This is a genomic window from Pseudomonas sp. AU12215 (genome assembly GCF_001675465.2).
Lineage (GTDB): Bacteria > Pseudomonadota > Gammaproteobacteria > Pseudomonadales > Pseudomonadaceae > Pseudomonas > Pseudomonas nitroreducens.
Genome location: NZ_MACM02000023.1, coordinates 1 through 101,133, shown reverse-complemented (window position 1 = coordinate 101,133; position 101,133 = coordinate 1). Strand labels below are relative to the sequence as shown.

The window sequence follows — 101,133 nt, the reverse complement described above, 5'->3', positions numbered from 1 at the left end:
CGACTGACGCGAAGGTTTCATCCTGCTCCGAACGGTMCCCTCTCCCCTTGGGAGAGGGCTAGGGTGAGGGATGGCCCAAGCGCAGAGATATCTCGTAGGAGCGGATCAGCAGCGCGTCCCGTGGTTGCGCCGGAAGGTCTCCTCCCCCATGGCGGCAATCTGCCCTTCGATCAGCGCATCGAACGGACGCAGCAGGTCGGCGTGGGATTGCGGTGCGTCCAGCGCATCGAGGGCATGCACCACGGCTTCGATGGTGGACAGAGCCCCTTCGGCCGGCGCCTTGCGCAGGCGGTAGCGCGAGGTGAGACCTTCCGGCAGCACAACGCGCGGCAGCGCGGCGAGGTTCGGATTGAGGTGCAGCAGCTTGCGCGCCTTGCGCCAGGTGCCATCGGGCACCACCAGCAGGCGCGGTTTATCCACAGGCCGAGCAGCCAGTTCGCCCAGCACCAGGGCGGACTCGCCGGGAAACAGCAACCAGGCATCCCAGGCGGACAGGTCCAGGCCGCTGAAATCCTCACCGACCATCAATTCGGCATTGATCAACCCAAGAGCTGCCAGCCGCGCGGTATTCAGCGCATGGCCGGCCTCGCTCGGATGCTGCAACAACAGGACGCGGGTGCGGTTATCCACACGGGGAATCAGCGCACACAGGCAATGATCCAGCGGGCGCTCGCAGCGCGGGCAACGGGCGCGGCTCATGACTGGCTCGGCTGGGTGCGCAGCAGGTCGCGGAAGTTCTGGATCAGCGGCTCGCGGGAACGGCCGCGGCGCAGGATCAGCGAGAACGGTGCCTGGTAGCCGAAGGTCGCCGGCAGCAACGCACGCAGGCGGCCCTGCTCCACCCAGGGGTGGGCGTAGTGTTCGGGCAGGTAGCCGATATAGCCGCCGGAGAGAATCAGGATCAGCTGCGCCTCCATACTCTCCACGGTGCCGGCGCTGTGCTTGAAGCCGTGCCGCGCCAGCTCCGCCTGGCTCCAGTAGCCACGGCCGACCATGCGCTGCTGGGTGATCAGCTCGGCGGGAATGCGCCGGCCGTCGAACAGCGGGTGGCGGTCGCTGCAGTACAGCCAGTGCTGCTCTCTATAAAGAGGCTGGTAGACCAGGCCGTTCATCCGGCTGAAGAAGGAGCCGATGGCCAGGTCCAGGCGGTTGTCCAGCACCGCCAGCTGCAACTCGTAGGGGCTCTGCACCTGTAGGTGCAGATGCACCGCCGGGTGCAGGCTGCTGAAGGAACCGATCACATCCGCCAGCGGCAGCGCCGGGTCGCTCACGGTGGAATCCAGCACGCCGAGGTTCAGGGTGCCGCGCAGCTCGCCTTTCAAGGTCGCGGCATAGCGCTCGAAGCCTTCCAGCTCGCCGAGGATGCGCAGGGTTTCCTGGTGGAACAGCTCGCCCTTGCTGGTCAGGCCGAAGCCGCCGCGACCACGGTGGCAGAGCACGATGCCCAACTGGTTCTCCAACTGGCTCATGTAGGTGCTGATCGCCGAGGTCGACAGGTTCAACTCCTGCTGGGCGGCGGCGAAGCCCTGGCTACGCACCACGCAGGCGAAAATCCGCAGCAGTTTGACGTCGGGCAATGCGCTCGCGCTCATGAAGACTCCGCAAAACCGCGGCCGGGCCGCTCTAGTTCAGTAGTTTCTATACCTGAAAAACGGATGATAGCAAGCCACCTATCTATTCAGGAACCGCAGGCCACAAGCCCGGCGAGCCGTCTGCTGCGGCAAGGTGGCGCAGTCTAGCGACCGTTATTAGTTTATAAAACTCTGAAGTGATTATTTGTAGCCAGCGATTTTTTCCACTACCCGGCGTGGAGAGAATCCGGCCCTAAGTATCAACAAGCCTGTTTCCACGAAGACAGCGATCAGCCTGAGGCCCTCCCCATGGACAAGAAACTTCACCAGCCCCTGGGCGGTAACGAAATGCCGCGTTTCGGCGGCATTGCCACCATGATGCGCCTGCCGCATATCCAGTCCCCCGAAGAGCTCAACCAGCTCGATGCCGCCTTCGTCGGCGTACCCCTGGACATCGGCACCTCCCTGCGCTCCGGCACTCGTTTCGGGCCGCGCGAAATCCGCGCCGAGTCGGTGATGATCCGTCCGTACAACATGGCCACCGGCGCTGCGCCGTTCGACTCGCTGAACATCGCCGACATCGGTGACGTGGCGATCAACACCTTCAACCTGATGGAAGCCGTACGCATCATCGAAGAGGCGTACGACAAGATCCTCGACCACGGCATCCTCCCGCTGACCCTGGGCGGCGACCACACCATCACCCTGCCGATCCTGCGGGCCATCCACAAGAAGCACGGCAAGGTCGGCCTGGTCCACATCGACGCCCATGCCGATGTGAACGACCACATGTTCGGCGAGAAGATCGCCCACGGCACCACCTTCCGCCGCGCGGTGGAAGAAGGCCTGCTGGACTGCGACCGCGTGGTGCAGATCGGCCTGCGCGCGCAGGGCTACACCGCCGAAGACTTCAACTGGAGCCGCAAGCAGGGCTTCCGCGTGGTGCAGGCCGAAGAGTGCTGGCACAAGTCGCTGGAACCGCTGATGGCCGAAGTCCGCGAAAAGGTCGGCGGCGGCCCGGTGTACCTGTCCTTCGACATCGACGGCATCGACCCGGCCTGGGCGCCCGGCACCGGCACCCCGGAAATCGGCGGCCTGACCACCATCCAGGCGATGGAAATCGTCCGTGGCTGCCACGGCCTGGACATCATCGGCTGCGACCTGGTCGAGGTCTCCCCGCCGTACGACACCACCGGCAACACCTCGTTGCTCGGCGCCAACCTGCTCTACGAAATGCTCTGCATCCTCCCGGGCGTAGAGCGTCGCTGAGCGCACGAGCACCTACATGAATAACGACGCCTGCGTAGCACAGGTGCTGGAGGCTGCCCGCGAGCTCGTGGCAGCCTTCGCGCGCACCGACACCGAAGCCTACTTCGCCGCCTTCAGCGAAGACGCCTCCTTCATTTTCCACACCTGGCCGGTGCCGCTGCTGTCGCGCGCGGCTTATCGCGAGGTGTGGGAGGGCTGGCTGCGTGACGATGGTTTCGAGGTCCTTGACTGCCTTTCGAGCAACACCTTTGTGAGCCTGCAGAGCGAAGACGTGGCGGTGTTCTGCCACGACGTCGCCACGCGGCTGCGCATCCAGGGAGAGGAAAGCCTGAACCACGAACGGGAGACCATCGTCTTCCGCCGTGATCCGAAACAGGGCCGCTGGCTGGCCACACACGAGCACCTGTCACCGTCTCCGACGCCATAAAGACAGGGCTCCCCGGGAGGAAGTCATGGATAACAAGAACAACGCACACGCAATCACAACGATCGAGACATTCGGGGTCGAACAGATCCCGGATCACGAACGCAACGCCACGCCCACCGACCTGTTCCGCATGATCTTCGGTGGCGCCAACACCTTCGCCACCGCCGTGCTGGGCAGCTTCCCGGTACTGTTCGGCCTGTCGTTCCAGGCCGGCGTCTGGGCCATCGTGCTCGGCGTGCTGGTCGGTTCGCTCATCCTCGCGCCGATGGGCCTGTTCGGCCCGCTCAACGGCACCAACAACGCGGTCTCCTCGGGCGCCCACTTCGGCGTACACGGGCGGATCGTCGGTTCGTTCCTGTCGCTGCTCACTGCGGTCGCGTTCTTCTCCCTCTCCGTGTGGAGCTCGGGCGATGCGCTGATCGGTGGCGCCAAGCGCCTGTTCGACCTGCCGGAAACCGACCTCACCCTGGGCCTGGCCTACGGTCTGTTCGCCGTGCTGGTGCTGATCGTCTGCATCTACGGCTTCCGCTTCATGCTGATGGTCAACAAGATCGCCGTATGGGCCGCGAGCCTGCTGTTCCTGCTCGGCCTGTTCGCCTTCGCAGGCCCGTTCGACGCTGGCTACGCTGGCACCGTGCAGATGGGCAGCGAAGGTTTCTGGGCCGCCTTCATCGGCGCCGCCCTGCTGGCGATGAGCAACCCGGTGTCCTTCGGCGCCTTCCTCGGTGACTGGGCGCGCTACATCCCGCGCCAGACCTCGCAGAAGCGCATCATGCTGGCCGTGATCTGCGCCCAGCTGGCCACCCTGATCCCGTTCCTGTTCGGCCTGGCCACCGCCACCATCGTTGCCGTCAACGCTCCGGACTACATCGCGCAGAACAACTACGTCGGCGGCCTGCTGGCCGTTTCGCCGAGCTGGTTCTTCCTGCCGGTGTGCCTGATCGCGGTAATCGGCGGCATGTCCACCGGCACCACCTCGCTGTACGGCACCGGCCTGGACATGTCCAGCGTGTTCCCGCGCCTGCTCAACCGCGTACAGGCGACCCTGCTGATCGGCCTGCTGTCCATCGCCTTCATCTTCATCGGTCGCTTCGCCGCGAACCTGGTGCAGAGCGTGTCCACCTTCGCCGTGCTGATCATCACCTGCACCAGCCCCTGGATGGTGATCATGATCCTCGGCCTGATTATCCGTCGTGGCTTCTACCACGCCGATGACCTGCAGGTGTTCACCCGTGGCCAGGAAGGCGGCGCCTACTGGTTCCACAACGGCTGGAACTGGCGCGGCATGGGCGCGTGGATCCCGAGTGCGGCCCTGGGCCTGTGCTTCGTCAACCTGCCGGGCCAGTTCGTCGGCCCCCTCGGCAACCTGGCCGGCGGCATCGACATCAGCCTGCCGGTCACTCTCGGCATGGCCGCCCTGCTCTACGTGGCCCTGCTGCGGACCTTCCCGGAACCCGCTGGCGTGTATGGCCCCAAGGGCCCGCGCTGGGTGGCCAGCCATGATCGCCCAGTGCGCAGCATCAGCGAGCCGGCAGCCTGATCCAGGCTTCGCGGCCTGACGCGAAGCGCTCTACCTGAAAGCCCTCATCGGACCGGTCGCCGCCGGTCCGATGCCCTACCGCACGCCACAAGCGCGCGGCAACAATGACAATGCAAGTGTGAGGAGCCGACCATGGCGTTAGATCTGATCGTCGTACTGATATATGCCGCTGGCATGTTGTGGCTGGGCTGGTACGGCATGCGCCGCGCCAAGACCCACGAAGACTACCTCGTGGCCGGCCGCAACCTCGGCCCGTCGTTCTACATGGGCACCATGGCCGCCACCGTCCTGGGCGGCGCCTCGACCGTGGGCACCGTGCGTCTGGGCTACGTCCACGGCATTTCCGGCTTCTGGCTGTGCGCCGCCCTGGGCGCCGGCATCATCGCGCTGAACCTGTTCCTGGCCAAGCCACTGCTCAAGCTGCGCATCTTCACCGTCACCCAGGTCCTGGAGCGTCGCTACAACCCGATGGCCCGCCAGGCTTCGGCGGTGATCATGTTCGCCTACGCGCTGATGATCGGCGTGGTCTCCACCCTGGCCATCGGCACCGTCATGCAGGTCCTGTTCGGCCTGCCGTTCTGGGTGTCCGTGCTGCTGGGCGGCGGCGTCGTGGTGATCTACTCCACTATCGGCGGCATGTGGTCCCTGACCCTGACCGACATCGTGCAGTTCATCATCAAGACCGTCGGCCTGATGTTCATCCTGCTGCCGATCTGCCTGTACCGCGTGGGCGGCTGGGACGAACTGGTGGCGAAGCTGCCGGCGACCGCCTTCAGCTTCCACACCATCGGCTACGACACCATCATCACCTACTTCCTGATCTACTTCTTCGGCATCCTGATCGGCCAGGACATCTGGCAGCGCGTGTTCACCGCCCGCGACGAGAAGGTCACCAAGTACGCCGGCACCGCCGCGGGCGTGTACTGCGTGATCTACGGCCTGGTCGGCGCGCTGATCGGCATGTGCGCCAAGGTGCTGCTGCCCGACCTGGACAACGTCAACAACGCCTTCGCCGCCATCGTCAGCGCCGCCCTGCCGGACGGCATCCGTGGCCTGGTGATCGCCGCCGCCCTGGCCGCGATGATGTCCACCGCCAGCGCCGGCCTGCTCGCCGCCTCCACCACCATCACCGAGGACCTGCTGCCGATCGTCACCGGCCAGCGCTCCACCCGCCTGAGCCTGAACCGCATCTGCACCCTGGTTACCGGTGTCGTGGTCCTGGCCATCGCCCTGGTGGTGAACGACGTGCTCAGCGCCCTGACCCTGGCGTACAACCTGCTGGTCGGCGGCATGCTGATCCCGCTGATCGGCGCCATCTACTGGAAGCGCGCCACCACCGCCGGCGCCATCACCAGCATGGCCCTGGGCTTCGTCACCGCGCTGGTGTTCATGCTCAAGGATGGCTTCGACGCCAACACCCCGATCTACTACAGCCTGGCCATCGGCCTGATCAGCTTCATCGTCGTCAGCCTGCTGTCGCCCCGCCCGGCAGCTGTCGCCGACGCGGCCTGACAAGACCTTGCGCTAGGCAAAAGGGCGCGGCGAGCTGATCTCCGCGCCCTTTTGCATGATTAACGACCACCTCACCCACGAACTCCAAGGAACTGCCATGACCACCTGCGGCGAATTCCTCGTCAAGCAACTCGAAGCCTGGGGCGTGGATACCGTCTTCGGCATCCCCGGCGTACACACCGTCGAGCTGTACCGCGGCCTGCCCCACAGCGGCATCCGCCACATCACCCCGCGCCACGAACAGGGCGCCGGCTTCATGTCCGACGGCTACGCGCGCGTCACCGGCAAGCCGGGCGTGTGCTTCATCATCACCGGCCCGGGCATGACCAACATCCTCACCGCCATGGGCCAGGCCTACGCCGACTCCATCCCCATGCTGGTGATCAGCAGCGTCAACGAACGCTCGCGCCTGGCCCACGGCAACGGCTACCTGCACGAGCTGCCGAACCAGCGCGCCATGGTCGCCGGCGTCAGCGCCTTCAGCCACACGCTGATGAGCGTCGAGGAACTGCCGGCCGTGCTGGCCCGCGCCTTCGCCGTGTTCGACAGCGAGCGTCCGCGTCCGGTGCATATCGAGCTGCCGCTGGACATCATCACCGCCCCGGCCGATCACATGCAGGTGCGCCCGCGCGTGCAACTGGCCCGCCCTGCCCCGGCCCGCTCGCCGCTGCATGAAGCCGCCGCCAAGCTGGCCAAGGCAAAGAACCCGCTGCTGCTGCTCGGCGGCGGCTGCGTAGAAGCCCAGGCTGAAGCCCGCGCGCTGGCCATCGCGCTTGACGCACCGACCGCGCAGACCATCAACGCCAAGGGCCTGCTGCAGCCGGAACATCCGCTGCTGATCGGCAGCAACCAGTCGCTGATTCCGGTCCGTGAGCTGGCGTTGGAGGCCGACGTGGTCCTGGCCATCGGCACCGAGCTGGGCGAGACCGACTATGACGTGGTGTTCGATGGCAACTTCAAGATCGGCGGCGAACTGATCCGCATCGACATCGACCCGCAACAGCTAATGCGCAACTACGCACCGAGCATCGCCATCCACAGCGACGCCCGCACCGCCATGCGCGCCCTGCTCGACCTGCTGCCGGCCCGCGAAGCTGACGCAGGCAGCCCAGGCGCCCAGCGCGCGGCCAAGGTTCGCGCGCAACTGGCCGAGGACTTCAGCGGCTGGGCGCATTACCGCGAGCTGTTCGGCAAGATCCTCGAGGTACTGCCCGATGCGCGCTTCGTCGGCGACTCGACGCAGACTGTCTACAGCGGCAACCACCTGGTGGAACTGGACGGCGGCCGTCGCTGGTTCAACGCCTCCACCGGTTACGGCACCCTGGGCTACGGCCTGCCGGCCGCCATCGGCGCCAAGCTCGGCGAACCGGGCCGCCCGGTGATCAGCCTGATGGGCGACGGCGGCCTGCAGTTCACCCTGACCGAGCTGGCCAGCGCCGTGGAGGCCAAGGTGGGCATCATCGTCCTGCTGTGGAACAACCACGGCTACGGCGAGATCAAGCGCTACATGGAACGCCGCGACATCACCCCGCTGGGCGTGGACATCTACACCCCGGACTTCCTCGCCATCGCCAAGGGCTTTGGTTGCGCCGCCGAGCGCGCCCGCGACCACGCGCACCTGCAGGAACTGCTGCGCAACGCCCCGAGCGATCGCCCGCTGATCGTGGAAGTGATGGAAGCGGCGCCCTTCGCACCCTGATCCATCCGCTGAGCGGGGCGGGTTGTCCAAACCCGCCCCACCCCTGCCCTCTCCCTCCGGGAGAGGTTAGGGTGAACGCACAGCCACCCGCGATCCGCGCGCTGGCGCGCCGCGCATTCCACCCGGAATCCGAGTCATGAAGATCGTCACCCGCGACCGCTGGTTCGAGGTCCGTCACTGCTACGACGGCGTCAGCCTGATCCACGAGCCGTACGTCCGCCCCTTCTACCGCTGCAACCTGTGGCATATCCAGGGCCGCGCCCGCGATGTATTGGTGGACAGCGGCTCCGGCCTGGTGAGCCTGCGCGAGCAGCTTCCCTGGCTCACCGAGCGCCCGCTGCTGGCGGTGGCCAGCCACACCCACTTCGACCATATCGCCGGCCACCACGAGTTCGACGAACGCCTGGTGCACCCGGCCGAAGCCGATATCCTTGCCAGCCCCGACGGCGAGCGCACCCTGGCCACCGCCTTCGTCGACGACGAGATGTTCGACGCGCACCCGGACTGCCCACTGTGCTACGCCGAATACCGGGTGAAAGCCGCGCCGGCCACCCGCACCATCGACGAAGGCGACGTACTCGACCTGGGCGACCGTACCCTGCAGGTCCTGCATACGCCGGGGCATTCACCGGGCGGCATCAGCCTGTGGGAGGAGAAGACGCAGACGCTGTTCTCCGGCGACATCATCTACGACGGCCCGCTGATCGAGGACGCCTACCACTCCAATCTCGACGACTACGCCGCCAGCCTTTCGCGCCTGCGCGAGTTGCCGGTGCGCACCGTGCATGGCGGGCACTTCCCGAGTTTCTCCGGGGAAAGGCTGAAAAGGATGATCGACGACTGGTTCAAGGCCCACGAATGACGGACAAGAAAAAACCCGCCGGCTGGCGGGTTTTCCTTTTGCGGTAGCGGGCGCGATCAGTAGCGCCGGCGCTGCTCCATCAGGCGACGTTGCTCGTCGCTGCGGACGGGGATGGGTTGCAGACGTGGAGGCTCGATCAGGCCGAGCGTGACACCGAGTTTCCACGCAATGCTTTGCAGCCAGACTTTCATGGATACCTCCTCGTGCGAATTCGGGTCGGGCGGCCCGTTACCACCATGGGCCGCCCTAGGAAGAATAGCCCGGCGTCCCACTCTCCGCCCGTGCCACTCACTCCTTGAAACAAAGACTATCGTCTTACCCCGCCGCGACGCCTGACCTGAATCAAGAGCGCGACAGTTCCCCCTCAGCGCGAAAGCATCCGGCGAATCCACTGCTCGCTGCTCACCAGGGTAATCCCCGCCAGCACCAGCGCGGCGCCCGCGACGAAATTCAGGGTCAGCGGTTCGCCGAGGATCAGCACGCCGAAGGCGATGCCGAACATCGGCGTCATGAAGGAAAACACCGCCAGGTTCGACGCCAGATAGCGGCGCAGCAGCCAGAACCAGGTGAAGTAGCTGAAGAACGACACCACCAGCCCCTGGAACAGCACGCTGCCCACGCCGATGGCGGTGAAGCTGACATCCTGGGTCTTGCCCAGGGCCAGTGCGGCGAAAGGCAACAGCAGCGCGGCGATCAGCAGCTGGTAGAACAGTGTGAGGATCGGTTTGGCCTCGGACAGCCGCGTGGTGCGCACTGCGACGGTGGTCATGCCCCACGAAAAGCCCGCCAGCACGCCAAAGGCATCGCCCAGCAGCATGCGGCCGTCCAGGTTGGCGACGTCGAAGCCACCACCGAAGCACATCGCGATCCCCGCGAAGCACACACCGATCCCCAGCCACTGCAAGGGCCGCAGGCGCTCGCTGGGCAGCAGGAAGTGCAGCGCCAGCGCCGAGAAGATCGGCGCCGTATAGATGAACACCGCCATGTGCGAGGCCGACGTATAGACCAGTCCCTGGGCGATGAAGAAGAACTCGGCGGCGAACAGCACGCCGGCCAGCAGACCGCCCTTGACGGTGCCATGGCGCAGGAAGCCTTCCCAGCCGCCGCGCCAGCACATCAGCAGCCCCACCACCCCGGCGGCCACCAGGTTGCGGCCGAAGGCCTGCATGATCGGCGCGATGTCGTGAGCGGCCAGTTTCACCATCACCGCCTGGAGACCCCAGATGATGCACAGGCCGGTCATGACCTGGATGGCGAAGGCATCGGCGCCCTTGCGCTCGACGATAGTGGCTTGGGTATTCATGAGCGCCTCCTGGCGAAGGCGTGTGCAGCGGTCCGGCAGGTCATGGCAAGGCTCGGCAGTTGAGGAGGGACGGGAAGCCCAATGAAAATCGGCGGACCTCCTCGAAGAAGGTCCGCCGATCATGCCAGTTCGCGGCGCCCGGCCGCCAACGGAAATCCGCTGTTCAGAGCGCCGTGGGCGACATTATTTGCCGGATTTCACCTGGGTCCAGGTGCGGGTGCGGATACGCTCCAGCTTGGGCGGCAGCATCTCCACCGAGAACAGCTTGGCCTGCACGTCCGCCGGCGGGTAGACGTTGGGGTTGTCGTGCAGCTCCTTGGAGATCAGCCCATCCGCCGCCTGGTTGGGGTTGGCGTAGGCGACATAGTCGGAGATCGGCGCGACCACTTCCGGGCGCAGCAGGTAGTTGAGGAAGGCGTGGGCCTGCTCGACGTTCTTCGAGTCCTTCGGAATCGCCAGCACGTCGAACCACGCCGCCGCGCCTTCCTTGGGAATGCGGTACTCGATGTGGATGCCGTTATTGGCTTCCTTGGCGCGATTGGCCGCCTGCATCGCGCCGCCGGACCAGGCCAGGGCTACGCAGACATCGCCGTTGGCGAGGTCGGTGACGAACTTCGAAGAGCTGAAGTAGGTGATGTGCGGACGCAGTTGCGCCAGCAGCGCCTCAGCCTTCTTGTAGTCGTCCGGGTTGTGGCTGTTCGGCGACAGGCCCAGGTAATGCAGGACCTGCGGAATGACTTCGGTGGGCGAATCGAGGAAGGCCACGCCGCAGGATTTCAGCTTGGCCAGGTTCTCCGGCTTGAACACCAGGTCCCAGGAGTCCACCGGCGCGTTGTCGCCGAGCACGGCCTTGACCTTGTCGACGTTGTAGGCGATGCCGTTGGTGCCCCACATGTAGGGCATCACGTACTGGTTGCCCGGGTCCTTGCTCTCCAGCACCTTGAGCAGGGCGGGATTGAGATTCTTCCAGTTCGGCAGCTTGCTCTTGTCCAACGGCTGGAACACGCCGGCCTTGAGGTAGTTGGGCAGGAAGCTGTCGCTGGGTACGACCACGTCATAGCCCGAGTGGCCGGACAGCAGCTTGGCTTCCAGTACTTCGTTGCTGTCGTAGACGTCGTATTGCGGTTTGATACCGGTCTCGCTCTGGAAGCCCTTGAGGGTGTCCGGGCCGATGTAGTCGAACCAGTTGTAGATGCGCACTTCCGGCGCGGCGCTGGCGGCACCGGCGGTGACGAGGGCGGCGGCGGCGAGCAGGCCGCGCAGCGCGGTATTCTTGTTCATGTCCTTCCCCAGTTGGATGCGCTCGCACTCTGACCACTACAAACAGCGGGCCGCGAGCCATAAAAAGCAATCGGGCGGAAATTCATCCGCCCGATCTTTTCTACTTAGCGTGCAGCGCCTTCGTAGCCCTGCAGCACGTTCACCGCGTTGACGCCGATGGCCTCGACCGCGTAGCCCCCTTCCATGATGAACAGGGTCGGGATACCCAGTGCGGCGATGCGCTCGCCCATCTTCAGGTAGTCCGGGCTGTCCAGCTTGAACTCGGAAATCGGGTCGTCCTTATACGTATCCACGCCCAGCGATACAACCACCGCGTCCGGCGCGTAGTCGGCGATCTTGCGGCACGCATCGTCCAGCGCGGCGAACCAGCCATCCCAGCCGGTGCCGTGCGGCAGCGGGTAGTTGTGGTTGTAGCCTTCGCCGGCGCCCTCGCCGTGCTCGTTGGCGTGGCCGAGGAAGTACGGATACTCCACCAGCGGGTCGCCGTGGATCGAGGCGAACAGCACATCGTTGCGGCGGTAGAAGATGTCCTGGGTGCCGTTGCCGTGGTGATAGTCGACGTCGAGGATGGCCACGCGCTTGGCACCCTGGTCGAGGAAGGCCTGGCTGACGATGGCGGCGTTGTTCAGGAAGCAGTAGCCGCCCATGAAGTCGCTGCCGGCGTGGTGGCCCGGCGGACGGCACAGAGCGAAAGCGGTGCTTGCACCCTGGCGCATGTGGTCCTGGGCGGTCAGCGCGACCTGGGCCGAGCTGTACACGGCCTGCCAGGTGCCGGCAGTGATCGGCGCCTCGGTGTCGAAGCTGTAGTGTCCCACTTCGCCCATCAGCGCAGTCGGGATCGGACCGTCACGCAGCAGGCGGCGCCCCGGGAAGGTGGTGGAAACCAGGTCGCCGGTGTGGCCTTCGGCCGCCCAGCGCGCCCAGGCGCCCTTGAGGAATTCGACGTAGCGGGTGTTGTGCGCACGCAGGATCGGCTCCAGGCCGAAGTCCTTGGGCTCGATGATCTCGCCCAGGTTCTGCGATTTCACGCGGGCCAGCACGGTGTCCGCGCGGCTGGGCATTTCGAAGCAGGGCTGGAGTTTGCCGTCGACCAGTTCGGACTGGCCGAAATGCAGGCGGTGATCATCGCTGTACACGGTAAGCATGGGAGTACCCTCTGAAGGATTCTTGTTGTCCGTGGGGGAATTCTGCCCAGCGACTGCGCTGCACAAAACAGCGGAAGCGGCCAAAAGGGGATCGATGTGGCCAGAATTTCTGACCCTTAACCATCTGCATACACTGATTATGCGAACCAGCCGGACAAGGACCGGCCACTACGACGCTATGCTCCAGGGAATTGTGCCGGCCACTGACCGGTCGAACACCCACATGCGTTTTGACCACAGGATGGGGGAAGATGCGGGAAACCTTCATGCATGCCTGCAGCCGCGTGCTGCTGATGCTCACCTTGTCGCTGGCCGGAGCAGGCGCCGTGCTGGCCGACGAGCCGACCGACGTCCAGGCCGGCGACACCATCGAGCTGCCGGAGCTGCCGGAAGACGCCAGCCTCGACCAGCTCAGCGACCGTCTCGAACTGATCCGCCAGCGGGTATCCGCCGACAGCGACGACGGCCTGCTCTCCAACCTGCGCCAGGCGGCGCTGGGCGTCCAGGCCCGTGCCGAACAGAGCGCAGCGGACATCACCACGCAACTGGCGCGCACCGAAGACCAGCTCAAGGTCCTCGGCCCGATGACGCCCAACGAAGCGTCCAGCCTCACCAATCAGCGCAACGATCTGCTGGCCGATCAGAAGCAGCAGCAGAAGCAGCAGGATCGCGCCAACCAACTGGACAAGAACGCCCAGGACCTGGCCGCACAGATCGTCAACCTGCGCCGCAGCCAGTTCAACTCGCAGATCGCCACGCGCTACCCGCCACCGCTGAGCCCGCGCTTCTGGTCCAGCCTGATCCGTCCCACCGATGATGACCTGTCCCGACTGCAAGCGATTCGCGGACAGATCGGCGACGCCTTCGCCCTGACCTGGCAACCGGAACACCGCTGGCCCTTCATCGCCTGCCTGATCGCTGGCGCGCTGCTGTGGATCCCCGGCCGGCGCCTGCTGGAGCAGTTGCTGACCAAGGCGATGATCCGCTGGATTCCGGTGGGCCGCCTGCGCCGCAGCGCGCTCGCCGTGGCGGTCAGCCTGGCCACCATCCTCACCCTGGGCGGCGGCGCCGCGCTGATTCGCGAAGGCCTGGACTGGCACGAGCAGCTCAACGGCAGTATGGCCAACCTGGGCGACCAACTGCTGACACTGGTGATCTTCTGCACTTTCACTGCCGGCCTGGGGCGCGCCCTGCTCGCCGTGCAGCGACCGTCCTGGCGCCTGCCCGACCTGCCCGACCCGGTGGCCGACGCGCTCTCCCCCTTCCCCTGGCTGATGGCCTGGCTGCTGCTGGTGCTCGGCACCCAGGAGCGGCTGAACAGCGCCAGCGGTGCCAGCCTGGCATTGACTGTCGCGGTGAACGGCATCACCGCCCTGGCAACCGCGCTGTTCTTCTCGATTGCCCTGTACCGCTACCGCCGGGCCCGCCGCGAAGCCGAAGGGCACGAGACCTCCGCGTTGGCCGGGATCATCGTGCTGGCAATGATGATCACCGTGCTGCTGATCGTCCTCGCGCTGGTCACCGGCTACCTGTCGCTGGCCTATTTCCTCGCCGGAAAATTGCTCTGGGCCAGCGTGGTCTGCGCCACCGGCTACCTGCTCACGACCCTGTTCGTCGACCTCTGCGAAGCGCTGCTGTCACCCAGGCAGAAGATCGGCGCGCGGCTGGCCGAAAACCTTGGCGTCGACCCGCGCCACCAGGCGCAGTTCGCCACCCTGCTGACCGGCGCCGGGCGCACGCTGCTGGTGTTGTCGACGATACTTATCGCCTTCTCCACCACCGGCACCAGCCCCGGCGAGCTGCTCCAGGGCCTGGTGCGGCTGGTGGAAAGCGGCCAGTCCCTGGGCCGCCTGAACATCGTCCCGCAGGACATCCTGCTCGCCCTGGGCACGCTGGCCGCCGGGCTGTTCGGCCTGCGCCTGCTCAAGCGCTGGCTGGCCGAGGAACTGCTGCCGGAAACCAGCATGGACGTCGGCATGCGCGCCTCGCTGGTGACCCTGGTGGGCTACATCGGCATGGTCATCCTGGTGCTGCTGGTGCTCTCGGCGCTGCGCATCAACCTCACCAGCCTGACCTGGGTGGTCAGCGCCCTGTCGGTGGGTATCGGTTTCGGCCTGCAGGCCATCGTGCAGAACTTCATCTCCGGCCTGATCCTGCTCACCGAGCGCCCGGTCAAGGTCGGCGACTGGGTCAGCCTCACCGGCGGCGTGGAGGGCGACATCCGCCGCATCAACGTGCGCGCCACGGAAATCCAGATGTCCGACCAGTCCACCGTCATCGTCCCCAACTCGCAGTTCATCTCGCAGAACGTGCGCAACGTGACCATGGGCAGCGCCCTGGGCGTGGTCGGCATCAACCTGACCCTGCCGCTGGATACCGATGTGCAGAAGGTCCGCGAGCTGATGCTCAAGGCCTACACCGAGCACGAGAACATCGTCGAGACGCCGGCGCCCTCGGTGACCTTCAAGGACCTCAGCGCCACCGGCCTGACCTTAGCCGCCTCGGGCAACGTCAGCAGCCCGCGGGCGGTGTACGGCACCAAGAGCGACCTGCTGTTCACCATCTTCAGTGGGCTGCGCGAAGCCGGAATCAACCTGACCGTGGCGCAGAACCTGATCCTGCAGCGGCCGCAAATGGCGCGCGAGCCACGCTCTGGCGAAGCGACAGCACCGCAAGTCGGCGACGCCGCCGCAGCGAACCCACCGCCGTAGAATGAGAAAGTCACGCCGGTAGGGCTGCCGCGCTACCGGCCTTCGCGCAACAGTCCCGCGCGGGAGTTGCCGTTGCGCCCGCAGCGTCCCGTGCCCGTCGTTGGCCGGCGCCCGGCGCGGCACCCGGCCTTGCCGCCTGCCGCCTTCCTTTCTCCGTTGCCGCTGGGAATGCCCGCGGCTTCGCATGGGAGTTCGCGCGATGGACGAAGCCAGACTCAACGAATTCATGGGCAAGCTGGTCACCGACATGGGTGGCGCGGCGATGCTCGCCAACATCATCCTGGGTGAAGAACTGGGCCTCTACAAAGCCATGGCCGATGGCCAATGGCTGAGCCCGGCGCAACTGGCCGAGCGCAGCGGCTGCAATGCCCGCCTGCTGCGCGAATGGCTGAGCGCCCATGCCGCCTCCGGCTACATGGAGCACCAGGACGGCAACTTCCGCCTGCCCGAAGAGCAGGCGATGGCCCTGGCCATCGAGGACTCTCCCGTCTACGTCGCCGGCGGCGCTTCCGTGGTCGCCGCGCTCTACCACGACAAGGACAAGCTGGTCGCCGCCATGCGCGGCGACGGCGCCCTGGCCTGGGGCGATCACCACCCCTGCATGTTCTCCGGCACCGAGAAATTTTTCCGCCCTGGCTACCGCGCGCACCTGGTGGCCGAATGGCTGCCGGCCCTGGACGATGTGGTCGACAAGCTCCAGCATGGCGCGCGGGTCGCCGATGTCGGTTGCGGCCACGGCGCCTCCACCATCGTCATGGCGCAATCCTTCCCGGCCTCCTATTTCGTCGGCTTCGACTACCACCAGCCTTCGATAGAAGTGGCCAACCAGCGCGCGGATCAGGCCGAGGTCGCCGGTCGCGCCAGCTTCCAGCGTGCCAGTGCCAAGGATTACCCCGGCACCGACTACGACCTGATCTGCTTCTTCGATTGCCTGCACGACATGGGCGACCCGGTGGGCGCCGCGCAGCACGCACGCCAGGCACTCAAGGCGGATGGCACCGTGCTGCTGGTCGAGCCCTTTGCCAATGATCACCTGGACGACAACCAGAACCCGGTCGGCCGGCTGTTCTACGCCGCGTCCACCTTTATCTGCACGCCCAACTCGCTATCCCAGGAAGTCGGCCTGGGGCTCGGCGCCCAGGCAGGCGAAGCGCGCCTGCGCAAAGTGTTCGAGGAGGCCGGTTTCAGCCGCTTCCGCCGGGCAGCCGAAACCCCGTTCAACCTGATCCTCGAAGCGCGCCCCTGAGTCGCCGGGAGATTGCCTGCAGCGCCCGTGAAGCGGGCGCTGCAGCTTCGAAACAATTCGTCATTTGCCCGTCATCAATCCGTTATATGGCCCATTGAAACTCGCAGGCTTTCAACCCCAGGAAGCCCCCGAGATGTTCAACAACAAAGCCAACAAAGCTGCATCCCTCGCTCTGCTCGTCGCCGCCCTCGCTGGCTGCGCCGCCCAGGCTCCGGTAGCCAGCAAGGAAGCCACGCCCAACAACGACGACTGGTACCTGGTGCGTACCGACGAGACCCTGTACCTGTTCGATGACGCCGCCGTCTACCGCGACTACATCGTCACCGGCAAGACCACCTACACCAAGGAAGTAGGCGAGAAGGACAAGTTCGGCCAGAACGTCGTCCTGGTCGTCCGCGCCGAGGACAAGGACAAGGACGCGAAGAAGATCGCCTCCTACCAGTTCTACAAGCAGAGCCTGCCGCCAGCCGCCGGCTTCTACGGCGAAATCCGCCAGGAAGGCGTGATCTATGTAGCCCAGCGCTACGGCGACATGGTCGACATGAACGGCCTGGGCGAACCGATCTTCCGCCACACCGAAATCGCCAGCGGCCCCAACGGCGAGCGCGTGGTGTACCTGATGCAGAAGGAAGAGAAGAAGCCGGTCGGCCTGATCGCCCGCTTCCAGAAGATCTACGGCATCACCCCCGCCAAGGGCTGATGACGAAAAAGCGCGCATTCCGGGGAGGGAGTGCGCGCTTTTTCATGGCCGGCGCCGCAACGGCGCGGGTGTGCGCTAGCTGGAAGGCTCCAGTTGCACGGCAGAAATCGTTTTCGGCGCCTCGATACCCCAGTCACCGAATTGATACCAGTCATCGCCGAGCATCTCGGCCGGGTGCATGGTGCGGTCCGCACCGTTGCCACAGGCCAGGTTGGTGGCCGGGCAATAACGGTCGCAGCCCCAGCAGATGCGCTCGGGGTGCGGCGGGTTGAGCGGGAATTTCTTGGCCATGGTCAGGCCCTCGGAGGTTTCCTTGTGGGATTCTTCAAGGCTATGCCCAGGACATCCAAGGGCTCCTTGATCCACGACAAGCCCGAGGGAAATTTCACGCGCGGCGTTTATGCACGGAAGTGACTGGGCGGCTGTCCGCTCCAGCGCTGGAAGGCGTGGCGCAGGCTGGCCGTCTCGCTGAAGCCCAGCTCCTCGGCGATGCGGTAGATCGGCATGTCGCCGTCCTGCAGCAGTTCCTTGGCACGGGCGAAGCGCAACTCGTCGAGCAATTGCTGGTAGCTGGTCTGCTGTTGCTGCAGGTGGCGGCGCAGGCTGCGCGAGGAGCAGTTGAGGCGGCGCGCCAGTTCTTCCAGGCCCGGCGGCTCCTGCAGTCGTTCGCCGAGTATTGCGCGGACCTTGTCCAGCCAGGCGCGGCGGGCTGCCAGGTCGATGTTCTGGCGTCGGCACTGCTCCAGCATCTCACGGTGCGTCACGGCATCCGCCAGAGGCAGGCGCATGTCCAGCCAACTGGCAGGGAAACCGATGGCGCTGCGCGAGCAGTTGAAACCCAACTGGCAGCCAAACAACGTGGCGTAGGCCGCGCGGCGATCGACCGGACCTTCGTAGTCGAACTCTGCGCGCACCAGTGGCAACGGCTGGCCGAGCAGGTCGGCACAGGCCACTTTCAGCGAACCCAGGCACAACTCGGTGTTGAACGGACGCATCGCTTCTTCCTCGCCATAGCCGGTGGCGACCAGCCAGGCCATGTCGCCATCCACTTCCAGCGCCAGGTGGAAGTAGGTGCCCAGCAACACGGGGTAGCTCAGGCCGATGCGCAGCGCCTCGCCCAGGGTCGGCGCAGAGATCAGCGCATAGCCGAGCAGGCCATAGGCAGTGATCCGCGTGCGCACGCCCAGGCGCAGGCCGAGTGCGGGCTCGCCGGCGAGATTCTGCACATTGCTGAAGACCTGCTGTTCCTGCCAGGGGCTGACCAGCCGACGCAGGTCGAGCAGGTCGTCGCCGGTGATGCCACTGCCCTCGAGGATGGACTCGCGGCTGTGCCCCTCGGACTCCATCAGCGCGACGGTCAGCGACGTCATGTGCAGGGAGTTGAGCCAGGTGGAGCGGGAGAAGGTCAGAGGATTCATTCGATGCCCATCGTAGACGCTACGGCGCCCCGCCTGTGTTACCAGCACGGGGACAGGTCAGTAGCAGGCAAGTTGCGTGCCGGCCACCCAGCGTGGCCGGATCGATCCCCATCTTACGGGGCCTAGGGCGCGATGTGGAAGTTTCGAGACTCCGCGGCAGGGTTACCTTTGCGGACATCGGAACGGTGCGGGCGCACCGTTCCGGGGCTCAACCACGGGAGAGAAAGCGCATGCCCTCTTCCAGGCCGCTCAGGGTCAGCGGGAACATCTGCTCCTTCACCAGCTCGCGCACGAGGCCGGTGGAGGCGGTGTAGTTCCAGGTGTCCTTGGGGTAGGGGTTGATCCAGATGAGTTTCTTGTACTTCTCCATGAAGCGCTGCATCCAGACGTAGCCGGCTTCCTCGTTCCAGTGCTCGACGCTGCCGCCGGCCTGGGTGATCTCGTAGGGCGCCATGGCGGCGTCGCCGACGAACACCACCTTGTAGTCCGGTCCGTACTTGTGCAGCAGGTCGAAGGTGGCGGTGCGCTCGCTGGAACGACGCAGGTTGTTCTTCCACACCGACTCGTAGATGAAGTTGTGGAAGTAGAAGTACTCGAGGTGCTTGAACTCGGTCTTGCAGGCCGAGAACAGTTCCTCGCAGACCTTCACGTGGGCGTCCATCGAACCGCCGATATCCAGCAGCAGCAGGAGCTTCACGGTGTTGCGGCGCTCCGGGCGCATCTGGATGTTGAGCAGGCCGGCGTCCTTGGCGGTGTGGTCGATGGTGCCGTCGATATCCAGCTCTTCCGCCGCGCCCTCACGGGCGAACTTGCGCAGTCGGCGCAGGGCGATCTTGATGTTGCGCGTGCCCAGTTCGACCTGGTCGTCGAGGTTCTTGTACTCGCGCTGGTCCCACACCTTGGCGGCCTTGCCCTGGCGCTTGCCGGCGTCGCCGACGCGGATGCCCTCGGGATTGAAGCCACCGGAGCCGAACGGGCTGGTGCCGCCGGTACCGATCCACTTGTTGCCGCCGGCGTGGCGTTCCTTCTGCTCCTCGAGGCGCTTCTTGAACTCCTCGATGAGCTTGTCCAGGCCGCCGAGCGACTGGATTTGCGCGCGTTCCTCGTCGGTCAGCAGGCGCTCGAATTCCTTGCGCAGCCACTCTTCGGGGATCAGCGCCTTGAGGTGGTCGTCGAGCTTTTCCAGGCCCTTGAAATAGGCGCCGAAGGCCCGGTCGAACTTATCGAAATGGCGCTCGTCCTTCACCATGATGGTGCGGGCGAGGTAGTAGAACTCGTCCATGTCGGCGAACACGACGCGGTGCTTGAGCGCATCGATCAGGTCGAGCAGCTCGCGCACCGACACCGGCACCTTGGCCGCGCGCATTTCGTTGAACAGGTTGAGCAGCATGGAGATGCCCTCGGAAATCGCAAGTAACGGTCCCCTCTCCCTTCGGAGCGGGGCGCGTAGCCAGGGTTAGGGAGAGGGCAAGCACGCCACGGGGCCATTTCCCTCTCCCCGGCCCTCTCCCTGAAGGGAGAGGGAGTAAGAGCCTCAGCGACTCGCGCGGCGGCTCATGAAGGCAAGACGCTCAAGCAATTGAACGTCCTGCTCGTTCTTCACCAGGGCGCCAGCCAGCGGCGGGATGGCCTTGGTGGGGTCGCGTTCGCGCAGCACGGCTTCGCCGATGTTGTCGGCCATCAGCAGCTTCAGCCAGTCCACCAGTTCGGAGGTGGAGGGCTTCTTCTTCAGGCCCGGCACCTTGCGCACGTCGAAGAAGATGTCCAGCGCCTCGCTGACCAGCGTGCCGCTGATCTTCGGGTAGTGCACGTCGACGATCTTCTGCAGGGTCTCGCGGTCGGGGAAGGCGATGTAGTGGAAGAAGCAGCGGCGCAGGAAGGCGTCCGGCAGTTCCTTCTCGTTGTTGGAGGTGATGATGATGATCGGGCGCTGCTTGGCCTTGATGGTTTCGTTGGTTTCGTAAACGAAGAACTCCATCTTGTCGAGTTCCTGCAACAGGTCGTTGGGGAACTCGATGTCGGCCTTGTCGATCTCGTCGATCAGCAGGATCACGCGCTCTTCGGCCTCGAAGGCCTCCCAGAGCTTGCCCTTCTTGATGTAGTTGCGCACGTCGTGGACCTTGTCCACGCCCAGCTGCGAGTCACGCAGGCGGCTGACCGCGTCGTACTCGTAGAGGCCCTGGTGGGCCTTGGTGGTGGACTTGATGTGCCAGGTGATCAGCTTGGCGCCGAAGGACTCCGCCAGCTGCTCGGCGAGCATGGTCTTGCCGGTACCCGGCTCGCCTTTCACCAGCAGCGGGCGCTGCAGGGTGATGGCGGCGTTGACCGCCAGCTTGAGGTCGTCGGTGGCGACGTAGGACTGGGTGCCTTCGAACTTCATCGGTGAATCCTCGAACGATAGCGGGCCGGGCGTTCTGCCGGGCCGGGCGAGTGGTCGGACAAGCTGCGACTATACCGCGCACCCAAGGCGAGTGTGAACGCAGACGCGGCATTCAGTCATTGAATGGCGGGTCAGGGGGCGACTGATCGCGATTGACTCGTTAATGACAAGCTTACTTTACATCGCAGAATTCTCGATGTTAAGTTAACTTTACATCACAAGGAGACCGCGATGAATCCCGCTCTGCGCCGCTATACCCTGTCCTGTGCCGCCCTCATGTTCATCTACTCCGCCCTGGTGGCGCTGATCAGCTGGGGGCTGGACCTGCAGCAGCTGCCTTATGCCCTGCGCGTCCTGGCCGCCGCTTCTCCGGCGTTGCCGCTGCTGGCGATGCTCTACGTGTTCGACCGCTACCTGCGCAGCGAGCCGGACGAATTCCTGCGCTTCCTCCTGTCCCGCGCGGCGATGCTGGCCGGCGGCGTGGTGGTCGGGCTGTTCAGCGCCTGGGGCTTCCTCGAACAATACGCCGCCTGGCCGCGCTTCCCGGTGATCCTCGCCTTCCCGCTGTTCTGGGCCGCCTACGGCGTCGCCGTGGTACTGCTGCGCCGCCGCTTCGCCTGAATGAGCTGAGGAGCAGCCATGCACAATCGCCTCAAGGAACTGCGCGCCGAGCACGGCTGGAGCCAGCAGGACCTCGCCACGCAACTGGGGGTTTCGCGGCAGAGCGTGATCGCCATCGAGAGTGGCAAGTTCGACCCCAGCCTGCCGCTGGCCTTTCGTATAGCCCGGGTTTTCAGCCTGCCCATCGAGGCCATCTTCAGCGACGCGCAGCCCGACTGAGCTGGGCGCCTCGACTGGACGCGAACGCCCGCCGGGCATAGGCTGCTGGGTCTGCACCGCTCCAACCTAAGGAACGCATCATGAGCCGCATCTACGCCGACAACGCGCAGTCCATCGGCAATACGCCGCTGGTCCAGATCAACCGCATCGCCCCGCGCGGCGTCACCATCCTGGCCAAGATCGAAGGCCGCAACCCCGGTTACTCGGTGAAGTGCCGGATCGGCGCCAACATGATCTGGGACGCCGAATCCAGCGGCCGCCTGAAGCCGGGCATGACCATCGTCGAGCCGACCTCCGGCAACACCGGCATCGGCCTGGCCTTCGTCGCCGCCGCCCGCGGCTACAAGATGATCCTCACCATGCCCGCCTCGATGAGCCTGGAGCGCCGCAAGGTGCTCAAGGCCCTGGGCGCCGAGCTGGTGCTGACCGAGCCGGCCAAGGGCATGAAGGGCGCCATCGCCAAGGCCGAGGAAATCCTCGCCAGCGACCCGGCGAAGTACTTCATGCCGGCGCAGTTCGACAACCCCGCGAACCCGGCGATCCACGAGAAGACCACCGGCCCGGAAATCTGGAACGACACCGACGGGGCGGTGGACGTGCTGGTGGCCGGCGTCGGCACCGGCGGCACCCTCACCGGCGTGTCGCGCTACATCAAGAACACCAGGGGCAAGCCGATCCTCTCGGTGGCCGTAGAGCCTGTCGGCTCGCCGGTGATCAGCCAGACCCTGGCCGGCGAAGAGGTCAAGCCCAGCCCGCACAAGATCCAGGGCATCGGTGCCGGTTTCGTGCCGAAGAACCTCGACCTGTCCCTCGTCGACCGCGTTGCCACCATCGCCGACGAAGACGCCAAGAACATGGCCCTGCGCCTGATGCAGGAAGAAGGCATCCTCTGCGGCATCTCCAGCGGTGCCGCAATGGCCGCCGCGGTGAAGCTGGCCGAAGAACCGAACATGCAGGGCAAGACCATTGTCGTGGTGCTGCCGGACTCCGGCGAACGCTACCTCTCCAGTATGCTGTTCGACGGTCTGTTCGAGGACCAGGAACTGGTCCAGTAAGCTCTATTCCGCCCCTCTGCGGGGCGGTCTCCCACCTGCCGTGCCGACTCGGTACGGCTCGGGCCACATGCGCTGTCTGCGGACCCGCAGGCAGCCATGGCCTCTCGCCATGTTCCGGCAAAATGGTTAATTCTTGCCCAGCCCGCGACGAAGCGTCGCCCATCTTTCGCGGATGGCCCGGGCTTTCCGCACCGTTGTCAGGAACACAAGAATGAAAATTTCCGCCCCGTTGCTCTCCACCCTTGCACTCTCCCTCGCTGTCTCCGCCGGCGCCGCCCAGGCCGACAGCGTCAAGATCTACAACTGGTCCGACTACATCGCCCCGGACACCGTGCCGACCTTCACCAAGGAAACCGGCATCCAGGCGACTTACGACGTCTACGACAGCAACGAAACCCTCGATGGCAAGCTGATGACCGGCAAATCCGGTTACGACATCGTGGTGCCGTCGAACCACTTCATGGCCAAGCAGATCCAGGCCGGCGCGCTGAAGAAGCTGGACAAGAGCCAGCTGCCGAACTGGAAGAACCTCAACCCGGTGCTGATGAAGGCGCTGGAAGTGAACGACCCGGGCAACGAGCACGGCTTCCCCTACCTGTGGGGCACTACCGGCATCGGCTACAACCCGGCGAAGATCAAGGAAGTGCTGGGCGACAACGCGCCGATCGATTCCTGGGACATCTTCTTCAAGCCCGAATACATGGAAAAGCTGGCCAAGTGCGGCGTAGCGGTGCTGGATAACGGTCCGGAACTGCTGCCGATCACCCTGAACTACCTGGGCCTGCCGCATCACAGCCAGAAGCTGGATGACTACAAGAAGGCCGAGGAAGCGCTGCTCAAGGTGCGTCCGTACATCCGCTACTTCCACTCCTCCAAGTACGTCAGCGACCTGGCCAACGGCGAAATCTGCGTGGCCGTCGGCTTCTCCGGCGACATTCTGCAGGCCGCCACCCGTGCCAAGGAAGCCAAGAACGGCGTGGAAATCCAGTACTCCACCCCGAAGGAAGGCTCGCCGCTGTGGTTCGACATGGTCGCCATGCCGAACGACGCGCCGGATGAGAAAGCCGCCTACGCCTTCATGAACTACCTGCTGCGCCCCGAAGTGATGGCCGGCGTGAGCAACTACGTGCACTACGCCAACGGCAACCTGGCTGCCGACCCGCTGGTGGACAAGGCGATCAAGGCCGATCCGGCGATCTACCCGCCGCAGGACAAGATGGCCAAGCTGTTCGCCCTCGAATCCATGCCGATGAAGATCGACCGCGTACGTACCCGCACCTGGAACACCATCAAGACCGGCAAGTAAGCGTCACCCTTGCCTGACAACGCGCGGCTCCGACCGCGCGTTGTCGTTTTTCGTCGCAGGAATCGCAGATTGCCGCGCGACTCGCACAGGGCTCGCCTACTCGCGCAACGCCCGCTATAGTCAGCCCACGCAGCGCCGTTGCTGCACCACTGAACAGGTTCGCCTTCCATGTCCCGATACCCGTTGCCCGATCCGGCAATCATCGCTGCAGCCTCCCCGGCATGCGGCGCGGGTGCGGGCGCGGCCTGCCCTCCGCCCCCTCCTGTCGTCGCTGTCGCGTCGCCTCCGCCTCCCGGTGCGGCCTACCCGCCACCCGGCGTGAGCTTCTGACGCCACCCGCGTTTTCCATCGCCTGGTTTTCCGCGCCTCACTGACGCGGCCCCGGTATGTGTCCGGCCCTACGCAGGCCGGTCGTGATCTGCCTGACGACAGGTGCATTGCATGATTTCGTTCAACCGTTCGTCCCTGGCCACCCTGGCCAGTACTTCCCTGTTCGTGCTGCTGTGGAGCAGCGCCGCCATCATCAGCAAGTGGGGCCTGGCCCATGCCTCGCCGATGGTGTTTCTGATCGCTCGCTTCGGCACCGCACTGGTGGCGCTGCTGGCCATTTCCCCGCTGATCGGCCTGCGCTGGCCGCGCGAGCGCAAGCAAGTGCGCCACGCCGTGCTCACCGGCCTGGTGATGCTGGGCATCTACCCGATCTTCTACCTGATGGCGCTGGACATGCACGTCACCCCCGGCGTCATCGCCACGGTGCTGGGTGTGCAGCCGATGCTGACCAGCTTCCTGCTCGAACGTCGACACTCGGCGCTGCGCCTGGGCGGCCTGGCGCTGGGGTTGGTCGGGCTGGTGATGGTGGTTTACCAGAGCATCGGGCTCTCGGGGCTTACGTTTGCCGGTCTGGCCTGCTGCCTGCTGGCGCTGCTGTCGATCACCGGCGGCTCGATCCTGCAGAAGAACATCCGCGAGAACCCGCTGGGCACCCTGCCCTTGCAGTACATCGCCGGACTGATGCTCTGCGTTGCCGTCGCGCCCTTCCAGCCGCTGCACGTGGAATGGAATGCCGCATTCATCCTCAGCGCGCTGTGGATGGGGCTGATGGTCTCGGTGCTGGCCACCGTGCTGCTGTACCGGATGATCGCGGCGGGAAATCTGGTCAACGTCACCAGCCTGTTCTATCTGGTGCCGGCGGTGACGGCGCTGATGGATTACGCGGTGTTCGGCAATCGCCTGTCCGCCCTCGGCCTACTGGGCATGGGGCTGATCGTGGTGGGGTTGATGCTGGTGTTTCGCAAGACGGCTCCGGCGCGGGGCGCTGGAAACGCACAAGCGGTGGATAACGGGTAGTCCACCGTGGAGCCTGCTCCCTCTCCCTGACCCTCTCCCTTCAGGGAGAGGGCTGGGGAGAGGGAAACCCGCCAGCACAAACCATCAGGGGAATATCCGTAGCCCTCACCGCGCCGCTTCCACCTTCGCCACCGGCGCCGGCCGCAGCACCAGCCACAGCGCCGCGGCGATCAGCACGCCACCCTGCAGGTGCGCCCAGGACAGCGACTCGTCCAGCAGCAGCACGCCCCAGAACACGCCGAAGGGCGGAATCAGGAAAGTCACTGTCATGGTCTTCAGCGGACCGATGCTGGCCAGCAGGCGGAAGTACAGGACATAGGCGAAGGACGTGCAGAGAAAACCCAACCCGGCCAGGGCCAGCAGGACTTTCGGTTCCAGCAGCGGCGCCAGCGGCATGTCCAGGCTGGTGCCGAGGAAGAACGGCAGCAGGCACAGCGTCGCGCCGGTCTGGCTGCCAAGGGCAGAAACGCCGAAATCCAGCCCGCCCTGGTCGTTGATCCAGCGCTTGGTGATGAAGCCGGCGAAGCCGTAGCAGGTGGTCGCGACCAGGCAGGCGGCAGCGCCCCAGAGCAAGCCGGCATCGAAGGGAGCCGGGCCGGCACGGGTCAGCACCGCTACGCCTGCCAACCCCAGCAGCACACCCAGCGACTTGGCGCCAGTCAGCGCCTCGCCGAAGAGCAGCGAGCCGATCAGCACCCCCATCAGCGGCGTAGTGGCGTTGAAGATCGCCGAGTAGCCGGCCGGCAGGAACTGCGCCGCCAGGCTGTACATCAGTACCGGGATGCCCGAGCTGATCACGCCGATGAGCAGGATGCGCCCGAGCTTGCCGCGAAAGTCCCAGCGCGTGCGCATCGCCAGCAGGATCACCACCAACCCGACGGCGGACAGAAAGACGCGGAAGAAGGCCGTCGGCATCACCCCGATGGCCGGCACCAACTGGCGCATGAACAGAAAGCTGGCACCCCAGATGGCGGCCAGGGCGAGCAGGTTCAGCAGGGCGGCGGGATTCATCAAGGCAGCTCCAGGGCAGGTAAGCCACCAGACTACGCCGGTGGAAAATCACATCCATCCACAGCTGACTTTCAAAGTCCACGGTCAACTTCCCCGAAGGCGCGCCATGCTCAGCACGTCGGCGTAGATGCCGTCGCGAATGGCGTACTCGCGCAATTGCCCCTCCACTTCGAAACCGAACTTGCGGTACAGCGCGATGGCCGGAGCGTTATCGGTGTAGACAGTCAGCTCGACGCGGCGCAGGGCCATCCAGTTGTCCGCAACCTCCAGCAACTCGGCCAGCAGCCGCGTGCCGACGCCGCGGCCCTGCCAGGCAACCGCGACGCCCATGCCGATGCTGCCGCAATGGCTGCGCCGCACGCGCGGGAACTGTTCGATGCTCGCGCTGCCGATCACCTGATCCTGGTGCATCGCTATCAGCGTTACCCGGCGCTCGTCATCCAGCACCAGCCGCTTGCGCCACAGGTCCGGCGCCTGGTACGGCATCTGCAGCACCTGGCGGGCCACGGCAGGATCGTTGTAGAGGGTACACAGGCCACTGATATGCTGCTCCGTGCAGCGTTCGATGTGAAAGTCATCCATCGCTTGTCGGCTCCTTGCCTGGGGGAATGGGTCGTTCAGCATACGGCAAGTCAGCGCACGGCCGGCGGTAGGAAATCTCCCTTCCCCTCCTCCGCCCCCATGGCTAAGCTCGCTGCACAAGAACTCTGCAGAGGCGCTCCCATGGCTCAGCACTGGCCGGCGACCGAGATCGCGACCCTGATCCTCGAAGGCTTCGACGACTACCGCGCGCAGTTCCACCGGATCACCGCCGGCGCGCCGGCGCGCTTCGAACAGGCACATTGGCAGGAAGCGCAGCAAGCCTCGGCCGAGCGCATCAACCTGTACGAGGAAAAGGTCGCCGAGACCGTCGAGCGCCTGACCCGCGCCATGGCCGGCATCGACCTGGTGGACGTGGAGCGCTGGCCCATCGCCAAGAGCGCCTACATCACCCTGATCGACCCGCGGCTGGACGACGAGCTGGCGGAAACCTGGTTCAACTCGATCTTCTGCGGCCTGTTCAGCCACGACAACATCAGCGACGGCACGATGTTCGTCCACACCACCCGGCCCGCGCTGCGTGCCCACTCCCGTGATCCACACACGCGCCTCTACCGCCCCGGCGGCAAGCTGCGCCAGGCGCTGGAGCGCATCTTCGACGACTACCGGTTCGCCGTGGACTACGACGACCGCGAGCGCGACCTGGAGCGTATGGATCACCTGCTGCACGCCAACCTGCCGGACTGGGTGTGCAAGGACCCGACCCTGACCATCGAGCTGATCGGTTCGGTGTTCTACCGCAACAAGGGCGCCTACCTGGTGGGCCGCCTGTTCACTCCCGAAGAGCAATGGCCGCTGGTGTTCCCGCTGGTGCACCACGAAGGGCGCGGCATCCAGTTCGACACGGTGATCACCGACGAGGCCGAGGTCTCGATCATCTTCTCCTTCACCCGCTCCTACTTCATGGTCGACGCGCCGGTGCCGGCGGAAATGGTCGCCTTTCTCAAACGCCTGCTGCCGGGCAAGCACATCGCCGAGCTGTACACCTCCATCGGCTTCTACAAGCAGGGCAAGAGCGAGTTCTACCGCGCGCTGATCAACCACCTGGCGGCCACCGACGACCGCTTCGTCATGGCCCCCGGTGTGCGCGGCATGGTGATGAGCGTGTTCACGCTGCCGGGCTTCAACACGGTGTTCAAGATCATCAAGGACAACTTCAACCCGGCCAAGACCGTGGACCACGCCACGGTGATCCAGAAGTACCAGTTGGTGAAGAACCACGACCGCGTCGGCCGCCTGGCCGACACCCAGCAGTTCGCCGACTTCCGCTTCCCGGTGAGCAAGTTCGAACCCGACTGCCTGGCCGAGCTGCTGGACGTGGCGCCCTCCACCGTGGTGCTGGAAGGCGATGTGGTGCTGATCCGCCATTGCTGGACGGAGCGCCGCATGACCCCGCTGAACCTGTACCTGGAACAGGCCACCGAGGCCCAGGTGCACGAGGCGCTGTACGACTACGGGCTGGCGATCAAGCAACTGGCGGCGGCGAATATCTTCCCCGGCGACATGCTGCTGAAGAACTTCGGCGTCACCCGCCACGGCCGTGTGGTGTTCTACGACTACGACGAGATCAGCTACCTGACCGAGGTGCACTTCCGCCACATCCCGCCGGCGCGCTACGAGGAGGACGAGCTGTCCTCCGAGCCCTGGTACTCGGTGGGGCCGATGGACGTGTTCCCCGAGGAGTTCCCGCGTTTCCTGTTCGTCGACCTGAAGCTGCGCCGGCAATTCGCCAAGCTGCACGGCAACCTGTTCGATGCCGACTACTGGAAGGGATTACAGGAGCAGATTCGCGCAGGGAAGGTGATCGATGTGTTCCCCTACCGCCGCCATGAATCACCGGAGGAAGCGCTGACGCGCTGATCCCGCTCGCTGCCCCGGCCAACAGGAAAAACGCGCCAATCGGCGCGTTTTTCATGGGCGGCGTGCACTCAGATTTCCACCTGCGTCCCCAGTTCGATCACTCGGTTCAGCGGCAGGTTGAAGTAACGCAGGTTGCCGTTGGCGTTCTTCAGCAGGAAGGCGAACAGTGCCTCGCGCCAGCGCGCCATGCCGATCAGCTTGGACGGGATCACCGTCTCGCGGCTGAGGAAGTAGGTGGTGCGCATCGGGCTGAAGTCCAGCTCGTTGAGGTGGCACAGCTTGAGCGCCTGCGGGATGTCCGGGTCCTCGATGAAGCCGAAGTGCAGCACCACGCGGAAGAAGCCCTCGCCGTAGGCGTCCACCTCGAAGCGACGGTCCGGGGCAACCCGCGGGCTGTCTTCGTTGACCACGGTGAGCAGGACGACCTGCTCGTGCAGCACCTGGTTGTGCAGGAGGTTGTGCAACAGCGCGTGAGGCACGGCGTCGGTGCGCGCGGTGAGGAACACCGCAGTGCCCTGCACGCGGTGCGGCGGCTGCGAGCGGATGCTGGAGATGAACAACGGCAGCGGCAGCGAGCCTTCGTCGAGACGGTCCACCAGCAGTTGGCGGCCGCGCTTCCAGGTGGTCATCAGGATGAACAGGCCGATACCGGCGACCACCGGGAAGGCACCACCCTGGACGACCTTGGGCAGGTTCGCGGCGAAGAACAAGGTGTCGACGAGCAGCATCATCAGGAAGAACGGAATCGCCAGCCACAGCGGCCACTTCCACATCAGCCAGATCACCACGCCCATCAGCAGCGTGGTCATCAGCATGGTGCCGGTCACCGCGACGCCGTACGCCGAGGCCAGCGCGGCGGAGGACTCGAAGCCCAGCACCAGCAGCACCACGCCGACCATCAGTGCCCAGTTCACCATGCCGATGTAGATCTGCCCCTGCTCGTGGCTGGAGGTGTGCTGGATCACCATGCGCGGCACGTAGCCGAGCTGGATGGCCTGACGGGTCAGGGAGAAGGCGCCGGAGATCACGGCCTGCGACGCAATCACCGTGGCCGCGGTGGACAGCGCCACCAGGGGCACCAGCGCCCAGCTTGGCGCCGTCAGGTAGAAGGGGTTACGCGCGGCTTCGGCGTTGACCAGGATGGTCGCGCCCTGGCCGAAATAGTTGAGCACCAACGCCGGCAGCACCAGGGCGAACCAGGCACGGGCGATGGGCTTGCGGCCGAAGTGGCCCATGTCAGCGTACAACGCCTCGGCGCCGGTCAGCGCCAGCACGGTGGCGCCGAGGATCGCCACGCCGATGCCCGGATGCGAAATGAAGAAGTTGAGCGCCCAACCCGGACTCATTGCCTTCAGCACTTCCGGTTGCTGCGCCACGCCATAGATACCCAGCGCCGCCAGCGCAAGGAACCAGGCCACCATCACCGGGCCGAAGAGGATGCCGATGCGCGCGGTACCGTGCTTCTGGATGAGGAACAGGCCGACCAGCACGATCAGCGAAAGCGGCACGACCCAGTGCTCCAGCCCGTCGAAGGCGATTTCCAGGCCCTCGATCGCGGAAAGCACCGAAATCGCCGGAGTGATCATGCTGTCGCCATAGAACAGCGCCGCGCCGATCAGCCCGGCGATCACCACCATCGCCTGCAACTTGTGGCGCCCGGTAGCGGCGCGACGGGCCAGAGCCGACAGCGCCATTACCCCGCCCTCGCCCTGGTTGTCGGCGCGTAGGACGAAGATCACGTACTTGATCGACACCACCCAGATCAGCGACCAGAAGATCAGCGACAGCACGCCCAGCACGCCGTCGTGGTTGGCCTGCACACCATAACCGCCCACGAAGACTTCCTTCAGGGTGTACAGCGGGCTGGTACCGATATCGCCATAGCACACGCCCACGGCACCGACCATCAGGCCGATCGCGGAGCTCGAGTGGGGCTGTTCATGCTCAACGGTGCCGGCGCTTGCATCGGACATGTAACAAAATTCCTCAAAAAAATTCGGCGCATCCTGCTCCGACCCATTCGTCGATGCAAGAGCCGGGTTCGAAGGTTCTGATTGACTATAGAGCCTGTTGCCCGGAATTACCGGGCGCAAGGGGTTGTCCGGCGGCGTGCGACAGCTTGTCCCAGAGAGGCTGGTCAAGTGCGCGGGACGCCGCTAGAATTGCGCACTTTTTGATCAGAGGCGCCGCCAGCGCGCCCTTCGAGGTTAGCCGCACATGTCCACCGCCACACCCAAAGTAGGATTCGTCTCGCTCGGATGCCCGAAAGCGACTGTCGACTCCGAACGCATCCTCACCCAACTGCGCATGGAAGGGTACGAAATCGTCCCCACCTACCAGGACGCGGACGTGGTGGTGGTGAACACCTGCGGCTTCATCGACAGCGCCAAGGCCGAATCCCTGGACGCCATCGGCGAAGCCATCGCCGAGAACGGCAAGGTGATCGTCACCGGTTGCATGGGCGTGGCTGAAGACAGCATTCGTGACGTGCACCCCAGCGTGCTGGCCGTGACCGGCCCGCAGCAGTACGAGCAGGTGGTCAATGCCGTCCACGAGGTGATTCCGCCCAAGGCCGAACACAACCCGCTGATCGACCTGGTGCCACCGCAGGGCATCAAGCTGACCCCGCGCCACTACGCCTACCTGAAGATTTCCGAAGGCTGCAACCACAGCTGCAGCTTCTGCATCATCCCGTCGATGCGCGGCAAGCTGGTCAGCCGCCCGGTGGGCGACGTGCTCAGCGAAGCCCAGCGCCTGGTGAAAGCCGGTGTGAAGGAACTGCTGGTGATCTCCCAGGACACCAGCGCCTACGGTGTGGACCTGAAGTACAAGATGGACTTCTGGGATGGCCAGCCGGTGAAGACCCGCATGCTGGAGCTGTGCCAGGCGCTCTCCTCGATGGGCGTATGGGTGCGCCTGCACTACGTCTACCCGTACCCCAACGTCGACGACGTGATTCCGCTGATGGCCGAGGGCAAGCTGCTGCCCTACCTGGACATCCCCTTCCAGCACGCCAGCCCGAAAGTGCTCAAGTCCATGAAGCGCCCCGCCTTCGAGGACAAGACCCTGGCGCGTATCAAGAAGTGGCGCGAGATCTGCCCCGAGCTGACCATCCGCTCCACCTTCATCGTCGGCTTCCCCGGCGAGACCGAGGACGACTTCCAGTACCTGCTCGACTGGCTGACCGAAGCCCAGCTCGACCGCGTCGGCTGCTTCCAGTACTCCCCGGTGGAAGGCGCCCCGGCCAACGACCTGGGCCTGGAAGTCGTCCCCGATGACGTCAAGCAGGACCGTTGGGAGCGCTTCATGGCACACCAGCAGGCCATTTCCGCCGCACGCCTGCAGCTGAAGATCGGCAAGGAAATCGACGTGCTGATCGACGAAGTGGATGACGAAGGCGCGGTCGGCCGCTCCTACGCCGACGCCCCGGAAATCGACGGCGCCGTGTACATCGACAGCTTCGATGTGAAGCCGGGCGACAAGGTGCGCGTGCGCATCACCGACGCCGACGAGTACGACCTCTGGGCCGAACTGGTCTGATCCGCAAAAGCCCCGCTGATGCGGGGCTTTTCATTTCTGCTATTGGAAAGCCCATGACCAACAACGACGTACTGCGCAGCCTGCGCTACCTGCTGGACATCCGCGATGCGCAGGTCGCCGAGATCACCGCGCTGGCCGGCTTCAACCTCAGCACCGAGGATGTCGGCGCCTTCCTCGCCCGCGACGACGAGCCGGAGTTCAAGCCCTGCAGCGACCGCGTGCTGGCGCACTTCCTCGACGGCCTGATCGTGCATCGCCGTGGCCGCGACGAATCGCGCCCGCTGCCGCCGGTGGAACTGCCGCTGACCAACAACATCACCCTGAAGAAACTGCGCGTGGCCTTCGAACTGCGCGACGACGATATCCTCGCGATCCTCGACAGCGTCAGCTTCATCGTCACCAAGACAGAACTGGGCGCGCTGTTCCGCAAACCCGGCCACAACAACTACCGACCCTGCGGCGACCAGTTGCTGCGCAACTTCCTCAAGGGCCTGACGCAGCGCCAGCAGCGCTGAGATCGACATGCTCTATCGCCTGGCTGCCGACGCCGTTGTCCTGTTCCATCTGGGCTTCATCCTCTTCGCGCTGCTCGGCGGCCTGCTGGTGCTGCGCTGGCCGCGCCTGGCGTGGCTGCACGTACCGGCGGCGGTCTGGGGCATGGCGGTGGAATTCCTCCACCTCTATTGCCCGCTCACGCCGCTGGAGAATCACTTCCGCGCCCTGGCCGGCGACCAGGGCTACAACGGCGGCTTCATCGAGCATTACCTGATCCCGCTGATCTACCCCGCCGGCCTGACCGAGGCAACCCAGGTCGTCCTCGGCCTCATCGTGGCCGCAGTCAATCTGCCGCCTTACCTGCTTCTGCTGCGCCGGGTGCTGCATTCGCGCTGAGCGGCTTGTCCATCGGCAGATAGGCCAGGCTCGCCTCCTTGTTCTTCGCGTGCCCCAGGCGCTGGCCATTGTTGAGCCCGGACTCGATCAGCCGGTGATCCGCCGTCAGCCAGTTCAGCGGCTGCGTACCTTCATGGGTCACCTGGGAAACGATCAGGGTGCGCGACGGGTCCCAGTCCTCGCCGGTGCGCTGGCGCAGCCAGGCGAACAACGCGGCGCTGTCGCCCTGCGGATAATCGGAATGGATATAGAGGAAGGGATGGGCCTGCCGTTCGCCATGCTTCTGCAGATAGATCGGCAGGCGCGCGTCGTCATCGCCGAGGACCAGTACCCGCCACTGCGACCAGGGCGCCGTCTGCTCCGCGGCGGCACGCACCTCCCTGGCGAACAGCGGAACCCCGCCGCCAGCATTGCTCCATGGGTACGCCACGCCCACCACCAGCAGCATCACCACCGCCGCGGCGCCGACCGCCCGCGGCCAGGCACGCCCCAGCCCGGCCAGCTTGCGTTCCTGCCGCCACTCGATCACCCACCACGCCCCCAACAGTTGCGCGAACGGCACCAGCGGAAGCACGTAGTAACTGCGCCGGCCACCACTGGCAGTGAAGAACGCGAACAGCAGCACCAGCGCCCAGACCAGCCAGCGCGCGTCGGGCTCCAGCTGCTTCCAGCGACGCGCAGCGAACCACAGGCCAAGCACCCACAGCGGCGCCCAGGGCAGCGTGTAGGCCGGCAGATAGAGCAGGTAGGTGTAAATCGGCCCCTCGTGGTCGAAGGGCTGGAAGAAGCGCACCACGTTCTCGCGGAATACCAGCGCCAGCCCGCTCTCGCCGTAGCTGGGCTGGCCGTAGAAGTGCGATAGCACGAAGGGAATCGCATACACGCCACCGGCCACTACCAGCGCCACCAGCAACCGCAGGTTCAGGTGCCGGCGCCAGCGCCCGGCGCTGAGCAGATGCGGCAGCAGCACCAGCCCCGGCAGGACGAAACCGATCAACCCCTTGCACAGCGACGTCAGCGAGAGGATCAGGAAGAAGCCCAGGTAGTTCCTGAACCGCGTGTCCTCCGGGTCACGCCAGTACCAGGCCAGCGCCGCCAGCACGCCGAACACCGTGAGCATGTCCGCCGTCGCCACCCGCGCCCAGAACAGGAAGTAGAACGTGGTCGCCAGCAACCAGCCCGCCAGCAGGCCGGTGCCCTTGCGCAACAGGCGCTCGCCCAGCCACCAGGTGAGCCAGATGCTGCCCAGGCCGGCGAGTACGGTGCTGGCGCGCAGCGTCCAGTGATTGAGCCCGAACAGGCTGGCCGGCGCGGTGATCAGCCAGTAGGACAGCAATGGTTTGTCGTAGTACGGCGCCCCACGCAGGTAGGGATCGAAGTAGTCGCCTGACTGCAGCATCTGCAACGAGATATCCGCCCAGCGCACTTCCGGGCCCCAGACCTCGCGCCAGCCCAACCCGAACAGCAACAGCAGCGCCGAGACGCCCAATAGCAGCGCCAATGCCTTCCGATCCTTGCTCCAACCCTGCATCACCTGGCCCCGACCAACCGAATGTGCGGCGGACACTAGGGCAACGAAGGTTATGCGCAGGTTAAGAAAATGCAGCCGTCGCGTAATGCGCCGCCATTTCCCGATTGGATAGTGCTCGGAGCGCCCCGCTCATCCCGCTAGGGTGAGGCGAAAAACCAGCCAGGAGAGGCTCATGCACCCGTACTTTTCCCTCGCAGGCAAGACCGCACTGGTCACCGGCGGCACCCGCGGCATTGGCCGGATGATCGCCCAGGGCCTGCTCGAAGCCGGCGCCAGCGTCATCATCTGCGCCCGCGATGGCGCCGCCTGCGCCGACACCGCCGCCGAGCTGTCGCAGTACGGCGAGTGCATCGGCCTGCCGGCCAACCTCGCCACCGAGGAAGGCGCCCGTGCACTGGCCGCCGAGCTGAACGAGCGCCTGGATCACCTCGACATTCTGGTCAACAATGCCGGCACCACCTGGGGCGCGCCGCTGGAAAGCTACCCGGCCTCGGGCTGGGAGAAGGTCATGCAGCTCAACGTCACCGCCGTGTTCAGCTGCATCCAGCAACTGCTGCCGCTGCTGAAGAAGGCCGGCAGTGCGCAAAGTCCGGCACGGGTGATCAACATCGGCTCGGTGGCCGGCGTCACTTCCCACGGCGAGAATGCCTATGCCTACGGCCCGAGCAAGGCTGCGCTGCACCAGCTGTCGCGCATGCTCGCCCGCGAACTGGTGGGCGACCACATCAACGTCAACGTCATCGCCCCCGGCCGGTTCCCCAGCAAGATGACCCGCCACATCGCCAACGACGAGCAGGCCATGGCCGAGGACACCGCCGTCATCCCCATGCGCCGCTGGGGCCGCGAGGAAGAAATGTCCGCTTTGGCAATAAGCCTGGCGAGCGCTGCCGGCGCCTACATGACCGGCAATATCATCCCCATCGACGGCGGCTTCCACCTCGGCTGAAGCCCGTTGCGAGGGGAATCGGGTACCATGGCGGCCCCTGCAAAAAGCCTGTGCCGCCATGTCCCACACCCTCTCGCCCATCGGCTACGTCCGCTCCTGCTTCAAGGAGAAGTTCGCCATCCCGCGCCAGCCGCAACTGGCTCCGGCCGCGACCGGTGTGCTGGAACTGCTGCCGCCGTTCGACACGGGCGATGCTGTGGCAGGCCTGGAGCAGGTCAGCCACGTCTGGCTGATCTTCCTCTTCCACCAGGCGCTGGAAGACAAGCCACGGCTCAAGGTGCGCCCGCCGCGCCTGGGCGGGAACCAGTCGATGGGCGTCTTCGCCACCCGCGCCACCCACCGCCCCAACGGCCTCGGCCAATCCGTGGTGAAACTGGAAAAGGTCGAGCCCGGCCGGCTCTGGCTGTCCGGCATCGACCTGCTCGATGGCACGCCGGTGATCGACATCAAGCCGTACGTGCCCTACGCGGACATCGTGGTCGAAGCGCGCAACGCCATCGCCGACGCCCCTCCCGCCCCCATCGCCGTGCACTGGGACGACGAAGCCCTGCGCCAGGCTCGTGAACATGGCCAGCGCCTCGGTCAGCCGGTGCACAAGCTGATCGAGCAGTGCCTCGCCCAGGATCCCCGCCCGGCCTACCAGAAGCCGCCGCCCGAGCGCCGCTACGGCGTGCGCCTGTGGGACCTGGATGTGCACTGGCATTACCCCACCGATGGCGAAATCTGCGTGCTGGACGTGCAGCGCGCCGCCAACTGAATCCTGCCTCAGTCCACCGGATTGAGGGCGATCACGTCGCTCTCGAAGCACTCCTGCTCGATGATCAGCGGCTCCACCAGCGGGCGGCTGTCGCGGAAGTGCGCGGTCTGCGTGTGCGCCTCGTAGGCCGCATCATCGCGGTAGATCTCGTAGAGGTAGATCACGTCCGGATCAAGGCGATCCTGGGACACATCGAAGACCAGGCAGCCCGGCTCGCTGGACACGGAAGCAGCGGCGTTGGCCTTGATGGCGTGGAGGAAATCCTCGGCGCTACCGGGTTTGACACGGGTCTTGATGAACAGACTGTACACAGGGCGTTCCTTTTGTTTTAAATTTAAAAATAAATTGTATACAAAAAAGGAACCGCGTCCATGTCCGATCTCCCTGCCCGCCCCGGCCGCCTCAACGGCCTGCGCCATCTCGCCCTGCTGGTGCCGAACCTGGAAGAGTGCGAGCGCTTCTATGTCGATGTGCTCGGCATGGCGGTGCTGAACCGTGCCAACGAGGACCTGGTGTACCTCACCTGCGGCAACGACAACCTCTCGCTGGGGCGCGGCTTCGGTGCCGCCAACGGGCTGCAGACCATGGATCACTATGGTTTCGTGGTGGACAGCGTGGAAGAGCTGGAAGCCTGGTACCAGTACTTCAAGGCACGCGGTGTGACGCTGCTGGACCGCCCGTTCGACCATGGCGACGGCGCGCGCAGCTTCCACCTGCTGGACCCGGCGGGGAACAAGGTGCAGCCGCTGTATCACCCGGCGGTATCCGGGCAGCGGTTGGTCTGACGCCCTGATAGGAGCGAGGTTGCTCGCGAACGAGGACGCACCGTGCCTTGCAGGTTCGCGAGCAAGCTCACTCCTGCAAAGAGCTGCTACCTGGGGCGGAAATCCAGGCATAAAAAACGCCGCGTTCCCAAGGGAATCGCGGCGTTCTTTCGACTGAACCGTCGGACGCTGCTTACTTCTCGACGAAGGCGCGCTCGATCAGGTAGTCGCCGGGCTCGCCCATGCGTGGGGAGATCTGCAGGCCGAAGCTGTTCAGCACTTCGCTGGTCTCGTCGAGCATGCTCGGGCTGCCGCAGATCATGGCGCGGTCGTCCTGCGGGTTCATCGGCGGCAGGCCGATGTCGGCGAACAGCTTGCCACTGCGCATCAGGTCGGTCTGGCGGCCCATGCTGTGGAACTCTTCACGGGTGACCAGCGGGCAATAGATCAGCTTCTCTTTCACCATGTCGCCGAAGTACTCGTGCTCCGGCAGGACCTTGGTGATGAAGTCCGCGTAAGCGAGCTCGCTGACCCAGCGCACGCCGTGGACCAGGATGACCTTCTCGAAGCGCTCGTAGACTTCCGGGTCCTGGATCACCGAAAGGAACGGCGCCATGCCGGTGCCGGTGCTCAGCAGGTACAGGTGCTTGCCGGGCTTGAGGTCGTCCAGCACCAGGGTGCCGGTGGGCTTGCGGCTGACCATCAGTTCGTCGCCTTCCTTCAGGTGCTGCAGACGCGAAGTCAGCGGACCGTCCGGGACCTTGATGCTGAAGAACTCCAGGTGCTCTTCGTAGTTCGGGCTGGCGATGCTGTACGCGCGCATCAGCGGACGACCGTTGACTTCCAGGCCGATCATCACGAACTGGCCGGTCTTGAAGCGCAGACCCGGGTTACGGGTGGTCTTGAAGCTGAAGAGGGTGTCGTTCCAGTGGTGCACGCTGAGAACGCGCTCGGTGTACAGGTTGCTCATCAAGGACTCCTAGGAGAAACGTGGCGCACCCCAGCAGATCCCGGACGTAGCGCAATTGCGCGACATTTTATAGGCGGCGACAATATCCGCAAAATAAATTATCTGGATATTGCTAATCCAAAACGCAGATAAGGCCGCATCATGTCGCCGCAAAAGGATACCTTCCGGGCATTCCGGCACCGGGGCGACGAAATGTCGCGCAGCCTTTTCGGAGCCATCGTCCATGAAATTCACCCTGCGCCAGCTCGAAGTCTTCGTCGCCGTCGCCCAGCAGGAAAGCGTCTCCCGCGCCGCTGCAGGGCTGTCCATGTCGCAGTCGGCGACCAGCACCGCCCTGGGCGAGCTGGAGCGGCAGTTCGACTGCAAGTTGTTCGATCGTTCCGGCAAACGCCTGACCCTCAACGCCCTCGGCCGCCAGTTGCTACCCCAGGCAGTGGCCCTGCTGGACCGCGGCAGCGAGATCGAAAACATGCTCAACGGCAAGAGCGCCTTCGGCTCGCTGGACCTGGGCGCCACCCTGACCATCGGCAACTACCTGGCGACCCTGCTGATCGGCACCTTCATGCAGCGCCAGCCCGACTGCCGGGTGCGCCTGCACGTGCACAACACCGCCCACGTGGTGCAGCGCGTGGCGCACTACGAACTCGACCTCGGGCTGATCGAAGGCGACTGCCAGCACCCGGACATCGAGGTGCAGCCGTGGATGGAGGACGAACTGGTGGTGTTCTGCGCACCGCAGCACCCACTCGCCCGCGAAGGCCACGCGAGCCTGGAGCGGCTGACGGAAGAAGCCTGGATCCTGCGGGAACAGGGTTCCGGCACGCGGCTGACCTTCGACCAGGCCATGCGACACCACGTGGAACCGCTGAACGTGCGGCTGGAGCTGGAACACACCGAGGCGATCAAGCGTGCGGTGGAGTCAGGGCTGGGCATCGGCTGCATCTCGCGCCTGGCCCTGCGCGACGCCTTCCGCCGCGGTAGCCTGGTTCCGGTGGAAACCCCGGACCTGGACCTGCGCCGGCAGTTCTACTTCATCTGGCACCGGCAGAAATACCAGACCGCGACCATGCGCGAGTTCCTGGAACTATGCCGCAGCGAAACCGCCGGGGTGACGCGCAGCGACGATATTGTCCTGCCGATGATTCCCTGAAGTGTGCTTTTTTGTAGGACCGAGGGGCGCCCAACCCTTGCTCGCGAACGCTTCAAACCTGCGACATCAGTGTCAGGCCGTTCGCGAGCAAGCTCGTTCCTACAGGCCGTCAGCCGAGCAGGATGCCCGCCCAGGTCACGGTGATGATGGTCAGCGCGACGAACTGGGCCGCACTGCCCATGTCCTTGGCGTTCTTCGACAGCGGATGACGCTCCAGGGAAACCCGGTCCACCACCGCCTCGATGGCGGAATTGAGCAGTTCGACGATCAGCGCCAGCAGGCACACGGCGATCATCAGCGCGCGCTCGCCGCGGGTCACATCGCAGAAGAACGACAGCGGGATCAGGATGACGTTGATCAGCACCAGTTGGCGGAAGGCCGCTTCACCCTTGAAGGCGGCGGCGAAGCCGGCCAGCGAGTAGCCGGCGGCGTTGAAGATGCGTTTCAGGCCGGTCTGGCCCTTGAAGGGGGAGGCGGACACGTGTGGTTCTCACAGGCAAAGGTCGCGGCACTCTATACCAGCGATCGTCAAAAAGGGGTCAAGGCCATTACAGAATGTAACGACCCCTGAGCCGGAATATGGTGGCCTCAGGCCCCCGGCACCGACTCCATCTGCGCCAGCAACAGCGCCGCCTGGGTGCGGGTGCGTACGTTCAGCTTGCGGAAGATCGCGGTGACGTGAGCCTTCACCGTGGCTTCGGAGACACTCAGCTCGAAGGCGATCTGCTTGTTCAGCAGGCCTTCGCAGACCATGGTCAGCACACGGAACTGCTGCGGCGTCAGGCTGGCCAGGCCAGCGCTGGCGGCGCGCACGTCATCGCTCATCTCGGTCACGGCATCCACCTGCGGCGGCCACCAGACGTCACCATCGAGCACCGCCCGCACGGCCTGCTGCAGCACACTCAGTTCGCTGGACTTGGGGATGAAGCCACTGGCGCCGAACTCACGGGAGCGCTGTACCACGGCGGCATCTTCCTGGGCCGAGACCATCACCACCGGGATCTGCGGGTACTGCCCGCGCAACAGCACCAGGCCGGAGAAGCCGTAGGCGCCGGGCATGTTGAGGTCCAGCAGCACCAGATCCCAGTCGGCCTTCTCGTTCAGGCGCGTCTCCAGCTCCGCGATACTCGCGGCCTCCGACAGTCGCGCCTCGGGGCCAAGACCGATGGTCAGGGCCTGGTGCAGGGCACTGCGGAACAGCGGGTGATCGTCAGCGATCAGGATCTCGTAGGAAGCCATGAATTTTCCTTGAAGGCCGCGTCGAAGTACTGCCGTGGATAACAGCCAGACTTGCGCAGGAAAGGTCGGAGCAAGGATAGAGCACTGCTTGTCGCATTGTACGCAAAGACAACCCTCGGTGTCCGCCGCGAATACATCGCCCAACGGTACATACAGCGTGGTTTCAAAGCCCCTGCCAGTGTACCCGCCGAGAAGCCGCTCCCCTTTCCAAAGGCCCGGTGTTACGGCAGAGTTCCGCTTTTTTTCCTGCCTGTTACGAGAACAAGATGAAAAGCCATGCGCTACGCGCCGATATCCTGATGCTGTTCACCGCGATGATCTGGGGGGTCTCCTTCGTCGCGCAACGCCTCGGGATGGATGCCATCGGTCCCTTCCTCTATACCGGCCTGCGCTTCACCCTCGGCGCCGTGGCACTGCTGCCGCTGCTGGCCTGGTCGAGCAAGCGTGGCGCCCAGCCGTTCAACCGGGGCCAGATCCTCGCGGGCCTGGCCATCGGCACCGCACTGACCGTGGGGATCAACCTGCAGCAGGTTGGCCTGATGTTCACCAGCGTGACCAATTCCGGCTTCATCACCGGCCTGTACGTCATCATCGTGCCGCTGCTCGGCCTGCTGATCGGCCATCGAGCCGGCATGGGCACCTGGCTGGGTGCCGCGCTGGCCGTGACCGGCATGGCCATGCTGAGCATCGGCCCGGGCTTTCACGTCGCCTCCGGTGACTGGCTGCAATTGACCGGTGCCTTCGTCTGGGGCGGCCACGTCCTGCTCGTCGGCCTGTTCGCCAGCCGCTATGACCCGATCCGTCTGGCCTTCCTGCAGTTCGTCACCTGCGCGGTGGTGAGCATGATCCTGGCCGTGGTGTTCGAAGAGATTCACTGGGATGCCATCGTCCAGGCCGCCCCCGCCCTGATCTACGGCGGCCTGTTCGGCGTCGCCACCGGCTTCACCCTGCAGGTCATCGCGCAGAAGCACGCCATCGCCTCCCACGCGGCGATCATCCTCTCGCTGGAGGCGGTGTTTGCCGCCATCGCCGGCGCGCTGTTCCTCGACGAGACCCTGCATGTGCGCGGTTACTTCGGCTGCGCGCTGATGCTGGCCGGCATGCTGGTGGCACAGCTTTGGCCGAAGAAAGCCGAGGTGAAGGCGGTCTGATCTCTACTGCATAACGGAGCGAGACTGTTCGCGAGCAAGCTCGCTCCTGCAGGCTGGGGATTCGGCGGCACGAGCGCTTTTGGTAAGAGCAAGCTTGCTAGCGAACCGCACACCTCGGCGCCCACCCTGAAAATCACATTCATGCGATGAAGAGCCGATCTAGCGCTCGGTAAACGGTCTCAACGCCTGGTGCGCCGGGCTCTGCTCGTCCAGCGGCTGCTGGCGCTTGGAGCCCAGGTAACGCTCGCTGAACACATCCAGATAAGCGTCCAGCGCATCGCCGGCGCGGCGGTCACCGGCCAGCCCGAGGCAAAGCGCAGCGACTTCGGCGGTGCACAGGTGCTCGTCGAACTTGGAGCGGCGCAGGCGATAGCGTGACAGGGCATCGGGGGTGATGCTCAGCACGGGGAAACGGTCCAGGTAGGGGCTCTTGCGGAACATCTTGCGCGCCTCATTCCAGGTGGCGTCGAGCAGGATGAACAGCGGGCGCTTGCCGGCCTGCGGCTCCACCGTGGTCACTACGCGCTCGGGCTGGACGAACTCGCCGGGGAATACCACATACGGCTGCCACTGCGGATCGTCGAGCAGCGCCAGCAGCGCCGGATCGACCTCAATACGCGACCAGCCGAACGCCCAGGTGTCGGGCACCGTCTCGGCGATCAGCCAGCCGGTATTGCTCGGTTTGAGCGGCTCGGTGTCGAACATCACCAGGCACATCGCCGCGTTGGACTCGACCTGCGGGCGCAGGCCGCACATGCAGTAGTTCGGCCGCAGGCGGCAACCGGGACAGCGTGGCGAGCGCGAGCCACGGGCCACGAAGGGCTTGAGGCAGCGGGCCAGGCGCTCATCACGCAGGCGGGCGACAGCGTGGCTCATCGGGCCACCGGGGTGCGGAAGATCGGACGGTACATCGAAGGCTCGAACGGGGCGACGGGTGCGGACCGCCGATTGTACCAGAGCTGCAACCTGCCTCCCTGTACACGGCCGAGTGGCGATGAAAGTCGCGACCGGCTTCGCGTCATCCCTCGACGAAGTTGGCCGCCTGACGTGCCGGACAGCGGGCTGCGGCAATCGAATCTCGGCAGGGAGGTCGTTTTCGGGGACAATAGGCGGCTGTAATGACCAGCGAACCCGGAAGGCTCGCCACGGTCGAATCGGCACCATTGTCAGGAGATGCCCATGCTGCGCCTCACCGCCCTCGCCCTCTGCCTCGTTCTTCCCGTCGCGCATGCCGCCTCGAAGAAGGACTTCGAACTGACCCAGACCCTGGAAAAGGTCGCCAAGGAAAGCAGCGAAGGCACCCCACGCGCGATCAACGAGGACATCCTCGACCAGGGCTACACCGTCGAGGGCCCGCAACTGATCAACCACCTGAGCGTGCGCGCCAGCCATGCCGAGCGCATGCGCGAAAACCCGGACAGCGTGCGCAGCCAGCTGGGCGACAGCGTCTGCAGTAATACCGCCTACCGCCAACTGCTGGCCGAGGGCGCGATCCTCACCTACAGCTTCACCGAGTACAAGACCAACGCCCCGGTCGCCACCGAGCGTTTCGACGCCGGCAGCTGCAAGATCAAGCTGAAGAAGTAAACCGCCTGCATGCTCGACAAGGAAATGTTGCTGAAGATCGCGCGCACGCCAATGCCCTTCGGCAAGTATCAGGGCCGCATGCTGGTGGACCTGCCGGACGAGTACCTGCTGTGGTTCCACAAGAAGGGCCAGTTCCCGGCCGGCGAACTGGGCCGATTGATGCAACTGACCTTGGAACTGAAGATCGACGGCCTCGACGGCCTGATCAAGCCACTCAAGCGCTGAAGTCCGCGCAACCGCCGGATGGCGGTTGCGCCAGCGCCGATCAACGCAGGATGGCTGGGTTTTCCTTGGCGGCCACCGCTGCCGCCTCGTCCGGTGCGAGCAAGGCGCTGCGGGGGATGTCCAGCAGTCGCGCACAGGCCGCCAGTACATGGGCCCAGCTGCAACGGTTGGCGAACAGCATGCCCGCCTCGTCCAGCGTTCCACCCTGGTTACGATACCCCAGGACCGCCGTCTTCAGCGCATCGGGCAGGATAGGCCAGAGGTGTCCACGCGCCACCTCCGGGCGCATGTGGGTGAGCAGCACGCGCCGCTCGTAGTGGTCGGGGAACAGACGCATGGCGATGGACTCGTCCGCCAGCGCTTGTAGCTCCCAATTGTCGCGCGGCGCGCGGAAGCGCCCCGGCTCCTGCAGATAAACCAGTCGATAAGGATAGCCAGCCTCCTCCAGCCGCAAGGCAGCGCGGCGCATCTCGGCCAACTGGTAACTGCCGTTGGCGATCAGCAGCAGCGGTTCGGCGCCGGGATGCTCGTCCAGCAGGATTGCGCCATCTCGCGCCAGCTGCTCGGCCTGAGCCTGGGTAAATACCGATGGCCGCTCGCGCTTGGGGGCCACGATGCAGGCCAACTGCCCGCGGCTGCGATAGATGTCCGGCAACAGCGCCAACAGGCTGTTGTGGTCGGCCGGGAAAACTACCCGCACCATGTCGTTCATCTCGCCCAGCAGCGCCTCGCAGAAGGTGGTGTCCTGGTGGGATTGCTGGTTTTTACCGTTCTCCCAGGTATGCGAGGTCGCCACCAGCGGCCAGCCGAGCCAGCCTGCCGGACGCCCTGCTTCCTTCTGCTGGCGGGCGAAGATCAGCGTCTGGCGCACCGCACCGAGCATCTTCACGCAGAAGGCTTCATAGCTGGCCACCAGGTTCAGCCCGCCCTGGTTGGCCAGGCAGGCGGAAACCACTGCCTCCTCGTTGAGCGCGGTGATAATCCGGCCATCCACGGCTTCCAGGTCGCTCTCCGGCTCGCTCACCCGGTGCCGCAGCGCCTTGAGCACGCCGCCCAGGCGGTTGCTCGCCAACTCGTCCGGATTGCCGACACGGGCGCGCAGGTCCGGGTTGGCGCCACACAGGTCGACGTAGAAGCGATCCAGAGCGGCCATGGGGGAGCATTCATCATTGCGGTAATGCAGCGGGGGAATCGAAGGCTCAATGGGCCGACGCACGGCGAGCGGGTTATCCCGTTCCAGTACTCGGCCGCTGCGCGAAGCAATGAAGAGCTGACAAGCCTCGGCAAGTTCATCGGGCTCGACCCAGAGCGGCGCCGCATGCTGGTTGAACAGGTCGCGCGCCTCGGCATCCTCGCTGGGATTGCCCGGTAGCGGCAGGTTGTGCGCGGCATTGCTGCCAGCGCCATAGAACCCATAGCCCTTGGTCGTTTCGGCGATGCCGTAAGGAATCGGTAAAGGGTAGCGAAGGATGCCGCGCTCCTTCTCATCGACGCGGTGCTGCAGCCGCTCTTCCATTTCCCACAGGGCACAGACGAAAGCTGCCGGGTCGCGGCCATCGAAGCTGATCGGATCGAATCCGCAGCGGCGCAGATGAAGCTTGAAGCCTTCCAGCCCTTCGTGGGTGCCCAGGTCGGTGCGCTGCTCGATACGCCGGCCATTGGCGATCATCACCGGCAAGGCCGTGCCACAGTCCTCGGCGCGCCACCAGCGGGGAATCCAGTCGCTACCGCGCTGCTCCTCGGCAGCGCCGTCGGAGAGGAAGGCCACCAGGGTCTCGCCCGGCAGCGGCATGTGCGCATACATCAACTCGGCGAAGCCGAGGTATCCACCTTCGGCAACCCCGCCGGCGGTGTGCGGATTGACGTGGCTGCCCAAAGGAGCGGCAACCTTGCCTTCCGGCGTCTGCGCATAGCTGTAGAAGTCCTGCACCAGCCGATCCAGACCAGCTTCGCCATTCCCGTAGGCTGCGGCCTGTTCCGGATGCAGGTTGCCGGTGAGCACGTTGAGCGCGTCGATCGCTGCCACGCAGTGCCCTTGCCCCATCAGCCAGCCGCGTGTCCTGCCGCTCAGGGCATTCAGGGCGAGGTAGCCCGCATAGGCTGGCACCATGTTCAGCGCGCCGCCGGTATGTCCTTCGGGCTGAGCCTTGAAATCTTCGGGCTGCAAGGGTGCGCCATCGAGGCGGACACGCCTGGCGTAGGTCATGTGCGCCACCAGCCAGAGGCCGGCGCAGGTCAGGCGATCCAGAGCGCCGAACAGCCGGTAGACGCTGGCCAGATCCGGCTGCCGGCCGTACTGGACCAATTGATGAGCCACACGAAAGACCGCCGCCTGGGTCTGCACGCTATGCTGAAGCGGACCACGGCCTTGCAGCCAGCGGGCATATTCCGGCTCGGCTGCCGCATGGGCGGCAAGCTCCTCGGGGCTTGGCAGGATCTGTGACATGTCGGCTCTCCCTTGGTTATGCCGGAAAGTCTAGGTCTCCAGAGATCGGACAGGCGCTGACATGCATCAACGACCGTCCCGACCATTCGAGCAAGGCTGAAAGAGAATTCCGACAAGGAGACGACATGGCGCTTCTCACCTTCATCGGCGCAATCCAGGAAGTCACCGGTTCCTGCTACCTCCTGGAAACCCGCGACGGCGTCCGCGTGCTGCTCGAATGCGGAATGCGCCAGGGGCGCAGCGGCAACAAGGGCACCCGCGACAACGAGGCGACCAACCGCACACCCTTCCCCTTCGATCCGCAGGAGCTCGACGCCGTCGTACTGTCCCACGCCCATCTGGATCACAGCGGCTTGCTGCCGCGCCTGGCAAAGGAAGGCTACAAGGGACCGATCTACGCCACCGAATCCTGCTGCGATCTGCTGGAACTGATGCTGATGGATTCGGCGCACATCCAAGAGAAGGACGCCGAGTGGGAAAACAAGTGGCGCGCCCGCCTCGGCAAGCCCCCCGTCAAGCCGCTGTACACCGTCGAAGACGCTTCCCGCGCGCTGAACCAGCGCCGCCGCGTCAGCTATGGCAGCACGGTGGACGTAGCGCGCGGCATCCGCGTGACCTTCCATAACGCCGGGCACATCCTCGGCTCGGCCATCGTTGAACTGGAAATCCATGAGTTCGGCTCGACCCGCCGTCTGGTGTTCTCCGGGGACCTGGGCAGCACCTGCTCGCCCCTTATGCGCACACCCACGCCGCTATCCCGCGCCGATGTGGTGCTGCTGGAATCCACCTACGGCGACCGCGACCACCGCGATGCCAACGATACGCTACTGGAACTGGCCGGCATCCTCCAACGCGCGCAGAACGAGGGCGGCAACGTGTTGATCCCGTCCTTCGCCGTGGGCCGCACCCAGGACCTGATCTACTACCTCGGACGCTTCTACCAGGAGGGCCGCCTGCCGCAGCAGGTCGTCTATCTCGACAGCCCCATGGCCGCCCAGGCCAACAACATCTACCTGCAGCACATCGGCGAGATCGCCGACGTCGACCGCGAATACATGCGCGGCACCGGCACCGCCAAGGTCGGCGAGTGGCTGCCGATCCTGCGTACCACCCAGAGCGCGGATGAATCCATGTCGCTGAATCGCATCAAGAGCGGCGCCATCATCATCGCCGGCAGCGGCATGTGCACCGGTGGGCGCATCGTCCATCACCTCAAGCACAACCTCTGGCGCGAGGAATGCCACATCGTCTTCCCAGGCTTCCAGGCCAAGGGCACGTTGGGACGCGCCATCGTCGACGGTGCCGAATCGGTGCGCATCCTGCGCCAGCGCATCAGCGTGAAAGCACAGATCCACACCCTGGGCGGGTTTTCCGCCCATGCGGGACAATCACAATTAATTCAGTGGGTTGGCCACTTCGAACACAAACCCGAGCTATACCTGATACATGGCGAGCGGGAAAAGATGGATGTACTCAAGGGGGCACTCCAGGATCGCCTGAACTGGACGGCCAACATTCCGGAGCCCGGAGACCGGATCGCCATCTGAGATCGAGGCCTCACCGACTGTCACACCCGCGTGCCAGACTGGGCTGGCCTACTGCTGAACCTGTGCGTGCGGCGTAGCGCCAAGGCGTAACGACCAGAGCCACCTTGTGTGGCCGGCGCCCCCATGGACAGGCGATCAGGGGTTGATGAACAAGGAGTATCAACATGCCCTACGAGCCCGACGACTACCTCTCCAGACACTTCCAGACCAGCGGCACTGACCTTGCGCAGAAGATCGAGGAACTGGCCGCACTGGCCGCTCCCGGCGACAGCCAGAACCTGCCGCTGTACCGTGAGATGCTCACCACCGTCGCCCGCATGGCCCAGGCCGACCGCAACCGCTGGGACGCCAAGATCATGCTGCAGACCCTGCGCGAGATGGAGCACGCCTTCAGCACTCTGGAGCAGTTCAAACGTCGCCGCAAAGTTACCGTATTCGGCTCGGCGCGCACGCCGGCCGATCACCCCGTCTACGCCTTGGCCCGCGAGTTGGGCGAAACCCTGGCGCGCTACGACCTGATGGTCATCACCGGCGCAGGCGGCGGCATCATGGCCGCGGCCCACGAGGGAGCCGGACTGGAAAACAGCCTGGGCTTCAACATCACCCTGCCCTTCGAGCAGCACGCCAATCGCATCGTGGATGGCACCAGCAACCTGCTGTCGTTCCACTTCTTTTTCCTGCGCAAGCTGTTCTTCGTCAAGGAAGCCGACGCACTGGTGCTCTGCCCCGGCGGCTTCGGTACTCTCGACGAGGCGCTGGAAGTGCTGACCCTGATCCAGACCGGCAAGAGCCCGCTGGTGCCGGTTGTGCTGCTTGACCAACCGGGCGGGCATTACTGGGACCACGCCCTGGAATTCATCAAGGAGCAGCTCGAAGACAACGGCTACATCCTGCCCAGCGACATGAACCTGATGAGGCTAGTGCACTCAGCCGAGGAGGCCGCCGAGGAAATCGCCCAGTTCTACAGCAACTTCCACTCCAGCCGCTGGCTCAAGGATCGCTTCGTCATCCGCCTCAACCATCCGCTGAGCGTGCGCGCGTTGCAATTGCTGGAGCGCGAGTTTGGCAGCCTCTGCGTCACGGACGGCTTCCACCAGCAACCCTACAGCGAATCGGAACTGGATGAACCGGAGTTCTCCCACCTCACCCGTCTAGCCTTCGCTTTCAACGGCCGTGACCAGGGGCGACTGCGCGAGCTGCTGAACTTCATCAACCAGCCGGAGAACTGGGAACGCTGATTTCCTGGCTCCGAGAACAAACAAGGCACCCGCATGGGGTGCCTTGTTCATTTCAATCATCTGATCGTCGACCGCTCAGAAGCCGACTGATGGCTTCCATCGAGTAACCCCGATAACTCAGGAAACGCCCTTGCTGGGCTCGCTCGCGGGCATCCTGTGGCAGCCGGGCGAACTTGCGGCGCCAGACTTCACGCAGGTTTTCGCTCCAATCGACGCCGCACAAGCGCAGCGCACCGTCGATCTCACCACGTGGCAAACCCCGCTGCGACAACTCCTCGCGAATCCGCACCGGACCGTAACCTGCTCGCGCACGGCTGGCGATGTAGCTTTCCAGGTAACGGCTTTCATTGAGCAACCCCTCCTCGGCCAGACGGTCGAGGGCGGGGTCGATCAGGTCCTGTGTGGCGCCGCGTTGCCGCAGCTTGCGCGAGAGCTCTGCCCGGCCATGCTCGCGTCTTGCCAGCAGGTCCATGGCGACCCGTCGCACCGCGACGAGGTTATCGAGCTCGCTGGTCATCGCGATCAATAATCAGCTTCAGCTTCCGCTTCGGCCTCAGCCGCAGCGAGTTCGGCCTTGGTCGGCGCTGGCTGGTTGGTCAGCAGTTGTTCGCGGATGGCCTTGTCGAGGGTGTTGCAGATCTCGGCGTTGTCTTCCAGGAACTTGGCGGCGTTGGCCTTGCCTTGGCCAATCTTGCTGCCCTGGTAGCTGTACCAGGCGCCGGACTTCTCGATCAGGCCCAGCTGCACGCCCAGGTCGATGATTTCGCCGGTGCGGTAGATGCCGCGGCCGTACATGATCTGGAACTCGGCCTGACGGAACGGCGGGGCGACCTTGTTCTTCACGACCTTGACGCGGGTTTCACTACCGACCACCTCGTCGCCTTCCTTCACCGCGCCGGTCCGGCGGATGTCGAGACGAACGGAGGAGTAGAACTTCAGCGCGTTACCACCGGTGGTGGTTTCCGGGTTGCCGAACATCACACCGATCTTCATGCGGATCTGGTTGATGAAGATGACCAGGCAGTTGGCGTTCTTGATGTTGCCGGTGATCTTGCGCAGCGCCTGGGACATCAGGCGGGCCTGCAGGCCGACGTGTTGATCGCCCATCTCACCTTCGATTTCGGCCTTGGGCACCAGGGCCGCCACGGAGTCGACGATGATCACGTCAACGGCGTTGGAACGCACCAGCATGTCGGTGATTTCCAGCGCCTGTTCGCCGGTGTCCGGCTGGGATACCAGCAGGTCGTCGACGTTGACGCCCAGCTTGCCGGCGTAATCCGGGTCCAGCGCGTGCTCGGCGTCGACGAAGGCGCAGGTAGCGCCGGCTTTCTGGGCCTGGGCGATGACCGACAGGGTCAGGGTGGTCTTACCCGAGGATTCCGGACCGTAGATCTCGACGATACGGCCCTTCGGCAGACCGCCGATGCCCAGCGCAATGTCCAGACCCAGCGAGCCGGTGGAGATGGCGGGGATAGCCTGGCGCTCATGGTCGCCCATGCGCATGACCGCGCCTTTGCCGAATTGGCGTTCGATCTGTCCCAGGGCCGCGGCCAGGGCGCGCTTCTTGTTGTCGTCCATTGAAGTCCTCGCGAAGTCAGGCGGCCGGGCGGCCACGAACAACTGTATAAGTAGCCAGTATTATTCCACAGGGCAAGCCGCTCGCCTACCCCTGAATCGGATTTTCCCCGTCCGCCAGTCGCAATAGCCCTTCCAGAGCGGTCGCCACCGTCTGCCGGCGTACCGCTTCCCGATCACCGGCATACAGACGGCGTTCGCTGTACACCTTTTCACCTTTGCGCCAAGCCAGCCAGACAGTGCCTACCGGCTTCTCGGCAGAACCGCCATCCGGCCCGGCAATACCGCTCACCGCCACGGCGATATCCGCACCACTGCGAGGCAAAGCGCCAGCAACCATGGCCTCGACCACCTCCCGACTCACCGCGCCGACCCTTGGAAACAGCTCGGCCGGCACGTCCAACTGGCGGGTCTTCTGGGTATTGGAATAAGTGACGTAGCCCGCTTCGAACCAGGCGGAACTCCCGGAGACGCGCGTGATCGCCTCGGCGATGCCACCACCGGTGCAGGATTCAGCGGTGGTGACGCGTAATGTCTTGGCAGCCAATCGAGCGCCCAATCGGGCAGAGAGGTCTGTAATAAAGGAATCGGTAACGGACACAGTGCGCTCCGGGGTTAAAGAAGGCCAGGCGGATACCGTACACTAGGCGCTTTTGCATGTTGAAGCCGGACAGCCAGAAGCCATGAGTCAGAGCGACCTCTCCGCCCACACACCGATGATGCAGCAGTACTGGAAGCTGAAGAACCAGCACCCGGATCAACTGATGTTCTACCGTATGGGCGACTTCTACGAGCTGTTCTACGAGGACGCCAAGAAGGCCGCCAAGCTGCTGGACATCACTCTGACCGCGCGCGGACAGTCTGCCGGCAACTCCATCCCGATGGCGGGCATCCCGTTCCACTCCGCCGAGGGCTACTTGGCCAAGCTGGTGAAGCTCGGCGAATCAGTGGTGATCTGCGAGCAGATCGGCGACCCGGCCACCAGCAAGGGGCCGGTGGAGCGCCAGGTCGTACGTATTCTCACTCCCGGCACCGTCAGCGACGAAGCGCTGCTAGATGAGCGCCGGGACAACCTGATTGCTGCCGTGCTGGGTGATGAGCGCCTGTTCGGCCTGGCCGTGCTGGACATCACCAGCGGCCGGTTCAACGTCCAGGAAATCAAGGGCTGGGAAACCCTGCTCGCCGAACTGGAGCGCCTGAATCCCGCCGAGCTGCTGATCCCCGACGACTGGCCTCAGGGCCTGCCGGCGGAGAAACGCCGTGGCGCGCATCGCCGCGCGCCCTGGGACTTCGATCGCGACTCGGCGAAGAAGAGCCTGTGCCAGCAATTCGGCGTCCAGGATCTCAAGGGCTTCGGCTGCCAGGAACTGACTCTCGCCATCGGCGCCGCCGGCTGCCTGCTCGCTTACGCCAAGGAAACCCAGCGTACTGCCCTGCCACACCTGCGCAGCCTGCGTCACGAGCGCATCGACGATACCGTAATCCTCGATGGTGCCACGCGCCGCAACCTGGAACTGGACATCAACCTGGCTGGCGGCCGTGACAACACCCTGCAATCGGTGGTGGACCGCTGCCAGACCGCCATGGGCAGCCGCCTGCTGACCCGTTGGCTGAACCGTCCGCTGCGCGACCGCGCGGTGCTGGAAGCCCGCCAGGACTCGATCACCTGCCTGCTGGAGCGTTATCGCTTCGAAATCCTCCAGCCGCAGTTGAAGGAAATCGGCGACGTCGAACGTATCCTCGCCCGTATCGGCCTGCGCAATGCCCGCCCGCGCGACCTCGCTCGTCTGCGCGACGCCCTCGCGGCCCTGCCTGAACTGCAGAACGGCATGACCGAGCTGGAATCCCCGCACCTGGGCGAGTTGGCCGTCAGTATCCGCACCTACCCCGAGCTGGCCGACCTGCTGGCCCGGGCGGTGATCGAAAACCCGCCTGCAGTGATCCGCGACGGCGGCGTCATCGCCCGCGGCTACGATGCCGAGCTGGATGAACTGCAGATGCTCAGCGAGAACGCCGGCCAGTACCTGATGGACCTGGAAACCCGCGAAAAAGCCCGCACCGGCCTGCCGAACCTGAAAGTCGGCTACAACCGCATCCACGGTTACTACATCGAACTGCCGCGCGTGCAGGCCGAACAGGCCCCCGCCGATTATATTCGCCGCCAGACCCTGAAAGGCGCCGAGCGCTTCATCACCCCGGAACTGAAGGCTTTCGAAGACAAGGCGCTATCGGCCCAGAGCCGCGCCCTGGCCCGCGAGAAGCAGCTTTACGAGGAACTGCTGGAACTGCTGATCGGCCAATTGGCGCCGCTGCAGGACACCGCCGCTGCCCTGGCCGAACTGGATGTGCTGTCCAACCTCGCCGAGCGCGCGCTGAACCTCGATCTGAACCGCCCGCGCTTTGTCGAGGAATCCGGCATTCTCATCGAGCAGGGCCGCCACCCCGTGGTCGAGCAGGTACTGGATACGCCGTTCGTCGCCAACGACCTGAACCTCGATGAAGACACTCGCATGCTGGTGATAACCGGCCCGAACATGGGCGGTAAATCGACCTATATGCGGCAAACAGCGCTTATCGTGCTGCTAGCGCACATAGGTAGTTTTGTGCCGGCGGCGCGCTGCGAACTGTCGCTGGTGGACCGGATCTTCACCCGTATCGGCTCTTCCGACGACCTCGCTGGCGGTCGCTCCACCTTCATGGTGGAAATGAGCGAAACCGCGAACATCCTCCACAACGCCAGCGACCGCAGCTTGGTGCTGATGGACGAAGTGGGCCGCGGCACCAGCACCTTCGACGGCCTGTCGCTGGCCTGGTCCGCGGCTGAACACCTGGCGAAACTGCGAGCTTTCACCCTGTTCGCCACCCACTATTTCGAGCTGACCGTGCTGCCGGAAAACGAACCGGCGGTGGCGAACGTGCACCTCAACGCCACCGAACACAACGAACGCATCGTCTTCCTGCACCACGTGCTGCCTGGTCCGGCAAGTCAGAGTTACGGCCTGGCGGTGGCGCAATTGGCTGGCGTGCCGGGTGCGGTCATTCAGCGCGCCCGTGAACACTTGGCGCGCCTGGAAACCACCAGCCTGCCCCACGAAGCACCACGCTCGAGCGACCCGAAAAGCCCGGCGCCGCTGCAAAGCGATCTGTTCGCCAGCCTGCCGCACCCGATCGTTGAAGAGCTGATGCGTGTCAGCCCCGACGACCTGACACCACGTCAAGCTCTCGAATTGTTATATGCATGGAAGACGCGAGTCTGACGAACCGCTGGACAAGCTGCTAGAATCGCGCGCGCTTAGCCGCCCGCCTGAGGAGAAAATTAGAAATGACCTTCGTCGTCACCGACAACTGCATCAAGTGCAAATACACCGACTGCGTGGAAGTATGCCCGGTGGACTGCTTCTACGAAGGCCCGAACTTCCTGGTCATCCACCCGGATGAGTGCATTGACTGCGCCCTGTGCGAACCGGAATGTCCGGCACAGGCGATCTTCTCCGAGGACGAGGTCCCGGATGGCATGCAGGAGTTCATCGAGCTGAACAAGGATCTGGCCGATGTATGGCCGAATATCACCGAGAAGAAGGATTCCCTGCCGGACGCCGAAGAGTGGGACGGCAAGCCGAACAAGATGCAGTACCTAGAGCGCTGATTCGCGCTGCCAACCAAAACACGAAAGGCCCGCTCAGTGCGGGCCTTTCTATATCCGGACATCACTTTCTTGCAGGCAAAAAAAAGGGGCGGGATAACCCGCCCACTCTTTCTTCCTTTTTTCATCATCCTGATGAACCGCTTCCCGCGGTGCTCCTGACCGACATCCTTACCGGTCTGCGCCTTTCCGTGTACGCAGGAGTGATATTACCCCCCTGCCGGAACTCAGCAACTGGGGCACTTCCGCGCACCCAGCCGGTCTCGCAGCCGGGATAAAAATAAAATCCTTTAAAAACAATAAGATAAGAAAAATAGAAGTCAAAGCTGGCGACTCTTCAAGCTGAACACTCACACGCTATGTAAGCGAATGCTTACATCAGAGCGCATAAAAAAGCCCGGATTCATCCGGGCTTCTTCATTGTCGACTTGGCAGCTACTGGAACAGCGCGTCGCTCGACAGGCCGTTTTTCTCGAGGATCTCGCGCAGACGCTTGAGGGCCTCAACCTGGATCTGCCGAACTCGCTCGCGGGTCAGGCCGATTTCCTGGCCAACCTCCTCCAGGGTGCTGCTTTCATGGCCGCGCAGGCCAAAGCGACGAATCACCACCTCGCGCTGCTTATCGGTCAGCTCCGACAACCACTGATCGATGCTCTCGCTGAGATCGTCGTCCTGCAGTAACTCACAGGGGTCGGTTGGACGATCATCGGTCAGGGTATCGAGCAGCGTCTTATCCGAGTCAGGGCCGAGAGAGACATCCACCGAAGTGACGCGCTCGTTCAGACCGAGCATCCGCTTGACCTCTTCCACCGGCTTCTCGAGCAGGTTGGCGATTTCCTCGGGCGACGGCTCGTGGTCCAGTTTGTGGGTCAGCTCGCGAGCGGCCCGCAAGTAGACGTTGAGCTCCTTCACCACGTGAATCGGCAATCGAATGGTGCGGGTCTGGTTCATGATGGCCCGCTCGATGGTCTGACGAATCCACCAAGTCGCGTAGGTGGAGAAACGGAAGCCGCGCTCCGGGTCGAATTTCTCCACCGCGCGGATCAGCCCAAGGTTGCCCTCTTCGATCAGGTCGAGCAGGGAAAGGCCGCGATTGACGTACCGTCGCGCGATCTTCACCACCAGACGCAGGTTGCTTTCGATCATCCGTCGCCGGCCGGCCGGGTCGCCCTTCTGCGCGAGTCGCGCAAAGTGGACTTCCTCTTCCGGGGTCAGAAGCGGCGAGAAACCGATTTCATTCAGATACAACTGGGTCGCGTCGAGCGCGCGGCTGTAATCGATGTGCTTGTGTTGCTTGAGAGAGGAGAGTGAGGTGGCTTTAGGAGTGACTCGAAGCGATACCTGCTCTTCGGCAAATGATTCTTCGAGGATGATGCCAGGCTCCAGGAGGAGCACTTCATCATCGACGTCAAACTCCGGCCCTTCTTTTTTAAGTGCCATGTCGTTATCCCTTGCTGAGTTCGACAACAAGTCCCGGTGCGACCTTATCCTTAGGACACCGAGGCCCGCTCACCCACGCAGGGGAACAGCTACCGTCAACGACTTGGCAAGTATTGCAGCGGATCTACAGGCTTACCCTGGCGGCGAATCTCGAAGTGCAGCTTCACCCGGTCAGTCCCTGTGGAGCCCATCTCGGCAATGTTCTGCCCGACTTTGACCTGTTGCCCTTCCCGCACCAGCAACCTACGGTTGTGACCGTAGGCGCTTACGTAGGTATCGCTGTGCTTGATGATCACGAGTTCGCCGTAGCCCCGCAAACCACTACCGGCGTACACCACCGTGCCATTAGACGCAGCCAGGACAGGCTGGCCCAATTGCCCGGCTATATCAATCCCTTTATTCAAACTGCCGTTTGATGCAAAACGCCCAATAAGCGTGCCATTGGTTGGCCAGATCCAGCCTCCGGGGGCCCCCGCTGCTACCGCCGGAGTTCCGCCGCTAGCGGTCGGTTGTGCTGGTGCGGTGACGGCGGGCGTGGTCGGTTTGCTGGCGGTCGCCGGGGTAGATGTCGGTTTGTTGACAACAACTGGCGCGACAGGCGTAGCACCTTTGGCGACAGACGGCGCAGCCGTCGATCCGCCGTCAAAGCGAATGGCCTGGCCTGGGCGAATGGTATAGGGCGCGGAGATGTTGTTGCGCGCAGCCAGGGCTTTCCAGTCCCAGCCATAGCGGAAGGCGATGGAGTACAACGTGTCACCGGGGCGCACCACATATTGGCCACTGGTAACAGCCGGCTTCTGCTGGGCGTTGCGGTCCACCACGGTTGTGGTACTGCGCGAAGTCGAAGAACAGGCCGCCAGCAGAGAGCAGACGGCAATGGCCACCACAGCGTGGCCCAGGCCCTTGATCCAGTTCCGTTGACACAGGGTCGCTGTCAAGCTCACCCATCCCCCTTATCCATGAATTGACGTCCAGCCTCACTGGCCGGCAGTAACCGCAGCCTTGACCGGCCTGCTCTCAGCCTAGCGGACCGTTGAGCAGCGGGACAAAGCGGACGGAGTCCAGCACCTGCCGCTGGAAGCCATCCTCGGTGCGGACGATCAGCATCAGTTGCTGCACCTCGCCACCGCCTACCGGAATCACCAGCCGCCCCCCGGGCGCCAGCTGGTCCAGCAATGCCTGCGGGACCTCGGCCGCAGCTGCGGTGACGATGATGCCGTTGTAAGGCGCCAGGGCGGGCCAACCTTCCCAGCCATCGCCCCAACGAAAGACAACATTTCTCAGGTTTAGCTCCGCAAGTCGCTCCTTGGCGCGGTCCTGCAGGGCCTGGATGCGCTCGACGGAGAATACCCGCTCCACCAGTTGCGACAGCACGGCGGTCTGGTACCCGGAGCCGGTGCCGATCTCCAGTACCTTGTCCAACGGGCCTGCAGCCAGCAGCAACTCGGTCATCCGCGCCACCATGAAGGGCTGCGAAATGGTCTGGTTGTGCCCGATGGGCAGCGCGGTATCTTCGTAGGCGCGGTGCGACAGCGCTTCATCGACGAACAGATGGCGCGGGGTACGGCGGATTACTTCCAGCACGTGGGCGTTGGACAGCCCCTCTTCGTACAAACGCTGGATCAGCCGCTCACGGGTACGCTGGGAGGTCATGCCGATGCCGCCGCGGCGGGACAATTCATTGGCCATGGTCGAGCCCTCCGAGCCAGTCGCCAAGGACATTGAACGCCTCCCGGAAGGTCCGGTCCATCTGCAGTGGCGTAATCGACACGTACCCCTGCATGACGGCATGGAAATCGGTGCCCTCGCCGCCGTCTTCGGCGTCGCCGGCGGCGGCAATCCAGTAGCCTTCCTTGCCGCGCGGGTTGACCACCTTGACCGGCGGCTTGGCGCGAGCACGATGCCCCAGGCGAGTCAGTTGGATGCCCTTGATGCGCTCCAGCGGCAGGTTGGGGATATTCACGTTGAGCACGGTACGCGGCGGCAGATCGAGCTTCTCGTGGGACTCCACCAGCAGGCGGGCGAAATGCATCGCGGCCGGCAGGTTGTCCGTCAAGCGCGAACACAGCGAGAAGGCGAAGGCCGGCCGGGACAGGAAACGCCCTTCCAGGGCTGCGGCCACGGTACCCGAGTAGAGCACGTCATCGCCCAGGTTGGCGCCGAGATTGATACCCGAGACGACCATCTCCGGCACTTCTTCGAGCAGACCGTTGAGGCCCAGGTGCACGCAGTCGGTCGGAGTGCCGTTGAGGCTGATGAAACCATTGCCCAGGCGATGGGGATGCAGCGGCCGATCCAGCGTCAGCGAACTACTCGCTCCGCTACGATCGGCTTCCGGGGCGATCACGATGCAGTCCGCATAATCGGACAGCGCGTCGTGAAGCGCGGCGATACCGGGTGCAGTGACCCCGTCGTCGTTGGCAATCAATATGCGCATGGGCTTTCCGTCTGCCCTGCCGGCACGAGGTCGATCAGCTCGCGCACTACCACGGTGGCGAAGCAGCCAGCCGGCAGGACGAATTCCAGTTGCAGAATGTCAGGGGCGGGATAATGCCATGTAAGGCCCGGGATGGGGAGGCGCAGAATGCGCCGTTCGTGCGCCATGTCCGCACTGGCGAGCCACTGGCAAAGCGCCATCTCCGCTTGCTGCACGCTGCGTTCGATATCTCCCGGCCGGTTCGCCGCGGGTGAATCACCCTCGCCCCACATGGGGCCGGTGGGGTGCAGGTCGAGTGCGGCGAGACGCGGGTCGGAGCATTCCGCTTCGCCGGCGGGGAAGAAGCTGCGGCTGTCGGTGAACGCCAACAGGTCGCCGACCAGCGCCTGGTTCCAGGTGCCTTCGGCCACCCGGCGAGCCAGCACCTGATTGAAGACATAGCTGCGCGCTGCCGAGAGCAGGCGCGAGCGCATGTTGCGATGCTCCGGCAGCTTGCCGCGCTCGGCGAAGCCACGAGCATCGAAGACGTTCCCGCCACCATGGCCGAAGCGCTGGGTGCCGAAGTAGTTCGGTACGCCCTGGGCCACGATGGCCTTCAGGCGCGCTTCGAGCTGCTCGCGCTGTGCCTGCAGCTCGGTCAGGCGCAAGGTGAAGCCGTTGGCCGAATGTGCACCGCGCTGCAGTTTGCGGCGATGGCGATTGCGCTCGAGGATTCGCAGAGTGTCGTCCTCGGCGGCAGTCAGGTCCGGATCGGACTTCCCCGGCAAGTGCAGACTGAACCACTGGCGGGTCAGCGCCTGGCGGTCCTTGAGACCGGCATAGCTGATCATCTTCACCGGGACGCCCGCGGCACGGGCGAGACGGCGCGCCGCTTCCTCGGTGTTCAGGCCGCGTTTCTCCACCCACAGCCACAGATGCTCGCCATCGCCGGAGAGCGGAATATCCAGCACTTCGTCGACCTGGAAGTCTTCGGCCACCGCCTTGAGCACAGCCTGCCCGCAAGCTTCGCCATGGGCGCGCGGGCCCAGCAGTTCCAACTCGGTCATGCGCGCCCCAGCAAAGCGACGGCGTGGACCGCGATGCCCTCTTCGCGCCCGGTGAAGCCAAGTTTCTCGGTGGTGGTGGCCTTGACGTTGACCTGGTCCAGTTCGACCTTCAGGTCGGCGGCGATGGTCTCGCGCATGTTCTGGATGTGCGGCGCCATCTTCGGCGCCTGGGCGATGATGGTGGTGTCGACGTTTTCCACCTTCCAGCCCTTGGCTTCCACGAGGCTCAGCACGTGGCGCAACAGTGCGCGACTGTCGGCCCCCTTGAACTGCGGGTCGGTATCAGGGAAGTGCTTGCCGATATCGCCCAGCGCGCAGGCGCCCAGCAAGGCATCGGAAAGCGCGTGCAACAGCACGTCGCCGTCGGAGTGGGCAACGAGCCCGAACTTGTGGGGAATACGCACGCCGCCAAGGGTGATGAAGTCTCCCTCGCCGAAGCGGTGCACGTCGTAGCCATGTCCGATACGCATGAAAAAACGCCCTGTTGATGTCAGGGCGTCGATTCTACCGGATCACTGCGCTCAGGGTGTCAGCCGCAGAGCGCCGCGGCATGGTGGCGCAGGTGATCTTCGATGAAGCTCGCAATGAAGTAATAGCTGTGGTCGTAACCGGGCTGCAGGCGCAGGTCCAGCGGATGACCGACCGCAGCGGCGGCTTCGCGCAGCGCTTCGGGCTTGAGTTGTACGGCGAGGAAGTCGTCACGCTCGCCCTGGTCGACCAGGATCGGCAGGCGCTCGCTGGCGTGGGCCAGCAGTTCCACTGCATCCCACTCGCGCCAGGCGGCCGGGTCCTCACCCAGGAAGCGGCCCAAGGCCTTCTGGCCCCATGGGCAGTCACTCGGATGCGTAATGGGCGCGAAGGCCGATAGCGACAGGTAGCGCCCCGGATTTCGCAGCGCGCAGATCAATGCGCCATGGCCACCCATGGAGTGCCCGCTGATGCCGCGTTTCCGGGAAACTGGGAAGTTCGCCTCGATCAGCGCCGGCAGTTCCTGCACCACGTAGTCGTGCATGCGGTAATGGCGGGCCCAGGGTTCTTGCGTGGCATTGACGTAGAAGCCGGCACCAAGGCCGAAGTCCCACGCGCCATCCGGATCGCCCGGCACTTCCGGCCCGCGCGGGCTGGTATCCGGCGCAACGATCACAATCCCGAGTTCCGCGGCCACGCGCTGGGCGCCGGCCTTCTGCATGAAGTTCTCGTCGGTGCAGGTCAGGCCGGACAGCCAGTAAAGCACCGGAAGGCCCGCCTCTGGCTCGGCCTGCGGCGGCAGGTAGACCGCAAAGACCATCTCGCAGCCGAGCGTCTCGGAGCGATGGCGATAGCGTTGATGCCAGCCGCCAAAGCTCTTCTGGCTGCTGATCAGTTCGATGGAATCCGTCATGGAGCCTCCTGTGAGGGCGGGCGCACAAGGCGCCCGGCGGTTCGATCAGTAGTGGATGACCGAGCGGATGCTCTTGCCTTCATGCATCAGGTCGAAGGCTTCGTTGATCTTCTCCAGGCCCATGGTGTGGGTGATGAAGGTATCCAGCGGGATCTCGCCCTTCTGCGCCTTTTCCACGTAGCTCGGCAGCTCGGTGCGGCCTTTCACGCCGCCGAAGGCGGAACCGCGCCAGACGCGCCCGGTAACCAGCTGGAACGGACGGGTGCTGATTTCCTGGCCGGCACCGGCGACGCCGATGATGGTGGATTCGCCCCAGCCCTTGTGGCAGCACTCCAGCGCCGCACGCATCAGCTGGACGTTGCCTACGCATTCGAAGGAATAGTCCACGCCGCCGTCCGTCATTTCGACAATCACTTCCTGGATCGGCTTCTGGTGATCCTTCGGATTGACGAAATCGGTGGCGCCCAACTCCTTGGCGATATCGAACTTCGCCGGGTTGATGTCCACCGCAATGATGCGCGAGGCCTTGGCCATCTTCGCGCCGATGATCGCCGCCAGGCCGATGCCGCCCAGCCCGAAGATGGCGACGGTAGCGCCCTCCTCCACCTTGGCGGTATTGAGCACCGCACCGATGCCGGTGGTGACGCCGCAGCCGAGCAGGCAGACCTTCTCCAGCGGCGCTTCCTCGGGGATCTTCGCCAGGGAGATTTCTGGCAGCACGGTGTACTCGGAGAAGGTCGAGCAGCCCATGTAGTGGTAGATCGGCTCGCCCTTGTAGGAGAAGCGGCTGGTGCCATCGGGCATCAGGCCCTTGCCCTGGGTGGCACGCACGGCCTGGCAGAGATTGGTCTTGCCGGATTTGCAGAATTTGCACTCGCGGCATTCGGCGGTGTACAGCGGGATCACATGGTCACCCACTTTCAGCGAAGTCACGCCCTCGCCCACCGCTTCGACGATACCGCCACCTTCATGACCCAGGATGCACGGGAACACACCCTCGGAATCCTGGCCGGACAGGGTGTACGCGTCGGTGTGGCAGACGCCGGTGGCGACGATGCGCACCAGGACTTCACCCTTCTGCGGCGGCGCCACATCGACTTCGACGATTTCCAACGGCTTGTTGGGGGCGAAGGCAACGGCAGCACGGGACTTGATCATCTGGAAACTCCTGAACGAAGGAAACGACAACGCCCGCCTGGGGCGGACGGGTTCGGCGCGACGGCCGAGAAACCGGGACGGGCCGGAGCCCCGTCGGGGAACATTCGGGGCGGCCGACGAAAAGTGCGCCCCAAAGCCTTGGAAGTGTAGAAAACCTCCTGTCAGGGAATAATCAGGCAATAATCAAAACATTATTGCTATACAGGGACAATCCACATGCACCGCTGGGAAGGGCTGGACGAATTCGTTGCCGTCGCCGAAACCGGTCAGTTCACCGCCGCCGCCGAGCGCCTCGGCGTATCTTCATCCCACGTCAGCCGCCAGGTCGCGCGGCTGGAGGAGCGCCTGCAGACGCGCCTGCTTTACCGCAACACCCGAAAGGTGACGCTGAGCGAAGCCGGCCAGACCTTCCTGCAGCATTGCCGGCGCCTGCAGGACGCTCGCGAGGAAGCCTTGCGGGCGGTAAGCGATCTATCTGCCGAGCCCAAGGGACTGCTGCGCATGACCTGCGCGGTGGCTTACGGCGAGCGGTTCGTGGTGCCACTGGTGAACGGGTTCATGGAGCAGTTTCCACAGTTGCGCGTGGAGATAGAGCTGTCCAATCGCCAACTCGACCTGTTCCACGAAGGCTTCGACCTGGCGATCCGCCTGGGGCGCCTGAGCGACTCCCGGCTCGTGGCAACCCGTCTGGCGCCGAGGGTGATGTACCTCTGTGCAACGCCGGGCTACCTCGCCCACCACGGCGCGCCACACAGTGTGGCAGAGCTCGCGCAACACAATTGCCTGGTGGGCAGCAGCGACCAGTGGAGTTTCCTCGAGGACGGCCGCGAAACCCAGCACCGGGTGCAGGGCAACTGGCGCTGCAACAGCGGCCAGGCGGTGCTGGACGCGGCGTTGCGCGGCTTCGGCCTGTGCCAACTGCCGGATTACTATGTGTTGGAACACCTGCGCAGCGGCCGCCTGGTTTCCTTGCTGGACCATCATCAGCCGCCCAATACCGGGGTCTGGGCGCTTTATCCGCAGCAGCGGCACCTGTCGCCCAAGGTGCGGCAACTGGTGGATCACCTCAAGGAAGGCCTACAGCATCTTCAGCCCGCTCCTTTGCCATGAAGCAAGCGGCTGAAAGTGGCCTTGGCTAGAATGGGCGGTTTCCCACCCTTCGGATCAAGGACGACGAGATGTCAGCCCTTTCTTCCTTCCGCGAGCGCTATCTACTGCGCTTCTGGTCGCCACTGCCAACCCTGGTTGCCCTGGGGGTCATCTCGGCTTACTACTTCGCCATGACCGGCACCTTCTGGGCCGTCACCGGCGAGTTCACCCGCTGGGGCGGCCACATACTGTCCTGGTTCGGCCTGCAGCCGCAGGAATGGAGCTACTTCAAGATCATCGGCCTGCAGGGCACGCCGCTGGATCGCATCGATGGCGTGATGATCATCGGCATGTTCCTCGGCGCGCTGGTCTGTGCGCTCTGGGCCGGTAACGTCAGCCTGCGCTGGCCGACCAGCAAGCGCCGCCTGCTGCAGGGCTTGATAGGCGGCGTGATTGCCGGCTTCGGCGCACGCCTGGCAATGGGCTGCAACCTGGCAGCCTTCTTCACCGGTATCCCGATGTTCTCGGTGCACGCCTGGGCCTTCATGTTCTCCACCGTGATCGGCGCCTGGTTCGGCGTGAAGATCAGCCTGCTGCCCTTCCTGCGCATTCCGTTGAAGGTTGGCGGCAAGGCGGCAGCCCTGCCGAGTGCCGAAGCCCTCGCTCGCCGCGCCAAGCTGCAATGGCGCCTGGGCATGGGCGTACTGGCGCTCGCCGCGCTGTTCGCTGCCTGGCGCTTCGAAGTCTCGCTGGTGCTGGGCATGGCCTGCCTGTTCGGCCTGCTGTTCGGCGGCCTGATCGAGCGCGCGCAGATTTGCTTCACCAGCGCCGCCCGCGACCTCTGGACCACCGGCCGGACCCAGGCCGCACTGGGCATCCTGCTGGGCATGGCCGCTGCCTGCATCGGCACTTTCGCGGCGATCCACAACGGCCTGCCACCGAAGATTTTCTGGATGGGACCGAACGCCGTGATCGGCGGCGTGCTGTTCGGCATCGGCATCGTGCTGGCCGGCGGCTGCGAGACCGGCTGGATGTACCGTTCGATGGAAGGCCAGGTGCATTTCTGGGTGGTCGGCGTCGGCAACGTGATCGGCGGCACCCTGGTCGCGGTGTTCTGGGACCAGCTCGGCACCAGCCTCGCGCTGCCTTATCCCAAGCTCAATCTGCTGCAGGAGTTCGGCCCCGGCGGCGGCCTGCTGATCACTTTCGCCGGCCTCGCGCTGTGCATGCTGCTGGTGCAGCTCAACGCGCAGCGCTTCACTCGTAGACGGAAGACCAACGATGTCCGAAACCAAGACGCCGACGCTGTCGCTTGACCTGCGCGGCGAACACTGCCCGTACAACGCCATCGCCACCCTGGAAACTCTGGAGACGCTCAAGCCGGGCGATCTGCTGGAAGTGGTCACCGACTGCTCGCAGTCGGTCCATGGCATTCCGGAAGACACCCGGCGTCATGGCTATCATTGCCTGGCAGTGGAGCAGCACGGCGCGCTGTTCCGCTTCCTGATCGAAGTACCGCTACTGGGCTGAAGCTGCTCTTGTAAGAGCGGACTCCGTCCGCGACGGGCTTCCGACGCGACTCGAACCTATCGCGGACAGAGCCCGCTCCAACGGTTCGGCCCAGGGCGCAGTCTGTAGAAGCGAGTCGGATATGCCGCAAACGGTCAAGGGCCGGCCAGCAGGAATCAGTGCTTGGCGAAGTTACGCTGCAGGCGCTGCAGGTCTTCCGGGGTGGTGACCTTGATGTTGTCCACCCGCCCTTCCACCATGCGCGGCGCATAGCCCGCCCACTCCATGGCAGACGCCTCATCGGTGATGGCCGCGTCGGCCACCAGCGCATCGGCGAGCGCGCGGTGCAGGGCGCCGAGACGGAACATCTGCGGGGTGTAGGCCTGCCAGACCACGCTGCGATCGATGGTTTCGACCACGCGGCCATCGGCGCCGACGCGCTTCAAGGTGTCCCGCGCGGGCACGCCGAGCAGGCCGCCTACGGCGTCGAACTCCAGCTCATCCAGCAGGCGGTCCAGGTCGGTACGCGCCAGGTTCGGGCGAGCGGCGTCGTGCACCAGTACCCAGTCGTCCGGCGTGGCGCCCAGTTCGGTCAGACGCAGCAGGCCGTTGAGCACGGAATCGGCGCGCTCGCGGCCGCCATCGGCGCACTGGATCAGCTCATTGGAAGCGCTGGGCAGGGTCGGCCACCAGGGATCGTCGGCGGCCAGGCACACCACGAGTCCCTTCAGGCGGGGATGACCGAGGAAACAGTCGAGGGTGCGCTCGAGAATGCTGCGACCGGCAAGGTCGAGGTATTGCTTGGGGCGGTCGGCGCGCATCCGCGAACCGATGCCGGCGGCCGGGATGATGGCCCAGAAGGCGGGAGTGGTCATTGCGCGAGCTGGTAGAGGGTTTCCTTGTCCTTGACCATGCCGAGTTCGTGACGGGCACGCTCCTCGACGGTCTCGGTGCCTTTCTTGAGCTCGGCGACTTCCGCCTCGAGGATGCGGTTACGTTCGAGCAGGCGCTCGTTCTCGCCCTGCTGGTCGGCGATCTGCTTCTGCAGGTCGCGCACCTGCGCCAGGCTGCCATCGCCAACCCACAGGCGATACTGCAGGCCGGCCAGCGCCAGGATCAGCACGACGAACAGCCAGTAAGGGCTACGTAACCTCAAACCTTCAGCTCCCTATACGCAAAGGGGTGGCTTCTGCCACCCCTTCACCGTACCAGACTCGGATCAGCCGCGGAATTCCGCGCGACCACGGTACGGCGCCTTGGCGCCCAGTTGCTCTTCGATACGCAGCAGCTGGTTGTACTTGGATACGCGGTCGGAGCGGCAGAGGGAGCCGGTCTTGATCTGACCAGCGGCGGTGCCGACTGCCAGGTCAGCGATGGTGCTGTCCTCGGTTTCGCCCGAACGGTGCGAGATCACCGCGGTGAAGCCGGCGGCCTTGGCCATCTGGATGGCTTCCAGGGTCTCGGTCAGCGAGCCGATCTGGTTGAACTTGATCAGGATCGAGTTGCCGATCTTCTCGTCGATGCCGCGCTTGAGGATCTTGGTGTTGGTCACGAACAGGTCGTCGCCGACCAGTTGCACCTTCTCGCCGATCTTGTCGGTCAGGACTTTCCAGCCAGCCCAGTCGGACTCGTCCATGCCGTCTTCGATGGAGATGATCGGGTAGCGCTGGGTCAGGCCCGCCAGGTGGTCGGCGAAACCTTCGGCGCTGAATACCTTGCCTTCGCCTTCGAGGTCGTACTGGCCGTCCTTGAAGAACTCGGAGGAGGCACAGTCCAGGGCCAGGGTCACGTCATCGCCCAGCTTGTAGCCGGCGTTGGCGACGGCTTCGGCGATGGCGGCGAGGGCGTCTTCGTTGGAAGCCAGGTTCGGCGCGAAGCCACCTTCGTCACCCACGGCGGTGTTCAGGCCGCGGGCCTTCAGCACGGCTTTGAGGTGGTGGAAGATCTCGGCGCCCATGCGCAGCGCGTCGGCGAAGTTCTTGGCGCCAACCGGCTGAACCATGAACTCCTGGATGTCGACGTTGTTATCGGCGTGCTCGCCGCCGTTGATGATGTTCATCATCGGAACCGGCATGGAGTACTGGCCCGGAGTGCCGTTCAGGTCGGCGATGTGCGCGTACAGCGGCACGCCCTTGGCCTGAGCGGCGGCCTTGGCGGCGGCCAGGGACACGGCGAGGATGGCGTTGGCGCCCAGCTTGCCTTTGTTCTCGGTGCCGTCGAGGTCGATCATCGCGTGATCCAGAGCTTTCTGGTCAGCCGCGTCCTTGCCCAGCAGCAGGTCGCGGATCGGGCCATTGATGTTGGCCACGGCTTTCAGCACGCCCTTGCCCAGGTAACGGCTCTTGTCGCCATCGCGCAGTTCGAGCGCCTCGCGGGAACCGGTGGATGCACCGGACGGGGCGCAAGCGCTGCCGACGATGCCGTTGTCCAGGATCACGTCCGCTTCAACGGTCGGGTTGCCGCGGGAGTCCAGGACCTCACGGCCCTTGATGTCGACGATCTTTGCCATTCTTGATAACACTCCGAAGATAGAGATAAACGGGGCGGCTGGTGAGACATCAGAAGCGGCTCAATGGCCTGCCGTGCTCAGCGCGGCAGGCATCGAGCCGATTCTCAGGCAGTCTCGATAATGGGGAAACTCTTGACCAGGTCGTCCAGCTGCTTGAGCTGGGACAGGAAAGGCTCGAGCTTGTTCAGGCGCAGGGCGCACGGACCGTCGCACTTGGCGTTCTCGGGGTCCGGATGGGCCTCCAGGAACAGGCCGGCGAGGCCCTGGCTCATGCCGGCCTTGGCCAGGTCGGTGACCTGGGCGCGGCGGCCGCCGGCGGAATCGGCGCGACCGCCCGGCATCTGCAGGGCATGGGTCACGTCGAAGAACACCGGGTACTCGAACTGCTTCATGATGCCGAAGCCGAGCATGTCCACCACCAGGTTGTTGTACCCGAAGGAGGAGCCACGCTCGCAGAGGATCAACTGGTCGTTACCCGCTTCCTCGCACTTGCGCAGGATGTGTTTCATCTCCTGCGGCGCGAGGAACTGGGCTTTCTTGATGTTGATCACCGCATTGGTCTTGGCCATGGCCACGACCAGGTCGGTCTGCCGGGACAGGAAGGCCGGCAGCTGGATGATGTCGCAGACCTCGGCCACCGGAGCGGCCTGGTAGGGCTCGTGCACGTCGGTGATGACCGGCACCTTGAAGGTCTTCTTGATCTCCTCGAAGATCTTCAGCCCTTCTTCCATGCCCGGACCACGGAACGAGGTGATCGAGGAACGGTTGGCCTTGTCGAAGCTGGCCTTGAACACGTAAGGGATGCCGAGCTTCTCGGTGACCTTCACGTACTCTTCGCAGACCTGCATCGCCAGGTCGCGCGACTCCAGCACGTTCATGCCGCCAAACAGCACGAACGGCAGGTCGTTGCCGATCTGGATATCACCGACGCGGATGATCTTCTGGGTCATGTTCAGGCTTTCCCGGCTTGTTTCAGGGCGGCATTGACGAAGCCGCTGAACAGCGGGTGGCCATCACGCGGAGTGGAGGTGAACTCCGGGTGGAACTGGCAGGCGACGAACCACGGATGATCCGGAGCCTCGACCACTTCGACCAGCGCGCCGTCGCCGGAGCGGCCGGAGATCTTCAGGCCGGCAGCTTCCAGTTGCGGACGCAGGTTGTTGTTCACTTCGTAGCGGTGACGGTGACGCTCGACGATCACTTCCTTGCCGTAGCAATCGTGCACCAGGGTGCCGGCGGACAGCAGGCACTCCTGGGCGCCCAGGCGCATGGTGCCGCCCAGGTCGGAAGCCTCGGTGCGCACTTCGGTGGCGCCGGTAGCGTCCTGCCATTCGGTGATCAGGCCGACGACCGGGTGGCCGCTGGACTTGTCGAACTCGGTGGAGTTGGCATCGGTCCAGCCCAGCACGTTGCGGGCGTACTCGATGACAGCCACCTGCATGCCCAGGCAGATGCCCAGGTACGGGACCTTGTTCTCACGGGCGTACTGCACGGCGGTGATCTTGCCTTCCACGCCGCGCAGGCCGAAGCCGCCCGGAACCAGGATGGCGTCGGCGCCTTCGAGCAGGCTGGTGCCCTGCTGCTCGATGTCCTCGGAGTCGATGTAGCGCAGGTTGACCTTGGTGCGGCTCTGGATGCCGGCGTGGGTCATGGCTTCGATCAGCGACTTGTAGGCGTCGAGCAGTTCCATGTACTTGCCGACCATGGCGATGGTGACTTCACGCTCGGGGTTGAGCTTGGCATCGACCACGCGGTCCCACTCGGACAGGTCGGCCGGGCCGCACTCGAGGCCGAAGCGCTCGACGACCAGGTCGTCCACGCCCTGGGCGTGCAGTACCGACGGAATGCGGTAGATGGTGTCGACGTCTTCCAGCGAGATGACCGCGCGCTCTTCCACGTTGGTGAACAGGGCGATCTTGCGGCGGGAGGACACGTCCACCGGGTGGTCGGAGCGGCAGATCAGGATGTCCGGCTGCAGGCCGATGGAACGCAGTTCCTTGACCGAGTGCTGAGTCGGCTTGGTCTTGGTCTCGCCGGCGGTGGCGATGTACGGGACCAGCGTCAGGTGCATCAGCATGGCGCGGCGCGAACCGATCTCCACGCGCAACTGGCGGATGGCCTCGAGGAAAGGTTGCGATTCGATATCACCCACGGTACCGCCGACCTCAACCAGGGCCACGTCGGCATCGCCGGCGCCCTTGATGATGCGACGCTTGATCTCGTCGGTGATGTGCGGGATCACCTGCACGGTGGCGCCCAGATAGTCACCGCGGCGCTCCTTGCGCAGCACGTCCATGTAGACGCGGCCGGTGGTGAAGTTGTTGTTCTGGGTCATCGTGGTACGAACGAAACGCTCGTAGTGGCCCAGATCGAGGTCGGTCTCGGCACCGTCGTGGGTGACGAACACCTCACCGTGCTGGAACGGGCTCATGGTGCCCGGGTCGACGTTGATGTAGGGGTCCAGCTTGAGCATCGTGATCTTCAGGCCACGCGCTTCCAGAATGGCAGCCAAGGAAGCCGAGGCGATGCCTTTCCCCAATGAAGAAACAACACCACCCGTGACGAAGATGTAGCGCGTCATGAAAAGCCCTGAATGTCAGCGTTTAGGCGGCTCGGCCGCCGGGGAAGCGAAGGTGTCGGGTACAAGACCCGGCTCACGACTTCGTCGTGAAAATAGCGAACTCCCACTGATTCGAAGGCGAATCAACAGGAGCGGTACAAGACGGGAGCGTAGTCTACCGGAAAGCCGCTATCAGCTCAAACCCGAGTCATTCGTCGGAGGTGTCCAGCGCAGGGTCCAGCCCTGCCCAGCCTCCACCCGCAAGCCCGGCAGCAGCGCTACACCGAGCAGTTCGTCGGCTCGCCAGAGCAGCGGCAGACGGCCGCGCAGGAAAGCCGGCACCGCCGCTTCGTTGAGCAGGCGCTTGAGGTCACGACTGCCGCGACCGACCAGCGCCATCACTTCTCCGCCCTGCCGGTAGCGAACCTCCAGCGGCCCTTTAGGCGCTTCGCCGTCAAACCGCAACTCACCATTGCCCGGCAGCGAAAGTACCTGCGAAGGGTCGCGCCAGCTCTGATTTGCCGGTACGAAACCCAGCCAGGGATTGGCCAGCCACCAGAGCCGACCGTGGGCACGGCGCAGCTCGCCATCGGCAAGGCGCCAGATCGGCTCGGCGTCTTCGCGAGCATCGCGCAGGTCCCGCCAACCGGCCCAGTGGGCACTGTCCGGCAAGCGCGCCAGGGGCGCGAGCCAGTGGCGCAGGGCATTGCGCTGGCGTGGCTCGCTCAGCTGCGCCAGTGCGGCGACGGCCAGTGAGGGCAATTGCATACCGATGTATTCGTCTCGGGCTCCGGCCGACACCAGGTCGTTCTGCGCCAGTTCGGCGAGCAGCCCATCGGCCTCCGCCAGGTGCTCGGCACTGCGGGCGATGGTCTCCACCGCCGACGGCCAGCGCTGGACGATGCCCGGCACAACGTGGTTGCGCAGATAGTTGCGGTCGTAGTCGTCGCAAGCATTGGACGGATCGTCGACCCAACCCAGCCCATGGCGACGGGCGTACCTCTCCAGCTCCGCGCGACTGATGCCCAGCAACGGACGCAATAGCATCCCAGCCCCCAACGGTCGACAAGCGGCCATTCCGGACAAGCCGCGCACTCCGGCACCACGGAAAAGCCGGAAAAGAACGGTTTCGGCCTGGTCGTCACGGTGCTGCCCGGTCAGCAGGCATTCCCCCTCCCCCAGCGCCGCGGTGAGAGACGCATAACGCGCCTCCCGCGCCGCGCGCTCTAGGCTTGCACCACCATCGACTTGCACGCGCGTCACCCGCAAGGGCACACCGATACCATCGCAGAACCGCTGACAATGTTCCGGCCAAGCGTCAGCGACGGCCTGCAGGCCGTGGTGAACGTGAATGGCGGAGAGAGGAGGCAAGGGTTGCCGGCGGGCCAGCCCGGCCAGGAGATGCAGCAGGACGGTGGAATCCAGCCCGCCGGAAAAGGCAACGTGCCAAGCCGGCGCAGCACACCAGGGAGCGAGGAGACTCAGCAGTCGGGATTCGAGTTCAGCAGACATGGCGCAGGTCGGCAGGGTCGGGGACGAGGCAAGGATACCTCGTCACCCGCACTGCGCCGAATGCGTCGATCAGGCGACGCCGTAGCTCATCAGGCGCTCGTAGCGGCGCGCAAGGAGCTCTTCGGTACTTAGTTGGCCCAGGGTGTCGAGCTGGCCGAGCAGGGAATTGCGGATGGTCTCGGCCATGGCGGCCGGGTCGCGGTGGGCGCTGCCCAGCGGCTCCGGGATAACGTTGTCGACGATACCCAGATCCTTCAGGCGGTTGGCGGTGATGCCCATGGCCTCGGCCGCTTCCGGTGCTTTCTCGGCGGTACGCCAGAGAATCGAGGCGCAACCTTCGGGCGAGATCACCGCATAGGTGGAGTACTGCAGCATGTTCAACTGGTCGCACACGCCGATGGCCAGCGCACCGCCCGAACCACCTTCGCCAATCACGGTAGCAATGATCGGGGTCTTCAGGCGCGCCATGACACGCAGGTTCCAGGCGATGGCCTCGCTCTGGCCACGCTCTTCGGCGTCGATGCCCGGGTAGGCGCCGGGGGTGTCGATGAAGGTCAGGATCGGCATCTTGAAGCGTTCGGCCATTTCCATCAGGCGGCAGGCCTTGCGGTAGCCTTCCGGGCGCGGCATGCCGAAGTTGCGACGGACCTTCTCGCGAACTTCGCGGCCCTTCTGGTGACCGATGATCATCACCGGCTGGTCTTCCAGGCGGGCAACGCCGCCGACGATGGCGGCGTCATCGGCGAAGTGACGATCACCGTGCAACTCTTCGAACTCGGTGAAGATGTGCTCGATGTAGTCGAGGGTGTAGGGACGACGCGGATGGCGAGCGAGCTGGGCGATCTGCCAGCTGGACAGGTTGCCGAAGATGTTCTCGGTCAGCGCCTTGCTCTTTTCCTGAAGACGGGAGATTTCGTCGGTGATGTTCAGGGCATTGTCGTTACCGACCAACCGCAACTCTTCGATCTTGGCGTGCAGGTCGGCAATGGGCTGTTCGAAATCGAGAAAATTCGGGTTCATGGGCTATCCGTCGTTCTGTTGGCGGCTGGGCCTGGTCCGTAGGCGCCCTACCTTACGGTATCGGGCGCCGAGGGTCGAGACTGGCGAGCGGGCGGGGTTTGGCCACCGCCGCGCTAGCGGTAGTTCAGGAAGACGTTGTCGCGGCCGAACTGGTCACGCAGCGCTTGAATCAGGTTGTCTGCCGGGTCGATCCGCCACTGCTCGCCGAACTGCAACAGGGCGCGCGCCGACTCGCCACTGTAGTCGACGGTGACCGGGCAACTGCCACGGTGGCGGGTGCACAGGTCGGCCAGCCAGCGCAGGCGATCGCCCTTGAGCGCATCGGCATGCACGCGCACGCGCAGGCTCTCGGCCAGCGACGTGCGGGCCTCTTCCAGGCCCATGACGCGCTTGGCGCGCAGGCGCAGGCCGCCGGAGAAATCGTCCTGGCTGACTTCACCCTCGATCACCACCAGCGCATCGGTCTGCAGCAGCGCCTGGTTGGCGGCGAAGGCTTCGGCGAACAACGAGGCTTCGATGCGGCCGGAGCGGTCGTCCAGGGTCACGAAGCCCATCTTGTCGCCGCGCTTGTTCTTCATTACCCGCAGGTTGACGATCAGGCCGGCGACAGTCTGAGTGTCACGCGCGGGCTTGAGCTCGACGATGCGCTGGCGGGCAAAACGTCGCACCTCGCCTTCGTACTCGTCGATGGGATGGCCGGTCAGGTACAGGCCGAGGGTGTCCTTCTCGCCTTTCAGGCGCTCCTTGAGGTTGAGCTCCTTGACCTTGCGATGGTTGGCGTAAACGTCCGCCTCGGGCTCGGCGAAGACGCCGCCGAACAGGTCCATGTGGCCGCTGTCATGGCTGCGCGAGGTCTGCTCGGCGGCCTTGACGGCTTCTTCCATGGAGGCCAGCAGCACGGCGCGGTTGATGTCGACGTGGGCGTGGTAGGCCTTCTGCTCCTCAAAGAAGTGCGGGCCGAGGCGGTCCAGCGCGCCGGCGCGGATCAGCGCTTCCAGGGTCCGCTTGTTGACACGTTTGAGATCGATGCGATCGCAGAAGTCGAACAGGTTCTTGAACGGGCCGCCTTCGTTGCGGCACTCGGTGATGGCTTCCACCGGGCCTTCACCGACGCCCTTGATCGCGCCCAGGCCGTAGACGATCTGGTCGTCCTCATCCACGGTGAAGCGGAACTCGGAGTTGTTCACGTCCGGCGCAAGAATGCGCAGCTTCATGTGGCGGCACTCTTCGATGAGCGTCACCACCTTGTCGGTGTTCTGCATATCCGCAGTCAGTACCGCAGCCATGAACGGGGCTTTCCAGTGGGTCTTCAGCCAGGCGGTCTGGTACGACACCAGGCCGTAGGCGGCCGAGTGGGACTTGTTGAAGCCGTAGCCGGCGAACTTTTCCACCAGATCGAAGATGTTGCCCGCGAGGTTGGCGTCGATGCCGTTGCCGGCACAACCTTCGATGAAGCCGCCGCGCTGCTTGGCCATTTCCTCGGGCTTCTTCTTGCCCATGGCGCGGCGCAGCATATCCGCACCACCGAGGCTGTAGCCCGCCATCACCTGGGCGATCTGCATCACCTGTTCCTGGTACAGGATGATGCCGTAGGTCGGCTTGAGCACCGGTTCCAGGCCAGCGTACTGGTAATCCGGGTGTGGGTAGGAAATCTCTTCGCGACCATGCTTACGGTTGATGAAGTCGTCCACCATGCCCGACTGCAGCGGACCGGGACGGAACAGCGCCACCAGTGCGATGAGGTCTTCCAGGCAGTCCGGCTTGAGCTTCTTGATCAGCTCCTTCATGCCACGCGATTCAAGCTGGAAGACCGCGGTGGTTTCCGCCTTCTGCAACAGGTCGTAGGTCTTCTTGTCGTCCAGCGGAATGCGGTCGATGTCGACCAGATTCGGGTCGCCGTTCTTCTTCTGGATGCGATGGATGATCTCCATCGCCCATTTGATGATGGTCAGGGTGCGCAGGCCGAGGAAGTCGAACTTCACCAGGCCGGCAGCTTCCACATCGTCCTTGTCGAACTGGGTCACCAGGCCGGCGCCCTCTTCGTCACAGGCGATGGGAGCGAAGTCGGTCAGCTTGGTCGGCGCGATCACCACGCCACCGGCGTGCTTGCCGGTACCACGGGTGACACCTTCCAGCTTGAGCGCCATGTCCCAGATTTCCTGGGCTTCCTCGTCGGACTTGAGGAAGTCGCGGAGCATTTCCTCCTGTTCGAAGGCCTTCTCCAGCGTCATGCCCACTTCGAAGGGAATCATCTTCGACAGCTTATCGGCCAGGCCGTAGGATTTTCCCTGCACCCGCGCCACGTCACGCACTACCGCCTTCGCGGCCATGGAGCCGAAGGTAATGATCTGGCTGACCGCATTGCGGCCGTAGGCGCCGGCCACGTAGTCGATCACCCGGTCGCGGCCTTCCATGCAGAAGTCGACGTCGAAGTCGGGCATGGAAATACGTTCGGGGTTCAAGAAACGCTCGAACAGCAGGTCGTAGGCCAGCGGATCGAGGTCGGTGATCTTCAGCACGTAGGCGACCAGCGAACCGGCCCCCGAACCCCGGCCGGGGCCGACAGGCACGCCGTTGTTCTTGGCCCACTTGATGAAGTCCATCACGATCAGGAAGTAGCCGGGGAACCCCATCTGGATAATGGTGCCCAGCTCGAACTCCAGACGGTCGACGTAGATCTGCCGCTTCTCTTCGTAGTTCGGCGTGGTTTCCTTCGGCCACAGCACCGCCAGGCGCTCTTCCAGGCCCTCGTAGGAGACATGGCGCAGATATTGGTTGATATCCATGTCGTCGTAGGGGATCGGGAAGTTGGGCAGGAAGTACTTGCCCAGTTGCACCTCGATATTGCAGCGCTTGGCGATCTCGACGGAGTTTTCCAGCGCTTCGGGGATATCGCTGAACAGCTCGGCCATTTCTGCCGGACTCTTCAGATACTGCTGGTCAGAGTAGTGACGCGAGCGGCGCGGATCGTCCAGCGCACGGCCTTCACCGATGCACACGCGGGTCTCATGGGCCTCGAAGTCTTCCTGCTTGATGAAGCGCACGTCGTTGGTCGCCACCAGTGGCGCGCCGCTGCGCTCAGCCAGGGCCACGGCGGCATGCACGTGTTCTTCGTCGTTGACGCGGTTGGTGCGCTGGATGTCGAGGTAAAAGCGCTCCGGGAACACTTCCAGCCACTCGGCAAGCAGCGAGTCGGCCAGGGCATCGTCGCCTTCCAGCAGGGCCAAGCCGATCTCGCCTTCCTTGGAGCCGGACAGCGCGATGAGGCCCTCGGCGGCCTCCTTTACCCACTGGCGCTCGATGATGATCTCGCCGTTGCGCTGGCCTTCCTGCCAGCCGCGGGAAATCAGCTCGGTGAGGTTGCGATAGCCCTTGGCGTTCATCGCCAGCAGGGTCAGGCGGGTCAGCGGGCCGTCCTCGTCGCGGTTGGCCAGCCAGATGTCGGCGCCGCAAATCGGCTTGATGCCGCCGCCCATGGCCGTCTTGTAGAACTTTACCAGCGAGCACATGTTGCTCAGGTCGGTCACCGCCACCGCAGGCATACCCGCCCCGCCAACCGCCTTGATCAGCGGCTTGACCCGCACCAGGCCGTCGACCAGGGAGAATTCGGTGTGCAGACGCAGGTGAACGAAGGTGGCGGTCATGGTGGTCCTTGGCAAACGCGAAAAACGGCAAGCCCCGGATTGTACCGGGGCTGTCCGCAAAGCTACAGGGATCAATGGGCCAGCCGTCGCAGCCGCTGCGTCAACGCACCGGAGAACAGCCTGCCAGGAGTATTTTCAGAGTAATAACAGGGCGTTACAGGATGCCGCCGGCGTCTTCGAGCAAAGCGCGCACCGGGCCGAACGAACGGCGATGAATGGGCGTGGGGCCCAGGCGCTTGAGAGCTTCGAGGTGCACGGGAGTGGGATAGCCCTTGTGCCCACCGATGCCGTAGCCTGGGTACTGCGCTTCCATTTCCTGCATCTCGCGGTCGCGGCTGACCTTGGCCAGGATCGAGGCGGCGGCGATGGCCGGAACCTTGGCGTCACCCTGCACCACCGGCGCCGAAGGGACTTTAAGCTTCGGGCAACGATTGCCGTCGATCAGCGCCAGTTTCGGCGTGACGCCGAGGCCTTCCACCGCGCGCTGCATGGCGAGCATGGTGGCGTGAAGGATGTTGAGCTGGTCGATCTCGTGGACGTCCGCTCGGGCGATGCACCAGGCCAGGGCTTTCTCGCGAATCTCGTCGAAGAGTTTTTCCCGCTTGGCTTCGGTGAGCTTCTTGGAATCGTTCAACCCGTTGATTGGCCGCGCCGGATCGAGAATCACCGCAGCGGTGACCACGGGACCGCACAGCGGACCACGGCCAACCTCATCGACACCGGCGACCAGCTCTTCGACAAGGGTGAAGTCCAGGCCCATCTGCATCAGTGTTTCTCCATCAGGGCGAGCACCGCCTCGGCGGCCTGCGCTGACGCATCCTGGCGCAGGGCGCGATGGATGGCGTCGAAGGGTTCGGTCTGCACGCTGCCGTCGTCGAGCAGCGGCGTCAGGGTCGCGGCCAGCGCCTCGGGCGTCGCCGCATCCTGGATCAGTTCCGGCACCAACAGTCGGCCGGCCAGCAGGTTCGGCAGCGAGATGTACGGACTCTTCACCAGGCGCTTGAGAATGCGGTAGGTCATGGGCGCCACCTTGTAGGCAACGACCATCGGCCGCTTGTACAGCAGCGCTTCCAACGTGGCAGTACCAGAGGCGATCAGCACGGCATCGCAGGCTGCGAGGGCCTCGTGGGAAGCGCCGTCGAGCAGTTGCACCGGCAAATCGCGACCGGCGAGCATCTCTTCGATCTGCAGGCGACGCTCGGGACTGGCACAGGGCAACACGAAACGCAGGCCAGGGCGATCCTGGAGCAGGCGCTGGGCAGTATCCAGGAACAGCACGCCGAGCTTGCCGACCTCCCCTCCCCGACTGCCAGGCAGAAGTGCCACGACGCTGGCGTCCTGCGGCAGGCCAAGGCGCTCGCGCGCACCGGCACGATCAGCCTCCAGGGGGATGGTATTGGCCAGCGGATGGCCGACAAAGCGCACCGGCACCGCATGCTCTTCGTAGAAGCGCGCTTCGAAGGGGAAGAGCGCCAGCATAAGGTCACAGGCTTGCTTGATCTTCAGCACACGCTTCTGCCGCCAGGCCCAGACCGACGGGCTGACGTAGTGCACCGTGCGGATGCCTGCTTGGCGCAGCTTCAGTTCGATGTTCAGGTTGAAGTCCGGCGCATCGATGCCGATGAACACATCCGGCTTCGCCGCGATCAGCATCTGCACCAGGTCCTTGCGCCGGCGCAGCAGTTCGCGCAGGCGCCCGAGGACCTCGAACAGCCCCATGACAGAGAGGCGTTCCATGGGGAAGTGCGACTCCAGCCCTTCGGCCTCCATGCGCGGGCCGCCGACACCGATGAACTCGATGTCGGGGTGGCGCTGCCTGAGCGCCTGCATGAGACCGGAGCCGAGGATATCGCCGGACGCCTCGCCCGCGACCAGGGCGACGCGCAGCTTGCGTGCGGTGCTTTGCATGGTCAGCGAGTGATGCCGCGGGTGGAGCTCTGGATGGAATCGCGGAACACCGCGACTTCCGGGAACTGCGCGGAGGCTTCAGCCAGTTCGGCCAGCGCCTCGTCCACCGTCAGGCCCTGGCGGTAGACCACCTTGTAGGCCCGGCGCAGCGCCTGGATCGACTCGGCGCTGAAACCACGACGGCGCAGGCCCTCGAAGTTCATGCTGCGGGCCTCGGCGGGGTTGCCGAAGACCGTAACATAGGCCGGGACGTCCTTGCCGATGGTGGTTCCCATGCCCGAGAAGGCGTGGGCGCCGATACGGCAGAACTGATGCACCAGGGTATAACCGGAGAGGATTGCCCAGTCATCCACGTGAACATGACCCGCCAGCGCGGTGTTGTTCACCAGGATGCAATGGTTGCCGATCACACTGTCATGGCCGACATGGACGTAGGCCATGAACAGGTTGTGGTCGCCAATGGTGGTTTCCGAGCGGTCCTGGATAGTGCCGCGATGAATGGTGACACCCTCGCGGATCACGTTGTGGTCGCCGATCACCAGGCGAGTCGGTTCGCCCTTGTACTTCAGGTCGGGGGTATCTTCACCCACGCTGGAGAACTGGAAAATCCGATTGTGCTTGCCGATCTTCGTGGGGCCTTTGACCACCACGTGGGGACCGATCACCGTACCTTCGCCGATCTCCACATCCGGCCCGACCATGGACCAGGGGCCCACTTCTACGTCGTCAGCCAGCTTTGCGCGCGGGTCGATGATGGCGCGAGGATCGATCAAACTCATAGTTTGCGTTCCGCACAGATGATTTCAGCCGAGCAAACCGGCTTGCCGTCCACGGTGGCGTTGCAGTCGAACTTCCAGATGCCGCGCTTGACGCTGAGGAACTGGGCGTTGAGCTGCAGCTGATCACCCGGCAACACCGGCTGGCGGAAGCGCAGCTTGTCGGAACCGACGAAGTAGTACAGGGTGCCATCGGCCGGCTTCACGTCGAGCATCTTGAAGCCGAGGATGCCGGCGGCCTGGGCCATGGCCTCGATGATCAGCACGCCCGGCATGATCGGATGCTGCGGGAAGTGGCCATTGAAGAACGGCTCGTTGATGCTGACATTCTTGTAGGCGCGAATGCGCTTGCCTTCGATGTCCAGCTCGACCACCCGATCCACCAGCAGGAAGGGGTAGCGATGAGGCAGGTATTCGCGAATCTCGTTGATGTCCATCATGTTCAGGGGAGCCTGTTCAGAAAAGGGAAACGCCAAAAATGCGTGGATCACGCATCTGATGGAGCGTCTCCGCTTGGGGTCACGGCGGCCAGGCGCTTTTCCAGCTGCTGCAGACGACGGGCCATGTCATCCAGCTGACGAATGCGCGCGGCACTCTTCTTCCATTCAGCCGCAGGCTGCATGGCGGTACCGGAGGAGTAGGAGCCCGGCTCGGTGATCGAGCGGGTCACCATGGTCATGCCGGTGACGAAGACGTTGTCGCAGATCTCGATATGGCCAACCAGGCCGACACCGCCGGCGAGCATGCAGTGCTTGCCGATCTTGGCGCTGCCGGAAATCCCGCAGCAGCCGGCCATGGCGGTGTGGTCACCGATCTGCACGTTGTGGGCGATCATGATCTGGTTATCCAGCTTCACGCCATTGCCCACGATGGTATCGGACAGCGCACCACGGTCGATGGTGGTGTTGGCACCGATCTCGACGTCATCACCCAGGGTGACGCCGCCGATCTGCGCGATCTTCTGCCAGACACCCTGGTGGTTGGCGAAGCCGAAGCCCTCGCCACCCAGCACGGCACCCGACTGGATCACCACGCGCTTGCCGATGCGCACGTCGTGGTAGAGCGTTACGCGGGGCGCCAACCAGCCGCCCTCGCCGATCACGCTGCGCGCGCCGACGAAGCAATGGGCACCGATGGTCACGTTGGCGCCAATCTGCGCGCCCGCCTCGATCACCGCATAGGGACCGACACTGGCGGTTGCGTCGACCTGAGCCCCTTCATCGACCACCGCAGTGGGATGAATGCCGACCGGAGCCTTGGGCTTGCGGTCGAACTGGTGGGACAGGCCGGCATAGGCCAGGTAGGGATTGGCGACGACCAGTGCATTACCGGTGAAGCCTTCGGCATCTGCCACCGTCAGCAGGACGGCACCGGCCTGGCTGTCGGGAAGGAACTTGCGGTACTGCGGATTGGCCAGGAAGCTGAGCTGGTCAGCCCCTGCCTCTTGCAAGGTAGCCAACCCGCGAATAACCAAGGCGGGATCGCCGCGCAACTCGGCATCGAGCTGCGCGGCCAGTTCGGCGAGGGTAAAGGACAGCTCGGTCATCATCAGCGCAGTTGGTTCATGCGCTCGATGACTTGGCGGGTGATGTCGTACTGCGGCTTCACGTCGACCACGGCACCACGCTCGACCACGAGGTCAAAACCACCCTTCTTGATGGTTTCCTCCACAGCCTGGTCCAGCTTCGGCTTGAGCTTCTTCAGCATGTCGCGGTCGGCGACGGCCTTGGCTTCGTTCAGCTCCTTGGACTGGAACTGGAAGTCGCGGGCCTTCTGCTTGAAGTCGCCTTCGGCCTTTTCACGCTCGGCGTTGGACATCTTGCTGCCACCATTGACCAGCTTGTCCTGCAAGGCCTTGGCATCGGTTTCCAGGGCCTTGAGCTTGGTCAGTTGGGGGCCGAACTTCTTCTCGGCGTCCACGGCGTACTGCTTGGCCGCATCCGACTCGAGGAGTGCCATCTGATAGTTGAGCACCGCGATCTTCATGTCGGCGAACGCGGGGCTCGCTGCCAGGGCGGCGGTGATCAAGACGAACTGGGTCAACTTACGCACAATGCACTCCTGCACAAAGCATGGTTGTCATTACAACGATACGGCCAATTAGAAGGTCTGTCCCAGGGAGAACTGGAAGATCTGGGTTTCGGCGTTGTCCGGCTTCTTGATCGGGGTCGCCAGGCTGAAGCTGAGCGGGCCCAGTGCGGTAATCCAGGTCAGGCCCACACCCGCGGACATGGCCATGTCCTGGAACTTGACACCGTCACAACCCTGGGTAGTCGAGATCGGACAGTCGGTATCGAACACGTTACCGATGTCGTAGAACAGCACGGTACGCAGTTGGCGCTGATCCTTCACGAAGGGCAGCGGGAACAGCAGTTCGGCACCGCCGGTGATCATGATGTTACCACCGAAGGCTTGCGGATCCTGATCCGGGTCGGTGTAGCGGCCCTGGTCATCCGGCCCATCACCGTTATTACGAGCTTTACTGGGCGTACTGCGCGGACCGAGGGAGCTGTCCTTGAAGCCACGCACCGAGTTGAAGCCGCCGGCGTAGTAGTTCTCGTAGAACGGCAGACGATCGGTGTCGCCGTATGCGCCGCCGTAACCGAGCTCGGTGTGGAAGCGCATCGTGTAGTTTTCGGTCAGCGGCGCGAAGATCTGGCCACGGTAGTCAAGCTTGTAGAACGACAGGTCGCTGCCTGGAATGGTGGTTTCCAGCACCAGGCTCTGCGAGTGACCACGGTTGGCCAGCACGCCCTTGTTCAGGGTCGATTCGGACCAACCGATGGACGCCTTGAAGTTGGTGAAGCTGTCGCCTTCCTTCTCGATGAAGTCGAAGATCTCGTCGACGGTGTAGGCACCAGTGTCGATTTCGTCGCGCTGAACGGTCAGGCCGTAGGTCAAGCGAGAAGTCTCGCTGATCGGGTAACCAATACTGACCCCGGCACCCAGACTGTTGACCGAGTAGCTGGAAACGTCGACGTCGAGCTTGTCGTAGTCGGTCTTGCGGTAGAAGGCGTTGTAGCCCAGGCTCACGCCGTCGACGGTCCAGTAGGGGTCGACGAAGCCGAAGTTGTAGCGGGTCTGGTAGTCGGACTTGGTCAGGCCGATGCTGACCTTGTTACCGGTACCCAGGAAGTTGTTCTGGCTGATCGAGCCACCGAGGATCAGACCGGCGCTCTGGGCGAAGCCCACGCTCGCGGTGATCGAGCCGGAAGGTTGCTCTTCCACGCTGTAGTTGACGTCCACCTGGTCGTCGGTGCCCGGTACGGCCGGAGTCTCGACGTTGACTTCCTTGAAGTAGCCCAGGCGCTCCAGGCGCTGCTTGGACTGGTCGATCAGGTAGGTCGACGCCCAGCCGCCTTCCATCTGGCGCATTTCGCGACGGAGTACTTCGTCCTCGGTCTTGGTATTGCCACGGAAGTTGATGCGGTTGACGTAGGCGCGCTTGCCCGGGTCGACCACGTAGGTGATCGACACGGTCTTGTTCTCGTCGTTCGGCTCGGGTACGCCGTTGACGTTGGCGAAGGTGTAGCCCTCGTTACCCAGGCGACGGGTGATGAGGTCGGAAGTGGTGGTCATCACCTTGCGGGAGAACACCTGGCCCTTCTTCACCAGCAGCAGCTTCTTCACTTCCTCTTCCGGCACCTTCAGGTCGCCGGAGAGCTTCACGTCGCTGACGGTGTACTTCTCACCTTCGTTGACGTTGACGGTGATGTAGACGTGCTTCTTGTCCGGGGTGATGGAGACCTGGGTGGAGGCGATATCCATGTGGATGTAGCCGCGGTCCAGGTAGTAGGAGCGCAGGCGCTCCAGGTCGCCGGAGAGCTTCTCGCGGGAATACTTGTCGTCGTTCTTGAAGAAGGACAGCCAGTTGGTGGTCTTGAGCTCGAACAGATCGGTCAGGTCTTCTTCGGAGAAGACGGTGTTGCCCACCACGTTGACATGGGCGATGGCCGCCACGGTGCCTTCGTTGATGTTGATCTTCAGCGCCACACGGTTGCGCGGCTGCGGCACCACTTCGGTCTCGATCTCGGCGGAGTAGCGACCCTGGGCCACGTACTGGCGCTGCAGCTCGTTGCGTACGCCCTCAAGGGTCGCACGCTGGAAGATTTCGCCTTCGGAGAGGCCGGATTGCTTCAGCCCCTTCATCAGGTCTTCGGTGGTGATGGCCTTGTTGCCCTCGATCTCGATGCTGGAGATGGACGGGCGCTCCACCACGTTGACGATCAGCACATTGCCATCACGGCTGAGCTGGATGTCCTGGAAGAAACCGGTCTTGAACAGCGAGCGGGTCGCTTCGACCAGGCGGCGATCATCGATCTGCTCGCCGACGTTCAACGGCAATGCGGCGAACACGCTGCCGGCAGACACGCGCTGGAGGCCGTTGACCCGGATATCGGAAACAGTGAAGGACTCGGCGTGAACCTGGGCGATCATCAGCGCGGAAAGGGCCGCGGGAAGCAGAAAGCGTTTCATGGAGTCCTTTTATTCCAACTGACAAATAGAGAATCTGCCGCAAAAGGCGGCAGATCCGAAAATCCAATGGCGGTTACAGTCGACTCAGATCGTTGACCAGGGCCAACAACATGACCCCGACTACCAGGCTGATGCCAATCTGCATCCCCCAAGCCTGGACCCGCTCCGACAATGGGCGACCTCGCACCCACTCGACCATGTAGAACAGCAGATGCCCGCCATCGAGAACAGGAATCGGCAACAGGTTGAGAACCCCCAAGCTGATGCTCAGATAGGCGAGGAAATGCAGAAAATCCCCTACGCCGGACTGGGCTGAAGCGCCCGCCACTTTAGCAATGGTTATCGGCCCGCTCAAGTTTTTTACCGAGAGCTGCCCAAGCACCATTTTCTTTAGAGAATCCAGAGTTAGCAGGCTCATGGACCAGGTTCGGGAGAGCGCCTGCCCCACCGCGGCCACCGGCCCATAGCTCACTTCACGGAGCATTTCGGGCGGCCATTGACCACCGGCGACACCCGCGCCCAGGTAGCCCGTGCGGGCCTTGCCCTCGCCTTTGGCCGCCAGGGTCAAGGCAAGCTCCTGGTTCCGGCCGGCGCGCTCGACCTCCAGGATCACCTTGCGCTCTGGCATGGCGCGTACACGCGAGACCACTTCTTGCCAATCCGTGACCTGCCGACCGTCAAGAGTGACGATCCGATCACCGATCTGCAGGCCGGCAGCCTTGGCAGGGCCCTTTTCGTCCAGCTCGGCAATCAGCGGTGCGACAGAGGGTCGCCAGGGCTGGATCCCCAGCCCACCGATGGGATCGGGATTGTCTTCGTTCTTCAGCCAGGAGCTGATGCGGACCTGGTGCACCGCGGGAACGCTCGACCCCTTCTCCAGCACCGTGACGCTCAGCTCGCCCGTTTCACCGAGGCGGCGTACCAGTTGCAGGTTGACGCCGCTCCAGCCATCGACGGCTTCGCCGTCCACGGCAACGACTTCCTGGCCGGACGCCAACCCAGCGATGGCCGCCGGGCTATCCGCCACCACAGAGCCGATGACCGGCTTGATCTGCTGGCTGCCAAGCATGGCCAGCACCCAGAAGAACAGGATGGCGAGTAGGAAGTTGGCCACCGGACCGGCCGCCACGATAGCGATGCGCTGGAACACGGTCTTGCGATTGAAGGCACGGTCGAGCAACTCGGCAGGGACATCACCCTCACGCTCGTCCAGCATCTTCACGTAGCCGCCCAAGGGAATGGCGGCTACGACGAACTCGGTGCCATGGCGGTCATGCCAGCGCACCAGCGGCGTGCCGAAGCCCACGGAGAAACGCAGGACTTTGACCCCGCAGCGGCGGGCAACCCAGAAGTGTCCGAACTCGTGGAAGGTGACCAGTACGCCCAGGGCGACAATCAGTCCCACCACCATATAAAGGGCGCTCATCGCTACCTCCTCGGCCTCAATGCCCGCGCTCCTGCAACCACGCCTGCGCTGCACCGCGCGCACGTCGGTCAGCCATCAGCACCGCATCGAGCGATTCGACCGGCGTGCGCACCTCGCGGTTCAGCACTTCATCGATGATAACCGGGATATCCGTGAAGCGGATGCGCCGCTCGAGGAAAGCGGCAACGGCCACTTCGTTTGCCGCATTGAGCATCGCCGGCACACTGCCGCCAGCCTCAGCAGCCTGACGCGCCAGGCGCAGACAGGGAAAACGCTGTTCGTCGGGCGCACTGAAGTCCAGGCGAGCAATGGAGAACAGATCCAGCGGCGAAACCCCAGAATCGATCCGCTGCGGCCAGGCCAGCGCATGGGCGATGGGGGTGCGCATGTCCGGGTTGCCCAGCTGGGCCAGCACCGAGCCGTCAACATAGTCCACCAGCGAATGAATCACGCTCTGCGGATGGATCACCACCTCGACCTTCGATGGCGCAGCGTCGAACAGCCAGCAGGCCTCGATCAGCTCCAGGCCCTTGTTCATCATGCTGGCCGAGTCGACGGAAATCTTCCGCCCCATCGACCAGTTGGGGTGGGCGCAAGCCTGCTCAGGGGAAACCTCGAGCAATTGCTTCAGCGGCGTCTCGCGGAAGGGCCCACCCGAGGCGGTCAGCAGGATACGCCGAACGCCGACCTGTCCCAGTCCGCGAGCATAATCCGCCGGCATGCACTGGAAGATCGCGTTGTGTTCGCTGTCGATGGGCAGCAGCACCGCACCACTGGCGCGCACGGCGTCCATGAACAGGGCGCCGGACATCACCAACGCCTCTTTGTTGGCCAGCAATACCCGCTTGCCCGCCTCGACGGCGGCCAGAGTGGGCTTGAGGCCGGCAGCACCGACGATGGCGGCCATCACCGCATCCACTTCAGGATGCGCGGAAACCTCGCAAAGCCCGGCCTCCCCCACCAGCACGCGAGCCTGCAAGCCAGCGGAATTCAGGCGATCCTGAAGGGCCTGCGCCTGCTCCTTCTCCGGCACCACGACAAAGCGCGGACGATGGCACACACACAGCGCTTCGAGCTCTGCCAGACGGGAAAAGCCGCTGAGGGCGAAGACGCGGTAACGATCAGGATGACGTCCGATGACGTCGAGGGTGCTGAGACCGATCGAGCCCGTCGCCCCCAGCACGGTAATCCACAGAGGATGACTCACGGAGCACCCCAGCCCACGGCCCACAACAGCGCGGTGAACACCGGAATCGCAGCGGTCAGGCTGTCGATGCGGTCCAGCACGCCGCCATGGCCAGGCAGCAGGTTGCTACTGTCCTTGAGGCCTGACTGGCGCTTGAACATGCTCTCGGTTAGATCGCCGATGACCGACAGGGCTACCACGATGGCCGCGCACGGCAGCGCCAGCAGCAACTCACGGACGGTCCAATCGCGGTAGATGGCGACGACGACGGTGATTACCAGGCAAAGCGCCATGCCACCGAAGAAACCTTCCCAGCTCTTCCCCGGGCTGACGCGCGGAGCGAGCTTGCGCTTGCCGAAGGCCTTGCCGGAGAAGTAAGCACCGATGTCGGCGGCCCAGACCAGCACCATCACCGCAACGATCAGCCAGTTGGACAGCGGCCACTGCTTGAGCAGCACCAGGCCCTGCCAGGCCGGCAGCAGGATCAGCAGGCCGATCAGCAGGCGGCGCCAGCGGCCGCCCCAACTCGAGGCGCTGTCCGGGTAAGTCAGCACCATCACGATCGCCAGCGCCCACCACAGCAGCGCCAGAACCAGTACGGCGCCCGCCAGCTGCGGCAGCCAGGCCAGCACGAGCATCAACCCGGCAACCACCGCGGCATAGCCGACGCGGGCGGACTGCTCATTGTAACCCGCCAGGCGCGCCCATTCCCAGGCTCCCAGGCTGACCACCAGACCAATGAACAGCGAGAACGCCGCACCGTCGAGCAGGAAGAAACCACCCAGCGCGATCGGCAACAGGACCAGCGCCGTGATGATTCGTTGTTTCAACATGAGGGAGGTGCCTCGGCCTCGACCTGCTCACTGGTCTTGCCGAAGCGGCGCTGACGAGAGGCGAAGTCCTGCAACGCAGCCTGCATGGCTTCGTGCTTGAAGTCGGGCCAGTAGAGATCGGAGAAATACAGCTCGGCGTAAGCCAGCTGCCAGAGAAGGAAGTTGCTGATGCGGTGCTCGCCACCCGTACGGATGCACAGGTCGGGCAACGGCTGGTCGCCGGTGGTCAGGCAACCCTGGATCAATTCCGGGGAAATATCGTCCGGCGCCAGATGCCCCGCCTGCACTTCGCGAGCGAGGCGTTGGGCGGCCTGGGTGATGTCCCACTGGCCACCATAGTTGGCCGCCACCTGCAGCAACATGCTGGAGCCATTGGCCGTCAGCGCCTCGGCTTCGCGCATCGCCGCCTGCAATTCAGGGGCGAAGCGACTGCGATCGCCGATGATGCGCAGGCGGATGCCATTGGCGCTGAGCTTGCGAACCTCGCGGCGCAGGGCCATGAGGAACAGCTCCATCAGCGCGCCGACCTCTTCGGCCGGGCGCTGCCAGTTCTCGCTGGAGAAGGCGAACAGCGTCAACACCTCAACGCCGGCCTCGGCGCAGGTCTTGATCACCGCACGGACGGCATCCACCCCAGCCTTGTGCCCGGCCACGCCAGGCATCAGGCGTTTCTTCGCCCAGCGGTTGTTGCCGTCCATGATGATCGCCACGTGCCGGGGCACGGGCGTCACCTGCTTGGTCTTTTCCATGACGAGAGCCCGGCCGTCAGACGGCCATCAGATCCGCTTCCTTGGCCTCGAGGGCCTTTTCGATCTCGGCGACGAACTTGTCGGTGATCTTCTGCACGTCGTCGCCGGCGCGGCGCTCTTCGTCCTCGCTGATTTCCTTCTCTTTCTGCAGGTCCTTGAGCTGTGCCAGCGCATCACGACGGATGTTGCGTACGGAAACACGGGCCTGCTCCGCCTCGGCGCGAGCCTGCTTGGTGAAGCCTTTGCGGGTCTCCTCGGTCAGGGCCGGCATCGGGACGCGAATGGTGGTGCCGGCGGTGGCCGGATTCAGGCCCAGGTCGGAGGTCATGATGGCCTTCTCGACCGCCTGGATCATGGTCTTGTCGAAGACGCTGAGGGCCAGGGTGCGGGAATCTTCCACGGTGACGTTGGCCACCTGGCGCAGCGGAGTGTCGGAACCGTAGTAGGACACCATCACGCTATCCAGGATGCTCGGGTGCGCACGGCCGGTACGAATCTTGGCGAAGGCATGTCCCAGGGCTTCCAGGGTCTTGCCCATACGATCCTGTGCTTCCTTCTTGATCTCGTTGATCATCTCAATCCTCCTCGATCAGGGTGCCTTCAGCACCACCTACAACAATATTCAGCAGCGCGCCGGGCTTGTTCATGTTGAACACGCGCAGCGGCATTTTCTGGTCCCGGCACAGGCAGATGGCAGTGAGGTCCATCACACCCAGCTTGCGATCGAGCACTTCATCGTACGTCAGACGCTCGAACTTCTCGGCATTCGGGTCCTTGAACGGATCGGCAGTGTACACGCCGTCCACCTTGGTCGCCTTGAGTACTACGTCAGCATCTATTTCGATGGCGCGCAGGCAGGCGGCGGAGTCAGTGGTAAAGAACGGGTTGCCCGTACCGGCAGAGAAAATCACCACTTCGCCGCTCTTCAGGTGGCGCATGGCCTTGCGGCGGTCGTAGTGGTCGGTCACGCCGACCATGGAAATGGCGGACATGACGATGGCGGTGATATTGGAACGCTCCAGGGCGTCGCGCATGGCCAGGCCGTTCATCACGGTGGCGAGCATGCCCATATGGTCGCCGGTGACGCGATCCATGCCCGCTGCGGACAGCGCCGCGCCGCGGAAGAGGTTGCCGCCACCGATCACCAGGCCGACCTGCACGCCGATACCGACGAGCTGGCCGATCTCCAGCGCCATGCGGTCCAGCACCTTGGGATCGATGCCGAACTCCTCCGAGCCCATCAGGGCTTCGCCGCTCAATTTTAGAAGAATGCGTTTATAGCGAGGTTGACGAGCGCTCAGCTGCTGAGCCATGACCTTTTTCTCCTGCGGCGATTGAATGCTGTGCGCCTTGTGGGCGCCTTGCGGAAAGCTTGGACCAGCCAGCCTTACGGCGCCTTTGAGCCCGCCTGGCGGGCCTGCGCCGTGGAAGCCAGCCCTTTTGGCTTCCCCAGTTTGGCAAAGAGGCCGCGCGCGTTAGCGGGCAGCCTCTTGCGGGGCGACAGTCGTGAGACTGTCTATTACTGCTTGGAAGCGGCTACTTGAGCAGCAACCTCGGCAGCAAAGTCGGCTTCGACCTTCTCGATGCCCTCGCCTACTTCGAAGCGAACGAAGGAAACGATTTCAGCGCCGGCTTTCTTGGCCAGGTCACCGACCTTGACTTCCGGGTCCTTGACGAACGCCTGCTCGACCAGGCTGGCTTCGGCCAGGAACTTCGAAATACGGCCCTTGACCATGTTCTCCACGATGTTTTCCGGCTTGCCGGCGATCTTGTCGGCGTTCAGAGCGAGGAAGATTTCCTTCTCTTTGGCAACGGCTTCTTCGGAAACCTGCGACGGATCCAGGAACTGCGGGTTGCTGGCAGCGATGTGCATGGCGATGTCGCGAGCCAGTTCAGCGTTGCCGCCCTTCAGGGTGACCAGAACGCCGATGCGGTGACCGTGCAGGTAGGCGCCAACCACGTCACCTTCGGCGCGAGCCAGACGACGGATGTTGACGTTCTCGCCGCACTTGGCAACCAGGGCTTCACGAGCGGACTCTTGCTCGGCGATCAGCGGAGCAGCGTCGGTCAGCTTCTGAGCAACGGCCTTGTCCAGGCTGGCAGCCACGAAGTTCTTGAAGTCGTCCTGCAGGGCCAGGAAGTCGGTCTGCGAGTTGACTTCGATGATGGTAGCGGACTTGGCATCATCAGCCACTTTGGCGGCGATGGCGCCTTCGGCGGCGATGTTGCCAGCCTTCTTGGCAGCCTTGATGGCGCCGGAAGCACGCATGTCGTCGATGGCTTTTTCGATATCGCCTTCGGCGGCTACCAGTGCCTTCTTGCACTCCATCATGCCCTGGCCGGTACGCTCACGCAGTTCCTTGACCAGTGCTGCAGTAATTTCTGCCATTTCGAAATCCTCTTGAGTTGCTCTCAAAACCAGATCGCCCGGCTGCCCGGGCGGAATTTACAGGGTGGCAAAAAGGGGGCCTAGCCCCCTTTCCGCGCACCGCAGGACGTCTGGACGTCCTGGAATCAGCCTTCGGCGGATTCGGCCGGCGCTTCTTCTACGAACTCGTCAGCAGTCACGCCACCGGCGCTCTTGCCACGCAGTACGGCTTCGGCCATGGAGCCCAGGTACAGCTGTACGGCGCGAATGGCGTCGTCGTTACCCGGGATAACATAGTCAACGCCTTCCGGGCTGCTGTTGGTATCGACGACGCCAATGACCGGGATACCCAGCTTGTTGGCTTCGGTGATAGCAATGCGCTCATGGTCAACGTCGATCACGAACAGAGCGTCCGGCAGGCCGCCCATGTCCTTGATGCCGCCCAGGCTGCGATCCAGTTTTTCCAGATCACGGCTGCGCATCAGGGCTTCTTTCTTGGTCAGCTTGGCGAAAGTACCGTCCTGGGACTGAACTTCCAGCTCGCGCAGACGCTTGATCGACTGACGGATGGTCTTGTAGTTGGTGAGCATGCCGCCCAGCCAACGATGGTCGACGTACGGCATGCCGCAACGGGCAGCTTCTTCGCGAACGATCTTGCCAGCGGAACGCTTGGTGCCGACGAACAGGATCTTGTTCTTGCCCTGGGCCAGGCGCTCAACGAAGGTCAGGGCCTCGTTGAACATCGGCAGGGTTTTTTCGAGGTTGATGATGTGGATCTTGTTGCGCGCGCCGAAAATGAACTTGCCCATTTTCGGGTTCCAGTAACGGGTCTGGTGGCCGAAGTGCACACCGGCCTTCAGCATATCGCGCATATTGACTTGGGACATGATAGTTCCTCGATAAGTCGGGTTAGGCCTCCATGCATCCCAACGGCCAACCCTTCGACTGTGTCGCAGGGCACCCAGGCCATCGTGTCGATGCATGTGTGGGTTAATGCCCCGGAATGGCCGTAGCCTCCGGAGCGGGGCGCTTTATACCACAACCTCGGCCAGAACAAAACCCGGAAGGACGCCCGGCATCTCCCCACCGCCTCGTCCGAACAGCCCGGTCGGCCGCCCGCCCTTAATAGAAAGGCACCGAATCTGATAGACTTGCGTATTCCTCTTATTTACCCGCGCGTACGCAGCGCCTGATAGAGAAGTCGCATGACCGTCACCATCAAGACGCCCGAAGACATCGAGAAAATGCGCGTCGCCGGCCGCCTGGCCGCCGAAGTGCTGGAAATGATCGGCGAACACGTCAAGCCCGGCGTCACCACCGATGAGTTGGACCGTCTCTGCCACGACTACATCGTCAACGTGCAGAAGGCCATTCCCGCGCCGCTGAACTACAAGGGCTTCCCCAAGTCGATCTGCACCTCGATCAACCACGTGGTGTGCCACGGCATTCCCAACGAGAAGCCGCTCAAGGAAGGCGACATCGTCAACATCGATGTCACCGTCATCAAGGACGGCTACCACGGCGACACCAGCAAGATGTTCTCGGTGGGCAAGACCCCGGAATGGGCTGACCGCCTATGCCAGATCACCCAGGAATGCCTGTACAAGGGCATTGCGCTGGTCAAACCGGGCGCACGCCTGGGCGACATCGGCGAAGTGATCCAGAAATACGCCGAGAAGAACGGCTTCTCCGTGGTACGCGAGTATTGCGGCCACGGCATCGGCAAGGTGTTCCACGAAGAGCCGCAAGTGCTGCACTACGGCCGCGCCGGCACCGGCCTGGAACTCAAGGAAGGCATGATCTTCACCATCGAGCCGATGATCAACCAGGGCCGCGCGGAAACCCGCCTGCTCGGCGACGGCTGGACCGCCATCACCAAGGACCGCAAGCTGTCCGCGCAGTGGGAGCACACCGTGCTGGTCACCGCCGACGGCTACGAGATCCTGACCCTGCGCAACGACGAAAGCTTCCCGCGCACGCCGGCCTGACCGGAAGCGGTTTGCAATCTCGCCGACGGCTGGGTAGAACATAGAAATCCCGGCCCGGCACAGCTGCCGGGCCTGGCGCCAAGCGCCCAGGCCCGACCGCCCTCTTGCCCCTGCCCTCCCCTAAGCCATTGATCAGGAAGGCCGCCATGCCGCAGGTGGATCCCGAGTTGTTCGACCGTGGGCAGTTCCAGGCGGAACTGGCCCTCAAATCCAGCCCCATCGCCGCCTTCAAGAAGGCCATTCGTCAGGCCAACGAAGTGCTGGATAGCCGCTTCAACGGCGGCCGCGATATCCGTCGGCTGATCGAGGACCGCGCCTGGTTCGTCGACCAGATCCTGCAGCAGGCCTGGAATCGCTTTGACTGGGGCGACGACGCCGACATCGCGCTGGTCGCCGTGGGCGGCTATGGCCGCGGCGAATTGCACCCGCACTCGGACATCGACCTGCTGATCCTGCTGGACAGCGAAGACCAGGAAATCTTCCGCGAGCCCATCGAAGGCTTCCTCACCCTGCTCTGGGACATCGGCCTGGAAGTCGGCCAGAGCGTACGCTCGGTGGCCGAGTGCGCCGAGGAAGCGCGCGCGGACCTCACCGTGGTCACCAACCTGATGGAGTGCCGGACCATTTCCGGCCCGGACAGCCTGCGTCAGCGCATGCTCGAAGCCACCAGCGCCAAGCAGATGTGGCCCAGCGGCCAGTTCTACCTGGCCAAGCGCAAGGAGCAGATTCACCGCCACACCAAATACAACGACACCGAATACAACCTCGAACCCAACGTGAAGGGCTCGCCCGGCGGCCTGCGCGACATCCAGACGCTGCTCTGGGTCGCCCGCCGGCATTTCGGCAGCCTCAACCTGCACGCCCTGGTGCGCGAGGGGTTCCTGGTCGAGAGCGAGTGCGCGGTGCTGGCCTCCAGCCAGGAATTCCTCTGGAAGGTCCGCTACGCCCTGCACATGCTCGCCGGCCGCGCCGAGGACCGGCTGCTGTTCGACCATCAGCGGCGCATTGCCGGGATGCTCGGTTATGAAGGCAACGACGCCAAGCTGGCCGTCGAGCGCTTCATGCAGAAGTACTACCGCGTGGTGATGGCGGTGTCCGAGCTGAACGACCTGATCATGCAGCACTTCGAGGAAGTGATACTGCGGGCCGGCGAGAACGGCCAGATCCTGCCGCTCAACAGTCGCTTCCAGCTGCGCGACGGCTACCTGGAAGTCACCCACGCCAACGTTTTCAAGCGCACCCCGTTCGCCCTGCTGGAAATCTTCGTGCTGCTCGCCCAGCACCCCGAGATCAAGGGCGTGCGCGCCGATACGATCCGTCTGCTGCGCGACAGCCGCCACCTGATCGACGACGACTTCCGCCACGACATTCGCAACACCAGCCTGTTCATCGAGCTGTTCAAGTGCAAGGAAGGCATCCACCGCAACCTGCGGCGGATGAACCGCTACGGCATCCTCGGCCGCTACCTGCCGGAGTTCGGCCTGATCGTCGGGCAGATGCAGCACGACCTGTTCCACATCTATACGGTGGATGCGCACACCCTCAACCTGATCAAGCATCTGCGCAAGCTGCGCCGCCCGGACATGGCGGAGAAGTACCCGCTGGCCAGCAAGATCATGGAGCGCCTGCCCAAGCCCGAGCTGATCTACATCGCCGGCCTCTACCATGACATCGCCAAGGGCCGCGGCGGCGACCACTCGGAACTGGGCGCGGTGGACGCCGAGCACTTCTGCCAGCGCCATCAGTTGCCGCCGTGGGACACCAACCTGGTGTCCTGGCTGGTGCAGAACCACCTGATCATGTCCACCACCGCCCAGCGCAAGGACCTGTCCGACCCGCAGGTGATCTACGACTTCGCCCAGCTGATGGGCAACCAGACCTACCTGGACTACCTCTACGTACTCACCGTGGCCGACATCAACGCCACCAACCCGACCTTGTGGAACTCCTGGCGCGCCAGCCTGCTGCGCCAGCTCTATACCGAGACCAAGCGCGCCCTGCGACGCGGCCTGGAGAACCCGGTCGACCGCGAGGAGCAGATTCGCCAGACACAGAGCGCAGCCATCGACATCCTGGTGCGCGGCGGTATCGACCAGGACGACGCCGAGCAGCTCTGGAGCCAACTGGGCGACGACTATTTCCTGCGCCACAGCGCAGCCGACGTGGCCTGGCACACCGAAGCCATCCTCCAGCATCCGGACGACGGCACCCCGCTGGTGCTGATCAAGGAAACCGCCCAGCGCGAATTCGAGGGTGGCACGCAGATCTTCATCTATGCCGGCGACCAGCATGACTTCTTCGCCGTGACCGTGGCCGCGATGGACCAGCTCAACCTGAACATTCAGGACGCGCGGATCATCACCTCCACCAGCCTGTTCACCCTCGACACCTACATAGTGCTCGACGCCGATGGCGGATCGATCGGCAACAATCCCAGCCGAGTCGAGGAAATTCGCGAAGGTTTGGTCAACGCGCTGAAGGACCCGGACGAGTACCCGACCATCATCCAGCGCCGGGTGCCGCGCCAGCTCAAGCACTTCGCCTTCAACCCGCAGGTGACCATTTCCACCGACGCGGCGCGTCAGGTCAGCGTGCTCGAAGTGATAGCACCGGACCGCCCCGGCCTGCTCGCGCGGATCGGCGGGCTGTTCCTGGACTTCGACCTGTCGGTGCAGAACGCCAAGATCGCCACACTGGGCGAACGCGTGGAAGACGTGTTCTTCGTCACCGATGCGCACAACCAGCCGCTCTCCGACCCCGAGCTGTGCAAGCGCATCCAGACCGCCCTGGTCGATATCCTTTCCGACGGCGGCCAGCAGAGCATGCCGGTACGCATCAGCATTTAGTCAGACTTTAGAAAGAAAGAGCCTTGCCCATGAATCCTGCCCTCGACTCGCTCCAGCCCTACCCCTTCGAGAAGCTCCGCGCCCTGCTGGCCGGCGCCCAGCCGCCGGCGGAGCTGAAGCCGATCGCGCTGTCCATCGGCGAACCCAAGCACCGCTCGCCAGAGTTCGTCGCCAAGGCCCTGGCCGATAGCCTCGACCAGTTGGCCGTCTATCCGACCACCCTGGGTATCCCCGCCCTGCGCGAAGCCATTGCCGCCTGGTGCGAGCGCCGCTTCAAGGTACCGGCCGGCTGGCTGGAGGCTGCGCGCCACGTGCTGCCGGTGAACGGCACCCGCGAAGCGCTGTTCGCCTTCACCCAGACCGTGGTCGACCGCAACGCCAAGGGTCTGGTGATCAGCCCGAACCCGTTCTACCAGATCTACGAAGGCGCGGCCCTGCTGGCCGGCGCCGAGCCGCACTACCTGCCGTGCCTGGAAGACAACGGCTTCAACCCGGACTTCGACGCCGTGCCGGCCGACATCTGGGCGCGCTGCCAGATCCTCTTCCTCTGCTCGCCGGGCAACCCCACCGGTGCGCTGGTGCCGCTGGAAACCCTGAAGAAGCTGATCGCCCTGGCCGACCAGCACGACTTTGTGATCGCCGCCGACGAGTGCTACAGCGAGCTGTACTTCGACGAGCAGAACCCGCCGGCCGGCCTGCTGAGCGCCTGCGCCGAACTGGGCCGCAACGACTTCAAGCGCTGCGTGGTATTCCACAGCCTGTCCAAGCGCTCCAACCTGCCGGGCCTGCGCTCGGGCTTCGTCGCCGGCGATGCCGAGGTTCTGAATAAATTCCTCCTGTACCGCACCTACCACGGCTGCGCCATGCCGGTTCAGACCCAACTGGCCAGCGTCGCTGCCTGGAAGGACGAGGACCACGTGCGCGCCAACCGCGACCTGTACCGCGAGAAGTTTGACGCCGTGCTGGACATCCTCGGCGGCGTGCTCGACGTGCAGCGCCCGGACGGCAGCTTCTACCTGTGGGCGAAAACACCGGTTGCCGACACCGAGTTCTGCCGCGGCCTGTTCGATGCGCAACACGTCACCGTGGTGCCGGGCTCCTACCTGTCGCGCGAAGTGAACGGCGAGAATCCTGGCGCCAACCGCGTGCGCATGGCGCTGGTGGCACCACTGGCGGAATGCGTGGAAGCAGCCGAGCGGATCAAGCAGTACGTACAGAGCCTCTGAGGTTGCACACCCTGTAGGACCGAGGGGGACGCCCAGTCCTTGCTCGCGAACAGAGCGATCCGGCAGATCCAGAGCCAAGCGGTTCGCGAGCAAGCTCGTTCCTACAAGAGCACCACTACACCCAGCGCCCCGCCTTGCTGGTCACCCAGGCTTCCTGGCTGTCCAGCTCGCCCAGCACCTCGCGCATGGTCTCGTCGTCGATCTCATGCTCACGACGCATGCGGTACAGCTCAAGGCGCTGCGCCCGCAGCGCCTTGATGCGCAGCGCCTGATCGGCCAGTTCCAGGCTGCGAGCGCGCTCGCGGGCTTCCTGGGAGTCCGGCGCCGGGTCCAGTTCGTGGCGATACTCGGCCATCAGCCGCGCCTTCACCTCTGCCAGGCGCGCCGCTTCGTCGGCATCCGCACCGTCGCGAGTGGGCATTTCCTCGCCTTCCAGCATGTGGATGGCCGCCACCGCGGTCTTGCGCCACACCGACTGCACTTCGCGCTCGCGCTGGTCATTGCTGGCTGCCGGCAGGCCGCGCAGAAGGATCGGCAGGCCGATGGTGGCGGCGATCAGCGACACCAGGATCACCCCGGTGGCGATGAAGATGATCAGGTCGCGCTGCGGGAAGGCCGAACCATCGAGCAACAGCAGCGGTACCGAGAGCACGCCGGCCAGCGTCACCGCCCCGCGCACCCCGCCCAGCGCCGAGATTGCCGACAACCGCAGTACCGGCTCGCCCGAACGACCGCCCAGCTCTATCCCCCACCACTGCTCGAAGCGCACCGACACCTTCCAGTAACACCAGACCCAGCCGAAACGCAGCAGGATCAGCACGGCGAACACCGCCAGCACGTAGAACAGCAGCAGCGACGAGCGCCACATCACGTCATCGGCATGGTGGGAGACCGATTTCAGGATGTCCGGCAACTGCAGGCCCAGCAGCAGGAACACCACGCCGTTGAAGGCGAACTCGAGCATCGACCAGACGCTGCGGTTGAGCAGGCGCGTGTTGGTCTGCCGCGGCAGCAGGTCGGCCCAGCTCTGCATCATGCCGGCCGCCACCGCCGCCAGGATGCCGGACACCCCCAGCTCCTCGGCGATCATGTAGCAGGCGAAGGGCAACAGCAGCATCAGCACCACGTGCGTCGCCGGATCATCCCAGCCGCGACGGATCATCCAGGCGCGAATGCGCCCCAGCAGCCAGCTGATGAACACCCCGCAGGCCAGCCCGCCAACCGCCACCAGCAGGAAGCTCAGGCTGGCGTCCATCAGCGAGAAAGTACCGGTCATGGCAGCGGCGATAGCGAACTTGAAGGCGACCAGGCCGGAGGCGTCGTTCATCAACGCCTCGCCCTGCAACACGTGCATCAGGCGCCTGGGAAGACGGTCCTGGGCGATGGCCGAGACCGCCAGCGCATCGGTCGGCGACAGCACCGCCGCCAGGGCGAAGGCGGCAGCCCAGGGTATCTCGGGAATCAGCAGGTGGATGAAGACGCCACCGCCGAGCACGGTGAACAGCACCAGGGCGAAAGCCAGGGTGAGGATCGGCCAGCGCATCTTCCAGAACTCACCCTTGGGCATGCGCCAGCCATCGGCGAACAGCAGCGGCGGGATGAACAGGAACATGAACAGCTCGGGATCGAGCGCCACGTGCAGCCCCAGGCTCGGCCAGGCGAGCATGGCGCCGGCAACGATCTGGATCAGCGGCAGGGGCAGCGGGATCAGTTGAGCGGCGAGCCGGGTTCCCCCCACGACCAGCAACAGGATCAACACGGTGTAAACGGTTTGCATCGTCGAACTCCAACACAGCCATCCATTGAAGCACCCATCGCGGCGCGGATCAGCCACGCTTCGGGCAAAAAACTGTTGCAATACGCCGGCCTCCCGGCGGCGTCCCGCAAGGCGCTGGGAAATGGCATAATCCCGCGCCTGAAAAAAGCATCGAAAAGGAGTAGCGCCCCGTGAGCGAGCGGACGCTGTATGGAATCAAAGCCTGCGACACCATGAAGAAGGCCCGTACCTGGCTGGAAGAACATGGCGTCGACTACGCCTTCCACGACTACAAGACTAGCGGAATAGACCGCGCGCACCTGGAGCAATGGTGCAACGAGCATGGATGGGAGACTGTGCTGAACCGTGCCGGCACCACTTTCCGCAAGCTCGACGACACGCAGAAGGCCGATATTGACCAGGCCAAGGCCATCGAACTGATGGTGGCGCAGCCGTCGATGATCAAGCGCCCAGTGCTGGACCTCGGTGATCGCACTCTGGTCGGCTTCAAGCCCAATCTCTACGCCGCCGCCCTGGCCTGAGTCGCAGGACGATGAGCATCGCCTGGGCCCTGTTCCTCCCCGCCTGCTTCGCCCTGAACCTGGCGCCGGGACCGAACAACCTGCTATCGCTGAACAATGCCGCGCGCTTCGGCCTGCTGCGCGCCACCCTCGCCGGTGGCGGACGGCTGGTCGCCTTCGCCGGCATGCTGGCCCTGGCCGCCTCCGGCCTGGCGCTGGTACTGCAGGCCTCGGCCTGGCTGTTCCTGGCGATCAAGTTGGTGGGCGCCGGTTACCTGCTGTGGCTGGCCGTGCAACTGTGGCGCGCGCCGACAGCGAACCTGTCCGTCGATGGCGCCCCGGCTAACGTCACCAGCTTGTGGCGCCTGGCCCGCCAGGAGTTCTGGGTGGCCGCCGGCAACCCATAGAGCAGTCAATCTAAACTTTTAGAACAAGCCAAAAGGCACGCGCCAGACCAGCTAGACCGGGCCTTCCAGCTGTCACCCGCGATCCACTTCCCGGCGCACCATCTCCTGATACTCCGGCGGCGACATCGCAACCATCTGGTCGTGCGCCCACTCCTTCCACTTCGACTTACGCCGATCCCGCTCGGCCAGGATCTTGGCGGCGTCCGCTTTCGCACGGTCTAGGTTCTGCTGCCAGAACTCGAACAGACGGGCCTTCTCATCCTCCATCGCCTGCCGCTCCTCGGTGGGACGCAGCGCCAGATTCCAACGGCTCATCAGGTGACCTCCTGCATTTTGAAGGCGCGCATTCTACGCTCGTTCTGCAGGCACTCCCTACCGCTGGTCATGCAGTACATATACTGTACAAATAAACAGTATTATTACCTTCCAGCTACCAAGGGAGGCACATCATGTACCACACCCAACACGACCAAGATCGCAGCCGCGCGAAGTCCTATTGGGAGGCCGCGCTGAGCGACCCGACTGCGTTCCTCTACTACGCCGACGAGCACTATCACTACCTGCTGGCCCAAGCCAATGAGATCTACCAGCAAGGATTGATCTCTCTGGCCGAGCGCAAGGACATGCTCACCAGATCCCTCAACAAATACTCCTGGGCGGTGGAACACAACATCCGACGGGAGTCGCACTGGTGTCGAGGGTGCTACTACCACGTACTGGCCAAAGGCGAAGTAGTCGGAGAGGTTGGTCCGGAAGGGCATTACCTAGGCCTGGACCGGAAGCTACTCGGAAACATCGAGGATGATAAGTCGCCGAAGCTCTATGCCTGGGTGAATCAATTTGACCGTGAGGTCGCCGGCGTAGTCGAAGGGTTGAAGATCATCTGCGACGGGCAGGAGCTGTTCCAACTGAGGGAGTTTGTGCCGAAGGGCGCCGGGGATAGGCGCTGGCCGTATTCAGGAGACTGATGATGTGCGGAAGAGTGACGCAGTTCGATAGCTGGGCGGACCTGGTGGCGATCATGCGCCTGCCAGGGCCTTCAATGGCACGACAGCAGATCGAGGCGCGCTACAACATTCCACCATCAAAACCGCTGATGTTGTTGCACATGGAGGGCGACACCCTGGTCGGTGACCTGGTGCGCTGGGGATGGCGCCCGCATTGGGCGACAGACAATAAGCTGCCGTCCAATGCGCGCGTGGAGAAGGTGGCGCACAGCGCCTATTGGAGGGCCATCTGGCCACATAGGGCAATCGCGCCAATCAATGGATGGTTCGAGTGGGTTCCGGCGGAGTCTGACCCGAAGCAGAAGCTCCCCTTCTACATTCGGAGACGTGACGGCTTGCCGTGCCTGGCTGCAGCCATCGGCCAATTTCCCACCGGCGAACAGGATCCGCGGGCGCACGACGGATGCGCGATCATCACTGACGAGGCACGCGGAGGGCTTGTGGATGTACACGACCGCCGCCCAGTGGTGCTGACCCCGGAGCTTGCAGCCGAATGGCTGGACCCGGCCACACCAAAGGAGCGCGCCGAGCAGATGCTGCTCCAGCAGAGCGAGCCACCGGAAGCATTCGAATGGTTCCGGGTCAGCACAGACGCGAATAATGCGAAGCACGAAGGCCCGCAGCTGATCGAGCCGGCTCGCTAACCTATCGCTCCAGCCTGGCCCGCTCCCGCTCCTGCAGGGCAGTCAGCTTGACGGCGCAGGCGTCGGCGTCGGCGGCGAGACGGGCAAGATCCGCTGCAGCCGCTGGCTGAAGTTCGGCGTACTGGGCTCCATCATCCAGGCCGGGGCCGCCGGATCCGGCTCGCACCCCACCGCCGGAGCAACTACCGCCGACGACGGGGGCGAACATCCGGCGCTGAGCAGCAGCGAGATCCCGAGCGAGCTGATCGATAAAATCTTGAGCATGGCGCAACTCCCCGTAGCGCTGTTGGTCGATGCCGTCGAGCTGTGCCTGCAGCTCTAGACGGTCCTTGGCGCGGCGCTGCAGCTCGGCGGCGACCGCCTGGCTGATCTCCCCACGCTCCTTTTCGTGATCGAGCCCAAGGCTCGCCAGATCCGCGTCGGCCTGGGCAGATCTCCAAGACCAGGCCGAGCCGAAGCCGGCGGCGAAGATCATCGCCGCCAGCACCAGTACCACCAGGGGCTTACCCGTCAGACCGTCCATTACGCCTCCAGGGCCGGCAGGTCGACCGTCTGGCCGGCGAGTGCATGCGTGCAGTCGCTCAGGAACTCGATGCGACCGTCACGCACGAAGGAGTGGCAGCGCCGGTCCTCGCGCTGCTCACCCCACCAGTACGTCACCAGGATCGACGGGCTGAAGGTCGGCTTGTTCACGTCGCCGTTCCAGTCCCAGCGCGGATGCTGCGACCCCGGGCCGACACGAACGCCGTGGAGCATCGAGCAGCCTGGGCAAAGGAAGAACAGCTGGTCATCGGCACGCTCAAGGATCGGGGACAACGGAATAAAGCTGCTCATGCCAGCCTCCATCTAAACTCTGGTTTCGTTTTTATCGACACCCCAGCGAAGCCCGACGGAAACGAAACTATGGTTTCGCTCATGCCACGACCCCTCCGGCAACGCGGTACTGCTGCACCAGGTCCTCAAGGCGGTGTTCGCGCTGGCCATAGCCGGCACCAGGCAGACTCGCCCAGATGTTTGAACACTTGGCGATCGCCTCGCGTACCCGGCCCGCGTGAATATCCGCCAGCGCACGGCGCTCGCGGATCTGCTGGATGGCAACCCGGTCCTGGTTCTCCGGGCTGAAGTCCTTCAGCTGCAGCAAGTCGCGGTACGGCTTCCACCAGCGGAACAGCAACTGATAGCGGCCTGCGGCGGTTGACTGCAGGCCACTGTCGTTGACCTTCACCAGGATGTTCGGGTGACCGGCGTAGTTGCTGAAGGTGTTCGGCGAGTTGATCCCGCCAACCACCACGTCATAGCCATCGTCCTTGGTGTGGCGACTGGTCCGGGTCCCTTCCGACCAGGCCAGCATGTCAAGGAAGGCGAGCACGTTCTTGCCGCCGGCATCGGCAGCGCTGATTCTAGGCATGTTTTCTCCGGGCATAAAAA

At 64.3% G+C, this 101,133-nt stretch carries 98 protein-coding genes and 1 pseudogene; 39 read left to right on the top strand and 60 right to left on the bottom strand.

All coding sequences use genetic code 11. The features are described 5' to 3' along the window. Positions 1-105: 105 nt before the first annotated feature. Positions 106-699, bottom strand: coding sequence for a tRNA-uridine aminocarboxypropyltransferase (locus tag A9513_RS06875; RefSeq protein WP_065084313.1), 594 nt, complete (start codon positions 697-699; stop codon positions 106-108). Next, on the bottom strand, positions 696-1,592 hold the full coding sequence (locus A9513_RS06870) for a LysR family transcriptional regulator (protein ID WP_024765259.1): 897 nt from the start codon (positions 1,590-1,592) through the stop codon (positions 696-698). The genes A9513_RS06875 and A9513_RS06870 overlap by 4 nt, the downstream gene beginning before the upstream one ends. A gap of 288 nt (positions 1,593-1,880) precedes the next feature. Here A9513_RS06870 and speB point away from each other — a divergent pair, with 288 nt between their 5' ends. The 6 genes from speB (at position 1,881) to A9513_RS06840 (ending at position 8,880) form a co-directional block, all read left to right on the top strand. Next, positions 1,881-2,840, top strand: a complete 960-nt coding sequence (gene speB / locus A9513_RS06865; protein WP_024765260.1) for an agmatinase — start codon at positions 1,881-1,883, stop codon at positions 2,838-2,840. Between the two features lie 16 nt (positions 2,841-2,856). Next, a complete protein-coding gene (locus tag A9513_RS06860; protein WP_037011698.1) occupies positions 2,857-3,267 on the top strand; it encodes a nuclear transport factor 2 family protein in 411 nt (136 codons plus the stop codon). 25 nt (positions 3,268-3,292) lie between these two features. Continuing rightward, entirely contained in the window at positions 3,293-4,807 is a 1,515-nt protein-coding gene (locus A9513_RS06855; protein ID WP_024765262.1) for a cytosine permease, read from the top strand. Between the two features lie 132 nt (positions 4,808-4,939). Then, a complete protein-coding gene (locus A9513_RS06850) occupies positions 4,940-6,319 on the top strand; it encodes a sodium:solute symporter (protein WP_065084312.1) in 1,380 nt (459 codons plus the stop codon). A gap of 97 nt (positions 6,320-6,416) precedes the next feature. Continuing rightward, a complete protein-coding gene (locus A9513_RS06845) occupies positions 6,417-8,018 on the top strand; it encodes a 5-guanidino-2-oxopentanoate decarboxylase (RefSeq protein ID WP_065084311.1) in 1,602 nt (533 codons plus the stop codon). Positions 8,019-8,154: 136 nt separating this feature from the next. After that, positions 8,155-8,880 carry an MBL fold metallo-hydrolase gene (locus tag A9513_RS06840; protein WP_065084310.1) on the top strand — a complete coding sequence of 242 codons (726 nt, stop codon included), beginning with the start codon at positions 8,155-8,157 and terminating at the stop codon, positions 8,878-8,880. Positions 8,881-8,936: 56 nt separating this feature from the next. On the opposite strand, the gene A9513_RS36415 is transcribed toward A9513_RS06840, so the two are convergent. From A9513_RS36415 to A9513_RS06825, 4 genes are all read right to left on the bottom strand, one after another. After that, entirely contained in the window at positions 8,937-9,071 is a 135-nt protein-coding gene (locus tag A9513_RS36415; RefSeq protein ID WP_255302825.1) for a PA1414 family protein, read from the bottom strand. Between the two features lie 173 nt (positions 9,072-9,244). Further along, positions 9,245-10,183 carry a DMT family transporter gene (locus A9513_RS06835; protein WP_065084309.1) on the bottom strand — a complete coding sequence of 313 codons (939 nt, stop codon included), beginning with the start codon at positions 10,181-10,183 and terminating at the stop codon, positions 9,245-9,247. Positions 10,184-10,366: 183 nt separating this feature from the next. Then, entirely contained in the window at positions 10,367-11,464 is a 1,098-nt protein-coding gene (locus A9513_RS06830) for an extracellular solute-binding protein (RefSeq protein ID WP_038803404.1), read from the bottom strand. Positions 11,465-11,568: 104 nt separating this feature from the next. Beyond that, positions 11,569-12,609, bottom strand: coding sequence for a histone deacetylase family protein (locus A9513_RS06825; RefSeq protein WP_024765266.1), 1,041 nt, complete (start codon positions 12,607-12,609; stop codon positions 11,569-11,571). A gap of 251 nt (positions 12,610-12,860) precedes the next feature. Between A9513_RS06825 and A9513_RS06820 the strand changes: the two genes are divergently transcribed. From A9513_RS06820 to A9513_RS06810, 3 genes are all read left to right on the top strand, one after another. Further along, positions 12,861-15,320, top strand: coding sequence for a DUF3772 domain-containing protein (locus A9513_RS06820; protein WP_065084308.1), 2,460 nt, complete (start codon positions 12,861-12,863; stop codon positions 15,318-15,320). Between the two features lie 199 nt (positions 15,321-15,519). Then, positions 15,520-16,566, top strand: a complete 1,047-nt coding sequence (locus tag A9513_RS06815; RefSeq protein ID WP_024765268.1) for a class I SAM-dependent methyltransferase — start codon at positions 15,520-15,522, stop codon at positions 16,564-16,566. A gap of 133 nt (positions 16,567-16,699) precedes the next feature. After that, positions 16,700-17,266: a hypothetical protein gene (locus A9513_RS06810; RefSeq protein ID WP_024765269.1), complete on the top strand. Its 567-nt coding sequence runs from the start codon at positions 16,700-16,702 to the stop codon at positions 17,264-17,266. A 75-nt stretch (positions 17,267-17,341) separates the two neighbouring features. Here the strand turns inward: A9513_RS06810 and A9513_RS06805 are convergent, their stop codons facing one another. From A9513_RS06805 to A9513_RS06790, 4 genes are all read right to left on the bottom strand, one after another. Then, positions 17,342-17,557 carry a DUF3079 domain-containing protein gene (locus tag A9513_RS06805; protein ID WP_024765270.1) on the bottom strand — a complete coding sequence of 72 codons (216 nt, stop codon included), beginning with the start codon at positions 17,555-17,557 and terminating at the stop codon, positions 17,342-17,344. A gap of 107 nt (positions 17,558-17,664) precedes the next feature. Beyond that, positions 17,665-18,684, bottom strand: a complete 1,020-nt coding sequence (locus A9513_RS06800; RefSeq protein WP_024765271.1) for an AraC family transcriptional regulator — start codon at positions 18,682-18,684, stop codon at positions 17,665-17,667. A gap of 208 nt (positions 18,685-18,892) precedes the next feature. Further along, the gene (locus tag A9513_RS06795; RefSeq protein ID WP_015476361.1) at positions 18,893-20,074 is read right to left on the bottom strand and encodes a VWA domain-containing protein; all 1,182 of its coding nucleotides are present in this window, start codon (positions 20,072-20,074) and stop codon (positions 18,893-18,895) included. 144 nt (positions 20,075-20,218) lie between these two features. Beyond that, positions 20,219-21,064, bottom strand: coding sequence for a MoxR family ATPase (locus tag A9513_RS06790; RefSeq protein ID WP_015476360.1), 846 nt, complete (start codon positions 21,062-21,064; stop codon positions 20,219-20,221). A 231-nt stretch (positions 21,065-21,295) separates the two neighbouring features. Here A9513_RS06790 and A9513_RS06785 point away from each other — a divergent pair, with 231 nt between their 5' ends. From A9513_RS06785 to A9513_RS06765, 5 genes are all read left to right on the top strand, one after another. After that, positions 21,296-21,685, top strand: coding sequence for a hypothetical protein (locus A9513_RS06785; RefSeq protein ID WP_024765272.1), 390 nt, complete (start codon positions 21,296-21,298; stop codon positions 21,683-21,685). 18 nt (positions 21,686-21,703) lie between these two features. Continuing rightward, complete coding sequence (locus A9513_RS06780; RefSeq protein WP_024765273.1) at positions 21,704-21,904, top strand: helix-turn-helix transcriptional regulator; 201 nt, start codon at positions 21,704-21,706, stop codon at positions 21,902-21,904. An 80-nt stretch (positions 21,905-21,984) separates the two neighbouring features. After that, positions 21,985-22,959 (top strand): cysteine synthase A, encoded by a 975-nt coding sequence (gene cysK, locus A9513_RS06775; protein WP_037009637.1) that lies wholly within the window; start codon positions 21,985-21,987, stop codon positions 22,957-22,959. A 211-nt stretch (positions 22,960-23,170) separates the two neighbouring features. Further along, a complete protein-coding gene (locus tag A9513_RS06770; protein WP_024765275.1) occupies positions 23,171-24,265 on the top strand; it encodes a polyamine ABC transporter substrate-binding protein in 1,095 nt (364 codons plus the stop codon). A gap of 441 nt (positions 24,266-24,706) precedes the next feature. Next, complete coding sequence (locus A9513_RS06765; RefSeq protein ID WP_065084307.1) at positions 24,707-25,612, top strand: DMT family transporter; 906 nt, start codon at positions 24,707-24,709, stop codon at positions 25,610-25,612. Between the two features lie 105 nt (positions 25,613-25,717). Here A9513_RS06765 and A9513_RS06760 read toward each other — a convergent pair whose 3' ends face one another. Both A9513_RS06760 and A9513_RS06755 read right to left on the bottom strand, forming a co-directional pair. After that, positions 25,718-26,623, bottom strand: a complete 906-nt coding sequence (locus A9513_RS06760; RefSeq protein WP_038803402.1) for a DMT family transporter — start codon at positions 26,621-26,623, stop codon at positions 25,718-25,720. An 84-nt stretch (positions 26,624-26,707) separates the two neighbouring features. Then, on the bottom strand, positions 26,708-27,205 hold the full coding sequence (locus A9513_RS06755; RefSeq protein ID WP_037017057.1) for a GNAT family N-acetyltransferase: 498 nt from the start codon (positions 27,203-27,205) through the stop codon (positions 26,708-26,710). A gap of 141 nt (positions 27,206-27,346) precedes the next feature. On the opposite strand from A9513_RS06755, the gene aceK reads away from it, so the two are divergent. After that, the gene (aceK, locus tag A9513_RS06750) at positions 27,347-29,083 is read left to right on the top strand and encodes a bifunctional isocitrate dehydrogenase kinase/phosphatase (protein ID WP_024765278.1); all 1,737 of its coding nucleotides are present in this window, start codon (positions 27,347-27,349) and stop codon (positions 29,081-29,083) included. A 68-nt stretch (positions 29,084-29,151) separates the two neighbouring features. Here aceK and A9513_RS06745 read toward each other — a convergent pair whose 3' ends face one another. Further along, positions 29,152-31,056: a potassium transporter Kup gene (locus tag A9513_RS06745; protein WP_024765279.1), complete on the bottom strand. Its 1,905-nt coding sequence runs from the start codon at positions 31,054-31,056 to the stop codon at positions 29,152-29,154. A gap of 244 nt (positions 31,057-31,300) precedes the next feature. Here A9513_RS06745 and rimO point away from each other — a divergent pair, with 244 nt between their 5' ends. Genes rimO through A9513_RS06730 form a run of 3 tightly spaced genes read left to right on the top strand, consistent with a single transcriptional unit; the run spans position 31,301 to position 33,514 of the window. After that, positions 31,301-32,623: a 30S ribosomal protein S12 methylthiotransferase RimO gene (rimO, locus tag A9513_RS06740; protein WP_024765280.1), complete on the top strand. Its 1,323-nt coding sequence runs from the start codon at positions 31,301-31,303 to the stop codon at positions 32,621-32,623. A 53-nt stretch (positions 32,624-32,676) separates the two neighbouring features. Next, the gene (locus tag A9513_RS06735; protein WP_024765281.1) at positions 32,677-33,138 is read left to right on the top strand and encodes a DUF1456 family protein; all 462 of its coding nucleotides are present in this window, start codon (positions 32,677-32,679) and stop codon (positions 33,136-33,138) included. Between the two features lie 7 nt (positions 33,139-33,145). Continuing rightward, a complete protein-coding gene (locus A9513_RS06730) occupies positions 33,146-33,514 on the top strand; it encodes a DUF2784 domain-containing protein (protein ID WP_065084306.1) in 369 nt (122 codons plus the stop codon). Here A9513_RS06730 and A9513_RS06725 read toward each other — a convergent pair. Continuing rightward, positions 33,462-35,045, bottom strand: a complete 1,584-nt coding sequence (locus tag A9513_RS06725; RefSeq protein WP_065084305.1) for a glycosyltransferase family 39 protein — start codon at positions 35,043-35,045, stop codon at positions 33,462-33,464. The genes A9513_RS06730 and A9513_RS06725 overlap by 53 nt on opposite strands. Before the next feature lie 172 nt (positions 35,046-35,217). Here A9513_RS06725 and A9513_RS06720 point away from each other — a divergent pair, with 172 nt between their 5' ends. Both A9513_RS06720 and tsaA read left to right on the top strand, forming a co-directional pair. Then, positions 35,218-35,991: an SDR family oxidoreductase gene (locus tag A9513_RS06720; protein WP_065084304.1), complete on the top strand. Its 774-nt coding sequence runs from the start codon at positions 35,218-35,220 to the stop codon at positions 35,989-35,991. 58 nt (positions 35,992-36,049) lie between these two features. Then, positions 36,050-36,748, top strand: a complete 699-nt coding sequence (gene tsaA, locus A9513_RS06715; protein WP_065084303.1) for a tRNA (N6-threonylcarbamoyladenosine(37)-N6)-methyltransferase TrmO — start codon at positions 36,050-36,052, stop codon at positions 36,746-36,748. 8 nt (positions 36,749-36,756) lie between these two features. Here the strand turns inward: tsaA and A9513_RS06710 are convergent, their stop codons facing one another. Then, positions 36,757-37,059 (bottom strand): putative quinol monooxygenase, encoded by a 303-nt coding sequence (locus tag A9513_RS06710; protein ID WP_024765286.1) that lies wholly within the window; start codon positions 37,057-37,059, stop codon positions 36,757-36,759. Between the two features lie 60 nt (positions 37,060-37,119). Between A9513_RS06710 and A9513_RS06705 the strand changes: the two genes are divergently transcribed. After that, positions 37,120-37,533, top strand: coding sequence for a VOC family protein (locus A9513_RS06705; protein ID WP_024765287.1), 414 nt, complete (start codon positions 37,120-37,122; stop codon positions 37,531-37,533). A gap of 172 nt (positions 37,534-37,705) precedes the next feature. On the opposite strand, the gene fpr is transcribed toward A9513_RS06705, so the two are convergent. Both fpr and A9513_RS35410 read right to left on the bottom strand, forming a co-directional pair. After that, positions 37,706-38,482, bottom strand: coding sequence for a ferredoxin-NADP reductase (fpr, locus tag A9513_RS06700; protein WP_017517998.1), 777 nt, complete (start codon positions 38,480-38,482; stop codon positions 37,706-37,708). Between the two features lie 9 nt (positions 38,483-38,491). Then, complete coding sequence (locus A9513_RS35410; RefSeq protein ID WP_139092913.1) at positions 38,492-38,707, bottom strand: hypothetical protein; 216 nt, start codon at positions 38,705-38,707, stop codon at positions 38,492-38,494. Between A9513_RS35410 and A9513_RS06695 the strand changes: the two genes are divergently transcribed. Continuing rightward, complete coding sequence (locus A9513_RS06695; protein ID WP_024765289.1) at positions 38,706-39,632, top strand: LysR family transcriptional regulator; 927 nt, start codon at positions 38,706-38,708, stop codon at positions 39,630-39,632. The genes A9513_RS35410 and A9513_RS06695 overlap by 2 nt on opposite strands. Positions 39,633-39,741: 109 nt before the next feature. On the opposite strand, the gene A9513_RS06690 is transcribed toward A9513_RS06695, so the two are convergent. Together A9513_RS06690 and erdR are read right to left on the bottom strand one after the other, a co-directional pair. After that, the gene (locus tag A9513_RS06690; RefSeq protein ID WP_024765290.1) at positions 39,742-40,113 is read right to left on the bottom strand and encodes a diacylglycerol kinase; all 372 of its coding nucleotides are present in this window, start codon (positions 40,111-40,113) and stop codon (positions 39,742-39,744) included. A gap of 107 nt (positions 40,114-40,220) precedes the next feature. Beyond that, positions 40,221-40,871, bottom strand: coding sequence for a response regulator transcription factor ErdR (gene erdR, locus A9513_RS06685; protein WP_024765291.1), 651 nt, complete (start codon positions 40,869-40,871; stop codon positions 40,221-40,223). A 266-nt stretch (positions 40,872-41,137) separates the two neighbouring features. Between erdR and A9513_RS06680 the strand changes: the two genes are divergently transcribed. After that, complete coding sequence (locus A9513_RS06680; RefSeq protein ID WP_024765292.1) at positions 41,138-42,022, top strand: DMT family transporter; 885 nt, start codon at positions 41,138-41,140, stop codon at positions 42,020-42,022. A 159-nt stretch (positions 42,023-42,181) separates the two neighbouring features. On the opposite strand, the gene A9513_RS06675 is transcribed toward A9513_RS06680, so the two are convergent. Continuing rightward, positions 42,182-42,898: a tRNA-uridine aminocarboxypropyltransferase gene (locus A9513_RS06675; RefSeq protein WP_065084302.1), complete on the bottom strand. Its 717-nt coding sequence runs from the start codon at positions 42,896-42,898 to the stop codon at positions 42,182-42,184. Between the two features lie 303 nt (positions 42,899-43,201). On the opposite strand from A9513_RS06675, the gene A9513_RS06670 reads away from it, so the two are divergent. Then, positions 43,202-43,609 carry a quorum-sensing-regulated virulence factor family protein gene (locus A9513_RS06670; RefSeq protein WP_024765294.1) on the top strand — a complete coding sequence of 136 codons (408 nt, stop codon included), beginning with the start codon at positions 43,202-43,204 and terminating at the stop codon, positions 43,607-43,609. A gap of 9 nt (positions 43,610-43,618) precedes the next feature. Beyond that, positions 43,619-43,834 carry a DUF3820 family protein gene (locus A9513_RS06665; RefSeq protein ID WP_024765295.1) on the top strand — a complete coding sequence of 72 codons (216 nt, stop codon included), beginning with the start codon at positions 43,619-43,621 and terminating at the stop codon, positions 43,832-43,834. 40 nt (positions 43,835-43,874) lie between these two features. On the opposite strand, the gene A9513_RS06660 is transcribed toward A9513_RS06665, so the two are convergent. Continuing rightward, the gene (locus A9513_RS06660) at positions 43,875-46,280 is read right to left on the bottom strand and encodes a xylulose 5-phosphate 3-epimerase (protein ID WP_065084301.1); all 2,406 of its coding nucleotides are present in this window, start codon (positions 46,278-46,280) and stop codon (positions 43,875-43,877) included. 125 nt (positions 46,281-46,405) lie between these two features. On the opposite strand from A9513_RS06660, the gene A9513_RS06655 reads away from it, so the two are divergent. Together A9513_RS06655 and A9513_RS06650 are read left to right on the top strand one after the other, a co-directional pair. Next, positions 46,406-47,827, top strand: coding sequence for an MBL fold metallo-hydrolase RNA specificity domain-containing protein (locus A9513_RS06655; RefSeq protein ID WP_065084300.1), 1,422 nt, complete (start codon positions 46,406-46,408; stop codon positions 47,825-47,827). 164 nt (positions 47,828-47,991) lie between these two features. Beyond that, positions 47,992-49,065 carry an LOG family protein gene (locus A9513_RS06650; RefSeq protein WP_024765298.1) on the top strand — a complete coding sequence of 358 codons (1,074 nt, stop codon included), beginning with the start codon at positions 47,992-47,994 and terminating at the stop codon, positions 49,063-49,065. A gap of 52 nt (positions 49,066-49,117) precedes the next feature. Here the strand turns inward: A9513_RS06650 and recX are convergent, their stop codons facing one another. From recX to A9513_RS06635, 3 genes are all read right to left on the bottom strand, one after another. Then, on the bottom strand, positions 49,118-49,582 hold the full coding sequence (gene recX / locus A9513_RS34700; protein ID WP_037016497.1) for a recombination regulator RecX: 465 nt from the start codon (positions 49,580-49,582) through the stop codon (positions 49,118-49,120). 5 nt (positions 49,583-49,587) lie between these two features. Beyond that, positions 49,588-50,643 (bottom strand): recombinase RecA, encoded by a 1,056-nt coding sequence (gene recA / locus A9513_RS06640; RefSeq protein ID WP_038803401.1) that lies wholly within the window; start codon positions 50,641-50,643, stop codon positions 49,588-49,590. A gap of 85 nt (positions 50,644-50,728) precedes the next feature. After that, the gene (locus tag A9513_RS06635; RefSeq protein ID WP_024765300.1) at positions 50,729-51,241 is read right to left on the bottom strand and encodes a CinA family protein; all 513 of its coding nucleotides are present in this window, start codon (positions 51,239-51,241) and stop codon (positions 50,729-50,731) included. An 82-nt stretch (positions 51,242-51,323) separates the two neighbouring features. Between A9513_RS06635 and mutS the strand changes: the two genes are divergently transcribed. Next, a complete protein-coding gene (gene mutS / locus A9513_RS06630; RefSeq protein WP_176707223.1) occupies positions 51,324-53,897 on the top strand; it encodes a DNA mismatch repair protein MutS in 2,574 nt (857 codons plus the stop codon). Positions 53,898-53,962: 65 nt separating this feature from the next. Then, the gene (fdxA, locus tag A9513_RS06625) at positions 53,963-54,286 is read left to right on the top strand and encodes a ferredoxin FdxA (RefSeq protein WP_015476292.1); all 324 of its coding nucleotides are present in this window, start codon (positions 53,963-53,965) and stop codon (positions 54,284-54,286) included. Positions 54,287-54,718: 432 nt separating this feature from the next. Here the strand turns inward: fdxA and rpoS are convergent, their stop codons facing one another. From rpoS to A9513_RS06585, 8 genes are all read right to left on the bottom strand, one after another. Continuing rightward, complete coding sequence (rpoS, locus tag A9513_RS06620; RefSeq protein ID WP_038803400.1) at positions 54,719-55,723, bottom strand: RNA polymerase sigma factor RpoS; 1,005 nt, start codon at positions 55,721-55,723, stop codon at positions 54,719-54,721. 95 nt (positions 55,724-55,818) lie between these two features. Further along, positions 55,819-56,661, bottom strand: coding sequence for a peptidoglycan DD-metalloendopeptidase family protein (locus A9513_RS06615; protein WP_186352630.1), 843 nt, complete (start codon positions 56,659-56,661; stop codon positions 55,819-55,821). 79 nt (positions 56,662-56,740) lie between these two features. Continuing rightward, positions 56,741-57,376: a protein-L-isoaspartate(D-aspartate) O-methyltransferase gene (locus tag A9513_RS06610; protein WP_088418250.1), complete on the bottom strand. Its 636-nt coding sequence runs from the start codon at positions 57,374-57,376 to the stop codon at positions 56,741-56,743. A 25-nt stretch (positions 57,377-57,401) separates the two neighbouring features. Beyond that, complete coding sequence (surE, locus tag A9513_RS06605) at positions 57,402-58,160, bottom strand: 5'/3'-nucleotidase SurE (protein WP_024766059.1); 759 nt, start codon at positions 58,158-58,160, stop codon at positions 57,402-57,404. Next, entirely contained in the window at positions 58,148-59,206 is a 1,059-nt protein-coding gene (gene truD / locus A9513_RS06600) for a tRNA pseudouridine(13) synthase TruD (RefSeq protein ID WP_024766060.1), read from the bottom strand. The genes surE and truD overlap by 13 nt, the downstream gene beginning before the upstream one ends. Then, positions 59,203-59,676, bottom strand: coding sequence for a 2-C-methyl-D-erythritol 2,4-cyclodiphosphate synthase (gene ispF, locus A9513_RS06595; RefSeq protein ID WP_024766061.1), 474 nt, complete (start codon positions 59,674-59,676; stop codon positions 59,203-59,205). Before ispF ends, truD begins: the two co-directional genes overlap by 4 nt. Before the next feature lie 59 nt (positions 59,677-59,735). Further along, positions 59,736-60,587, bottom strand: a complete 852-nt coding sequence (fghA, locus tag A9513_RS06590; protein ID WP_024766062.1) for an S-formylglutathione hydrolase — start codon at positions 60,585-60,587, stop codon at positions 59,736-59,738. 45 nt (positions 60,588-60,632) lie between these two features. Further along, on the bottom strand, positions 60,633-61,745 hold the full coding sequence (locus A9513_RS06585) for an S-(hydroxymethyl)glutathione dehydrogenase/class III alcohol dehydrogenase (RefSeq protein ID WP_024766063.1): 1,113 nt from the start codon (positions 61,743-61,745) through the stop codon (positions 60,633-60,635). Between the two features lie 216 nt (positions 61,746-61,961). Between A9513_RS06585 and A9513_RS06580 the strand changes: the two genes are divergently transcribed. From A9513_RS06580 to yedF, 3 genes are all read left to right on the top strand, one after another. Next, the gene (locus tag A9513_RS06580) at positions 61,962-62,855 is read left to right on the top strand and encodes a LysR substrate-binding domain-containing protein (protein WP_065084297.1); all 894 of its coding nucleotides are present in this window, start codon (positions 61,962-61,964) and stop codon (positions 62,853-62,855) included. A 68-nt stretch (positions 62,856-62,923) separates the two neighbouring features. Next, positions 62,924-64,150: a selenium metabolism membrane protein YedE/FdhT gene (gene yedE, locus A9513_RS06575; RefSeq protein WP_065084296.1), complete on the top strand. Its 1,227-nt coding sequence runs from the start codon at positions 62,924-62,926 to the stop codon at positions 64,148-64,150. Further along, positions 64,116-64,364, top strand: coding sequence for a sulfurtransferase-like selenium metabolism protein YedF (yedF, locus tag A9513_RS06570; RefSeq protein ID WP_024766066.1), 249 nt, complete (start codon positions 64,116-64,118; stop codon positions 64,362-64,364). The genes yedE and yedF overlap by 35 nt, the downstream gene beginning before the upstream one ends. 155 nt (positions 64,365-64,519) lie before the next feature. On the opposite strand, the gene ispD is transcribed toward yedF, so the two are convergent. The 23 genes from ispD to rpsB all read right to left on the bottom strand — a co-directional run bounded on the left by ispD (position 64,520) and on the right by rpsB (position 90,197). Beyond that, positions 64,520-65,218, bottom strand: a complete 699-nt coding sequence (gene ispD / locus A9513_RS06565; RefSeq protein ID WP_024766067.1) for a 2-C-methyl-D-erythritol 4-phosphate cytidylyltransferase — start codon at positions 65,216-65,218, stop codon at positions 64,520-64,522. After that, positions 65,215-65,499, bottom strand: a complete 285-nt coding sequence (gene ftsB, locus A9513_RS06560) for a cell division protein FtsB (RefSeq protein WP_017521200.1) — start codon at positions 65,497-65,499, stop codon at positions 65,215-65,217. The genes ispD and ftsB overlap by 4 nt, the downstream gene beginning before the upstream one ends. Positions 65,500-65,562: 63 nt before the next feature. Then, entirely contained in the window at positions 65,563-66,852 is a 1,290-nt protein-coding gene (gene eno, locus A9513_RS06555) for a phosphopyruvate hydratase (protein WP_065084295.1), read from the bottom strand. A gap of 104 nt (positions 66,853-66,956) precedes the next feature. Continuing rightward, the gene (gene kdsA / locus A9513_RS06550; protein WP_024766068.1) at positions 66,957-67,802 is read right to left on the bottom strand and encodes a 3-deoxy-8-phosphooctulonate synthase; all 846 of its coding nucleotides are present in this window, start codon (positions 67,800-67,802) and stop codon (positions 66,957-66,959) included. Between the two features lie 2 nt (positions 67,803-67,804). Continuing rightward, on the bottom strand, positions 67,805-69,433 hold the full coding sequence (locus A9513_RS06545) for a CTP synthase (protein ID WP_024766069.1): 1,629 nt from the start codon (positions 69,431-69,433) through the stop codon (positions 67,805-67,807). Between the two features lie 171 nt (positions 69,434-69,604). After that, positions 69,605-70,924 (bottom strand): tRNA lysidine(34) synthetase TilS, encoded by a 1,320-nt coding sequence (tilS, locus tag A9513_RS06540; RefSeq protein WP_065084294.1) that lies wholly within the window; start codon positions 70,922-70,924, stop codon positions 69,605-69,607. Between the two features lie 69 nt (positions 70,925-70,993). After that, positions 70,994-71,944, bottom strand: a complete 951-nt coding sequence (gene accA / locus A9513_RS06535; RefSeq protein ID WP_065084293.1) for an acetyl-CoA carboxylase carboxyl transferase subunit alpha — start codon at positions 71,942-71,944, stop codon at positions 70,994-70,996. A gap of 113 nt (positions 71,945-72,057) precedes the next feature. After that, on the bottom strand, positions 72,058-75,588 hold the full coding sequence (dnaE, locus tag A9513_RS06530; protein ID WP_024766072.1) for a DNA polymerase III subunit alpha: 3,531 nt from the start codon (positions 75,586-75,588) through the stop codon (positions 72,058-72,060). Positions 75,589-75,742: 154 nt separating this feature from the next. Then, on the bottom strand, positions 75,743-76,354 hold the full coding sequence (gene rnhB, locus A9513_RS06525) for a ribonuclease HII (protein WP_065084292.1): 612 nt from the start codon (positions 76,352-76,354) through the stop codon (positions 75,743-75,745). Then, complete coding sequence (gene lpxB / locus A9513_RS06520) at positions 76,354-77,496, bottom strand: lipid-A-disaccharide synthase (RefSeq protein ID WP_065084291.1); 1,143 nt, start codon at positions 77,494-77,496, stop codon at positions 76,354-76,356. Before lpxB ends, rnhB begins: the two co-directional genes overlap by 1 nt. Before the next feature lie 2 nt (positions 77,497-77,498). Beyond that, complete coding sequence (lpxA, locus tag A9513_RS06515; RefSeq protein ID WP_024766075.1) at positions 77,499-78,275, bottom strand: acyl-ACP--UDP-N-acetylglucosamine O-acyltransferase; 777 nt, start codon at positions 78,273-78,275, stop codon at positions 77,499-77,501. Then, positions 78,272-78,712, bottom strand: a complete 441-nt coding sequence (gene fabZ / locus A9513_RS06510; protein ID WP_024766076.1) for a 3-hydroxyacyl-ACP dehydratase FabZ — start codon at positions 78,710-78,712, stop codon at positions 78,272-78,274. The genes lpxA and fabZ overlap by 4 nt, the downstream gene beginning before the upstream one ends. 47 nt (positions 78,713-78,759) lie before the next feature. Further along, positions 78,760-79,821: a UDP-3-O-(3-hydroxymyristoyl)glucosamine N-acyltransferase gene (lpxD, locus tag A9513_RS06505; protein ID WP_065084290.1), complete on the bottom strand. Its 1,062-nt coding sequence runs from the start codon at positions 79,819-79,821 to the stop codon at positions 78,760-78,762. Further along, positions 79,821-80,324 carry an OmpH family outer membrane protein gene (locus tag A9513_RS06500; protein ID WP_024766077.1) on the bottom strand — a complete coding sequence of 168 codons (504 nt, stop codon included), beginning with the start codon at positions 80,322-80,324 and terminating at the stop codon, positions 79,821-79,823. Before A9513_RS06500 ends, lpxD begins: the two co-directional genes overlap by 1 nt. Before the next feature lie 48 nt (positions 80,325-80,372). Continuing rightward, complete coding sequence (gene bamA, locus A9513_RS06495) at positions 80,373-82,748, bottom strand: outer membrane protein assembly factor BamA (protein WP_065084289.1); 2,376 nt, start codon at positions 82,746-82,748, stop codon at positions 80,373-80,375. Positions 82,749-82,821: 73 nt separating this feature from the next. Next, complete coding sequence (rseP, locus tag A9513_RS06490; RefSeq protein ID WP_065084288.1) at positions 82,822-84,174, bottom strand: sigma E protease regulator RseP; 1,353 nt, start codon at positions 84,172-84,174, stop codon at positions 82,822-82,824. A gap of 16 nt (positions 84,175-84,190) precedes the next feature. Beyond that, positions 84,191-85,381 (bottom strand): 1-deoxy-D-xylulose-5-phosphate reductoisomerase, encoded by a 1,191-nt coding sequence (gene ispC / locus A9513_RS06485; protein ID WP_065084287.1) that lies wholly within the window; start codon positions 85,379-85,381, stop codon positions 84,191-84,193. Further along, a complete protein-coding gene (locus A9513_RS06480; protein ID WP_024766081.1) occupies positions 85,378-86,193 on the bottom strand; it encodes a phosphatidate cytidylyltransferase in 816 nt (271 codons plus the stop codon). The genes ispC and A9513_RS06480 overlap by 4 nt, the downstream gene beginning before the upstream one ends. Next, positions 86,187-86,942, bottom strand: a complete 756-nt coding sequence (gene uppS, locus A9513_RS06475) for a polyprenyl diphosphate synthase (RefSeq protein ID WP_037009545.1) — start codon at positions 86,940-86,942, stop codon at positions 86,187-86,189. Before uppS ends, A9513_RS06480 begins: the two co-directional genes overlap by 7 nt. Before the next feature lie 16 nt (positions 86,943-86,958). Continuing rightward, entirely contained in the window at positions 86,959-87,516 is a 558-nt protein-coding gene (frr, locus tag A9513_RS06470; protein ID WP_024766083.1) for a ribosome recycling factor, read from the bottom strand. Position 87,517: 1 nt separating this feature from the next. After that, positions 87,518-88,255: a UMP kinase gene (pyrH, locus tag A9513_RS06465; RefSeq protein ID WP_017521181.1), complete on the bottom strand. Its 738-nt coding sequence runs from the start codon at positions 88,253-88,255 to the stop codon at positions 87,518-87,520. Positions 88,256-88,461: 206 nt separating this feature from the next. Beyond that, positions 88,462-89,331, bottom strand: coding sequence for a translation elongation factor Ts (tsf, locus tag A9513_RS06460; RefSeq protein WP_024766084.1), 870 nt, complete (start codon positions 89,329-89,331; stop codon positions 88,462-88,464). A 125-nt stretch (positions 89,332-89,456) separates the two neighbouring features. Then, on the bottom strand, positions 89,457-90,197 hold the full coding sequence (gene rpsB / locus A9513_RS06455) for a 30S ribosomal protein S2 (RefSeq protein WP_024766085.1): 741 nt from the start codon (positions 90,195-90,197) through the stop codon (positions 89,457-89,459). 318 nt (positions 90,198-90,515) lie between these two features. On the opposite strand from rpsB, the gene map reads away from it, so the two are divergent. The 3 genes from map (at position 90,516) to dapC (ending at position 95,370) form a co-directional block, all read left to right on the top strand. After that, entirely contained in the window at positions 90,516-91,298 is a 783-nt protein-coding gene (gene map / locus A9513_RS06450) for a type I methionyl aminopeptidase (RefSeq protein WP_024766086.1), read from the top strand. A 146-nt stretch (positions 91,299-91,444) separates the two neighbouring features. Continuing rightward, entirely contained in the window at positions 91,445-94,144 is a 2,700-nt protein-coding gene (locus A9513_RS06445) for a [protein-PII] uridylyltransferase (protein WP_065084286.1), read from the top strand. Positions 94,145-94,173: 29 nt separating this feature from the next. Beyond that, positions 94,174-95,370: a succinyldiaminopimelate transaminase gene (dapC, locus tag A9513_RS06440; protein ID WP_065084285.1), complete on the top strand. Its 1,197-nt coding sequence runs from the start codon at positions 94,174-94,176 to the stop codon at positions 95,368-95,370. 115 nt (positions 95,371-95,485) lie between these two features. On the opposite strand, the gene A9513_RS06435 is transcribed toward dapC, so the two are convergent. After that, positions 95,486-97,147, bottom strand: a complete 1,662-nt coding sequence (locus A9513_RS06435; protein ID WP_038803398.1) for a Na+/H+ antiporter — start codon at positions 97,145-97,147, stop codon at positions 95,486-95,488. A gap of 170 nt (positions 97,148-97,317) precedes the next feature. Between A9513_RS06435 and A9513_RS06430 the strand changes: the two genes are divergently transcribed. Together A9513_RS06430 and A9513_RS06425 are read left to right on the top strand one after the other, a co-directional pair. Further along, the gene (locus A9513_RS06430) at positions 97,318-97,668 is read left to right on the top strand and encodes an ArsC family reductase (RefSeq protein ID WP_083196035.1); all 351 of its coding nucleotides are present in this window, start codon (positions 97,318-97,320) and stop codon (positions 97,666-97,668) included. 11 nt (positions 97,669-97,679) lie between these two features. Beyond that, positions 97,680-98,051: pseudogene (locus A9513_RS06425) on the top strand (LysE family translocator); the annotation flags it as partial. A gap of 75 nt (positions 98,052-98,126) precedes the next feature. On the opposite strand, the gene A9513_RS06420 reads toward A9513_RS06425, so the two are convergent. Then, complete coding sequence (locus A9513_RS06420) at positions 98,127-98,369, bottom strand: hypothetical protein (protein WP_065084284.1); 243 nt, start codon at positions 98,367-98,369, stop codon at positions 98,127-98,129. A 134-nt stretch (positions 98,370-98,503) separates the two neighbouring features. Here A9513_RS06420 and A9513_RS06415 point away from each other — a divergent pair, with 134 nt between their 5' ends. Together A9513_RS06415 and A9513_RS06410 are read left to right on the top strand one after the other, a co-directional pair. Continuing rightward, positions 98,504-99,022 (top strand): hypothetical protein, encoded by a 519-nt coding sequence (locus tag A9513_RS06415; RefSeq protein WP_065084283.1) that lies wholly within the window; start codon positions 98,504-98,506, stop codon positions 99,020-99,022. 14 nt (positions 99,023-99,036) lie between these two features. Further along, complete coding sequence (locus A9513_RS06410; protein WP_338125321.1) at positions 99,037-99,705, top strand: SOS response-associated peptidase; 669 nt, start codon at positions 99,037-99,039, stop codon at positions 99,703-99,705. Position 99,706: 1 nt separating this feature from the next. On the opposite strand, the gene A9513_RS06405 is transcribed toward A9513_RS06410, so the two are convergent. From A9513_RS06405 to A9513_RS06395, 3 genes are all read right to left on the bottom strand, one after another. Further along, complete coding sequence (locus A9513_RS06405; protein WP_065084281.1) at positions 99,707-100,228, bottom strand: lysis system i-spanin subunit Rz; 522 nt, start codon at positions 100,226-100,228, stop codon at positions 99,707-99,709. Next, positions 100,228-100,539 (bottom strand): DUF6527 family protein, encoded by a 312-nt coding sequence (locus A9513_RS06400; RefSeq protein ID WP_065084280.1) that lies wholly within the window; start codon positions 100,537-100,539, stop codon positions 100,228-100,230. The genes A9513_RS06405 and A9513_RS06400 overlap by 1 nt, the downstream gene beginning before the upstream one ends. A gap of 79 nt (positions 100,540-100,618) precedes the next feature. Next, positions 100,619-101,113, bottom strand: coding sequence for a glycoside hydrolase family 104 protein (locus A9513_RS06395; protein ID WP_065084279.1), 495 nt, complete (start codon positions 101,111-101,113; stop codon positions 100,619-100,621). Positions 101,114-101,133 lie beyond the last annotated feature (20 nt).

What these genes read in the sequence shown, in the direction of transcription:
- A9513_RS06665 (WP_024765295.1), top strand. Translation starts at nt 43,619, where the DNA reads ATGCTCGACAAGGAAATGTTGCTGAAGATCGCGCGCACGCCAATGCCC.
- truD (WP_024766060.1), bottom strand. Translation starts at nt 59,206, where the DNA reads ATGACCGAGTTGGAACTGCTGGGCCCGCGCGCCCATGGCGAAGCTTGC.
- A9513_RS06660 (WP_065084301.1), bottom strand. Translation starts at nt 46,280, where the DNA reads ATGTCACAGATCCTGCCAAGCCCCGAGGAGCTTGCCGCCCATGCGGCA.
- fabZ (WP_024766076.1), bottom strand. Translation starts at nt 78,712, where the DNA reads ATGATGGACATCAACGAGATTCGCGAATACCTGCCTCATCGCTACCCC.
- fpr (WP_017517998.1), bottom strand. Translation starts at nt 38,482, where the DNA reads ATGAGCAACCTGTACACCGAGCGCGTTCTCAGCGTGCACCACTGGAAC.
- A9513_RS35410 (WP_139092913.1), bottom strand. Translation starts at nt 38,707, where the DNA reads ATGGACGATGGCTCCGAAAAGGCTGCGCGACATTTCGTCGCCCCGGTG.
- A9513_RS06670 (WP_024765294.1), top strand. Translation starts at nt 43,202, where the DNA reads ATGCTGCGCCTCACCGCCCTCGCCCTCTGCCTCGTTCTTCCCGTCGCG.
- A9513_RS06870 (WP_024765259.1), bottom strand. Translation starts at nt 1,592, where the DNA reads ATGAGCGCGAGCGCATTGCCCGACGTCAAACTGCTGCGGATTTTCGCC.
- A9513_RS06760 (WP_038803402.1), bottom strand. Translation starts at nt 26,623, where the DNA reads ATGAATCCCGCCGCCCTGCTGAACCTGCTCGCCCTGGCCGCCATCTGG.
- A9513_RS06875 (WP_065084313.1), bottom strand. Translation starts at nt 699, where the DNA reads ATGAGCCGCGCCCGTTGCCCGCGCTGCGAGCGCCCGCTGGATCATTGC.
- A9513_RS06825 (WP_024765266.1), bottom strand. Translation starts at nt 12,609, where the DNA reads ATGCTTACCGTGTACAGCGATGATCACCGCCTGCATTTCGGCCAGTCC.
- mutS (WP_176707223.1), top strand. Translation starts at nt 51,324, where the DNA reads ATGAGTCAGAGCGACCTCTCCGCCCACACACCGATGATGCAGCAGTAC.
- uppS (WP_037009545.1), bottom strand. Translation starts at nt 86,942, where the DNA reads ATGGAAAAGACCAAGCAGGTGACGCCCGTGCCCCGGCACGTGGCGATC.
- tilS (WP_065084294.1), bottom strand. Translation starts at nt 70,924, where the DNA reads ATGTCTGCTGAACTCGAATCCCGACTGCTGAGTCTCCTCGCTCCCTGG.
- A9513_RS06480 (WP_024766081.1), bottom strand. Translation starts at nt 86,193, where the DNA reads ATGTTGAAACAACGAATCATCACGGCGCTGGTCCTGTTGCCGATCGCG.
- A9513_RS06735 (WP_024765281.1), top strand. Translation starts at nt 32,677, where the DNA reads ATGACCAACAACGACGTACTGCGCAGCCTGCGCTACCTGCTGGACATC.
- tsf (WP_024766084.1), bottom strand. Translation starts at nt 89,331, where the DNA reads ATGGCAGAAATTACTGCAGCACTGGTCAAGGAACTGCGTGAGCGTACC.
- A9513_RS06785 (WP_024765272.1), top strand. Translation starts at nt 21,296, where the DNA reads ATGAATCCCGCTCTGCGCCGCTATACCCTGTCCTGTGCCGCCCTCATG.
- A9513_RS06855 (WP_024765262.1), top strand. Translation starts at nt 3,293, where the DNA reads ATGGATAACAAGAACAACGCACACGCAATCACAACGATCGAGACATTC.
- A9513_RS06820 (WP_065084308.1), top strand. Translation starts at nt 12,861, where the DNA reads ATGCGGGAAACCTTCATGCATGCCTGCAGCCGCGTGCTGCTGATGCTC.
- speB (WP_024765260.1), top strand. Translation starts at nt 1,881, where the DNA reads ATGGACAAGAAACTTCACCAGCCCCTGGGCGGTAACGAAATGCCGCGT.
- aceK (WP_024765278.1), top strand. Translation starts at nt 27,347, where the DNA reads ATGGCTCAGCACTGGCCGGCGACCGAGATCGCGACCCTGATCCTCGAA.
- A9513_RS06845 (WP_065084311.1), top strand. Translation starts at nt 6,417, where the DNA reads ATGACCACCTGCGGCGAATTCCTCGTCAAGCAACTCGAAGCCTGGGGC.
- A9513_RS06800 (WP_024765271.1), bottom strand. Translation starts at nt 18,684, where the DNA reads ATGAATCCTCTGACCTTCTCCCGCTCCACCTGGCTCAACTCCCTGCAC.
- A9513_RS06780 (WP_024765273.1), top strand. Translation starts at nt 21,704, where the DNA reads ATGCACAATCGCCTCAAGGAACTGCGCGCCGAGCACGGCTGGAGCCAG.
- A9513_RS06770 (WP_024765275.1), top strand. Translation starts at nt 23,171, where the DNA reads ATGAAAATTTCCGCCCCGTTGCTCTCCACCCTTGCACTCTCCCTCGCT.
- A9513_RS06680 (WP_024765292.1), top strand. Translation starts at nt 41,138, where the DNA reads ATGAAAAGCCATGCGCTACGCGCCGATATCCTGATGCTGTTCACCGCG.
- A9513_RS06840 (WP_065084310.1), top strand. Translation starts at nt 8,155, where the DNA reads ATGAAGATCGTCACCCGCGACCGCTGGTTCGAGGTCCGTCACTGCTAC.
- A9513_RS06725 (WP_065084305.1), bottom strand. Translation starts at nt 35,045, where the DNA reads ATGCAGGGTTGGAGCAAGGATCGGAAGGCATTGGCGCTGCTATTGGGC.
- fghA (WP_024766062.1), bottom strand. Translation starts at nt 60,587, where the DNA reads ATGACGGATTCCATCGAACTGATCAGCAGCCAGAAGAGCTTTGGCGGC.
- A9513_RS06835 (WP_065084309.1), bottom strand. Translation starts at nt 10,183, where the DNA reads ATGAATACCCAAGCCACTATCGTCGAGCGCAAGGGCGCCGATGCCTTC.
- A9513_RS06655 (WP_065084300.1), top strand. Translation starts at nt 46,406, where the DNA reads ATGGCGCTTCTCACCTTCATCGGCGCAATCCAGGAAGTCACCGGTTCC.
- A9513_RS06850 (WP_065084312.1), top strand. Translation starts at nt 4,940, where the DNA reads ATGGCGTTAGATCTGATCGTCGTACTGATATATGCCGCTGGCATGTTG.
- A9513_RS06405 (WP_065084281.1), bottom strand. Translation starts at nt 100,228, where the DNA reads ATGGACGGTCTGACGGGTAAGCCCCTGGTGGTACTGGTGCTGGCGGCG.
- bamA (WP_065084289.1), bottom strand. Translation starts at nt 82,748, where the DNA reads ATGAAACGCTTTCTGCTTCCCGCGGCCCTTTCCGCGCTGATGATCGCC.
- rimO (WP_024765280.1), top strand. Translation starts at nt 31,301, where the DNA reads ATGTCCACCGCCACACCCAAAGTAGGATTCGTCTCGCTCGGATGCCCG.
- A9513_RS06720 (WP_065084304.1), top strand. Translation starts at nt 35,218, where the DNA reads ATGCACCCGTACTTTTCCCTCGCAGGCAAGACCGCACTGGTCACCGGC.
- A9513_RS06755 (WP_037017057.1), bottom strand. Translation starts at nt 27,205, where the DNA reads ATGGATGACTTTCACATCGAACGCTGCACGGAGCAGCATATCAGTGGC.
- lpxD (WP_065084290.1), bottom strand. Translation starts at nt 79,821, where the DNA reads ATGATGACCGAGCTGTCCTTTACCCTCGCCGAACTGGCCGCGCAGCTC.
- A9513_RS06675 (WP_065084302.1), bottom strand. Translation starts at nt 42,898, where the DNA reads ATGAGCCACGCTGTCGCCCGCCTGCGTGATGAGCGCCTGGCCCGCTGC.
- A9513_RS06705 (WP_024765287.1), top strand. Translation starts at nt 37,120, where the DNA reads ATGTCCGATCTCCCTGCCCGCCCCGGCCGCCTCAACGGCCTGCGCCAT.
- A9513_RS06415 (WP_065084283.1), top strand. Translation starts at nt 98,504, where the DNA reads ATGTACCACACCCAACACGACCAAGATCGCAGCCGCGCGAAGTCCTAT.
- A9513_RS06830 (WP_038803404.1), bottom strand. Translation starts at nt 11,464, where the DNA reads ATGAACAAGAATACCGCGCTGCGCGGCCTGCTCGCCGCCGCCGCCCTC.
- A9513_RS06585 (WP_024766063.1), bottom strand. Translation starts at nt 61,745, where the DNA reads ATGATCAAGTCCCGTGCTGCCGTTGCCTTCGCCCCCAACAAGCCGTTG.
- frr (WP_024766083.1), bottom strand. Translation starts at nt 87,516, where the DNA reads ATGATCAACGAGATCAAGAAGGAAGCACAGGATCGTATGGGCAAGACC.
- rseP (WP_065084288.1), bottom strand. Translation starts at nt 84,174, where the DNA reads ATGAGCGCCCTTTATATGGTGGTGGGACTGATTGTCGCCCTGGGCGTA.
- dnaE (WP_024766072.1), bottom strand. Translation starts at nt 75,588, where the DNA reads ATGACCGCCACCTTCGTTCACCTGCGTCTGCACACCGAATTCTCCCTG.
- fdxA (WP_015476292.1), top strand. Translation starts at nt 53,963, where the DNA reads ATGACCTTCGTCGTCACCGACAACTGCATCAAGTGCAAATACACCGAC.
- A9513_RS06815 (WP_024765268.1), top strand. Translation starts at nt 15,520, where the DNA reads ATGGACGAAGCCAGACTCAACGAATTCATGGGCAAGCTGGTCACCGAC.
- ispD (WP_024766067.1), bottom strand. Translation starts at nt 65,218, where the DNA reads ATGACCACTCCCGCCTTCTGGGCCATCATCCCGGCCGCCGGCATCGGT.
- A9513_RS06765 (WP_065084307.1), top strand. Translation starts at nt 24,707, where the DNA reads ATGATTTCGTTCAACCGTTCGTCCCTGGCCACCCTGGCCAGTACTTCC.
- pyrH (WP_017521181.1), bottom strand. Translation starts at nt 88,255, where the DNA reads ATGGCTCAGCAGCTGAGCGCTCGTCAACCTCGCTATAAACGCATTCTT.
- A9513_RS06695 (WP_024765289.1), top strand. Translation starts at nt 38,706, where the DNA reads ATGAAATTCACCCTGCGCCAGCTCGAAGTCTTCGTCGCCGTCGCCCAG.
- A9513_RS06805 (WP_024765270.1), bottom strand. Translation starts at nt 17,557, where the DNA reads ATGGCCAAGAAATTCCCGCTCAACCCGCCGCACCCCGAGCGCATCTGC.
- rpoS (WP_038803400.1), bottom strand. Translation starts at nt 55,723, where the DNA reads ATGGCACTTAAAAAAGAAGGGCCGGAGTTTGACGTCGATGATGAAGTG.
- recX (WP_037016497.1), bottom strand. Translation starts at nt 49,582, where the DNA reads ATGACCAGCGAGCTCGATAACCTCGTCGCGGTGCGACGGGTCGCCATG.
- kdsA (WP_024766068.1), bottom strand. Translation starts at nt 67,802, where the DNA reads ATGACCCAGAAGATCATCCGCGTCGGTGATATCCAGATCGGCAACGAC.
- A9513_RS06745 (WP_024765279.1), bottom strand. Translation starts at nt 31,056, where the DNA reads ATGTCCGATGCAAGCGCCGGCACCGTTGAGCATGAACAGCCCCACTCG.
- eno (WP_065084295.1), bottom strand. Translation starts at nt 66,852, where the DNA reads ATGGCAAAGATCGTCGACATCAAGGGCCGTGAGGTCCTGGACTCCCGC.
- rnhB (WP_065084292.1), bottom strand. Translation starts at nt 76,354, where the DNA reads ATGCAGATGGGCCTGGACTTCACCCTTGTCGAAGAGCTGGTCGCCGGT.
- tsaA (WP_065084303.1), top strand. Translation starts at nt 36,050, where the DNA reads ATGTCCCACACCCTCTCGCCCATCGGCTACGTCCGCTCCTGCTTCAAG.
- lpxA (WP_024766075.1), bottom strand. Translation starts at nt 78,275, where the DNA reads ATGAGTTTGATCGATCCTCGCGCCATCATCGACCCGCGCGCAAAGCTG.
- ispF (WP_024766061.1), bottom strand. Translation starts at nt 59,676, where the DNA reads ATGCGTATCGGACATGGCTACGACGTGCACCGCTTCGGCGAGGGAGAC.
- A9513_RS06860 (WP_037011698.1), top strand. Translation starts at nt 2,857, where the DNA reads ATGAATAACGACGCCTGCGTAGCACAGGTGCTGGAGGCTGCCCGCGAG.
- accA (WP_065084293.1), bottom strand. Translation starts at nt 71,944, where the DNA reads ATGAACCCGAATTTTCTCGATTTCGAACAGCCCATTGCCGACCTGCAC.
- rpsB (WP_024766085.1), bottom strand. Translation starts at nt 90,197, where the DNA reads ATGTCCCAAGTCAATATGCGCGATATGCTGAAGGCCGGTGTGCACTTC.
- A9513_RS06650 (WP_024765298.1), top strand. Translation starts at nt 47,992, where the DNA reads ATGCCCTACGAGCCCGACGACTACCTCTCCAGACACTTCCAGACCAGC.
- A9513_RS06420 (WP_065084284.1), bottom strand. Translation starts at nt 98,369, where the DNA reads ATGAGCCGTTGGAATCTGGCGCTGCGTCCCACCGAGGAGCGGCAGGCG.
- map (WP_024766086.1), top strand. Translation starts at nt 90,516, where the DNA reads ATGACCGTCACCATCAAGACGCCCGAAGACATCGAGAAAATGCGCGTC.
- A9513_RS36415 (WP_255302825.1), bottom strand. Translation starts at nt 9,071, where the DNA reads ATGAAAGTCTGGCTGCAAAGCATTGCGTGGAAACTCGGTGTCACGCTC.
- A9513_RS06730 (WP_065084306.1), top strand. Translation starts at nt 33,146, where the DNA reads ATGCTCTATCGCCTGGCTGCCGACGCCGTTGTCCTGTTCCATCTGGGC.
- A9513_RS06400 (WP_065084280.1), bottom strand. Translation starts at nt 100,539, where the DNA reads ATGAGCAGCTTTATTCCGTTGTCCCCGATCCTTGAGCGTGCCGATGAC.
- A9513_RS06445 (WP_065084286.1), top strand. Translation starts at nt 91,445, where the DNA reads ATGCCGCAGGTGGATCCCGAGTTGTTCGACCGTGGGCAGTTCCAGGCG.
- A9513_RS06435 (WP_038803398.1), bottom strand. Translation starts at nt 97,147, where the DNA reads ATGCAAACCGTTTACACCGTGTTGATCCTGTTGCTGGTCGTGGGGGGA.
- A9513_RS06545 (WP_024766069.1), bottom strand. Translation starts at nt 69,433, where the DNA reads ATGACGCGCTACATCTTCGTCACGGGTGGTGTTGTTTCTTCATTGGGG.
- yedE (WP_065084296.1), top strand. Translation starts at nt 62,924, where the DNA reads ATGTCAGCCCTTTCTTCCTTCCGCGAGCGCTATCTACTGCGCTTCTGG.
- lpxB (WP_065084291.1), bottom strand. Translation starts at nt 77,496, where the DNA reads ATGCAAAGCACCGCACGCAAGCTGCGCGTCGCCCTGGTCGCGGGCGAG.
- yedF (WP_024766066.1), top strand. Translation starts at nt 64,116, where the DNA reads ATGTCCGAAACCAAGACGCCGACGCTGTCGCTTGACCTGCGCGGCGAA.
- recA (WP_038803401.1), bottom strand. Translation starts at nt 50,643, where the DNA reads ATGGACGACAACAAGAAGCGCGCCCTGGCCGCGGCCCTGGGACAGATC.
- A9513_RS06795 (WP_015476361.1), bottom strand. Translation starts at nt 20,074, where the DNA reads ATGCTGCTCAACCTGTTCAACGAAATGCGCGCGGCCAAGGTGCCGGTG.
- erdR (WP_024765291.1), bottom strand. Translation starts at nt 40,871, where the DNA reads ATGGCTTCCTACGAGATCCTGATCGCTGACGATCACCCGCTGTTCCGC.
- surE (WP_024766059.1), bottom strand. Translation starts at nt 58,160, where the DNA reads ATGCGCATATTGATTGCCAACGACGACGGGGTCACTGCACCCGGTATC.
- A9513_RS06610 (WP_088418250.1), bottom strand. Translation starts at nt 57,376, where the DNA reads ATGACCTCCCAGCGTACCCGTGAGCGGCTGATCCAGCGTTTGTACGAA.
- cysK (WP_037009637.1), top strand. Translation starts at nt 21,985, where the DNA reads ATGAGCCGCATCTACGCCGACAACGCGCAGTCCATCGGCAATACGCCG.
- dapC (WP_065084285.1), top strand. Translation starts at nt 94,174, where the DNA reads ATGAATCCTGCCCTCGACTCGCTCCAGCCCTACCCCTTCGAGAAGCTC.
- A9513_RS06790 (WP_015476360.1), bottom strand. Translation starts at nt 21,064, where the DNA reads ATGAAGTTCGAAGGCACCCAGTCCTACGTCGCCACCGACGACCTCAAG.
- A9513_RS06810 (WP_024765269.1), top strand. Translation starts at nt 16,700, where the DNA reads ATGTTCAACAACAAAGCCAACAAAGCTGCATCCCTCGCTCTGCTCGTC.
- A9513_RS06580 (WP_065084297.1), top strand. Translation starts at nt 61,962, where the DNA reads ATGCACCGCTGGGAAGGGCTGGACGAATTCGTTGCCGTCGCCGAAACC.
- A9513_RS06395 (WP_065084279.1), bottom strand. Translation starts at nt 101,113, where the DNA reads ATGCCTAGAATCAGCGCTGCCGATGCCGGCGGCAAGAACGTGCTCGCC.